Annotated in this window: 78 protein-coding genes, 3 pseudogenes and 1 riboswitch; of the genes and pseudogenes, 17 read left to right on the top strand and 64 right to left on the bottom strand. The window is 44.9% G+C overall.

Annotated features, from left to right (window positions below):
• Positions 1 to 505 precede the first annotated feature (505 nt).
• Entirely contained in the window at positions 506 to 1384 is an 879-nt protein-coding gene (locus tag L1028_RS20670) for a nucleotidyltransferase-like protein (RefSeq protein WP_234539041.1), read from the bottom strand.
• A gap of 127 nt (positions 1385 to 1511) precedes the next feature.
• On the opposite strand from L1028_RS20670, the gene L1028_RS20665 reads away from it, so the two are divergent.
• Complete coding sequence (locus tag L1028_RS20665) at positions 1512 to 1877, top strand: DUF2614 family zinc ribbon-containing protein (RefSeq protein ID WP_234539039.1); 366 nt, start codon at positions 1512 to 1514, stop codon at positions 1875 to 1877.
• Positions 1878 to 1992: 115 nt separating this feature from the next.
• Here the strand turns inward: L1028_RS20665 and L1028_RS20660 are convergent, their stop codons facing one another.
• The 19 genes and pseudogenes from L1028_RS20660 to L1028_RS20570 form a co-directional block, all read right to left on the bottom strand.
• Positions 1993 to 3714, bottom strand: a complete 1722-nt coding sequence (locus L1028_RS20660) for a glycosyl hydrolase family 18 protein (RefSeq protein WP_234539030.1) — start codon at positions 3712 to 3714, stop codon at positions 1993 to 1995.
• Positions 3715 to 3956: 242 nt separating this feature from the next.
• On the bottom strand, positions 3957 to 4388 hold the full coding sequence (locus L1028_RS20655; protein WP_234539028.1) for a Fur family transcriptional regulator: 432 nt from the start codon (positions 4386 to 4388) through the stop codon (positions 3957 to 3959).
• A gap of 125 nt (positions 4389 to 4513) precedes the next feature.
• Positions 4514 to 6421 carry a DUF4097 family beta strand repeat-containing protein gene (locus tag L1028_RS20650; RefSeq protein WP_234539008.1) on the bottom strand — a complete coding sequence of 636 codons (1908 nt, stop codon included), beginning with the start codon at positions 6419 to 6421 and terminating at the stop codon, positions 4514 to 4516.
• Between the two features lie 46 nt (positions 6422 to 6467).
• Positions 6468 to 6938 carry a GNAT family N-acetyltransferase gene (locus L1028_RS20645; RefSeq protein ID WP_149644906.1) on the bottom strand — a complete coding sequence of 157 codons (471 nt, stop codon included), beginning with the start codon at positions 6936 to 6938 and terminating at the stop codon, positions 6468 to 6470.
• Positions 6939 to 7048: 110 nt separating this feature from the next.
• On the bottom strand, positions 7049 to 8494 hold the full coding sequence (gene gatB, locus L1028_RS20640) for an Asp-tRNA(Asn)/Glu-tRNA(Gln) amidotransferase subunit GatB (protein WP_423803070.1): 1446 nt from the start codon (positions 8492 to 8494) through the stop codon (positions 7049 to 7051).
• Positions 8495 to 8505: 11 nt separating this feature from the next.
• Positions 8506 to 9963 (bottom strand): Asp-tRNA(Asn)/Glu-tRNA(Gln) amidotransferase subunit GatA, encoded by a 1458-nt coding sequence (gene gatA, locus L1028_RS20635; RefSeq protein ID WP_234538980.1) that lies wholly within the window; start codon positions 9961 to 9963, stop codon positions 8506 to 8508.
• Between the two features lie 27 nt (positions 9964 to 9990).
• Positions 9991 to 10278, bottom strand: coding sequence for an Asp-tRNA(Asn)/Glu-tRNA(Gln) amidotransferase subunit GatC (gene gatC, locus L1028_RS20630; protein ID WP_042131015.1), 288 nt, complete (start codon positions 10276 to 10278; stop codon positions 9991 to 9993).
• 122 nt (positions 10279 to 10400) lie between these two features.
• Complete coding sequence (locus L1028_RS20625) at positions 10401 to 10784, bottom strand: ATPase (protein ID WP_234538971.1); 384 nt, start codon at positions 10782 to 10784, stop codon at positions 10401 to 10403.
• Positions 10785 to 11028: 244 nt separating this feature from the next.
• A complete protein-coding gene (locus L1028_RS20620) occupies positions 11029 to 11799 on the bottom strand; it encodes an ABC transporter permease subunit (RefSeq protein ID WP_234538970.1) in 771 nt (256 codons plus the stop codon).
• On the bottom strand, positions 11796 to 12710 hold the full coding sequence (locus L1028_RS20615) for an ABC transporter ATP-binding protein (RefSeq protein ID WP_234538968.1): 915 nt from the start codon (positions 12708 to 12710) through the stop codon (positions 11796 to 11798). The genes L1028_RS20620 and L1028_RS20615 overlap by 4 nt, the downstream gene beginning before the upstream one ends.
• On the bottom strand, positions 12710 to 12901 hold the full coding sequence (locus L1028_RS20610; RefSeq protein WP_234538966.1) for a PLDc N-terminal domain-containing protein: 192 nt from the start codon (positions 12899 to 12901) through the stop codon (positions 12710 to 12712). Before L1028_RS20610 ends, L1028_RS20615 begins: the two co-directional genes overlap by 1 nt.
• 52 nt (positions 12902 to 12953) lie before the next feature.
• On the bottom strand, positions 12954 to 13166 hold the full coding sequence (locus L1028_RS20605) for a hypothetical protein (RefSeq protein WP_234538962.1): 213 nt from the start codon (positions 13164 to 13166) through the stop codon (positions 12954 to 12956).
• On the bottom strand, positions 13163 to 13498 hold the full coding sequence (locus L1028_RS20600; RefSeq protein ID WP_234538961.1) for a YxlC family protein: 336 nt from the start codon (positions 13496 to 13498) through the stop codon (positions 13163 to 13165). The genes L1028_RS20605 and L1028_RS20600 overlap by 4 nt, the downstream gene beginning before the upstream one ends.
• Complete coding sequence (gene sigY / locus L1028_RS20595; RefSeq protein WP_149644899.1) at positions 13485 to 14030, bottom strand: RNA polymerase sigma factor SigY; 546 nt, start codon at positions 14028 to 14030, stop codon at positions 13485 to 13487. Before sigY ends, L1028_RS20600 begins: the two co-directional genes overlap by 14 nt.
• 75 nt (positions 14031 to 14105) lie before the next feature.
• The gene (locus tag L1028_RS20590) at positions 14106 to 14429 is read right to left on the bottom strand and encodes a hypothetical protein (protein ID WP_234538959.1); all 324 of its coding nucleotides are present in this window, start codon (positions 14427 to 14429) and stop codon (positions 14106 to 14108) included.
• Positions 14430 to 14614: 185 nt separating this feature from the next.
• Positions 14615 to 15244, bottom strand: coding sequence for an MBL fold metallo-hydrolase (locus L1028_RS20585; protein WP_094872421.1), 630 nt, complete (start codon positions 15242 to 15244; stop codon positions 14615 to 14617).
• Between the two features lie 4 nt (positions 15245 to 15248).
• The gene (locus L1028_RS20580; protein ID WP_234538957.1) at positions 15249 to 15815 is read right to left on the bottom strand and encodes a thioredoxin family protein; all 567 of its coding nucleotides are present in this window, start codon (positions 15813 to 15815) and stop codon (positions 15249 to 15251) included.
• On the bottom strand, positions 15812 to 16426 hold the full coding sequence (gene uptA, locus L1028_RS20575) for an undecaprenyl phosphate transporter UptA (RefSeq protein ID WP_042191826.1): 615 nt from the start codon (positions 16424 to 16426) through the stop codon (positions 15812 to 15814). The genes L1028_RS20580 and uptA overlap by 4 nt, the downstream gene beginning before the upstream one ends.
• Positions 16427 to 16783: 357 nt before the next feature.
• Positions 16784 to 17170, bottom strand: a pseudogene (locus L1028_RS20570) (SDR family oxidoreductase); the annotation flags it as partial.
• Here L1028_RS20570 and L1028_RS20565 point away from each other — a divergent pair.
• The 3 genes from L1028_RS20565 to L1028_RS20555 are packed head-to-tail and all read left to right on the top strand — an operon-like array spanning position 17148 to position 18044.
• A complete protein-coding gene (locus L1028_RS20565) occupies positions 17148 to 17390 on the top strand; it encodes a hypothetical protein (protein WP_423803069.1) in 243 nt (80 codons plus the stop codon). The pseudogene L1028_RS20570 and the gene L1028_RS20565 overlap by 23 nt on opposite strands.
• A gap of 16 nt (positions 17391 to 17406) precedes the next feature.
• Entirely contained in the window at positions 17407 to 17646 is a 240-nt protein-coding gene (locus tag L1028_RS20560; RefSeq protein WP_234538955.1) for a DUF1648 domain-containing protein, read from the top strand.
• 14 nt (positions 17647 to 17660) lie between these two features.
• Positions 17661 to 18044 (top strand): SdpI family protein, encoded by a 384-nt coding sequence (locus L1028_RS20555; protein ID WP_234538953.1) that lies wholly within the window; start codon positions 17661 to 17663, stop codon positions 18042 to 18044.
• Here L1028_RS20555 and L1028_RS20550 read toward each other — a convergent pair.
• From L1028_RS20550 to yyaC, 5 genes are all read right to left on the bottom strand, one after another.
• Complete coding sequence (locus tag L1028_RS20550) at positions 18033 to 20507, bottom strand: O-antigen ligase family protein (RefSeq protein WP_234538951.1); 2475 nt, start codon at positions 20505 to 20507, stop codon at positions 18033 to 18035. The genes L1028_RS20555 and L1028_RS20550 overlap by 12 nt on opposite strands.
• A gap of 345 nt (positions 20508 to 20852) precedes the next feature.
• On the bottom strand, positions 20853 to 22043 hold the full coding sequence (locus tag L1028_RS20545; RefSeq protein ID WP_234539056.1) for a class I SAM-dependent methyltransferase: 1191 nt from the start codon (positions 22041 to 22043) through the stop codon (positions 20853 to 20855).
• Positions 22044 to 22250: 207 nt separating this feature from the next.
• Positions 22251 to 22922, bottom strand: coding sequence for a DUF6483 family protein (locus L1028_RS20540; RefSeq protein ID WP_234538949.1), 672 nt, complete (start codon positions 22920 to 22922; stop codon positions 22251 to 22253).
• Positions 22923 to 23096: 174 nt separating this feature from the next.
• Complete coding sequence (locus L1028_RS20535) at positions 23097 to 23903, bottom strand: alpha/beta fold hydrolase (RefSeq protein WP_234538948.1); 807 nt, start codon at positions 23901 to 23903, stop codon at positions 23097 to 23099.
• 90 nt (positions 23904 to 23993) lie between these two features.
• Entirely contained in the window at positions 23994 to 24521 is a 528-nt protein-coding gene (gene yyaC / locus L1028_RS20530; RefSeq protein ID WP_234538945.1) for a spore protease YyaC, read from the bottom strand.
• A gap of 144 nt (positions 24522 to 24665) precedes the next feature.
• Between yyaC and L1028_RS20525 the strand changes: the two genes are divergently transcribed.
• The gene (locus tag L1028_RS20525) at positions 24666 to 24890 is read left to right on the top strand and encodes a DUF1128 domain-containing protein (RefSeq protein ID WP_042191840.1); all 225 of its coding nucleotides are present in this window, start codon (positions 24666 to 24668) and stop codon (positions 24888 to 24890) included.
• 75 nt (positions 24891 to 24965) lie between these two features.
• Here the strand turns inward: L1028_RS20525 and L1028_RS20520 are convergent, their stop codons facing one another.
• Together L1028_RS20520 and L1028_RS20515 are read right to left on the bottom strand one after the other, a co-directional pair.
• Positions 24966 to 25970, bottom strand: a complete 1005-nt coding sequence (locus tag L1028_RS20520) for an asparaginase (RefSeq protein WP_234538936.1) — start codon at positions 25968 to 25970, stop codon at positions 24966 to 24968.
• 314 nt (positions 25971 to 26284) lie between these two features.
• Positions 26285 to 26707: pseudogene (locus L1028_RS20515) on the bottom strand (ABC transporter permease subunit); the annotation flags it as partial.
• A 448-nt stretch (positions 26708 to 27155) separates the two neighbouring features.
• On the opposite strand from L1028_RS20515, the gene L1028_RS20510 reads away from it, so the two are divergent.
• From L1028_RS20510 to L1028_RS20500, 3 genes are all read left to right on the top strand, one after another.
• Positions 27156 to 28916, top strand: a complete 1761-nt coding sequence (locus L1028_RS20510) for a glycoside hydrolase family 13 protein (RefSeq protein ID WP_234538934.1) — start codon at positions 27156 to 27158, stop codon at positions 28914 to 28916.
• Positions 28917 to 29022: 106 nt separating this feature from the next.
• Positions 29023 to 29532 carry a YtxH domain-containing protein gene (locus L1028_RS20505; protein ID WP_234538932.1) on the top strand — a complete coding sequence of 170 codons (510 nt, stop codon included), beginning with the start codon at positions 29023 to 29025 and terminating at the stop codon, positions 29530 to 29532.
• Between the two features lie 149 nt (positions 29533 to 29681).
• Positions 29682 to 30014, top strand: a complete 333-nt coding sequence (locus tag L1028_RS20500; RefSeq protein WP_234538930.1) for a DUF5665 domain-containing protein — start codon at positions 29682 to 29684, stop codon at positions 30012 to 30014.
• Positions 30015 to 30166: 152 nt separating this feature from the next.
• Here L1028_RS20500 and L1028_RS20495 read toward each other — a convergent pair whose 3' ends face one another.
• The 9 genes from L1028_RS20495 to L1028_RS20455 form a co-directional block, all read right to left on the bottom strand.
• Entirely contained in the window at positions 30167 to 30937 is a 771-nt protein-coding gene (locus tag L1028_RS20495) for a sigma-70 family RNA polymerase sigma factor (protein ID WP_234538928.1), read from the bottom strand.
• Entirely contained in the window at positions 30934 to 31386 is a 453-nt protein-coding gene (rsbW, locus tag L1028_RS20490; protein WP_234538926.1) for an anti-sigma B factor RsbW, read from the bottom strand. The genes L1028_RS20495 and rsbW overlap by 4 nt, the downstream gene beginning before the upstream one ends.
• 18 nt (positions 31387 to 31404) lie before the next feature.
• A complete protein-coding gene (locus tag L1028_RS20485) occupies positions 31405 to 31743 on the bottom strand; it encodes an STAS domain-containing protein (RefSeq protein ID WP_234538924.1) in 339 nt (112 codons plus the stop codon).
• Between the two features lie 98 nt (positions 31744 to 31841).
• Positions 31842 to 33512: a response regulator gene (locus tag L1028_RS20480; protein WP_234538922.1), complete on the bottom strand. Its 1671-nt coding sequence runs from the start codon at positions 33510 to 33512 to the stop codon at positions 31842 to 31844.
• Positions 33513 to 33533: 21 nt separating this feature from the next.
• Positions 33534 to 34400 carry a CheR family methyltransferase gene (locus tag L1028_RS20475; protein ID WP_234538920.1) on the bottom strand — a complete coding sequence of 289 codons (867 nt, stop codon included), beginning with the start codon at positions 34398 to 34400 and terminating at the stop codon, positions 33534 to 33536.
• Positions 34401 to 34486: 86 nt separating this feature from the next.
• Complete coding sequence (locus tag L1028_RS20470; protein ID WP_234538908.1) at positions 34487 to 38155, bottom strand: response regulator; 3669 nt, start codon at positions 38153 to 38155, stop codon at positions 34487 to 34489.
• The gene (locus tag L1028_RS20465; RefSeq protein ID WP_234539047.1) at positions 38152 to 39324 is read right to left on the bottom strand and encodes a SpoIIE family protein phosphatase; all 1173 of its coding nucleotides are present in this window, start codon (positions 39322 to 39324) and stop codon (positions 38152 to 38154) included. Before L1028_RS20465 ends, L1028_RS20470 begins: the two co-directional genes overlap by 4 nt.
• A gap of 235 nt (positions 39325 to 39559) precedes the next feature.
• Positions 39560 to 40084, bottom strand: a complete 525-nt coding sequence (locus tag L1028_RS20460; RefSeq protein WP_234538906.1) for a hypothetical protein — start codon at positions 40082 to 40084, stop codon at positions 39560 to 39562.
• Between the two features lie 60 nt (positions 40085 to 40144).
• A complete protein-coding gene (locus L1028_RS20455; protein WP_234538904.1) occupies positions 40145 to 40651 on the bottom strand; it encodes a DUF948 domain-containing protein in 507 nt (168 codons plus the stop codon).
• A 188-nt stretch (positions 40652 to 40839) separates the two neighbouring features.
• Here L1028_RS20455 and L1028_RS20450 point away from each other — a divergent pair, with 188 nt between their 5' ends.
• Positions 40840 to 41007: a DUF1328 family protein gene (locus tag L1028_RS20450; protein ID WP_234538901.1), complete on the top strand. Its 168-nt coding sequence runs from the start codon at positions 40840 to 40842 to the stop codon at positions 41005 to 41007.
• Between the two features lie 126 nt (positions 41008 to 41133).
• Positions 41134 to 41508 carry a hypothetical protein gene (locus L1028_RS20445; RefSeq protein ID WP_234538899.1) on the top strand — a complete coding sequence of 125 codons (375 nt, stop codon included), beginning with the start codon at positions 41134 to 41136 and terminating at the stop codon, positions 41506 to 41508.
• Positions 41509 to 41744: 236 nt separating this feature from the next.
• On the opposite strand, the gene L1028_RS20440 is transcribed toward L1028_RS20445, so the two are convergent.
• Together L1028_RS20440 and L1028_RS20435 are read right to left on the bottom strand one after the other, a co-directional pair.
• On the bottom strand, positions 41745 to 42821 hold the full coding sequence (locus L1028_RS20440) for a C40 family peptidase (RefSeq protein ID WP_234538889.1): 1077 nt from the start codon (positions 42819 to 42821) through the stop codon (positions 41745 to 41747).
• Positions 42822 to 43025: 204 nt separating this feature from the next.
• Positions 43026 to 43895, bottom strand: a complete 870-nt coding sequence (locus L1028_RS20435) for a cation diffusion facilitator family transporter (protein WP_042191865.1) — start codon at positions 43893 to 43895, stop codon at positions 43026 to 43028.
• A 124-nt stretch (positions 43896 to 44019) separates the two neighbouring features.
• Here L1028_RS20435 and L1028_RS20430 point away from each other — a divergent pair, with 124 nt between their 5' ends.
• Positions 44020 to 44205 carry a hypothetical protein gene (locus L1028_RS20430; RefSeq protein WP_042191867.1) on the top strand — a complete coding sequence of 62 codons (186 nt, stop codon included), beginning with the start codon at positions 44020 to 44022 and terminating at the stop codon, positions 44203 to 44205.
• Positions 44206 to 44601: 396 nt separating this feature from the next.
• Here L1028_RS20430 and L1028_RS20425 read toward each other — a convergent pair whose 3' ends face one another.
• Both L1028_RS20425 and L1028_RS20420 read right to left on the bottom strand, forming a co-directional pair.
• Positions 44602 to 46227 (bottom strand): ABC-F family ATP-binding cassette domain-containing protein, encoded by a 1626-nt coding sequence (locus tag L1028_RS20425; protein WP_234538887.1) that lies wholly within the window; start codon positions 46225 to 46227, stop codon positions 44602 to 44604.
• A gap of 156 nt (positions 46228 to 46383) precedes the next feature.
• Positions 46384 to 47349 (bottom strand): MBL fold metallo-hydrolase, encoded by a 966-nt coding sequence (locus L1028_RS20420; RefSeq protein ID WP_234538868.1) that lies wholly within the window; start codon positions 47347 to 47349, stop codon positions 46384 to 46386.
• A 240-nt stretch (positions 47350 to 47589) separates the two neighbouring features.
• On the opposite strand from L1028_RS20420, the gene L1028_RS20415 reads away from it, so the two are divergent.
• Positions 47590 to 48726: a virulence factor gene (locus L1028_RS20415; protein ID WP_234538866.1), complete on the top strand. Its 1137-nt coding sequence runs from the start codon at positions 47590 to 47592 to the stop codon at positions 48724 to 48726.
• Positions 48727 to 48825: 99 nt separating this feature from the next.
• Positions 48826 to 49031, top strand: a riboswitch (Lysine riboswitch).
• 201 nt (positions 49032 to 49232) lie between these two features.
• Positions 49233 to 50711 (top strand): amino acid permease, encoded by a 1479-nt coding sequence (locus L1028_RS20410; protein ID WP_423803068.1) that lies wholly within the window; start codon positions 49233 to 49235, stop codon positions 50709 to 50711.
• 73 nt (positions 50712 to 50784) lie between these two features.
• Here the strand turns inward: L1028_RS20410 and L1028_RS20405 are convergent, their stop codons facing one another.
• The 9 genes from L1028_RS20405 to xylA form a co-directional block, all read right to left on the bottom strand.
• A complete protein-coding gene (locus L1028_RS20405; protein WP_234538856.1) occupies positions 50785 to 51924 on the bottom strand; it encodes a transglutaminase domain-containing protein in 1140 nt (379 codons plus the stop codon).
• 139 nt (positions 51925 to 52063) lie between these two features.
• Positions 52064 to 54436, bottom strand: coding sequence for a glycoside hydrolase family 95 protein (locus tag L1028_RS20400; protein WP_234538853.1), 2373 nt, complete (start codon positions 54434 to 54436; stop codon positions 52064 to 52066).
• 114 nt (positions 54437 to 54550) lie between these two features.
• On the bottom strand, positions 54551 to 56308 hold the full coding sequence (locus L1028_RS20395; RefSeq protein ID WP_234538851.1) for an ABC transporter substrate-binding protein: 1758 nt from the start codon (positions 56306 to 56308) through the stop codon (positions 54551 to 54553).
• Positions 56309 to 56453: 145 nt separating this feature from the next.
• Positions 56454 to 57359, bottom strand: a complete 906-nt coding sequence (locus tag L1028_RS20390; protein WP_234538849.1) for a carbohydrate ABC transporter permease — start codon at positions 57357 to 57359, stop codon at positions 56454 to 56456.
• 65 nt (positions 57360 to 57424) lie between these two features.
• Positions 57425 to 58360, bottom strand: a complete 936-nt coding sequence (locus L1028_RS20385; protein ID WP_234539044.1) for an ABC transporter permease — start codon at positions 58358 to 58360, stop codon at positions 57425 to 57427.
• 764 nt (positions 58361 to 59124) lie between these two features.
• Positions 59125 to 60669, bottom strand: a complete 1545-nt coding sequence (locus tag L1028_RS20380; RefSeq protein ID WP_234538848.1) for a response regulator transcription factor — start codon at positions 60667 to 60669, stop codon at positions 59125 to 59127.
• Positions 60666 to 62453 (bottom strand): sensor histidine kinase, encoded by a 1788-nt coding sequence (locus L1028_RS20375; protein ID WP_234538847.1) that lies wholly within the window; start codon positions 62451 to 62453, stop codon positions 60666 to 60668. Before L1028_RS20375 ends, L1028_RS20380 begins: the two co-directional genes overlap by 4 nt.
• A 215-nt stretch (positions 62454 to 62668) precedes the next feature.
• Positions 62669 to 64165 carry a xylulokinase gene (gene xylB, locus L1028_RS20370; RefSeq protein WP_234538845.1) on the bottom strand — a complete coding sequence of 499 codons (1497 nt, stop codon included), beginning with the start codon at positions 64163 to 64165 and terminating at the stop codon, positions 62669 to 62671.
• Positions 64166 to 64482: 317 nt separating this feature from the next.
• A complete protein-coding gene (xylA, locus tag L1028_RS20365; RefSeq protein WP_234538843.1) occupies positions 64483 to 65799 on the bottom strand; it encodes a xylose isomerase in 1317 nt (438 codons plus the stop codon).
• Positions 65800 to 66177: 378 nt separating this feature from the next.
• Here xylA and L1028_RS20360 point away from each other — a divergent pair, with 378 nt between their 5' ends.
• Positions 66178 to 67338 (top strand): ROK family transcriptional regulator, encoded by a 1161-nt coding sequence (locus tag L1028_RS20360; RefSeq protein WP_234538842.1) that lies wholly within the window; start codon positions 66178 to 66180, stop codon positions 67336 to 67338.
• 210 nt (positions 67339 to 67548) lie between these two features.
• Positions 67549 to 67749, top strand: a complete 201-nt coding sequence (locus L1028_RS20355; RefSeq protein ID WP_042131070.1) for a hypothetical protein — start codon at positions 67549 to 67551, stop codon at positions 67747 to 67749.
• A 268-nt stretch (positions 67750 to 68017) separates the two neighbouring features.
• On the opposite strand, the gene L1028_RS20350 is transcribed toward L1028_RS20355, so the two are convergent.
• The 9 genes from L1028_RS20350 to deoC all read right to left on the bottom strand — a co-directional run bounded on the left by L1028_RS20350 (position 68018) and on the right by deoC (position 76659).
• A complete protein-coding gene (locus L1028_RS20350; RefSeq protein WP_234538840.1) occupies positions 68018 to 68251 on the bottom strand; it encodes a glutaredoxin family protein in 234 nt (77 codons plus the stop codon).
• Positions 68252 to 68320: 69 nt separating this feature from the next.
• On the bottom strand, positions 68321 to 69262 hold the full coding sequence (trxB, locus tag L1028_RS20345) for a thioredoxin-disulfide reductase (RefSeq protein ID WP_042191901.1): 942 nt from the start codon (positions 69260 to 69262) through the stop codon (positions 68321 to 68323).
• Between the two features lie 156 nt (positions 69263 to 69418).
• Positions 69419 to 71383, bottom strand: a complete 1965-nt coding sequence (locus L1028_RS20340; protein WP_234538838.1) for a heavy metal translocating P-type ATPase — start codon at positions 71381 to 71383, stop codon at positions 69419 to 69421.
• A 457-nt stretch (positions 71384 to 71840) separates the two neighbouring features.
• Positions 71841 to 71990 carry a 3-dehydroquinate synthase family protein gene (locus tag L1028_RS31210; RefSeq protein ID WP_253074711.1) on the bottom strand — a complete coding sequence of 50 codons (150 nt, stop codon included), beginning with the start codon at positions 71988 to 71990 and terminating at the stop codon, positions 71841 to 71843.
• A gap of 11 nt (positions 71991 to 72001) precedes the next feature.
• Complete coding sequence (locus L1028_RS31740) at positions 72002 to 72202, bottom strand: hypothetical protein (RefSeq protein WP_253074710.1); 201 nt, start codon at positions 72200 to 72202, stop codon at positions 72002 to 72004.
• On the bottom strand, positions 72199 to 72729 hold the full coding sequence (locus tag L1028_RS31200) for an iron-containing alcohol dehydrogenase (RefSeq protein ID WP_253074709.1): 531 nt from the start codon (positions 72727 to 72729) through the stop codon (positions 72199 to 72201). The genes L1028_RS31740 and L1028_RS31200 overlap by 4 nt, the downstream gene beginning before the upstream one ends.
• A gap of 402 nt (positions 72730 to 73131) precedes the next feature.
• Positions 73132 to 74208 (bottom strand): hypothetical protein, encoded by a 1077-nt coding sequence (locus L1028_RS20330; RefSeq protein ID WP_234538836.1) that lies wholly within the window; start codon positions 74206 to 74208, stop codon positions 73132 to 73134.
• A 211-nt stretch (positions 74209 to 74419) separates the two neighbouring features.
• Positions 74420 to 75712: a homocysteine synthase gene (locus L1028_RS20325; RefSeq protein WP_234538834.1), complete on the bottom strand. Its 1293-nt coding sequence runs from the start codon at positions 75710 to 75712 to the stop codon at positions 74420 to 74422.
• A 269-nt stretch (positions 75713 to 75981) separates the two neighbouring features.
• Entirely contained in the window at positions 75982 to 76659 is a 678-nt protein-coding gene (gene deoC / locus L1028_RS20320; RefSeq protein ID WP_234538824.1) for a deoxyribose-phosphate aldolase, read from the bottom strand.
• Between the two features lie 314 nt (positions 76660 to 76973).
• Here deoC and L1028_RS20315 point away from each other — a divergent pair, with 314 nt between their 5' ends.
• On the top strand, positions 76974 to 77249 hold the full coding sequence (locus tag L1028_RS20315; protein WP_234538823.1) for a hypothetical protein: 276 nt from the start codon (positions 76974 to 76976) through the stop codon (positions 77247 to 77249).
• A gap of 115 nt (positions 77250 to 77364) precedes the next feature.
• On the opposite strand, the gene L1028_RS20310 is transcribed toward L1028_RS20315, so the two are convergent.
• The 4 genes and pseudogenes from L1028_RS20310 to L1028_RS20295 form a co-directional block, all read right to left on the bottom strand.
• Positions 77365 to 78363, bottom strand: coding sequence for an MsnO8 family LLM class oxidoreductase (locus L1028_RS20310; protein ID WP_234538821.1), 999 nt, complete (start codon positions 78361 to 78363; stop codon positions 77365 to 77367).
• A 21-nt stretch (positions 78364 to 78384) separates the two neighbouring features.
• Entirely contained in the window at positions 78385 to 78867 is a 483-nt protein-coding gene (locus L1028_RS20305) for an Rrf2 family transcriptional regulator (protein WP_234538811.1), read from the bottom strand.
• Between the two features lie 189 nt (positions 78868 to 79056).
• Positions 79057 to 79800, bottom strand: a pseudogene (locus L1028_RS20300) (SulP family inorganic anion transporter).
• A gap of 258 nt (positions 79801 to 80058) precedes the next feature.
• The gene (locus L1028_RS20295) at positions 80059 to 81135 is read right to left on the bottom strand and encodes a bifunctional 3-deoxy-7-phosphoheptulonate synthase/chorismate mutase (protein WP_060625754.1); all 1077 of its coding nucleotides are present in this window, start codon (positions 81133 to 81135) and stop codon (positions 80059 to 80061) included.
• 680 nt (positions 81136 to 81815) lie between these two features.
• Here L1028_RS20295 and L1028_RS20290 point away from each other — a divergent pair.
• Positions 81816 to 82361 (top strand): glutathione peroxidase, encoded by a 546-nt coding sequence (locus tag L1028_RS20290; RefSeq protein ID WP_234538808.1) that lies wholly within the window; start codon positions 81816 to 81818, stop codon positions 82359 to 82361.
• Positions 82362 to 82712: 351 nt separating this feature from the next.
• On the opposite strand, the gene L1028_RS31735 is transcribed toward L1028_RS20290, so the two are convergent.
• Both L1028_RS31735 and L1028_RS20285 read right to left on the bottom strand, forming a co-directional pair.
• The gene (locus L1028_RS31735) at positions 82713 to 82943 is read right to left on the bottom strand and encodes an IS3 family transposase (RefSeq protein WP_423803067.1); all 231 of its coding nucleotides are present in this window, start codon (positions 82941 to 82943) and stop codon (positions 82713 to 82715) included.
• Positions 82940 to 83446 (bottom strand): DDE-type integrase/transposase/recombinase, encoded by a 507-nt coding sequence (locus tag L1028_RS20285; RefSeq protein WP_234538806.1) that lies wholly within the window; start codon positions 83444 to 83446, stop codon positions 82940 to 82942. Before L1028_RS20285 ends, L1028_RS31735 begins: the two co-directional genes overlap by 4 nt.
• Positions 83447 to 83781 lie beyond the last annotated feature (335 nt).

Here is an 83781-nt window from a genome sequence, read left to right as displayed (position 1 = left end):
CGTTCGTCCTGAGCCAGGATCAAACTCTCCAATTAGTATTGAAAAGAGCGATATGCTCATTTTGAAACATCTGACGAGAAAATTAATTCTCACGATGAAATTTCAAAAGCGTAAAATACGCCGTGAAACTCATCAGTTTTGGATTTCACTTTCGTGATTTCCTACTCACTCGTTGTTCAGTTTTCAAAGATCAAGCTGTTCATTTCGTCGTTGTGTTGTTCAGCAGCGACCTTTATAATATATCACAGCGTCCTCGTTTTAGTCAACCTTTTTTTTAATTTCTTTTTTCGGTTGTCTTTCGAATGTTTTCGAAAGCACATCTCTGTGTCAGAGGGACGAGTTATAATTTAACACATGAACTAGGAAAGAGTCAACCATAAATTTATTAGAATAAATATGAGCGTATCATAATAGAGAGCAAACAAAAAAGAGAGTGCTCAGCCTCTCCCTATCCCTACTTGTTTTATCTATAGATTACCGGCAAATCCTGCATCCAATTTCTTCTCTATAAGGTATATCGGATCGCATGACCCTCTCCCCCATGACCGTCAGCCCATAAAGTAATCTCACGGATTAGCGAACGAGAAACAAGCTTTCGTAAAACTAGGGGCAACTCAGCCTCTAATTGACACAGGCCAGAATGCTGTAGTAATTCTTTTATACTCCACGCTTCCTTACGGCTATTCAGAATATTGAAAAGCAATGCACAACAATCCGTCATTTTGGACATGATCCCAAATTCACATGCCAGAAGAACAAGCTCTACTCTTTGTTCTAAGGTCTCCGTGCTAATGGTTAGTTCCTCATATAGTTTATGAACCGAAGTGTTCATACTTTTAACCTGCTCCCAAACAGCCGGCTCTGGAAATGAACCAGACTCACTCACTTCTATTCTTGCCCAATGATATAGAGCCATCAATACACAGTTATACGCATCCATAATGTAGCCAGCTTCTATATATCGTTTAGATTTCACATACAAATGCAAGAATCGTGCAAACTCCATGAACTCAACTCGTTCCTTAAGAGGCCCTTCAAATTGTAAAATCTCCCGGCGCATATCCCCTAGTATTCCTTTGGGATCCCAGATCACTTCCCCAATCATCAAACTAGTAAGGAGCTCGTTATTATTTCCCGCCATGACAGCCCGCTCCAAAGCGGAAAGGCCAATATGGACTGACTGGGTCCGTGTGTTACCGGCAATGGTGTGGCGAACAATATGTTCTAAATCCCGTTCCTCATGTAAAACTAACACAACCATATCAAAATCGTGAAGTAGCGCGCTTTGAAAGGGAGTACTCCCTTTCTGCCGCAAAGCCACAGCTCCTAAAACATTTTCTTCAAACGTTTCTCCACTCAACAAAGTTACATTGGATAATTCCATGCTTCCCTCCATTAAATTTGGCGAATTTGCGTCCAGTCAGTTATAATTCAGTTATAATTATTATTCTACATATGAAAGACAGTTCCTTCTGGACAACCCAACTATATTTAGTTAGGAGCAAACACTCATGAAGTTTAAAACGGCTAAGATCAACGCTTTTCGCACATGGGGATTACTGCTCACAATGCTCGGAATGGGACTTATGGTTTTGGGTACAGCAGGTATCGTATTCTGGGGATCGACTGGGAAAGTATTTGCTGGAATCGGACTTGTAATCGGTTTAATTTCCATGATGGCAAGTCTTGCGATCTATTTCTGGGCTGGCATGCTGTCAACGAGTGCAGTTCAGTTAGAGTGCCCGGAGTGTCACAAGCTGACCAAGATGCTCGGCAAAACAGACCGCTGTATGTTCTGCCACACCATTCTTACTATGGATCCGGCTGAGGCCACTATTACTGCAGATCAGCTTGAGCATCAGCAAGTAAACCACTAAACACACCTTACAGAGGCTCATTACTAACTAGTTAAAATGCACTCAAATATTTGCTAATACAACAAAGAGGCTCCCGATATGGGAGCCTCTTTGTTTGTTATAAATGAAATTATGATTACTTATGAATCTCTTGTAATGCTTCCCACGCAGAAGGATTACTGAAGCTGCGATTCCATGATCCGATGCCTCCAAGCCCCATGGACTTAGCAAGCTCAACTCTTGACTTTAAGCTCACCTTATCTTCTATCCATATTTTCTTAAGAGCACCATCTTCCTTGTACTCTACGTAATTCTGCCCAGCATCCTTATCAAATGTAGGAGTTAGCTTCTTCTCTTTGATAATTTTTTCAACGGCATTCATACTAACCGATTTAGAGCTTACCTTTGTCTTGCCATCTACTTGAGCCTCAGTCCAGATGCGGGTGTACAACGGTATCCCCAAAATCACCTTCTCAGGCGGTACATTGTCTTCCTCTATGATCCGGCTTATTGAATTCTCTACCCAAGGTAAGGAGGCAACAGAGCCCGCGATAGGGCTAGCCGCCCAATGTTCATCATAAGCCATTACTATTAGATAATCGACTAATGTCCCAAGAGCCTTACGATCAAGGAATGCCGACCACATCTCGCTATTGGATTTAGGTGTCACGTCTATGGAGACGATTAGATTCTTAGCCTGAGCCATCGGTTTTAGCTCTCTCATAAATTGAGTGACATTCTCTCCGTCTTTCGTATACACATTTTCAAAGTCGATATTAATTCCGTCCAAATTATATAAATCCGAATATTCTATGATCTGTACGATTGCATTCATCCGTTTCTCATAGCTGGACAATGCCTCAGTAGTCATATCTGGATCGAAGCTATTGCTAAGCAACCCCCATACCTCTAATCCGTGCCCATGCGCCCACTGCACATACGCACTGTCGGCCTGACTGCGCACATTGCCATCACCATCTATAATACTAAACCAGGTTGGGCTAGTCACGTTAACGCCTGGTAGCTCACCGAAGGTTTCTGGGTTAGGTTTGCGTTGGTAAACAGCCTCCCAATACAAATTCACTGACTTCCCTTTCCAGTTACGTTCAGCGCGTGTTGGCGTGGATTTTTTCGGTTCCACTGTCTTTTGACCATCCCGAACAATGTCGCTTGCCTTGGCATAACCTGCATACCCGCTGCTTAATTGTACAAACAGCCAGTCCTTATTTTCTTCATTCCAAATATTCACGACTGCCCCAGGAGACATATCCGCAACTATAGGTGCATGAATGGATGCCTCATTTCGTAGAGCTACTGACTTGTCTCCTTTTTCACCTTTAACTTTTCCTAGCGAGACAGTCTCTCCTGCCGTCATTAGTAGGATTGCACCAGAATTTGTATCCTCCTGTATTTCAAACCCATATAGATCTTCTAATACATCCGCAGGAAGGTAGGTCACTTTCTCCTTTACTTCAGGCGCTAAGCGCAGCTGCAGCGGACGATTGTTCAGACTAGCATCGGTTTTATCCTCCTGCATGTAAAGGAGCTCACTATCCGTTGATAAGATGACCGATTTCGTCTTCTCTTCATAACGAATGGAAGGATCCACATACTCTTGCAACAATGGTAATGGTAACAACATGCTATCCCCAGTCCCCGAGGCAGAATAACCTGTATGCTCTCCTTTTACAAAGACGGGATGCGCTTGAGCTTTCCAGTCTACATCTATATGCTGACGATTTGGCAATACATAAAACACTACCCAATATGCTGCTGCTACAATGATTAAAAGTCCAAACAAACGCCTAAAAAAACCTCCGCGCTTTTTGACGCGCCTCTGTCCCAGTCTTCTGTCCAAAATATATCCTCCAAATAATAATATGATTTTTAATAGAGTCTAACATTACGATTATAACATCCACTTGGTTTCGTATAACCAGTAGAAAATAGTCATTTATTCTACAAATTGTTACATTCAAGTTGAAACGACGTTGTCATCCTTATATTCTCAAAAAAATAAACGTGAGTCCTCCGCTTTCGGATTTCGCACGTTTATTGTGATAACTTGGTAGATCGCCTTGATACCGTTCTATTCTAGTCTTAATGCTGCTTCTCTCTACAACTTTTGCAAAATCCATGCAGCTCCATACGCAATCCTGTAATCTTAAAGCCTGTAGCTTGCTCAGCATGCAGCTCTACATCCCTAAGCGAAGGATAACTGAAATCCTCAATCTTACCGCATTGCTGACATATAACATGATAATGATCAGACACATTGGCATCAAAACGGCTGGAGCTATCCCCATAGGTCAACTCACGAACCATGCCAGCTTCCATAAACATCTTGAGATTATTATATACGGTTGCCACGCTCATGCTCGGAAATTTAGGCTCTAATGCCCGATATATATCGTCAGCTGTAGGATGATTCATTGCTTCCATCAAATACGTAAGAATCGCATGACGCTGGGGCGTTATACGGACACCTGTTGTTTTTAATTGTTCCAATGCATGTTGTACGCCACTCCCCATAACTGTCACCGCCTTTTAAATTTAAAAATAAAAAAATATTTCTTATAATTGTAAGACTGGGTTTTCAATCTTGTCAACGAAGTCGATACATTATACTCATTATTATATAAGAAAAATTACTTTTTTCAATAACCTCTCACATTTAAGTTGCTGTTCCCCTCAACCTGAACCTTGAACTCAGCTGTGCCCACTTCACCAGATATCTTCTTCTTATCAATGGCTAAGTTAGGTAAATCTGAAATAATATCGCCATATCCACTTGAGCCATTCAACTTATAGTTCCCTAACAACGGCAAATACAATTGAATATCGCCAACTGCACTATAAATGTCCCAGTCTCCTCCGACATCATGAGAACGAACATCGATGATACCATTCAAGGATTCTGCATGTAGCTTCGATCTGGCTCCGTCAATCTCTAAATTACCATTCTTGCTAGAAATATTGATCTCGGCTTCATTCCCGATTGCACCGATATTGCCAACTGCCGTTGATAATTTCAAGGCCCCTGTGACATTCCAAGCATTCATATTGCCACCGCTCGTTGATAAATCAACACTGCCCTGGACGGATCTCGCACGCACAGCTCCATTCAGTGTTTTCCCTTTCACATTACCAAAGATACGATGAAGAATAAGTTCTCCATTCCCCGTTTCCAGCGAAATACCTTCGATCGCTTCTATGTTCTGCAGGGTGATCCCACCATTCATAGTGCGAACATCGAGGTTAAACCGACGGTCTTCCGGCAAAGAAATGTCCAAATCCATTCGCGGCTGACGCTTACCTGATTCTCCGTACGCCTTGCTGTTTGAAGTGATTTTTATGGTTGGTCCTTCAACAACTTCCACAAAGGACTGCTCCGAAATGGCTTCAGCCATCGGACCCTCCAACTGATCTACCCAGACTGTAGTAGTAATTTGAATATTATCTACGGGTGCCCGATGCAATAAAATATCCCCATTAATACCATCAACGGATATTTTGGCTGTATTTAACTTCACTGGAACAATAAGAGGAGCCTTTTGAAATTTGCTCCCCTTCGCCTCGCCATAGTCGACTGCAGCTGCTGTAAGGTTGAGACTCACATTTTTCCACAGATATAAGTAATGTTCTTGTTCGGCAACGATAAACACACTCGCAGCAAGCAATATAGCAGATAAAAGGCCGCGTAAATCCAATCTGATTCTTCCCTTTTGTACAGAGCCTGAACGACCAGAGAAGAAATACATGAACAGGAACTCAATCCCCCATAACACTGGGATGACCGGCCACCACTTCAAGAATAAAAGCATATAATCTGACCCGTCTCTCCAATCCAGAAACAACGGAATGGCAATAGCAATAAGCAAGACCGATGCCGTATATCTTCCTACACGCCGGTTATGAGACTCATTTTTTTTGCGCCAAACGATTCCTCTGACAATTTCTCTCGTTCCTAAATATATACCACCACATAATAAAACTGCAGACACGGCCACTTCGGAGTAATGCTCAATAAAAAATTGCAGCCATGCTGGCTTTTGGCGAAACAGAATGAGAAGCGCTCCCCCTAAAAGAAGTAGAAATCCAAAGGATACGCCAGGTTCACTGACGATACTACGACGCTTAGGAGGTGTAGTTATTTTTGCCACAGGATCATCAAGCTCTTGATCTTCAGGGTAACGGAGAATCTTGTCCGCTGATTGCAGTACATCATACACATTATAGAAATATATCGCCGGAATAATTAGTGCAAGTAAAATAAGCAATGGAACATTAATCTGCATTCCAATGGATGAGAAATAAATTAAAGCTGAGATATCCAATAGTATCAAGAAGATAAAGGTAATTCCTTTGCGGAGAAGCCCAAAGTATAAGTGCCCAGTTCCTGGGATGAGAGCTGCCAATAGTCCAGCGATAAATTTGCGTTTGCGGCGGCGCCGCTTTGGACGTGGAGGGATTATCTTCTTCTGAATCTCACTCTCCGTAGTCTCAAGATCGGCTGAACCCCGCTGCTCTTCCTGCGCTGAGAGCATTGCAGAATCATTTGTCATATCTCGGCTCCTCCTTTCGTAAACATTGGTCTGTGTATATGCTTCTTCAAAGTGAACCACTCCGATAAAAATCAATCAATTCCACACCGGGAGCAACTTCCTGCGATCCCATAGGTACAAAACCATGCTTGCTGTACAAAGAAACGGCAGGCAAGTTTAGCTTCCCCGTCGATACGATGTATTGCTCCATCCCTGAAAAATGTTCAAATACATATTCCAAGAGACTGCTTGCAATACCTCTGCGGAAAAAGTCCGGTCCCACCATCATTCGCGTAATCGTGAGTTTGCCCGGGGATTCTTCTTCTATAGCAATAGCACCCATCAGTTCTTCATCTTCATCAAAGCAGCCGTAAAAATCCTCTTTAGAGTGGCTGAGCATCTCTCTCGTCTCCATAAGCGGTGGGATCTCACGAAACCCTATTAACTCCGCTTCTAGTCGGTAGGCCTTATGCTGGAGGCTCCATAGTTCATTAACGGTACTATCATCCTGGAGGTTTAGCTTAATAATTGTATTCATCCCTACTAGTCCCCTTATATGCCGCTAAGGGCCTGCCGTTGCCGACAAGCCCTTAGCTTATTACATAAGTATAGTGTAAAACTTATACTTTCTTATATTTCAAATAAAGGTTAGCTGCTCAATACCTCGATCAGAAGTTTATTCGCAAGACCTGGATTTGCCTTACCTTTACTTTCTTTCATAACTTGTCCTACTAGGAAGCCGATGGCTTTCTGTTTACCTGCTTTATAATCTTCCACTGATTGTGGATTGGCAGCTACGACAGCTTCCACAATTCCTTTAATGGCACCTTCATCGCTGATTTGTACCAGACCTTTTTCCTCAACGATTTCAGCAGGCAATTTACCGCTCTCTAGCATTTCTTTAAATACCGTTTTAGCGATCTTGCTACTGATGGTTCCACCTGCAATGAGACCGATCATTTCCCCGAGCCCTTGCGGCGTAATTTTGACCTGAGACAATTCCAGGTTATTACTATTCAAATAAGCAAGCAGATCACCCATGATCCAGTTAGCTACAGCCTTGGCATCCTGCGTATAAGTAAGACATCCTTCGAAAAAGTCCGCTAACGGTTTAGAGGAAGTGATCACGCCAGCATCATAAGCTGTAAGACCCAGTTCTTCACTGTAGCGAGCTTGTCTTGCATCCGGTAGTTCCGGGATCGTCGAACGAATAGATTCTTTCCAGGCATCGTCAATATGCAGCACGATCAGATCTGGATCAGGGAAATAACGATAATCATGCGCTTCTTCTTTCCCACGCATAGATAAAGTTTTCCCTTGGGCTTCATCCCAGCGGCGGGTCTCTTGTACAACTACTCCACCATCATCCAGGATCTCAGCCTGACGATATTGTTCATACTCCAGTCCACGCAGCACACCGCGGAAGGAGTTCATGTTCTTAAGCTCTGCTCTAATACCGAATTCCTCTTGTCCTGCTGGTCGTAGACTGATGTTCGCGTCACAGCGCATCGATCCCTCTTCCATCTTGACATCGGATACGTCGCAGTATTGCATAATGGCACGGATTTTCTCCAGATAAGCACGAGCTTCCTCTGGCGAGCGCAAGTCTGGCTCAGATACGATTTCGATAAGCGGTGTTCCCACCCGGTTGAAATCGACGAGCGACGCAAAACCGCCATCTACGTGCGTCAGCTTACCCGCATCCTCTTCCAAATGAAGACGAGTAATACCGATCCGTTTCGTTTCTCCATTCACTTCAATGTCGATCCAGCCGTTCAAACCGATAGGCTGATCGAACTGAGAAATCTGATAAGCTTTCGGTGAATCCGGGTAAAAATAGTTCTTGCGGTCGAATTTACTAACATCACCAATGGTACAATTTAGCGCCATCGCTGCTTTCATAGCGTAATCTACCGCTTGTTTGTTAAGCACTGGCAATACGCCGGGGTGACCCAGGCAGACAGGACAGGTATGTGTGTTAGGCGGGGCTCCAAATTCAGTGGAGCATCCGCAAAAGATTTTGGAGTTGGTATGAAGCTCTACGTGAACCTCTAAGCCGATGACCGTTTCGTATTTAGACATAAGTAATCCCATTCCCTCCTTTACTACAGCTGTGGACGCTGCTTGTGATGATCAGTATTTTGTTCAAAAGCGTGAGCAACACGCAGAATCGTACTCTCGTCAAATTCTTTACCGATAATTTGCAAACCTACTGGCATGCCTTCCGCAAAGCCACAAGGAACGCTAACGGCAGGAATACCTGCCAAGCTCACAGGAATCGTGAGAATATCGTTCAGATACATGGTCAGCGGATCTTCCGTCTGTGAACCTAATTTGAATGCTGTCGTAGGCGCTGTTGGGCCAATGACCACATCATATTTTTTAAAGATGTCATCAAAGTCCTGTTTAATCAAAGTACGCACTTTTTGTGCTTTTAAATAATAAGCATCGTAATACCCGGAGCTAAGCGCATAAGTCCCTAGCATAATACGACGTTTGACCTCAGGGCCAAAGCCGCGACTGCGGGAATTAAGATATAGATCAAGCAATCCTCCGCCTTCATCTACACGTGCACCATAACGCACACCGTCAAAACGCGCGAGGTTAGATGAAGCTTCCGAAGAGGACAGCAAATAATAAGCTGCTACTGCGTATTCCGTATGTGGTAACGAAACTTCCTCCCAGACAGCACCCATTCCTTCCAGCACCTTAAGTGCGGACAAGACTGTCTCACGCACAGAAGCATCGACACCTGCTCCCAAGTATTCCTTAGGTACAGCAATGCGAAGTCCGGAAACATCACCAGTCAGAGAACTCAAATAATCAGGAATTTCTACTTTAGCTGAAGTAGAGTCCTGGGCATCATAACCAGCAATCGCTTGAAGCACATATGCAGAATCCTCTACATTACGTGTTAATGGTCCAATCTGATCGAGTGAGGAAGCAAAGGCCACCAGTCCGTAACGTGATACAAGGCCATACGTAGGTTTGAGACCTACAACGCCGCAATAAGAAGCAGGCTGGCGGATTGAACCTCCAGTATCCGAACCTAATGAGAAGAACACTTCACCTGCAGCTACTGCAGCAGCAGATCCGCCGCTGGACCCGCCAGGAACACGTTCAAGATCCCAAGGGTTACGCACAGGCCCAAAACTTGAGTTCTCGTTAGATCCGCCCATTGCGAATTCATCCATATTCAATTTACCGATCGTTACAGCATCTGCCTGCTGCAGTTTAGAAGCTACAGTTGCGTTATATATCGGCTGAAAATTGTTCAAAAATTGGCTGGCACAGGTCGTGCGTAGTCCCTTAGTTACAATATTATCCTTAACTCCGGTAGGAAGACCAAACAGCAACCCTCGTGCTGCTCCAGATGCCAGTTTGTCGTCCAAAGCGCGTGCAGATGCACGTGCGCCCTCCTCATTCAAGGTCAAAAATGCATTTACTTTCTTATCCCGCTCAGCGATAATCGCCAGCGATTCTTCAGTCAGTTCACTGACCGATACTTCTTTAGCAGTTAACATGCGATGTACTTCAGGCAATCGATTTTGAAACAGGCTCAAGATTCTTCCCCCTTTCTAATTATGTAGTTATTCCAAAACAGCTGGAACCTTGAAATGTCCGTCTTCATCATCCGGCGCGTTAAGAAGTGCTTCCTCTTGCGTTAGGCTTTCCTTCACAACATCATCACGCATCACATTACTGACCTGCAGTACATGCGTGGTCGGCTTCACATTCTCCGTATCTAGCTCATTCAACTTCTCAGCATATTGTAAAATAGCATTCATTTGTTCTGTAAAGGTTGCCTCTTCTTCCGGGCTCAATTGCAGACGAGCCAGCTTGGCCACATGCTGCACATCTTTAACGGTAATGCTCATAAGATAAATCCCTCCTGTTTAAAGGGCTAAAGCGCCCGGATAACGTTTTTAATTATATTGTAGAAGCTTGGACAATTCAATGATGGGGTTATAACAAAAAAGCCGGCTTTCGCCGGCCTTCCTTAAATCCAAGCTCTAAGATTCACTTGTTTGATGAAATCTGCTTGGGACATGCTTTCGGTTGACGTTGCTTCCGTCTCTTCTGTATCCATATCTTCACCGTTCATCAAATGATGAAACAGCTTCTCATTGTACGTGGACAAAGCATAATCAATTAACGCTTCATGCGTTGCTCTTTCAGCCTCAGCTACTAATAAATGTTCTTCCGCCTCAATGTCTTCAGCCGGAACATAAAAGTTCCTGTTGGCTTCCGGTACACGTATAACATAGTCAAACGCATTATCGGGATTGCGGTCGTAAGCAATTAGGTAGCCGTATTCCCCGATAGGAAGACTCTGCTCAAAAGCGTCCGCAACAATGACAATCTTTTCTCCTAAACGCAGCATCGCCCTACCTCCTGACCCCAAAATCTATCATGATTTTGCTTATTTCAACAGTCTACTAAAAAAAGATAGAACTGTCTAGCGGCAGTCCAGACGATCCTGATAATTCTACCAAGCAATAACGCCTTCGGCGTCCCCTAAGGACGATATGCGTTTATGCGAGAAATAGAAGGATAATGTATAGTGTGAAGCTTATACTTTCTTATATTTTAAAATATACTATATTCGATACAGCACAGCTTAATAATCAGTCGGGAAAGTTGTTCTTTCTTGTCAAAAGCGCAGCCCCAACAAGGCAAATTATGATCAATACACCGGCAGAAAGATATGGACCTGCTCTAAAGCCCTCTCCATCTGTAAGAATTCCTGCTGACAGCCCGGAAAGTGCTGCGGGTGTCCAGTCAAACCATGTAGGGAATAAGCCTAAGCCTAATGACAATCCAGCCATTAACGCCAGTGCTAAAAAAGCGGCTACTGGAGGTCTTAAAAAGGCACTAAACAACAACGTAGCCGAGACAACACATAATAACCACAAACTATATACTCCAGAAGCTGCGATAACATCGCCCCATGAAAGTGATCCAATTAGCTGCTCCGTGTAATAAGCAGCACCCGCTGCGCCCAATCCAAGCGCAACAACAAGCAGGGTCAGTTGAGCTGTCCATTTAGCGATCACTATTGCCGCGGGAGAAACCGGTCTTACCAGAATTAATTCCATAGTTCCGCTATAGCGTTCTCCAGCTAAAATATTCATCGAGCCTAGCGCCAATACCAGCATTCCAATTGTTCCATACTGTCCCAGTGCTTGCGCCATCACAATAGCGGCACTCGGTATTTCATACCCTTCAAGCAGTCCTGGGGGCACATCCCCGGAGGCTTTTAATATTTCCGGCAAATAATAAGTGGTTAAAGGCTGCATAATGCCTAAAATGATGAACACGACAGGTATCCAGATCAGCTTATAACTGCGAGCCATCTCGAGCATTTCTTTTCGATAAAGGACCCAGGTGCTGCTCATACGCCCACCACCTTCATAAATAAATCCTCTAATGTGGAAGAGCCTGCTTCAAATTGCAGCAGTGGAATTTCGAGCTGCGCTGCTTCTTGCAAAATCGTCTGGCGGGCCTTTTCTACATCATTCACATTAAATACAGCATGATCCCCAAACAACTGCGACTCCAGTACAAACGGCTTGGAGGCAAGAGATTCCAGCCACTGAATGGCTTCTTTGTGCTTCTCGGTACGTAAACGAATAACAGGAAGGCTGTAATGTGAACGAAGCTGCGACAGAGACCCCTGCTCAGCAATGCGTCCATGATTCATTAAAATAATATCATCACAAATCTCTTCTGCGTCATGCAGCACATGCGTGGAGAAAACTACCGTAGTCTCTTCACGTATTTCTCGAAGCAATTCCATCACCTCCCTGCGGCCGATCGGATCAAGTGCTGATACAGGCTCATCCAGTATAAGCAGTCGAGGGCGATGCACAAGTGCCTGTGCGAGACCCAAACGCTGCTTCATCCCCCCGGAATATCCACCAATCCTGCGGCGAGCATCGTTATTGAGGCCAACACGCTTAAGCGATTCCAAAGCACTGCTTGTTGCTTCTTTAGCCCCCATTCCACTAAGCTTTGCAGCAAACACAACATATTCCTGTCCAGTCATCCAACCGTAAAAGGCTGGGGATTGTGGTACATATCCTAGTCCTCTGCGATATTCTGCTCCGGGACGGCTCCCCTCAAACGAAATCATTCCAGAGGTGGGTTCTAAAAGACCCGCCAGCATACGTAGTGTGGTCGTCTTTCCTGCACCATTGGGTCCTAGTAAAGCGACGCATCTCCCTTTTTCAATATCAAAGCTTATATCTTGTACGGAAATATGCGCCCCATAGCTTTTACGTAAATTTGTAACTTGAAGGAGTGACATTAGACATCTTTCCTTCCTATCGTGAAATAAGCTACGCTGCCTAATATATTTCCGAAAATTATGATTATAATCCACAACCATTTTGGACCACGTACTCTATCTGCTTTGGCTAAAGAAATCAAACCGATAATAGCCAGTAAAGCCTGCAAAATGATCAACGGCATAATTAAACCCCAATTTACATCCTCCATGAAGTACCACTCCTTTTGTGTTATGAAAGGAACGAGCTCATAGCCTGGACCTTTACAACTTCTTTCTCCTACGTCTTTCCGGTAGAATGACCACAAGTAAATAGACCAAAGCGGGTGACGGAACGGTAGTAATAGCCCATAGCCCCCAGAACCAGGCTTTTCTTCCGCGTCGTCTTGCGTCCCTGAACAACAGTGTCCCTTGCAGCATCAATAGGACCGCCATCAATAACCATAACCACAGAGGCACATCCTGTAGCTCATTCATTCTTGTGCACCTTCTCTATTTCTCCTGATCCTCGCTATTCCTAGAGCACTGAGTCCCGCAATAGGAATAATCGCTTGAATAATCCAATAGATCATCGGTGCAGAACCGAGAATGGATAGAAATATGCTGATCAGGATCAACGATATGCCCCAGAATAACAGCAGCTCTTTACGTTCCATGCTCTTTCTATGCACAGAGGCATCAACCATTAACCTCTCCAGTTCCTGTAATGAAGGTGGTGTGATGTCATTATATTGTGCATCTAACCGGGCAAGCTCATCTGAAAGCTTATGCAAATACAACTCAGGCTCCTTATCTTTATCCTTCTCCATCCTCATTCAGCTCCTTTCGTAGTTGGTTAAGACCAAGGGATACACGCGACTTGACTGTACCTGAAGGAACTCGCAGGATTTCGCCAATTTCGTCATAACTATAGCCATAGTAATGCTTCAGTAGCACAGCCACTCTTTGCGCAGAAGGCAATCTGGAGAGGGAATCCAGCACTTCACTCCACTCTTCCCCCCTGCTCTCAAATCGCCAACGAATCGAGCGGATTCCCTGTTCCTGTTGCTCCCGTTGTTTCCATTCCGCTTCACGCTTCCAGCGCCGCTTGCGATCAATAAATATTCTGGTGGCAATTGTGATTAACCAAGAGGAGAAGGAAGAAGTTCCGTTATAGGTGTTGATCTTCTCCATACATCTGACCATGGTGTCCTGTACAAGATCCTCTGCCAGCAACGGGTCCATGGTCACCTTGATTAAATATTTGAATAAAAAAGTATAGTGTTCTCGCAGCAGTGAAGAGAGTGCTGAAGTATCTCCCTGCTGTGCCCGTCTGATTCTCTCCAGCGACTGATCGCTCATCTGCCCCTCCATTCAATATTCCGTTTCTATTTGTAATACGAATATGTATTATGAATCGTTCATTCCGCATAATAATTATTTTTCGAGATCCCACAACTTGCGCCGCCAGGGCTGAATTATCCCTTCCCTTGCCGGAAAATGCCAAAAAAGAGGCGTTCTTCTGAGCTCGCCTCCTGAAACCACTGGTACTCCCCTGTAAACCCCACAGGTCTCCTGAAGTAAGCCATTACGAAGTTCCTTATTCTCAAATTGTATGTCTCTACGTTCTATGGATGAACAAAAGCCACCCTTTCCTGAACACTCCGAAAAAAATCGGCAATTACTGCTGCAAAAATGGTTCCATTTCTCCTTGGAGTCATACCAACTGTAGTCTAGCGGGTAGTATATATTCTTCTCCATTCTACTTCCCTCCATGCTTTTAAGCCTATATGAAGACAAAAAAAGAACGCAAACCGGGATTAATTCCGCAGTCTGCGTGCTTCGCGAGGTAAATGTTACATTTAATTAACCTTATTCTAGTTCTTTTGTAGTCTTTTGTCTATTAAAACTTCCTCGGTTTTTGTCGGTTCTACTAGAACCAACGTCTATTGAGGAACATAAGGGTTGCGAATCTTTTCAAATCCAATGGTTGTCCGTGGACCATGTCCTGGATAAACCTTCACTTCATCATCCATTTTGTATAGCTTGCCACGAATAGAATCGAACAGATCCCGTTCCCTACCACCAGGCAAATCTGTGCGTCCAACTCCCATTTTAAAGAGTACATCTCCGGAGAATAGATCATTTCCACAAAGGAAACTTACACTACCTGGAGAGTGACCAGGTGTATGGTACACACGGAAGGTGTGTCCAATGAACTGCAGAACTTGCCCTTCTGCCAGATCATATTCCGCAGGATCTGTAGCTAGAGGAGGTGACACCTCCGACCACATTAGTGAACCGTTCAGCTTGGGGCTGCTTAGCCATTCACTTTCAAGTGGATGTAAATAAACAGGGCATTTCTTAGCTTTACGAATTTCGTCTACACCGCCCATATGATCAAAATGTGCATGTGTTAACAAAATAGCTTCGATTTCCATCCCTTCGATACTCCGCACTAATGCAGCAGGATTCATACCGGGATCTATGATGATACCCTTCGCAGGATCCGCACCTGTCAGTAAGTAAGCATTCGTCTGAAGCGGACCCAGATTAAATGAACGTATATTTAGCATCGGTCTAGAATCCGGAAATCAGACTACGCAGTTCTTTTGCGATAACTGCCTGATATTCCGTTCCTTCCCCATAGGCTTGCCCCATGGCCTTACGTGCTTCTGCGATTTTGCTGTCGTAATCAGCGGCCTCACGATCAGGATTCTCACGTTTGAACTCTCTCATTATACTCTGCACACGCTCTGGCCTAGGACCCCAATGTCCGAGCACATATCCTCCAGTGTCTGCAAAAATCACGACTGGGACAGATCTGCCACCCATGGTCAAGAAATTATCCATAAGCTCCAGATTCTCTTCCAAAATGAATACCTCTGTCTTCATTCCCGCCGTCTCCAGAATACGGAATACAGCAGGAACATTACGTACTACGTCTCCACACCAATCCGCTGCTAGGATAAGTACCCGCAAATCGTCGCGATGGTTCAGACTTTCGAAATATTCTTTATCGCTCTCATCTTCCCAAGTAAACTTCTCATACCAGGATTCAAAAGCCTGTTGATTCTTCGTCATACTTTCTACGAATTGGCGCGGTGTTAGGCCTTTTCCAAACTTATGAGCTACATTCTGCTTCATTTTGTAGTCCCCTTTTTCTTGGATTTGTACCATTTAAACACAAAGTAAATGATGATCAGAGCGATCGCTACAAGTATAATTTCGTTGGTATACTTAGCTGCTACTTTGTCAATATCTTCCCATTTATTCCCCAAGGTCATACCCAGATATACAAACAAAGCACTCCATGGAATAACAGCAAGCGTAGTCAACAAAGTGAACTTACCTAAAGGCATTTTCGATATCCCAGCTGGAACGGAAATGGCATGACGAACAACCGGAATAAAACGTGCTGTAAAAATTACGCCAGTCCCGTACTTATTGAACCACTCTTCCGAATGGTCAATATGCTTCTTTTGAATGAAAATATATTTCCCGTATTTCTCCAAAACAGGTCTGCCACCATAACGACCAATCCAATAAACAAAAATCTGTGCAATGACTCCGCCGATCGTACCGAATAATACGGCGCCAAAAAAATTAATATCTCCACTCCATACTAAAAAGCCACCGAAAGCCAGTACAATTTCACTCGGAATAACTTCAATCATAAGTCCGATCATAATCCCAAAATAACCAAGACTCTGAATCCATTCAAACAATGTTGAGATCAGATCAGAAATAACATGCAACCGTACTCCTCCTCCCTTTTCCGCAGAATATGGCTATGTATCTAGCATAAACATCTTTGGCGTCTATATAAAGACGCTTAGCGTTTAAGCGAGAAATATAAGAACATAAAGTATAGATGTTAAACTTATACTTTCTTATATTTTTAAAAGCTCTGCCGCTCTGCTCTATTTTCCAGTTTCTCTTAGCCTATTCTAGCACAAGCAACCTTATCACATCTACTTACAGCGGCGAGGCCATTACCCTACATCGAACCTCTCTTAAAAAGAGTTAGAACAACCCGTATAACCAAAAAAGGTGTACACTACCAGCAATGAAGATGGAAATGGACACCTATTTATCTAAAATATAAATGCCGTTCAATAAGCGGTCCATCCGGCATCCGCCGTTATTACAGTCCCATTCACGAAGCTCGACGCATCTGAAGCCAAGAATAAGGCTATCGATGCGATCTCGCTGCTTTCCCCTGTTCGCGGCATTGACGTCATACCATATCCTGCCTTTTGACTACCAAAAGCACTCGGATTAGACAAATCAATATTCGTCTTTACCCCACCTGGCGCTATAGCATTACAGCGAATTCCAAGCTTCGAGTACTGATACCCTACATTTTTAGTCATACCGATGACAGCGTGCTTGGAGGCAGTATAGGCCACTCCTGCACGTGATCCCTCTAAGCCGCCGATCGAAGCTACATTGATGATACATCCACTTTCTTGTGCCATGAAAATCGGTAGCACCCGTCGCCATCATTCGGTTACTAAGGGACTGAAGCATGCCGATCTCGTACAGGATGAGCGAAAAGGTCAATTCATTATGTATTCATTAAATACGACGGTTCCTGAAGAGGTTCTTGGCTGGCTGCTCGAGCTTACTGGTACGGGAAAGCAAACGGAGACTGAAAGCAAATCGTTGGACGGAAAGCAAAGCCGTCAGAATATCGATTCTGAGAAGGAGGCTGATTGAGGATGAAGGATTTTAAATGGAGATGCAAGATACACTGATAGTAATATTAGATTTAGCTTCACTAACTTATGCTTTAATCAATTATGGCAAGCTGCCACAGGAGCTGCCCGCGCAGTGGGGAATTACGGGTAAAGTCAATAGATACTGGGATAAAAATATAGCTATTTTTGTGTTCGGAATCCTGGGTATTGTGCTTCCGCTGATCATGCAGTTCACACGTAGCATCGACCCTAAGCGGGAAATTATAAGAAATTAGAAAATGCCTATGCCATGAGCAGACTCGCTATCGGGGTGCCTTTTAATCTCATGCTCGTGCTCACGGTTACTTATGGTCTCGGTAAAGAGATTAATGTGGGCAAAATTGCAATAAGAGCCGTCGGAGTGATGTTTATTGCGCTCGGCAACTTCATGCCACAGGTAAAGGATAATTATTTGTTCGGTGTTCGTACAGCATGGACGCTCTCCAGCCCAGAGGTGTGGCGAAAAAAACATCGTCTCTCCGGGAGAATGTGGATGATCGGTGGGTTGCTTATTTTTGGGGGAGCCTTCTTGAGCGGAGTCTTGTCTCAGGCTCTTATTATTACAGCACTTGTGCTTGCTATTATCGTTCCTGTGCTGTACTCTTGGATCATTTCGCGTCAGTTAAAATCTTGAAGCTAATATATTTAGCCGCCGACTCAGGTCGTCGGCTTGTTCTGTCATATAGAACTTTCGGTCATTATGCTGCTCACCTTTACTAGCCTCGTATTCCGCCAACACTCTATACTGCCGCAATAGCTCATTCCCTGAAGCAATACAGCTTATGGCCTCCATTCGGTTCCCTTCCGCTAACTTTTTACGCCCCATCATAAGCATGCCATGGATCCCTTTGACCCACTTAGTGTTGTTGTATTTATCCAACCGAATACTTTGATGTATCCAATATAGTGCAGCTCCAGAATCATCACTGTACATCCATCGTCTAGCCATTTCCCAGCTTAAGGTTGCATTCTCCGGGGAATATAGCAAACTCTGCTGGAGAATACCCACACTCTGTTCACCCGTAAGCAACTTGGATAATTCTACAGCTGTTTTAGAAGACTGGGGATTCCACGCTAGTGATTGCTCTAGAAAATCTACCTTCAACGAGGGATCAACCGTCTGAACCGCTTGCCGGTAGTACCTCACTCCTTGTGCGGCATGAAGGGACAATACAGATAACATGAGACAAAGACAGCAGGCGACAGTGATGAATAGTCGGCGGGGATATGGATGTGACAGGCTCGCGAATGCAGGGATAGTGGTGCCGAGGTTCGCGGACGTTGAGTGAGTCGGCCGCAGGGTCCCGGATGTTGAGTATGTTAGCTGCAGGGGCACGGACGTCGAGTGAGTTATTAGCGGGTTCGCGGATGCGAAATGAGTGGTGAGCAAACTCATGGACGTAAAGCGGGTATTCGCAGATTGATGTTTCTGCTCATATTCGGACAGGGCAAGGGCTGGCAGCCAAAAAAGCAGTAGCCAGATTAATCCGTAGCTCCAGTCAAAATCGACTGCGCTATGCAAAACGATAACCAAAAATGGCGGCAGCAGGTGCGGCGATCTCTTAGCCAGCAGCCAGCCTGCTGCTAGCAGCATAAGCAGTATGGCTGCGAGGCCGACAAACCCTAGGTTCAACAGGATGTCGAGATAACCGCTATGCACCTGGCTGCCAACATAAGGGCGAGTTTGGGCGGCGAGGTATGAACTCCGCCAAGTCTCGCCCCCGCGCCCCAGCCAAGGTGCCTCTACCGCCAGCCGCCAGGCGTCTCGGTAGAACAAACCACGCGCGGATACCGTTGATGACGGTCCGGTAATCCGCTCGCGCACGTGCAGGAGGACGGCGGTGCCCGCCGCCGTCCAACCTGCTGCCGCCAATGCCAGCATGGCGGCTCGGGCACTGCCCGCCGCGCTGCGCTGGCGGCAGCACAGCCATAGGCCGGCTAGCAACGCGCCGGCCCAAAGCCCGGCCAGCAACAGCAGGCCGGGCAAAGGCTCTACCGCCAACCCGGCACGGGCCAGTTGGCGGTAAAGCAACGCCGCGGCGACTACGGGCGCGGCGCCAGCGGCAAGAAGCGGCGCGATGAGCTGCCGCTTCCAGAGCAAGACGGCGGCGCAGGCGCAAGCCGCCGTCAGCCACGCGCCGCGCGACTCGCTGAGGAGCAGCGCGGCGGCGTACGGGAACAGCGGCAGCAAGCGCAGCAGCGCGGCAGCCGTGCTTCCCGTTTCTGGCCGCTCCACTCCTACGCACCCATCTCCTACATTTACGCTTACCTTTTCACTCCCACGCTCCTCCTCTACGCACTTTGAGCCTGTATTGTTATTCCTCCGTCTCACCTCTACGCATCTTGACCCTTTCTTTTCACTCCCATGTCCCAACCTGGTATACTCTATCCCTGTCTTTTCATACTCTCGCCCAACACCACAACCTCCTGCTGGCGACACCCTCACACTCTTCTTAGGTCTTTCATAATAAGTAGCGGCAGCAAACAACCGCTCCAATAGAAAAACAGCCATCACAGCACCAAAGGCATTAGGATATTCCATCATCCCTGCTAATCTGGCACCTGTAATGCTTACTTCCGATGAATTGCTGTAGGCTATAGCGAAAGGTAACTCAAGCACCCCGCACACTGCCAGCAAAGCACTTATGCTTATGAACATGCCCAAAATAGACCACGCAGCAATGATAAGCTGACGCCCCACCCGATTCAATGCGCAAAAACAAACCAAAAATGCAAAGCTAGCATACAAGCCCCACCGTAATATTTCATTCATTGTTCCCTGTGCGGAAAGAGGTTCTCTTAGCCAATGAATCAGATAGAGTGATAGAACTATTAAAGGTGCAGTCAAAATTATTTTCAAAGCTCTATGTACTCCACTTGCTCCCCCTGCGCTACTTCCCCACTTGCCTACTCCAATGTACAAATAAAGCAAAACCGCAGAACACATCACAAACCATAGGGTCAGAAAGAGGTACATCTCCTCTGTAAAAAAAAATCCACGCAGCAAACAAGCTCCTGCTCCGGCTGCGATGACTAAGGCTGCACTAAAATATACGATTATTGAATCCAGTCTCCACTCTCTGTTAACGCTCCACATTTAGATACCCCTATATTCGTTAAGTTATCTCTATCCTTTCCACATTTGCCCTTCGCAAAACTAGAATGCAAAAAGGACGATACCTCTCCACGAAGGAGCTGTACCGTCCCAATTCTCATCAAAAAAGCTTTATAGTTGCAAACAGTACAACTAACCTCTGATATTCGTTACTTCGTCCTAATGTAATTGCATAATGTACAACTATTTTTGGAGAATCCCGCCAGATGGGGAGAATTGTTCGTTTTTAAGTGTACAGAGTGCAACTAATTCACAGTAAAGCAACCTCAGAGCGTATTTAGCTGCACAAAATACAACTTAACCAACTTACCGCTCCTAAAATGCGCGCTACCCCTGCACCGAACTTTCACTCGGAAGCAAGTCAGCACATACGCGCTCAAGGTAAGGTTTCGCCCCTATAAAATCACGGAATGCGGTGTATTCACGCCATTTGACGGAGTTATCACCACCCGAGCTTTTAACGGCGCGGATCAAAATATTCTTCGGTGTATTCTCCAGGTCGATGAATTCCAGCAGCTGGCTGCTATAACCCATCATATCGAGCAATTTGGCACGGATAGCATCCGTAGCCAAGGCAGAGAAACGCTCCTTAAGTATCCCATGCGACAGCATCGGACTCATTACTTCATTCTCAATCTGCGCGAACAATTCATGCTGACAGCAAGGCACAGACAAAATGACGGAGGCGCCCCAACGTATTGCTTTTTCGAGTGCAGCATCTGTAGCTGTGTCACAGGCATGAAGCGTTATAACCATATCTACCTGATCCAGCTCATCGTACTCGGCAATGTCACCCACAAGGAACTTCAGATGATCATAACCGATTTTCGCAGCAAGCTCATTACAATGCTCAATTACATCCGCTTTCAAATCAAGTCCAATAATATTAAGCTGCCGCTTCTTGCGGACGGTCAGATAGTGATAAAGAGCAAAGGTCAAATACGATTTACCACAGCCAAAATCAACAATCGTTAATGGCCGTCCTGTTGGCAGATCGGCAAGCACATCCTCAACCATCTCCAGGAAACGGTTGATCTGCCGGAACTTATCGTATCGCTTGGCCAGCACTTTTCCTTCTCTGTTCATTATGCCGAGCTCCACAAGAAATGGCACAGGTTCTCCATCCTCCAGCACATAACGCTTGCGGCGGTTGTGCGCTAGATCTGGCTCTTCTTTTTTACTTGGAGACTTGGTAAGGATGGATACTTTGAACTTCTTGCTAACCAGCACCTGATAATCCGCCTCCACCGTGCATAACAAGCCTTGTCGATATGATTCCCTAAATAAAAGAGTCATGTCCTCCGCTGCTAATTCTGCCGGTACGTTGCGATGTTCAACCTTAGTACCAATATAGGACGCAAACTGATAATGCAGCTTACCTTTTAGTTCGACAGGTTTAATCTGTACCTTCGTACAGGTCTCCCCTTTGTTACGCACTTGGCTTAAGGTAGCCATAATCAAGGTACGGTCATTAATCAGTTGTTCAATAAGAGCTTTTAAAGATTCCACAACGCACATCTCACTTTCGGGATTAAAAATGGAGAATCTATGTCTCCTAACCATCATCGTTCCATTATATCACGGCTCTACAAAAGTTATCCTAGGAGGGCTTCATATGAAGTTCACTACTAATTACGATCCATGCTTGGCCAGATATCTTAATCTGCTCTTTCCTGCGTGGTCAATGGTGCTCGATGGCGTAGAATAGCCAAAAAGGGGTATTCCTTAGGCTTCCGACTCCCTCCGAACTTCTGTGATCCGGCTCCATTCCTTCCATCCTTGTTCCACTTCATGGATAGGAAGCGAGCCTTGTTCCAACTCTTCCGGTGATTTAAGCAGTAGCCGTCTGTACAGCTCATCACCTTCCAGTGAGACATCTTCCCCCTGCTCCCATAGTCGATACAAACTGTCCTCCGCTTTACTATAATGTCCGATCGACTCCATATAAACTAGAAGCAGCCGTTCCGTCTTGGCTGGAAGACGATACGCTTTGACTTCCTCCAGAAGTTCATTAATATCCTCTGTCATCTGCAGCATTTCTCGATCAGCACCGTGCAAATCTGCGTACAAATATAAATGCAGTGCTCTCATACTTCTGAATAGTGCCGCGTCATGATCGCCATTTGCAGCATAAATGCTGCCCTCTTCCTTAAGCAGTTTGGCTACACCCTGAAGCTTATCTGACTCCAATACACCATTAAAACGGAACATATCTATAATATCTTCTACAGAAAGTGAATTTAAAAGACGTGAGTTCAGCGGAAAATGTCTGTTCAATAGCTCATCAATTTCCCATAAGGCTTCCGTTGTCTTCCGCTCTTGCTTCAGCGTTAGAACCTTGGCAACCATCGCTGTCATATCCTCAATCATTCGGACAATATAGTCTCTTCGGAACATGAACTTCCCCCTTCTCCAAACTATAACTGTGAAGCTTGTATTATATGTGCTTTATTCATTTATCTTAAACCATTGCACTACGCTATGCCACTAAAGCAATTATAGGAAAAAGAGGCAGCCCACGCCAGTTACTTTGACGTGGAGCTGCCTCTTTTTGAATTATTATTTCAGCGATCACGAATGGCTGTTAATACTAACCGATGCTTGGGCGAAATCCTTAATAACCTCAGCTAACCGTTCAGGAGCTTCAAAGAGGCTCATGTGGCCTGCTCCAGAAATCGTAGCTTGCGTTATATTTGGTTTATCCGAAGTAAAGGTGCGCTCCGGAGGAATCAGCCCATCCTGCTCGCCAGCAACAAGTAGTACCGGCAACGTGGTAGCTGTGATCACATCACGTCGATCTGGCCGCTCGCGCATGGCCAGTGCAGCTCCCGCTGCTCCTTGTGGAGGTGTTTTGTAACCAATTTCTTTGGCTCGCTCCAGCAGCTGCGGTGCTACAGAAGCGGTTGCTTTAGCAAAAATTCCTGGGACGAAACTGTCCACAAAAGGAGTAATGCCTTCATTTTGAATCCTGCTGACACTTTTCAATCGATTCTCCCGAGCTTCTTCACTATCCGGATATGCAGTAGAATGGATTAATCCGAAGCCCTTCAATCGAGAGGCATAACGCTGCGCGAACGAAAGTGTAATATATCCACCAAGTGAATGTCCCAGCATGGTGCATTCAGAGATTTCTAGTGTATCTAACAAGCCCAGAACATCGTCTGCCATTTGTTCAATAGTATAGGGTCCTAGTGGAGCCTCTGAAGCTCCATGACCACGTAAATCGGGAGCAATCACTCGGTAGTCGCTGCTTAAGATGGGAATGACTTGTTCCCAGTATTCAGCACTTCCACAAAAGCCATGCAGTAATACAATAACTTCGCCTTTCCCCTGATCACTGTAGCAAATATTGCTTCCGTCACAACGTACTCTTTCCATGGCTGCTTCCCTCTTTCCAAAATACTAAGATATATTAACTAATATCTATTATTAAGCAAAACAGCTCTCCTTGAAACCGGCATCCTATTCTTAACGCCCAATTCCAAACCCTTTTGCTGCTGCGGCGGCAATTTGTTCAGCCATAACCATAACTCTATGTAGTGGAGTCGTCTGCAGCGTCCGATAGGGCTTGGGACCGTTGATATCTACGATCGCCGCCAAGCTATAATGCCCCACTGCGGGAAGGCATACCCCCACCGATTGTGCTGGCTGAAGCGGCTCATTCGAAACGAAGTAATATCCAAGAGCTATTGGAGGTCCTAGGCAAGCATCCACAGCAATAATGATATGCTCAGATGGAATCTCAGCGACTCTGGCCACCAAATTATCTGCATCGCAAGGAGATGGCAACGTACCGATTACGTGCGGAAAGCCATATTCCAGAAGTTTGCTGCCTGTTAATGGACCGAGAGCATCACCTGTAGATCGATCCGTTCCGATACACAGAAACGTAACTTTCTTTGCTGAATGCAGCGCTGCAATTTCCATAAAAAAGAACACCAATCCTACATCGTCCATTTTGCTTCGTTTTCCGCTTCCCTGTTCTCTAATTGCCAATACCTTTCCTCCCTTCGATGATATTTTTGATTTCATGCCTTTAATTTAACATGATTTCTGTAGGCCCGACAAAAAAATGGTGATCAAGCTCACAATCATGGTAAAATACATGAATCAGTGTACAGAGAGGATGTTAATAACCCTATGGATTTAACACAACCTAGTCAGGAAAATGTTGAATATATGATCGAGGCCATCAAGAACAAGCTGAAGATGGCAAGTGCTGCTGCGATGCAAGCCTCCGCTTTTTCAGTAGATAAATATGAAGATATCTTCGATGTCTATGAGGTAGCCATGGGCAGCGATAGACTCAGTATTTCTCAGGTGGAAGCGCTCGTCTCCGAACTCGGCCGTCTACGTCAGAAATAATTGTTCTTCGTTTACAAAAAGAGCCGCTCGCTGCGTATCCGAAATGGATGCGCAGTGAGCGGCTTTTTTAAGTTCCTATTTCATGAAATGAAGCTGAAATTCTGTATCTGCATGACCTACCCGTGTACCACCATCATTGTAGATCACACCTGAAAATGTATTACGCAGCTTTTCCAAAGTATTCTTCTGACTGTATCCAATCTGATTTAAAATCCCCTGTACAATAAGTCCCCACTCTTCTTCTGATCCATCCAGAATCTTGAAGGCGATGCCCAGTCGCTCGCGGCGCAACCCGAAGCAATATACGCCCTTAAATCCACCCTTAGCAATAATATTTTCATCTTCCAAAAGGATTGAATCGAGTCGTCCAGACCCAGAAACCATCTCCGGATGAGCATTCATGGCCGCAGTGATCGTAGTGACCGCTTTGCGAGTAGCCTCGTCAGCAATTAAATCAGGATTAGCTAATTTCAAATATGCAGTCGCCAAGGCTGTCAAAGGCATGGCAAATACCGGCAGACCGCATCCGTCCGTACCTAGGCCAATACTGTCTGGTGCTACACCAGCCATATAAGCAATCGTATCTATAATCTCACGCTGAACCGTTTGCTCCGGCTGAGAGTATTCTTCAAGTGGTAGTCCTTTAAGCTTATTATACGATAAGATCCCCATGTGCTTGCCCGCACAGTTATGATAGAACTTTCTTTTGCCCGCGCCGCGAATGGCATTCTCTCTACTCGTATAATCCAGTGGATAGCTAGTGGCACATATCATTTGTTGCTCATCGATCCCAATCTTGGAGGAAATACTCTCTAGCGCTGCAACATGGTAGCTCTCTCCTCGGTGAGAAGCAGTCATTAGGGCAACCTCAGCGGGTGTAAAACCATAATGCTCCACAATTCCTCCACGAATGCCTGGGATAGCCTGAAGTGGCTTGGCCGCAGAACGGGTAAAGGATACAAACTCAGGATCACCTGCATAGCCCGTTACGTTCCCGTGTTCTCCTACGATAGCAATATGTCCGCTATGGACACATTCCAGCAAATCTGACCGATATTCTCGTACTAATACTGTTTCCATGGTAACTCTCCTCTTTTCTCTTTGCTGCTCTATAACTCACAAGGATTTATTAGGATTCTACATTTAATAAATGCTAGAAAATAACCCCGTGCTCCGGGGATTTTTTGTACATCACAAACTCCCTTAAGTGTTAGTTCCATGAGGAATTCTACTCCTATTTTCATCATTCTTCAATCCTCTCCACACCAAGAAGATTTTAGAAACCAGCTTTCAAATTAAAAAACCACTTCCACCTCAGATTCTTGCTCTTCTGAAAAGGAAGTGGTTTTTATGGAATTCAGTACTGCTGTAGAGTGGGAGCGCAAATCGAAATAACCCTTACTTGCACCCGCGGTCAGACCATCCACCAGGAAACGCTGAAGGAAAATGAACAGCAGCGTGACCGGAAGAGCGACCAGCACAGCTCCGGCGGCGAACAATGTGAATTCGGTCGAATTGCTTTGATTCACCATCCGGAAGAGCCCGACAGCGAGCGTTCTCGTCTCTTCCGTACGCAATACAAGGTCCGCGAATATGAAATCCACAAAGCAGCCATTAAATATCATAAGACTGGCATAGGTAAGCATCGGTTTGGACAGTGGGATCATTATAGAGAGAAAAACTTTCATATGGCTCGCCCCGTCCATCCGCGCAGCATCTTCCAGACTTTTAGGAATAGTATCAAAAAAACCTTTAGCCACAAGCACATTGGTGATAATCGCGCCACTGCTGTATACAAGCACAAGTGCCCAATGGCTCATCTCCCCTTTATTCATAAGTGATCAGACCTAACACGCATAGAAAAAGAGCATACAAAAAAGGTACAACCTCATTTGCACAAAGTGCCGAGGTTGTACCTTTTTTGTAACAGTGCCTTTAATTTGTTTGCGTATTAAGAAAAGTCAGGTTCGTTCGCCCTCATTCTATAATACCCATAATTTGGATTGCAATCAGAATATAGACCCAAATGGGGCGATTTAATAGCACTTTTCTTGTTTCCCCTTATATTTTCTCCTTTTTTCAACTACATACTAAATATTCCATATTGTGAATTCATGTGAAATAATCTCTTGCTTTAATCTTGAAGGGTATGATAAGATTCAGACAAAATTTAAAGGCAATGAAACCGCCAAGGGTTCAACCTCTGATTATCATGAGGTTAGCCCTTTTTTGCGTTTACAAGCCGCGAAGGGATGGAAATTGATTATGATTCAACAAGAAGCCGTTTATCATCGCATGGGGCAGAATTGGTCCTACGCCTACGATGAGTCTACACTGCATATTCGCATAAGAACTAAACGGGATAACGTGTCACAGATTGATCTTTTTTGCGGAGATAAATACGGTTGGGACAAAACCCATGAGGTTATTCCCATGCAGCACATGGCTTCTGACAGCTTATTCGATTATTGGCAGGCTGCGGTCCGTCCTGTTTATCGCAGACTCACTTACTATTTTGCACTTTATAACAAAGATGAGGTCCTTTATTATTTGGAAAAAGGCTTCTTCTCAGAGCCTCCAGCCATAATATATGAGGGCCTATTCGACTTTCCTTTCTTGAACCGTGAAGATGTACACTCCCCTCCAGCATGGGTGAAGGATGCAGTATTTTATCAAATTTTCCCGGAGCGTTTCGCAAATGGCGATCCTACTAACGATCCGGCAGATGTGCTAGATTGGGGCGGTACGCCGAGTCCCCGGAATTTCTTCGGAGGAGACTTGCAAGGTGTACTAGATCATTTGGATTATCTCTGTGAATTGGGCATTACCGCCATCTATTTCAATCCTCTGTTTGAGGCAACCACCAATCATAAATATGATATAAAGGATTATTTCTTGGTGGACCCTCATTTAGGAACCAACGCATTGCTAAAAGAACTTGTGGACGCCTGTCATTCCAAAGGTATCCGCGTCATTCTAGACGGTGTCTTTAATCATTGCGGCCATACCTTTCCGCCATTTGTTGATCTGCTCACCAATGGGCGCTCTTCCCGTTATGCCGATTGGTTTCATGTACGTGAGTGGCCACCACAAGTCATCGACGGAATTCCCACCTATGACACATTTGCATTCGAGCCTATCATGCCAAAATTCAACACTGAGAATCCTGAAGTCAAAGATTATCTGTTGAACGTTGGTCGTTATTGGATTGAGGAAATCGGTGTAGACGGTTGGCGGCTTGATGTCGCGAATGAAGTCTCACATACGTTCTGGCGACAATTCCGTAATACGATCAAAAGCATTAATCCAGAAGCCTATCTTGTAGGCGAAATTATGCATGATTCCTTGCCGTGGCTGCTTGGCGATCAATTTGACGCCGTTATGAATTATCCACTAACCAATATTCAGATTAATTTCTTCGCCCACGGACAAATCAATGCTGCACAATTCTCGCTATCGATTGCTACTATGCTAGCGAATTACCCGCAGCAAATTACAGAGGCCGCCTTTAATCTATTAGACAGCCATGACACAACTCGTTTCCTGACCCTTTGCGGTGGTGACATCCGGAGATTAAAACTGGCCGTTTTGTTCCAAATGACCTTTCAGGGAGCACCCTGTATTTACTATGGCGATGAAATCGGTATGGAAGGTAAATATGACCCAGATAATCGTAAATGTATGGAGTGGGACATCCAGAAACAGAACAGGGAACTGTTCGAATACTATCGCTGGACGATCAGTCTTCGTAAGTCGCATACTGCATTCCGTAGTAGCGGCTTTAAATCGCTGGAGATCCCGGACCACCCAAGGCTGCTTGTATATGAACGGTGGGACGAACACAGCCGCTTCTTAATCGTGCTCAACAATGAAGAGGTGTTAGTCGACGCCACCATTCCTGTGCCCGGGACGGACGCTATATGGGTAAACCTAGAGACGCAGAAGCGAACAGAAAAATTCACATCATTACTACATCTGAATCTGCCCGAATTCGGCTATGCGGTATTCCAAGCTGTTAATAAATAGTCCCTAACAAGAGTCTCTCGCCATCTACGCCTTGCTCATCAATTGTTTCAGCCTATACACCAAAGTTTAAATACGAAGTAAGATAACTTATAAGGAGTGATTGGTGATGAGTAACGTAGAACATAAAGTAGAGCATGAAGTAGAAAACGGAAGCAACTTTTTCAAAGGCATCTTTATTGGTAGCTTAATAGGTGCTGCAGCAGCCCTGTTATTTGCACCAAAGCCTGGTCGTGAAATGCGCAGTGATCTGTCCGATAAACTTACGCTTGCTACTGACAAAACCAAAGAAGTTGCTGGTGTCGTAACTGACAAGACCAAAGCTATTGCCACAACGGTAGGTGAAAAAGCAACCGATCTGGCTAGTACGGTTTCAGTCAAAGCTTCTGATATCTACACAACTGTCAGTGACAGCAAGCAGCAAATTGCCGCTACCCTTCAAGACGCAGGCAGCAAAATTGGTGACACTGTAAGTGAAGCCTCAAATAATGTAGCCTCTGATGTTAAAGACGCTTCTAAAGAAGTGGCTGATGAAGCCAAAGCATCTTCTAAAGAAGTCGCCGATGAAGCTAAAGATGCAAAAGAGGATGTTAAATCCTCCTATAAATCCAGTCACTAATCTTCGGTATAATACAGGATATCATACCATCCGACAACAGCCAGCTGTCCGCAGCTGGCTGTTGTTTAGTTATACCCTCTATAAAGTTTCATCTGATTGAATAGATCCTTAATGAATGCCCGTTCGGGCTACAGAAAGCAGGGTGCTCCATGGGAGAATCAAATCGCCAAACAAAAGCATATGAAATTGATGAACATCCTTTCGAATTACGGCATGAAGTCAAACGCTTAAACAATCGTCTGGATAAGATTGCTGACTCATTAGAAAAATCAGAATTTAAGGACATCCTTGATAACTACTCAGATCCAAAAAAAAGGATTATTACAAACTTGATGGCCGGTATATCCCGAGGTCTCGGACTATCTCTCGGAACGTTCGTAGTCCTTGGTGTTCTGGGCTACATTCTTAGCCTATTTCTTGATGTTCCCGTGATCGGTGAGTACCTAGGCGAGATCAAAAAGTACATCGATGCGAACAGCTAACAACTGGGCTATCTATCGCCCATCTATCACTGCTCCCCCCTTGTGGAACACAAATAAAGGACATGCTATTCTCCAGGCACGGAGAGAGGCATGTCCTTATCGTCGAACAGTAGAATTCAAATCCAGGTAATGTATATTACACATAAAGGAGCTCAATAGGATGAGTTGGCCATAATCTGCTTTAACTTCTCAGTGGCCCGCTTCTGTATCCGTGAAACACTCATCTGTGAAACCCCCAGCTTCTGAGCGATTGCCCGCTGGGATTGACCATCTTGGAAAGCTAGCAGCAACACTTGCTGCTCTTGCTCCTTCAATTGTCCTAATGCTTGCTGCAGATCCATTCGTTTCTCTACAGTCTCGTAATCGTTCGCATCAGAGCTGATAAGCTCCCCTAGCGTAGCTCCAGTCTCCTCTTGGGAAAGCGGTGAATCTAGAGATACGTAATGGTAACATTCTCTGCCTGCCAGTACTTCTACAGTTTCTTCAACAGACAGATCAAGATAATGAGCGATCTCATCGACCGCAGGAGAACGCTCAAACTTCACTGTAAGTTCATCAATCGCGTGTTGAACAAGCGCTCCTTTTTCTTTAATCCGTCTAGGAACCTGTATGTACCAAGATTTATCACGTAAATAATTCTTCATATGTCCAATCATGCTTTTCATGGCGTAGGGCTCAAAAGGGATTCCGAGACTGATATCATATTGCTGCAGTAACCGGATGAGCGCCATTTGCCCGACCTGATATAAATCCTCATACAAGTCGGGGCGATTACGGGAAATTTTCCCAGCAGCCATTTTCACCATAGGCTCATATTTCTGTATCAGCAACGTCGCCTGATCGTTATCCTTGGTCTGCTGATACTCCCAAATTTGGGTGACTGCTTCATTCATGGACTCGGGGGGAGTCACTTTGTCACTCATACTTTCTCCTCGCTAAAATTAAGGTGCTTCTTCAAAGTTACCACCGTCCCTTTTCCGGCTTCACTTACGACACTAACGTCATCCATCAACGCTTGCATTAAGTAGAACCCTAACCCGCCAATCTGAACGTCACTTAACTCCTTATCGTGCAGTGTCATACGTTCATTAGACTTGTCCAAGCCGTCAAAGCTCTCCCCTTCGTCTTTGACTGTAATGGATAAGGAGCTTTCTTCTACCTCAAAAATAACATCTACCACTCCGTCTTTTTGGCCATAAGCATATAATACTGAATTGTTACACGCCTCTGACACTGCCACTTTCATGTCTTCTATATCCTCATAGGTGAAACCCATTTTCGAGGCAATGCCGTATAAATTCAACCTAACAATATCCACATACTCTGCGCTAGCAGGCAACTGAAGAATTACTTTTTGCACATCATCACTCATTCTTTGTTCTATCCTTTCCTAGTGGGAATTCTCTTGGGAGGCAAAAAACTTGGAAATACCAGTCATGTCAAACAGCTTCTGAATTTGTGGAGGAACATCCTCAACCATAAACTTAACGTCCATTCCTTGTCTTGATTTCAGGATCGAAAGTAGAATACCAATCCCTGTGCTATCGATGTATTTTAATTCTTTTAGATTAATAACTAAATCTAGTTTGGTATCTCCCACAAGTGGCTCCATGACCAGGCGGAAATCGGAAGCAACTGATAGATCAAGTTCACCAATCAGGAAAACTGTGCATACATTCCCTTTGGTTTCTGTCTTAGCATGGAACTTGTTACTTTTATGCGTATTCATTAGACGATCTCTCCTGAACAAATATTTTCTATACTAATAACCTTAATAACATATCTTTGAATCAGATAACGTTAGAAAACGGATTGGTAAATACTAGATTACGCCTGGAAAACAGATATATCAGGTTCTACTAATACATTGTCGTTGCTAGAATATCGAGAAATAATTTGTTTTATACTACTCATCTTCAGCGGTTTGCTGATGTAATCATCCATTCCAGAGGCCTTACAGCGATTCTGAATCCCTTCCATGACGTTCGCCGTCATTGCAATGATAACGGTCTTCTCGGCAGAAGGACCGCCCTCTCGACGAATTTGAGCGGTCGCCTCCAAGCCATCCATCACTGGCATTTGAAGGTCCATAAAGATAAAATCATAAGGATGTTTAATCGCCATCTCCACAGCCTGTTGACCATCTTCAGCCATATCGGCCGCATAGCCCAGCTTATCCAGCATGCTGACCATTAGACGCTGATTAATCGGATGGTCATCCACAACAAGGATTCTACTTCTCCCCTCTTGATTGGGAACAGGATGCGTGGATTCCTCTTCTTGATATCCACCTATCAAATCTTCTCCTGGCATAGATGCCTGAATCGTAAAGATAAAAGTGGCTCCTTTTTCCTCCATCGATTCTACCCGAATTTCTCCGCCCATCATTCCGACAAGAGATTTACATATAGCTAGTCCCAGACCTGTTCCCCCATATTTCCGTGTCATGGAAGAATCAAGCTGCGAGAAGGGCTCAAATAATCGGTCACATTTCTCCGGAGAAATGCCAATCCCCGTATCCATAATTGTGAACTCAACTTCCATTTTATGATCCGCTACGCTCTTAATCGAGGCGACTAGATAGACCCCACCTTGATTTGTGAATTTAACTGCGTTAGCGATCAGATTAATTAAAACTTGGCGTAAACGAGCCATGTCCCCATATAAAAGTCGAGGCAACTTCTGATCAATAAAATAAGCAAGCTCCAGGTTCTTCTTTCCCGCTTCTATCGAGAAGAGGCTAAACACCTCTTGAATACAATTTCGAAGTTCAAATAAGTGCTCTTCAACTTCCATTTTTCCGGATTCCATTTTAGTAAAATCAAGAATGTCGTTAATTACCGTAATCAACGTGTCCGCACTTTTCCGAATGATCTCCGAATATTCCTTTTGCTCAGAAGTAAGATCCGTCTCCATTAATAGATCGATCATGCCAACTACGCCGTTCATAGGTGTACGAATTTCATGACTCATCATGGCTAGAAATTCCGACTTTGCTTTCGAGGCAATCTCCGCCTCTTCTTTTGCCTTGATAAGCTCACTATTAATGATTTCCAGTTCTTTCGTCTTTTGCTGCAGCAGCATGGTTTGAGTCTGATGCTTCTTGCTCGTGATGTACATTTCGACAAAGCCTTGTATCTTAGAGTTCAAAATTTGTGGAATGAAAGGCTTGACCATATAATCAATAGCCCCTGCCGAATAGCCCGCGAATAAATGATCCACTTCTTTGCTATTGGCAGAGATAAAAATAATCGGAATTTCCTTCGTTTTCTCTCTGGCCTTGATCAATTTTGCAGTTTCAATTCCATCCATACCGGGCATCTGTACATCTAGTACAATGACAGCAAAATCATACCTTAACAAACAGCGCAACGCTTCTTCACCGGAGGTAGCTTTAATTAGCTCGTAATGCTGGCTCTCAAGCACTGCCTCCAGCGCCAGCAAATTTTCAGGACGGTCGTCTACTAGTAGTATATGAATTGGTTCTTGAAACCCCATAGGACCACCCTCCCACATGCGTTATTTTATGTTACGGTATATTTTCTCCACTCTGTCTAAAGATTCATAGCAATCGCTATATTTCGTAAAATGAATGGACTCCTTAGAACCCAGAACAAGGATTCCAAAGCGACTTAGGCTTTCATGAAACAACCCGTGAACATGATCACGAAGCTCATCATTGAAATAGATCATTACATTTCGGCAGAGAATAACATTAAATTCATTAAATGAAGTGTCAGTAGCTAAATTATGCTCAGCAAAAATAATGTTTTTGCGCAAATAAGGTTGTAAAATAACTGAGTTATACTTCGCAGTATAGTACTCGGAAAATGCCCGAGTACCTCCTGCCTCCAAATAATTCTTTGTGTATTGCTTCATTCTGCTAATATCATAAACGCCTTCCTTAGCCTGCTGTAGAGAACGCTCATTCATATCTGTGGCATAAATTCGAGCCTTATCATAAAGCCCTTCTTCATGAAGCAGGATGGCCATAGAATAAACTTCTTCCCCAGTGGAACATCCGGCATGCCAGATACGAATATAGGGATAAGTTCTTAACAAAGGAACTACCTTCTGGCGAAAAGTTAAAAATAATCCCGGATCCCTGAACATTTCAGTAACAGGAATAGAGAGACTGTAGACTAATCGCTCAAAACAAGCTCGATCATGTAGAACCTTCTCTTGCAGCGCGGATATGGTGAGTACGTTCTCCGCATGAACATGATGCCAGATGCGTCGTTTTAATGAAGGCAACGCATAATTCCGGAAATCATAGCCATATAAACGGTGTACCCCATCAAGAAGCAGCTCAATCTCAATCTGCTCCAGTTCGTCACTTCCCGCCAGAACGGGTTGCTCCTCATATCCGTGTTCTATTGCTTTCATTGTTATCCCGTCCCCTTATCCACACGCCGTACTTTTGAAGAATGGTTTTTTGTTAGTTCTTTTAAAGTATTACCCCAATATTAAGGTTACGAATACAGCCAGACTCGCATTAAAGATAGAAGTTGACCTGTTGCGATTGGCTTCTTCATATAGTCAGAGGCTCCAGCTTCAATGCATTTGGCACGATCCTCTTTCATAGCTTTGGCGGTCAGCGCAATAATAGGTAGTTTCTGATACTGCGGCATCTCCCGGATCCGGCGCATAGCCTCATATCCGTCCATTTCAGGCATCATCATATCCATTAGCACAAGATCAAAATCTTCTTGCTCTACCAGCATTTCCAGCGCTTCGCGTCCATTCTCCGCAAACTTCACTTCCATGTGATACTCTTCCAGTACACTGGAGAGCGCAAAGACATTGCGAATATCATCATCGACGAGCAGTATTTTCTTCCCTTCGAACAATTCTTCTTTATTATGAAGCTTCTGCAAAATTTTACGTTTATCTTCCGGAAGATTGGCTTCTACCCGGTGCAAGAACAACGTCGTCTCATCCAGTAGTCGTTCCGGAGAACGAACATCCTTGATAATTATGGATTCAGCATACTTGCGGAGCTGCATCTCTTCTTTGCTATCTAAATCCTTACCTGTATAAATAATAATAGGAAGGTCATTTAATTCCTCATCATCACGAATCTGATCCAGCAGTTCAAAACCGTTCATATCCTCAAGCATCAAATCTAAAACCATACAATCATATCTCTGCTTCCGCAGCTCATTCAGTGCCTCCCCGCCAGTTGAAACTGCGGTTATAGCCACATCGTCGTGACCGATCAATTCCATGATAGAACGACGTTGAATCTCATCATCCTCTACTATCAGCAAGTACTTCAAAGTACTGGAGGTGTAGTTCTCGATTTGCGAGAAAGCTCGCTCTAGAGCCTCTTTAGAAGAAGGTTTTCTTAAATAAGCCATCGCACCCATCATAAGTCCCTGCTTCACTTCATCATTTACAGAGATGACATGGACAGGGATATGGCGAGTCTGTGATGCACTCTTTAGTTCTCTAAGGATGGTCCAGCCATCCATAACCGGCAGCTGAATATCAAGAATAATCGCATCAGGTAAATAAGTCTTCGCCATCTGCAGTCCGGTATCCCCTTGAAGGGCTACCAGTCCTTTGAAGTTGCGGTCATGAGCCATATCCAGCAGTATTTTTGCGAAGCTCTCATCATCTTCAATAATAAGCAGAACCTTATCATTTGCAGTCAATTGATCCCGATCATCATCGATCACTATTTGCGGGATAGGTGTATGGGCCTGCGTTGGTATAAGGGTTGGAAGTATATCTCCAATATATCCCTCGAAGGTTACATCTTCCCTAGAAGCAGCAGCTTCTATTACTGCAGATTGCTTAATATAATTCCCTCTAACCGGCAAATACATAGTAAAGGTACTACCTTGGCCCTCACGGGATTCCAGCACAATAGCTCCACCCATTAAACGTGCTAACTCTCGGCTAATGGACAAGCCTAAGCCTGTCCCCCCAAATTTACGGCTGGTAGTTCCATCCACCTGTTGGAAGGCTTCGAACACAATATCAGTTTTGTCTGCCGGAATACCAATTCCGCTATCCTTCACAGCAATAGCAATATATTCAACTTCACTTGGCAGATCTAGCGGAATAAGATTGTCATCTGCTTGGCTAACCGAGAACTCAATAAATCCTTCCATCGTAAATTTAAAGGCATTAGAAAGCAGATTTCTTAGCACCTGCTTCAACCGATGACCATCGGCTATGACACTATCAGGCAGTGGCTCGTTAAAGGTAATTTTTAAAGAAAGTCCCTTTTTGTCCGCTTGCGGAGCAAAATTCTGCTTCACAAAGTTCTTCAGCTCCGTTAATTTAATTTCTTCTTGGTTCAGTTCCATTTTGCCAGCATCAACCTTGGACAAGTCCAAAATCTCATCAATCATCTTAAGCAAGTCTGCACCTGACATATAAATCGTATGTGCAAATTCAACCTGTTTCACTGACAAGTTGCCATCCTTATTCTCCGTTAGTAGCTGAGATAGAATCAAGAGACTGTTGAGTGGAGTTCGCAATTCATGAGACATATTCGCCAAGAACTCTGATTTATATTTACTAGTAACGGATAATTGCTTGGCCTGTTTCTCTAATTGAATTTTTGCATGCTCAATTTCGCCTTTCTTCTCTTCAACCTCCTGCACTTGTTCCTCTAAAGCGCGGGTCTTGGAAATAAGTTCCGTATTATAATGCTCCAGTTCTTCCTGCTGGCGCTGAAGCAATTCTTCCGAACGTTTAAGTGCATCCGTCTGCTCTTCCAAGTTCTCATTGGAACGACGCAATTCCTCTTGCTGAGTCTGTAATTCCTCCGACTGACACTGCAGCTCTTCCGTAAGAGCTTGTGAATCACGCAACAATTTCTCCACGGTCAAACGTCGGCTAATATTATTAAAAATAATGCTTAAATTATTAGCGAGTTGTTGCAGCAAATCATTTTTCAAACTGCTAAAAGGCTGGAATGAAGCAAATTCTACTACGCCTAGCAGTTCGTCTTCAAAAATAAGCGGATGGATAGAAATATATCCAGGTTGCTCATCCACGAATCCGGACTTAACGGATGAATAGTCTTCAGGAGCCTTCTCCAGTCTTATCGGGTGCATATCGAGCGCACTTTGTCCTACAAGCCCTTCTCCAATCACAAACCCGTCCTTAGGTTTCTTATCATTATCTACTGCATAATATCCACTGCTTCGTAAAAAATCAGGACGATTGGCATCTTTTAAATATACAGCTCCGAACTGTGCTCCCAGCACAGGGGTAAACTCATTGATGAAGGTCTGTGAGACCTGATCCAAGGAGCTAACACCTCGCAATAGTTCCGTCACCCGAGCAACATTCGCATTCAGCCAGGATTGGTCATTCTGCGCTTGCGCATAGGCCTGTTCCATTTGCTGCTTCTGTTCAAGATCTAAAGCCATCTTCTTAAAGACAAGAGCAACCTCACCAATTTCATCTTTAGTAGTAACCTTTATACGCTGTATGGCCCTCACTCTACCGTTGCCAAAGCTGGTAATCATCATCGAAACGACATTAAGCCCCCGAGTGATGCTTGGGATGATCCATAGAACCACTCCAAGTCCGAGAAGTAAGCCCATAATCATCATTAGAACTACCATCTGAGTCGAACTTTTATAAGCTTCGTTGGCCTTCGTACTCTCTTCATTCATAATAAAAGCATTATAATCAGAGAGAATGTTCAGAGCGTTTAACACGGCATTCTGAATCGCTTGTCCCTCTGTGTTGGAATACGTGCTAGCATTCTGAAAATAACCAGCCGATATCAGTTTCAATACCTTTTCCTGATAATTTAAATAAGTGGTGTACGTACCATCTATTTGACTAACTATTTGCATTTCTTCAGCGCTAGTCATCGACGCCTTTATTTTCTCGTAGTGCTCATTCGCTTTAGTAATCTTTTTATCAATCTCATTCTTTTGAGATTCTACCGATGATGCATCTTCACTTAACATGGTCGTGGTCAATATTCGCGCCATATCATTGACTTCTCCACGCATCCCCGAAGAAGACCGCCCCTTCATATATCTATCCTGATACCCTTCCAGTTGGTTATTCATATAATTTAAGCGGTCGTATCCTATCATCGTAAGTGCAAGCATAATTGCTAACATGGCACTGAAGCCAATTAAGAGTTTAGCCTTTATCTTCATTCTCTATCTGTTCCCTTCTTCAGTGAGATCCACACAATACACTTATCATCATCACGCTCTTTAGGAACCTCAACATTGAAAAAAGCAGTTCGAATAGCTTCTTCGTTCCACTCATGTTCAACATTTAAATGTTGAATCATAAATTTTAGCTGCTCTTCTTGTTCGCCCTCAACCAGTTCCAATAGACCATCTGTATAAAGAACTAGATGCCCTTCATCTTCATAGGTTAAGCTCTGTGGCTGAATATCAATCCGTTCAAACAGACCTACTGGGTGACAGTTACTTTCCAGCATGACTGGAGTCTTAGCCACACCTTCAAAAAATAGCGCAGGTGGATGCCCGGCGTTGACATAGTCAATACGTTTCATACGGGTATCTATCACAAGATAAATGGTCGTAAAGTAGTATTGGATCAACTTTTTCTCAATATAGAGCTGGTTAAACCTTCGATTGAGCTCCTGTATTACCTTTTCCGGCTCTACATACGTAGTTACCGTGTCCTTTAGTACAGAAGCAAGAAACATACAAAAAAGAGATGACGATATTCCGTGTCCCATAATATCCAGCAGGATCACACCGTATCGGCCATCACCAAGAGGGTACCACGCATATAAGTCACCGGCGAGCTCAGAGGATGGCTGATAGATGGCATTGACCTCAAAATTCTCATCCTGAAGTGGCAGGCTCAACACAGCATTCTGAACCAGTGCTGCCAGTCTCAACTCCTCCTGAATCCGCTGATCTCGTTCCTTATGCCAATCTTTCTCTCGCTTCAGTCGAAGTGCGAGTCGAATTCGAGCCATCAGCTCCACTTTATTAATAGGTTTTGTAACATAATCTACTGCACCTGCATCCAGTGCTTCTGCCAGCTTCTTGGAATCACCAACAGCTGTAACCATTATTATTGGAATATCCTTAAGGTGTTCGTATTGCTGCACAACACGACATGCCTCGATTCCATCCATTTCCGGCATCATCATATCCAGTAAAATCAGATCGATATCTGACATCCGAGGACGTCCATCTCCACTCACAGAACCGATACCCAACCGTGTAAGCATCTCTTTCGCAGAGGATGCGGTTACGAAATTTCGGTAATCTTCTTTTTTCAGGATTTCACGGATAATGATAACATTAGTCGGATTGTCATCTACGATTAAGATTCTCATCATCTTCACCTCACACGAATAGTATTACGAACGTAAAATTCTGCGACTCATTACCTATATCATACGCTATTTAAATGTGTTATTTCTATTTTTAATATGTGTAAATATAGTAATAGGTTCATTTACGCCTTCAGCAAAGTAACCTCCCGAACCACTACATGTAGTGGTTCGGGAGGTTACTTTATGGTAAATACAGCTCCTGATTATTAACCAAAATGATCAAAAGTGAAACATATTAAGAAGAGATACTATCAAATAAATCAATACCTTCAAATTCACCTGCCAAATTTCGATATATTTTGAGCGCATTGTTTCCTCTCATATATACATCACCATCTTCGGCAATAAAATACGGTTTACCTAAGGTCGATTGCACATTATCCTTCACGGGATCAATTCCCACCCCATCTACCTGTAGACCGAACTGCTGTGCTTGAGAAGGTGAGACATGCACATACAGTACAAACCCCTCACCAACACCCACTTTCACATCTGCGTATTGGTACTCCTCTGTCCCTTGCAATGGATCATTTGTTACCGCAAGCGGATTGCCCTTAGCCAGAAGCAATTCTTCCTTCGAAGCATATAAAGCAACGCCTTGCAGTGAATCAAACCGATTTATAGAAGGGCTCGTTTCTGAGGAATGTTCAAATGTAAGAACTGTCTTAGGCTGATCACTAAAAGTCGAGATAGGCGTCAACTGTGGAGACGCATCAAAGTATGGGGAAAGTAGACTAAACAAAAGAATGATAATGTTCATGTTGTTATCCCACCTTTCTTATCTGCAGCCGCCATTTACAGAGGACTTGCTGCCTTAACTTTAATGACGGAATTTTTTCCAAAGAGTTGCAGCTACATCTACACTTTTTAATACAGCAGCTATTTTCCCCGGTGCTTTCTCGTTATTAACAGCATCATAGGAGTTTACCGTACGTTCCTCAGCTGGAGTCAGTGGAGCTTCTTTTATGGATACCCCCTTACGTTTCTCCCTCAGTTCATGTGATTTACGATATCTCTCAATCACAGTTACTGAAACTTGCTTAACGGTTAAGGTCAACTCATTCATAACTTCTCCCAAATTCTTCACAGAATCTATGACAGGATCAATCTTCTGAATTTTATTCTGTACATCAGCGGTAATTTCATTTGCATGTCTGACTGTAGTCTTCACTTCATAAGTCAGTTCATCCATCGTCTTCTGCACTTCCACCAAGGTCTGGCTTACCTTGTCGAGTGATTCCTTCGCTGACTGCAAAGTCTTAATTAGAAAGAAAACAAGTATTGCGAATGCGATAGCAACGAGAGCTACACTAAGTTCAATGATCATATTCATAACCCCTTCCAAATCTCATAAATAGTGGCTAATCCGCCTTGTATACTGCATAGTTACCCCTACTACAATATGCCGAAACAATCTGTCGAGCGTTGTCAAAACTCCCTGCTCCCCTTTGTTTCAGAATCAAAGTCCCCGTTTATACAATGATTACAAATCAAAAAAAGGATAGGTGATATGTAATGTTAAAATGGTCCGCAATTCTGCTCGTTGTAGCTGTAATCGCTGGTATCTTTGGTTTCTTCAATCTTGTAGCAGCCGCTGCAGGTCTTGCGAAGATACTATTCTTCGTATTCTTGGTTCTGTTTGTTGTTTCCCTCTTCACGGGACGCAGAGGTAAATCAATGTAGCCTCCTCCCATATCTATCCATATATCTTATTCATCATGCAGAAAGTATAGGTCATTCCCACACAGATGTCACTTGAGAAAATAAGAAAAAGTTTTGAAGTTAGATCATAATGAGGAGGAATTTAACATGAAAAAATTCACCAGCATTACAGTTGCCTTGGGACTTATGGGTTCTATAGCAGCTACAGCATCAGCCGCAGAGGTAACAGGGACAACTACAGATTCTCCGACCGCAACTGGAAGCACTTACACAACATCTTTTGAAACGATCATTACCCCATCGGATATTACTCCAGCCACACCACAAATTGTTCTAACCGAAAAAACAGCTTTTCACTTTTCAGTTGGCAGTATGATTCCCGCAGGCTGGCTTAGCGCTCAAACGCTTGATACCACAGGTGAAGTGATTACGGATACTTGGGGCAATGAATGGAGAGAAATTTACACATGGCTAGGAAAAGCGTGGGTAGAGGTTCCTGTTGCTGCCAATGTAATTATGTAATTAGTACGAAAAGATGATAACAAGCATAAACACCTTCGGCGTCCCTATAAGGACGGCAAGTGATTAAGCGAGAAATATAAGGAAAATTTATAGCACGGAACATATAAATTCTTATATTTACAAAAAGCTACCCCCTCAGTAGATCATTCTACTGAAGGGGTAGCTTTTTGCGTTTACGCCGCCTTTGTTCACCCGTCACAAACATGCGATGCTTCCGCTTCTGTATACCTATATAATTATCGGATGACCGATCCCCCGAAGAGGAAACGATTCGTCCAAGAAGCGCTTAATTTATCTACTTTCACCCCGCCTGAAGCTACGGAATACGTATGGATAATTTGTCCATCTCCTAGATACATAGCAACATGCGATATTCTTGCCTTAGATTTGTCGATCCCTTCATACGCTGAAGCGGAGTTTCCTTTATAATCCATAAAGAACATTAGATCGCCGCGTTTCAAACCGGAAGTAGACGTAACTACCGTACTATTCGATTTCACCCAATCTCCCTGTTGACGGGAATCAGCAGGCAGTTTCAGATTCACAGCGTCCATGAAAATTTGCCGGATAAAATCAGAACAATCGAAGGTGCTTGTATCATATCTGCTGGATCCAAACTCATAAGGTGTCCCCAGATAGCCCATACCTGACGAGATTACACTCTCGATTTGGGCAGAAGCCCCAGGTGTAGAAATAGGTGGTACTGGTGCTGGCGGCGTTGGTGCCGGCGTTACCGTCCCAGTCCCCCCATTATTAGCGAACGAAGTATATTGGTCACTTGAACTTATATATCCAATGCTACCATCAGAGGTTTGAATTTGATACCAGGAGCTGTTCGGCTGTGCCAGAAGCTGTACTTGTTCCCCCTTCTTCAGAAGTCTCAGTACTTTTCCGCTGGTAGAAGGAGCAGTTCGAAGATTCACCCCGTACTTTATGGTTCCCATTTGTGCTGATGGTGCTGTTTCTGTACCTACTGAAGATGAATTTACGCTGATATACTTATCATCTGTACTCGTATAGCCCACGGATCCATCCGCTGCTTTTACCTGATACCAATAGCTATTCGGTTGTGCCACAATCTGCACTTGATCTCCCTTTTGCAAATACTTCACTACTTCTCCACTTGTAGAAGGTGTACTGCGAAGGCGAACACTCACCTCGATGACCGCTGTTTGACCGGCTGCTGCTGCCATAACTGAATTTGATGGACTTGAGGCTGCTGCTGCATTTCCAGGAGCAGATACTCCTAAACCTGCAACAATTGCAGCTGAAACCAATAAGGATGCTGTTAATTGCTTATGTGATTTAATCATACGTTCCCCCAATACCATGATGAGATTTCAACAAAGGTATGTACTACATTCCTTCATGCCCTCATTATAGGCTTGCCCGGGATTTGGAACATGCTCCAAATTGCACATATAATCATGCCACTTTATGGTAAAGAACAGGACTAAAGTCTTGATTCCTCCTTAAATATGTTTGTTTTTTCCTTAAAATAGAATTTTTCGCCGAATTTAATCTTTAGGTTCCACATGCACCTGTACATTCATAATATTATGTAGCTTGCTCATTCTCTCTTCAATGGAGTCACTGATCCTATGACCTTCCACCACTGTAATATTCGCGTCTACCTCCACTACAACATCCACGTGTACATGATTCCCGTGAACCCGTGCCTTCACATCTTTAATCCCCTCTACTCCCGGCGTTCGAGCAATCGTACTACGTAGATCCATCAATCTATCTTCATCAAAGCCATCCGTAAGCCGGTAGGTCGAATCACGAAAAATATCCCATGCCGTCTTAGAGATAATCAGTCCGACAACCACTGCCGCCGCAGAATCAATCCATGGCAGTCCAAACTGAGCACCTACAATCCCAACAGCAGCACCTATACTAACCATAGCATCCGAAAAATTATCTTTCGCTGCTGCCATGAGTGCACTACTATTTATCTGCTTAGCCAGCCTTTTATTGTATATGTATACTCCCATCATTGCTACTGCACACACTAGAGCTACACCAGCAGACCATAGCTGCGGTGTTTCCTTTGCGCGATCAAAAAAGGACCGCACCGCCTCCACAATCACTTGAATACCTACAACCGCCATAATAAAAGAAGCCAACAATGCAGCTACTGTCTCTGCCCGAAAATGTCCATAAGCATGGTCAGAGTCAGGTGGTTTCCGCGAAATCTTTAGACCAACCAACACGGCTGCAGATGCCACGATATCAGTTAAATTATTGACTCCGTCCGCGACCAATGCACTAGAGGCGAATAGATAACCGCTAACCAGCTTGAATGTCGATAAAATGAGGTAAGCCGCTATGCTAACCCAAGCGCCACGCTCGCCTTTACGTATATCTTCGTAAATATCAACCATTTTGGCTATCTCCTCGTTTTCTGTTTTGTTAGAAAAGAATTCTTTCAATTATTCTTGCCCTTGTAGCAGCATTTAAAAACAATTAGAATAAAGTGAAGGACTTGCTTCAAAGGAGGTTATCATAATGAGCGAAAACAATGAAAAAGGAAAAATCAATTTAGCTGAAGCTATCCGGCAAAAGCTGGAGCAGAAGAAACAACAATCTTCCTCCAAACCCGGATCAACTTTTCAGGCCGGATCCGCTAAACCACTAAAAAGTCAGAATAACAAAAAGCCTAACAACCAACGCCGTCGTACCGGCGGATCCTAGTACTATTTTATAAACATAAAAGGCTGCGTATCCCTCAGGGACAACGCAGCCTTTTATGCTAATAGCCACACACGTTGCATAGCCCCCGATATTCAAAAGTAATTAAGGTTGCGACTGACTATAGGGAATTCCTCCCTATAAATACCTAGATTTTGCTTAAAAAAGGTACATATACGGAAAACCTCCCTATAAAAGTGCGTAAAGCAATCGTTTCGATATAAAATCGGCACATTATAGGGAGGAATTCCCTATAGCACATCCGTAGGAACTGTTCTAATCATAATATAGGGATCAATTCCCTATATTACTAAATATAAAGAGCGAAACTTATAATATTCTTGCATTTTAAATAAAACAGCTGCCCTTATCTCATCGGATTAGGACAGCTGTTTCAATTTATACTTCTACAGGATACATGCGTTGGCGCATTTCCTTAATTTCAGGATTCTCTAAATACTCATCGTAAGTCATCGTGCGATCAATTACACCTGTAGGTGTGATCTCGATGATACGGTTAGCAATCGTTTGGATGAACTGATGGTCATGGGAAGTAAAGAGAATAGTCCCGTCGAAATCGATCAGTCCGTTATTCAGTGCCGTAATGGATTCCAGATCCAAGTGATTGGTAGGCTCATCGAATACAAGCACGTTCGCGCCGTTCAACATCATCTTCGCCAACATACAGCGAACCTTCTCGCCCCCGGACAGTACACTTGCTTTCTTCAGTGCTTCTTCTCCGGCGAATAGCATCCGTCCAAGGAATCCACGCAGGAACGTCTCATCCTGATCTTTAGAATACTGACGCAGCCATTCTACGAGATTCATGTCCACGCCATCGAAATAGCTGGAATTGTCTTTTGGAAAATAAGCTTGAGTTGTAGTGACTCCCCATGCATATTCACCCATATCCGCTTCTTGCTCACCCATGATCACATCAAACAGAAGTGATTTAGGCTGGGAATACGGACCCACGAAAGCAATCTTATCACCTTTGTTAACTACAAAGTTGATTTCATCAAGAACCTTCTCACCTTCAACCGATTTGGTCAATCCGCTGATTGTCAGAAGCTGCTTACCTGCTTCACGTTCAGGTTTGAAGTTGAGGAACGGATATTTACGGTTAGATGGACGAATGTCATCCAACGTAATTTTCTCAAGTTGTTTCTTACGAGAAGTCGCCTGTTTAGACTTGGAAGCATTGGCCGAGAAACGCTGAATAAAGGCTTGCAGTTCCTTGATCTTGTCTTCTTTCTTCTTGTTCGAATCACGCTGCAAGGCTTGAGCAAGCTGACTGGACTCGTACCAGAAGTCGTAGTTACCAACGTACATCTGGATTTTGCCAAAATCAATATCAGCAATATGCGTACATACTTTGTTCAGGAAGTGACGGTCATGGGATACGACGATAACAGTACCTTCATAATCCATAAGGAAGTTCTCTAACCAGCCAATCGATTCTAGATCCAAGTGGTTGGTAGGCTCATCGAGCAGGAGGTTATTTGGACGGCCAAACAAGGCTTGTGCCAAGAGTACCCGTACCTTCTCATTGCCGCTCAGTTCGGCCATTTTCTTATCATGCAGTTCACGCATAATACCAAGACCGATCAGCATAGCCGCCGCATCCGGCTCTGCATCCCAGCCATTAAGTTCTGCAAATTCGCCTTCAAGCTCACCGGCACGTAGACCATCTGCTTCCGTGAAATCAGACTTCGCATAAAGCGCGTCTTTTTCTTTCATGATTTCATAAAGACGAGTGTGACCCATAATTACTGTTTCAAGTACTGGAAATTCATCGTACTCGAAATGATTCTGCTTCAGAACTGCAAGGCGTTCACCTGGTGTTATATGAACATCACCCGTGTTCGCTTCAATCTCCCCAGACAGAATTTTCAGAAAGGTTGATTTACCAGCACCATTGGCACCAATCAAACCATAGCAGTTACCAGGGGTGAATTTTATGTTTACATCTTCGAAGAGAGCTCGTTTTCCGTAGCGGAGTGTTACGCCGCTTGTGCTAATCATTACGCATTACCATCCTTTTCACTTTAGGGTTTCGGCTCATTATAGCATAAAATCAGTGCAAAAATCCCGTGAAATAGGCATTTAAGCTGATCTCTCTCCTACGAAAGTTATTCCAACTGTTTTACGGCGACACCTTTTAAGGAGGAATTTTTTCAATTATTCCCCAGATATGCGATTCTCCGGTTGTACGACCAATGTTTCTCCATAACCGAGTGTACGAATTCTTTCCTCCGAAATCGCGTGTTTAACTCGGGCGCCCTCCATGCGATCCAGTGCTTCCCGGGCGGTATCATCAGCAAGTCTGAAGGTCCCGTAATGCATCGGAATCATGGTCTCCGCCCCTACATCTAGGAAAGCTTGTATAGCTTCCTCAGGATTTACATGCTGAGAGGTCATGAACCATTCCGGTTCATAGGCCCCTATCGGCATAAGCGCGATATCGATCTTATAACGACTTCCGATCACTTTAAAGCCTGGAAAATAACCGCTGTCCCCAGCGAAATAAAGATTCGGAGAAGACTTCTGATTTCCGGAATCAGCGGGCTCCAAGATGTACCCACCCCAATGAGAAGTATTCGTATCCCATGGCGTTCTCCGCGTCCAGTGCTGGGTAGGCACAAAACTAAGCTTGATCTTGCCTAGCTTAATCGATTGCCACCATTCCATTTCCACACAGTTGTGGAACCCTTTGCGAAGCATTTTTCGCTTCAGACCAACAGGAACTACAAGCGTTGTCCCTGCCCGATATAATTTGCGGATAGAGGCGATATGCAAATGGTCATAATGAGAGTGCGAAATCAGAATCAGGTCAATCGGTGGCACTTCGCTAAGTGGGATCCCAGGTTGTCCCAATCTTTTCTCAAAGCCTAGCCTTCTCGCCCAGATGGGATCTGTAATGATGTTCATCCCTTCATATTGAAGGAAAAATGTTGAATGCCCAATCCACGTAATGGTAGACTCCAATCGATTCTCAGACAGATAAGATAATCTGGGCTGCGTATTCGGTACAACATAAGAATAGTCCTTCTTCTTGCGACGACGCTCCTCACGCCACTGGCGAAATTCCTTTAATGATTTATCGGTACTTACATTATCGACGTTATGGTAACGAATTTTAGGCATACAACACCTCTTCTACAGAAGTTTACCGAGCAATCCTAGTTTTAACGAATATACTACAACTATATTGAACAGCAGCATATTTTGCAAAATATACAAATAGCATGATAAATGTTCGCCTTTTTATTCATCACAACTTGCAGACTTTAGCGAAATAATCGAAGAGTTCTTTTGGTTTCACGCCAGAAATGAGATAATATGTGTATAAAGTATGTGCATATACCGTTCAAGGGGGAGCTACGTATGAAGATTACTTTTATTGAACCGACTCCAAGTCCAAATACGATGAAGCTACATTTGGACGAAAGTTTAGAACCCGGAATTCGCAGAACCTATACTCCAGAAAGTGAGCGTTCCGCACCTGCATGGGCACGTGAAATGTTAACGATACCGGGCGTTACTAGCATTTATCATGCCGCTGACTTCGCAGCACTTGAGCGTAAAGGCAACGCCGATTGGGCGGCCATTCTAAGGGAAGTTCAAAGCCGCTTCGGGAGCAGCGAAGGATTAACTGGAGATTGGAGCCTAGCTGACGAGAATACCGGTGCTCATTTTGGGGAAGCGCAGGTCTTCGTCCAAATGTTCCGCGGAATTCCGATGCAAATCCGCGTAAAAACGGGCGCAAATGAAGAGCGCATATCCTTAGCTAACCGCTTTACTAAAGCGGTTATGGATGTGGCTAGCGCCGTAATGATCAAAGAGCGCAAGCTCACCGATTACGGCGTGCGTTATGGCGAGCCCGCGGACATTGCGCGCGAGGTCGAGCAAGAGATCGAGGCGGCCTATCCGCAGGAACGCCTCGACTCCCTCGTGCAGCAAGCCATTGCGCACGGAGCCGGAGGTGAGTTCGTCGAGCAGAGACGAACTCGCACGCAGGATGAGCTGCTGCGAGACCTGAAGCATGAGGATTGGCGCGTGCGCTACGCCGCGCTAGAGGATCTTACACCGACGGCGGAGCTCCTGCCGGAGCTTAAGGCGGCGCTACACGATCCCAAGCTGCATATTCGCAGGCTTGCGGTCGTGTATCTAGGCGACCTTCGCACGCCTGAGGCGATGGAGCTGCTCTATGAGGCGATGGCTGACAGCGCCCCAGCCGTAAGACGTACGGCTGGCGATACGCTATCCGACATCGGCGATCCTGCCGCCACGCCAGTGATGACGGCGGCACTAACGGATAAGAGCAAGCTTGTCCGCTGGCGCGCAGCTCGTTTTCTCTACGAAGTTGGCACATCCGAAGCTCAAGATGCGCTCACAATTGCGGCGGATGATCCAGAGTTCGAAGTTGGCCTTCAGGCCAAAATGGCTTTGGAGCGTATCGCCTCAGGTGAAGCCGCAGCGGGCACCGTCTGGCAGCAGATGTCAGAACGCCGTCGTAATTAACACGGAAATACCTGATTTTGTCATTGCTTTGAGAAGCAAACTTGCTTTATACTAATTCCTGTTATAAATGAATGAAGTAAAGATAGCCTCGTCATACTAAGATGAGGTAGAGGTCGCGGATATAAAGAGTACGCGTGTGGAGACGTTAGAGCCGTCTATGAATCACGCCGAAAGGAATATCCGCCGAAGCTTGCGCTGTAGCTCTTACAGCGGTGCAGGCTGGGGCCGTTGCCGAAAGGCACGGAACTGTCACATTGTACAGCCTGCGTAAGTAGCAGACTGCAGTGTGTTGCGCTATCTTCACAGGGAGTATGATGCGGAGCTGTATAGATGGAAGCCGCAGACATAGTTTGCGGCTTCTTTGCGTTTACAGAATTTGTATGTTTCGTACAGTCATCCATAACCTTCTGGACATCACGAAGTATACCTCCCGCCTTACGGGAGTCAGCAGCTCAGCACTCCCCGTTCATGAACAGTAAGATTAGATCATAAGGAGTGTCATATTCATGCAGGGCAATCAGCAAAACCCAACGCAAGGCAACATGAATCAGCCTGCGCTAAAAAAATCGTTCAAAGCAAGACATTTGACCATGATCGCACTTGGCGGATCTATTGGTACGGGTCTGTTTCTAGCCAGTGGCGGCGCGATCGCTTCAGCAGGACCTGGTGGAGCTCTTCTAGCTTATACGGCTGTGGGTGTAATGGTTTATTTTCTCATGACTAGTCTTGGGGAGCTCGCCACCTATTTACCGGACTCCGGGTCCTTCAGTACCTACGGCACTCGTTTCGTCAGCCCTGCCTTTGGCTTCGCCATCGGTTGGAATTTCTGGTATAACTGGGCCGTTACGATTGCAGCAGAGCTATCAGCGGCTACCCTCATCATCAAATACTGGTTCCCGGACAGCCCATCCTTTCTCTGGAGTCTGGTGTTCCTACTACTGATGTTCGGTCTTAATTTTCTATCTGCTCGTGGCTACGGGGAATCAGAATATTGGTTTGCCATTATCAAAATCATTACCGTTATCGCCTTCCTCGTTGTCGGGGTCCTCATGATATTCGGCATTATGGGTGGAAAATCCGTAGGCTTCAGTAACTTCCAAATGGGGGGGAGTTCTTTCAACGGTGGCTTCTTTGCCTTCGTTGGGGTCTTTATGGCAGCAGGATTCTCTTTCCAAGGTACTGAGCTAATCGGCGTTGCCGCTGGTGAGAGCGAGAACCCGCGTCGCAATGTGCCTATTGCGATCCGCCAAGTATTCTGGCGTATATTAATCTTTTATATCCTTGCCATATTTGTAATCGGAATGCTGATTCCTTATACGAATCCAGATCTGCTGCGCGGTGGCATCGATGATATCGGAGTCAGTCCGTTTACAATCGTGTTCAATAAGGCCGGGCTTGCAATTGCAGCATCCGTAATGAATGCCGTCATTCTCAGTTCCGTTTTGTCGGCTGGGAACTCCGGAATGTACGCCTCCACCCGTGTGCTGTATGCAATGGCTAAGGATGGAATGGCTCCACGCGCACTGGCCAAGCTCAATCGCCGTGGTGTTCCTGTTGGCGCTTTGTTAGTAACTACGGCTGTTGGAATGCTCGCCTTTCTAGCTTCATTCTTTGGTGACGGTGCCGTATATAACTGGCTACTCAACGCCTCAGGCATGTGCGGATTTATTAACTGGCTGGGCATTGCGGTCTGCCACTACCGTTTCAGACGTGCCTTTATAGCACAAGGCCATTCCCTGGATGAACTACCTTACCGAGCTAGATGGTTCCCATTCGGACCTATCTTTGCCTTTGCACTTTGTATTGTAGCTATACTCGGTCAGAATATGGGCGCCTTTTCAGGTGGAACTATCGACTGGTATGGTATCGCCGTTTCTTATATCAGCTTGCCGCTGTTTGTCTTAATCTGGGCCGGCTATCGCTGGTTCCGGAAGAGTAGTATTATTCCTTTGGATAAATGCGATCTTAGTACTCACCCAGAATAAAATGGACCCAGTAAAAAAACAAAAAGGGATGTCCCGCTGCCATTCAGGCTTCTGGGATGTCCCTTTCTTCCTTCTATTCCCAAGTCACAAACACCTTGAGGTCGCCGGTATTGTCAAAAGCAGAACTGGAGTACGACAAATCCTCTAGCCCAAGCTTATATAATTCCTGCAGGTCATTCTTAAGCTGTGTTCCACTCCCATGATAACGGAATAATAAGGACGTCTCACCGGAGGTGATTGCCTTATTAGCTAGCCGGGTTAGATCTTCTACCGAACGTACAATTAGCGCCTCGGCATATAGCTCATAGTTGAGATCCTTCTGAAGCTTTTTATACACGGCAGCACTCTGTCCTCCTCGCTCCACAAGTGCAGACAAGGTCTTATGATAGCCTACCGACGCTGCCGGATAAGACTTCGTCCAGCTATGATCCTGACGCATCTGTGCATCAGTTCTCATGTAATACGCGGTGCTAATAACGCCTGCCTTATCCGGTGTCGGGTCATCCCAAGTCGTGTCGAGATGATACCACCGTCCATCCAATAGCACAAGATTCCAGGCATGCAACTGGCTACGCCCTCCCGGCTGTTTTGCTGTACCCTCAACGATTTTATTCGTGAATCCAGCTTCCTTTAACAGCTTATAGGTCAACAGCGAATACCCTTGGCAAACGGCGCTGCCACTCTTCAAGCCTTCATAAGCCGTATATTTGCGATACGAAGTATCATATTTCAGATGAAGCACAACCCAGTCGTGGATCGCCTTCACCTTCTGATGATTGTTCATGCCCGGCGTTATGATCTTCTTCAGTGCAGCCTTCACTTCTTTGTTCACAAAAGCGGTCTGCTCCAGTGTCTCCAGATATTTCACTTCTACCGTAACTTTTACAGAGCTTGCGCTCCCTCGATAAGTATATCCGTAGCTGTCTATAATGTAATACAAATAAGGGTCACTAGCCATCGCTTGATCCAGAGCCGCTTGTATTTTCGTTTTCAAATTTGAAGCTTTGCTCTCATAAGTAAAAGTAATCGTCTCCCTACGGTTGTTCATCGCCCCCGTTAGCTTCTGCGCTACTTCATTTACAGAACGAAGGGTGGGCGAACTCGTAGCCGCATAAGCATTACCCCAGCCCCAGTAAATCAACGGCGGAATAGCTGCGAATATTATCACTCCTCCCAGAATGATCTTTACTAATGTGAAGCGTTTTTTCCACATATATATTCCGTTCCTCCGGCTCCTGTAGACTTATAATGAATCCTACCATCTAATAGATAATGATCACTTAGGCAAAAAAAGACTGCTCCCTGTAGAATAATTCTACTCTGAGAACAGCCTATATGCTAGAGCGATGTATTTATTCGTTTTGTGGTGTAATGATATAAGTCTCTCCTATTACTGTTTCAAATTCCATCTCTTCCCCTATTCGTGAACCATCAGGTCTTTGAATAAGTAAGGGCAGGCGACTATAAATTCTACATAGTTGTCCATGCGTCGAGGTCAGTTCTGCCTTCGTTAAGCGTCCCTCACACCATTCGATATTCGTGATAAAGCCGCCTCGTGCTACCAACCCTTTCACATTACCGTCAGACCATCCTTCTGGAAGCGCGGGTAATAATTCAAGTCCCTCCTGATGACTCTGCAAGAACATCTCTGCTATCCCTGCCGTAGTCCCGAAGTTACCGTCAATCTGAAATGGAGGATGATTCCCAAATAAGTTCGGTAAACTGGAATCTTGCAAAATCCGACGTAAACAGCTATACGCACTCTCGCCATCCCTCAAACGCGCATACAAATTAAGCAGCCAAGCTGCACTCCAGCCCGTGTGTCCACCCCCGCCTTCCAAGCGCTTCTTAAGCGTTAACGATGCGGCCTCCGCTAGCTCCGGTGTGGAAGAAGGACTAATAACATTCCCGGGGTATAGATCATACAAATGAGAGACATGGCGATGCCCAAGCTCTTGTTCAGCAAAATCCTCATTCCATTCACGAATACGCCCGTCTGGAGCGATTCCCGGATGAGCCAGCCGTTCCTGTTTCTCCTTCAGCTCCTGACGTAGCTGGATATCGGTATTCAAAATTTCAGCAGCCAGAATGCAATGCTTGAACAATTCAGATATCAGTGATAAATCCATAGCTGAGCCAGCTGAAACACTGCATGATGTGTCGTCAGTAGTCAGGAATACATTCTCCGGTGAGGTAGACAAACCTGTAGTCCATCTTCCATCAGGCAACTCTACCAGCCAATCCAGACAAAATAACGCGGCTCCCTTTAATAGGGGATAAGCTTTACTCCGCAAATAGTCCCTATCTGGACGAAAAGCGTAACGCTCCCATAGATGGCGAGCAAGCCAAACTCCGCCCATCGGCCAAAAAGCCCACATCGCCTTGCCGTCCGACGGAGACGACATCCGCCACAAATCAGTATTATGATGCACCGCCCATCCACGGGCATTATAATGAACCGCAGCTGTGCGACTTCCCGTAACGCTAAGCTCTGAAATTAAATCTACTAACGGCTCATGACATTCACCCAATCCACAACTCTCAGCTGGCCAATAATTCATTTCGGTGTTTATATTTGTCGTATAATTGCTGTTCCATGGCGGCTGAATATAAGGATTCCAGATGCCTTGCAGATTTAGAGCCTGCGTCCCCGGCCGTGAGCCGGCAATCATAAGGTAGCGACCATACTGGAACAACAGTGCTTCCAGCGCAGTATCTGTCTGACCTTCGCGGTACCGTGCCAACCGCTCATCCGTAGGAATCCCGTACTCGGCGGAAGCAGAAGCAATTGTCAACTCCACACGGTGGAACAAAGGCTGATGATCCGCTAGATGGCGCTGTTTCAGCTCTGCAAATCCAGTGGAGGAAGAAGCTAACTGCTCTAGGCACAGCTCCGAAGGCGGCTTGCCACAGCTTCCTGGAATCCGGTCAAACCCGGCGAAATCAGTTGCCGCAGCTAGACGGAGGGTCACAGCGCGTGCGCCAGAAACCAACAGTTTGCCGTTCTCCGCGACACCATTGCCGCCTTCCGTATGAATCTCCACAACAGCAGCAAATCTTATGCCAAGCCCCTCTTCATAGAAGACGGCACGCGGATGATCCCCTACATAATTATCAGCCACATGCGACGGGGCACGGCCTGTCATCATCAGCGCGCCATTCGGGATCAACTCTGAGCGGGAAGGATGCGGTGAAGTCAGCTCCACCGAGAAATCAGGTAGAACTCCCTGCCCCTCTCTCCCCTCTGCACGGATATGAATGACTATAAGTTCATCCGGTCTGCTAGCCAACACTTCGCGTACAATCCTTACATCCCCGGTCGTATAGGATACGGTAGCTACCCCCTGATCCAAATCAAGTTGCCTCCGGTAATTCTCTACAGGATCCTCATGATTGAACTTCATTCGCAAATCCCCGAGTGGTTGATAGGATTCGGTCCGTCTGCCTAACATCTTGGCTTCCACCAGCGCTTCCGCTTCCTTGTATTTCCCCTCTGCCACTAACTGTTTGGCCGGAGCCAAATGACGCAGCGCCTCATAATTAACTGTATCCCGCGGAAAGCCCGACCATAAGGTGTCCTCATTAAGTTGAATTAGTTCTTCTTCCGTTCCGCCAAAGATCATACCGCCTAGTCTGCCGTTGCCCACGGGCAGTGCCTCTTCCCAAACAGCCGCCGGCTGCTTGTACCAAAGCGCATACCGTCCGGTATTTTTGCTCTCTCCCACGTATCTTCCTCCTATCCTGTAATTACAGATGAAAAGAAATCGGCGGGAAGCCCGGACTTTCGTTCGGACTTCCCGCATCTTCATGCTTCTATTGTATTAGCCTTGATTCAGCAATTATTCATTCCAAAGTTTCACGCGTTGTTTAACCAGCTCTTCACGTAAATCTTCGGCTTTCGTTACACCAGCCTTATCCAGTTCAGTCATGTAAGCATCCCAAACTTTATCGAAATCAGCCGGTTTGGACAAGATGGCCTCAGGGACACGTTTCCAAGTAATATCTTTCAGCTTGTTGTCGAGAACAACAATTTCGCTATCCCCAGGAATCGTGATGTTCCAAGCTGCGCCCCAAGGTTTAACTTTGAATTCATCTTCACTTGGGAAGAGGTCTTTCCAAGTTGTTGCTTTATAAGCAGCAAGTGTTTCTTTTTCAACTGCATTGTAGCCTACAGTTACTTGCTCAGGGAAACGAGTTGTATAGTAGTTTCCAGTTGGATCCAATACGCCGTCACCATAGTGAGCGCTAAGTAGAGCGTAGTTTGATCCGACATTGCCAAGTCCTGTTTCTTTTTGGAAATTGGTAGTGTCATTATATTTACGGTTGTTCACATCTTCAGGAATGACGCGTTTGCCGTCAACTACGTTGTAATGCTTGCCTTCGATACCCCAGTTAACCAATACTTGACCTTCACCGGAAGCTAAGTAGTCCAAGAATTTAATTGCACGTACCGGATCTTTAGCATCTACGCTGATCCCAATGCCGTTACCACCCATAAAGCCTGTAGGCCAGAAGGAAGTTTCTTTGTACTCTTCAGACAGGGTTACTGGATAGTGTCCGTATCCTTGATCCAGCTTACCTTCAGCTTTCAATGCTCTTTCTCCATCGCCATAACCCCAGTCTTGGTCGATCAAACCAATAACACGGCCGGTAGCGATTTTAGCTTTGTACTGATCATACTTTTGAACAAAGCTTTCCGGATCAAGCAATCCGATATCGTTCATATGGTTGAGCCAGCGGAAATATTCTTTCTCAGCAGGACGACGGAAGTGATAAGTTACTTCTTGTGTGTCGATATCAATTGCATATTCACCATCATCAGGAGAGCCTGTAGTAGTGAATGCTGGGTTAGTTACTGTAATGTACATGTACCAATCATCTGCATTTAGGGTCAGACCGATGTTTTTGTTACCATTTTCATCGGTTGGATGTTTCTCCAGGTAAGCCTTGATTACGTTCTCATAATCTTGGACAGTTTTAATGGCAGGATATCCAGCTTCTTTAACAGCACGGTGCTGTAGTTCAAATCCACCGCCAGCATCAAAATATTTGTTATCCACACCTGCATAGGTAGGGATAGCATAAATCGCATGGTCATCATCACTGTAACGTGAGCGTTTCAAGCCTTCTTCGCCTAATACTTTTTTGATGTTCGGAGCATATTTTTCAATCAGATCTGTCAGATCAAGCATTGCGCCTGCATCCACCAGCTTGCTAACGTCGGTCTTGGCACTGATCAGATCCGGATAATCACCGCTCGCTGCGATCAACGCTACTTTCTGAGCAGGGTCACCAACCGCGTATTCAGCATTCAAGGTAATTCCTGTTTTTTCCGTAATCACTTTACCTACTTCGTCTTGCATGCCTGTCCAGTTTGGGTTAGGGTCAGCACTGAAGAAAGTCATCGTGAGCGGAGAAGTATCCTCAACCGCATTGGCCGAATTAGCCGCATTACCCTTATTTGTTGCATTTCCAGCTGCATCTCCGGCTGCGTTATTGCCGTTGTTTCCACCACAACCTGCGAGCATGCCAAGCATCATAATAGAAGTGAGTGTAAGTGCAGTTGCTTTAGCTTTTATTTTTCTATTATTCCCCATTACATAAGCCCCCTTAAAATTGTTTATCTATCGTATCACAGATAAATCCTGTTAATACTTATCCCAAAACTTCCCACAAGAAAAGAAAACGGATACAAAACACTCTTAAAGCTTAGGGGAGACTATGCTCCCCTGTTAGCTGTGATTAGCTCTTCACAGCGCCAAGTGTCATACCTTGAACAAAGTACTTCTGAATGAACGGATACACCAACAAAATTGGCACGGTTACGACAATCGTAATCGCCATCTTGATAGACTCTGGCGAGACCTGATTCGAAGCTAGAGAAGCAATGTTGGAGCGGTAATCGCCACCATTACCACTGGTTGTACTCTGCAGAACCTTCATCAGTTCATATTGCAATGTCGTCAGATGAGGGCTTGAACCATTATACAAATACGTATCAAACCATGCATTCCATTGACCTACCGCTAGGAACAGTGCGATTGTTGCTAGAGCCGGCTTCATCAGCGGCAGGATTACACGCCAGTAAATGGTAAAATCATTCGCTCCATCCAGCTTCGCCGATTCCTGCAGTGCATACGGCAGGCCGTCAATAAAGGAGCGGATAACGAAGACATTAAAAGCACTAACCAATCCAGGCAATACGTAGACTGCAAAGCTGTTCATCATGTGCAGATCCTTGATCAGCATGTATATTGGAATCATCCCTCCAGAGATATACATGGTCATCGCCAAGAATGTGGAGACGAACTTGCGGCCTGCAAAGTCAGGACGACTGATCGTAAATGCTAGCATCGAGGCACTGATCAGTCCGAACAAAGTACCGATGACTGTCCGCAAAGCGGATATTTTGAACCCTGTCATCAGCCCTGCGAAACTGAAGATTTTCAAGTAATTGTCCCAGGTAAATTCCCGAGGATAAATGGTGATACCGCCGCGCACACTATCCACTGAATCATTCAGCGAGATAGCAAGCACATTCAGAAACGGATAGATCGTAATTACAACCACGAACAGTACTACAAAGTACACTATGAAGTCAAAGATCCGGTCTGACCACGACTTTCCGGTGATAGCTGTGTTTCCCACTGTAACGCTCTCCTTTCATGAAAAGGGCAATATTGCAGCCACGATTGCTAGAAGGGCCCTCTGTGTTACAGAAGGCTCTCTTTAGTTGTACGCTTGAAGATTCCATTAATCGTAAACAGCAGGATTACACTGATCACTGAGTTGAATATATTGATCGCGGTACCGTAGGAATATCTCGCCATGCCTAGTCCATATTTCAGAGAGTACAGATCCAGCACCTGAGAATAGTCGGTAACGAGGTTGTTTCCAAGCAAGAATTGCTTCTCAAAGCCGATATTCAGCAAATTACCAATCGACATAATGAGTAGCACTGTAATGGTCGGCCGGATACCTGGAAGGGTAATATGCCATACCTGGCGGAGCCTGCTGGCTCCGTCTACTCGGGCCGCTTCGTACAGCTCTGGTCCAATACCCGAGATGGCCGCAAGGTAGATAATCGCATTCCATCCGGTTTCTTTCCACACATCTGATAAAGTAACGATTCCCCAGAAGAGATGGCCCTGAGCCATGAACTGGATAGGTGAGTCTATAAATCCAATTGTCAACAAGAGATCGTTTACAAGACCATTTTCACTAGATAGCATTTTAGTTACAATTCCCGCTGCAACCACCCAAGATACAAAGTGGGGCAAATACGAGACCGTCTGAGCAAATCGTTTGAAAAATCCGAGACGAACTTCGTTTAGCAATATTGCAAACGTTATCGGAAAGATAAAGCCTGCGATGAGGCCCATTCCACTCATCGCCAGCGTATTGCGCAGCGCCAGAAGGAATTGCGAGTCACTGAACAGTGTCTTAAAGTGTTCAAAGCCTACCCATTCTTGTTCAAAAAAGCCACGTGCGGGCTTGTACTTTTGAAAAGCCATCGTCCAGCCCCATAATGGGAGATAACTGAAGACGAATGCCCAGATTACAAAAGGTATCGACATCAACCACAAATACTTTTGATTCTTAAAGCTTCTCCAAAACCGTCCTCCTGAAGCAGGCTTTTTGTTGCGCATTCGGGTGTCCGGCGGGATTTGAGCAGTTACTGTGTCCGCTTTCATAAAGCCCCTCCTCTCTATGCCTTAAGTCTAAAACTTTGTAAGCGATTGCAGTACCCTATAAATTCGACTTAAAATCAGGTGAAAATTAGAGATTTTTACCCGTGGTGAATTCTCATTTCGGCTCATCGACACAGAGGGGCTAATGCTGCTGGCGTCTGCATTATTCTTTTGATACGGTTCATAAAACTATCTGCTGGATGTTAGTCGCTACCACGGAACATTTAGACTTTCGATCGCTTGCTTCTTCGAATTTTTCAACTAGGCTTCTGGTAACCAGCCACTACGAGGAATTTTTGGACTTCCGATCGCTGTTATCCTCAGATTTCCTGATTTAAACCGCTTCTCGCGGTAGAAATCCGAGGATAAAGGCGAACGCTCCGCTTCTCCAGTTCCAAATATTCCTCTTCGTTCTTCTACCAGTCGCCCTTTTAAAATTAGAAGCTATCAACGCTTCTACAGTTCCAAAAACTCCTCTTCACTCCTTTTCCAGCAGATTTCATTGAACCGAAATCAAAAGAAAATGCATTAGATCTCCACCCGTATAAGCTTAAGCAGGTGTCTATTCAACTACATTAATACTTCACCACGTACAATTGGTGGGAGTAGAAAAAGCAAAAAAAGACCCGCGGACTGAAGATCAGAAAAATATCTGATCCACAGCCGCGGGCAAAAAAAAAATCAAGAGCCACTAAAAAATACTATAAAGATCTACACCATCCTTAGATGCTTTTTCGATAAGAAGTTGGAGAAATGCCTACATATTTACGGAACTTAGCGTTGAAATAATCAGGGTTCATATACCCTACCTTCTCAGCCACCTCGTATACTTTCATACCTTGCGTCAGAAATTCCTTAGCCTTCTCAATCCGCACTTTGTCCACGTACGTATTGAAGTATTCTCCTGTGGTGTTCTTGAACATCTTACCGAGATAAGCGCTGTTGTAGCAGAATAACTCGGATAAGGTCTCCAGCTTTAGGTTCTCATTATAACGACGGTTGATTATTTCGGTGATCTTCTTAATTTCATTTCCACGCCCACTGGTCATCTGGCCCGCAATTTCTTCGAGAAATGACACAGCCTGATCCTGCAAATCAGTCAAATAATAACTTTGATAAAGCTCCCCTATCGGAGGAGAATGCTCTGCTGCATAGATGCGAATTTCCGGATACGTAGGCTCCAGACGGGCCAGCACAGTACTAAGGAGTCTCACAAAGGTCTCTTTCATTCGCAATTCATCACTGCCCGCAGATATAAGTTCAGCACAGATGGTTTGCACTATCGGTCGGATCGCGCTCAGACTTCCGGTTTCTACTGCAAGCAGCAGACGACTCTCCGTCTCCTGATCCTCTTCAGTCTTCTCCTTCATCTCCATCAGAAATCCTGAAGGATCTGTACTGATGATGATCCCCTTCTTGAAGAAGAAGGAGCGTCTTAACAGTTCACGTGCTGAATTAAATGATTCTCCTGCCATTTCAGGTCGAGGTACTACTCCCCCCGTTACTGCAATGAAGTCGCAACCCTTTTGTTCTATCACTGCAGATAACCCCTTATATAATTCTTCCCGCTTGCTCGCGCTCTGGTCCGGATCCTTCATAAGGATGCCTAAATACTGTGACAATGTAAAGAAAGAAGCATTAGGATGATTACTAAAATGCTGTTCCATTACTGTTTTAATTCCCCTGAGATCCTCATCATTTGCACCAGCTGTATTTCTTAACTCAATGAGAATGACTTCATAATTCCCCTGATCGAGTCCTAGCGCATCCACATGTCTGCTAAGGTTCTCCTCCTCCAGTTCTTCCTCTAAAGTTGGCTGCATAAGCGCTCGAAGTAAAGTTTCCCTATTGCGAGCGGGCTCCTCCTCATTCCAGTCACTGAACCGCTGCTCCTGCTCGATCGTTTCATGTAGCTGTTCCAGACATACGATCATCTCATCCTCATCCACTGGCTTCAGCAAATAGCCGTCGATCCGATAGCCAATCGCCCGCTTAGCATACTCAAAATCAGCATGTCCACTTAAGATGAGCACATGACTTTCTGAGCCTTCTTTACGAAGCTCACTAATCATTTCCAAACCATCCATTCCAGGCATACGAATATCAGCAACGATCAGCTCCGGGTAGAAGGTATGATACTTTTCAAGTGCTTGCAAGCCATTAGCTGCTGTAGCTACCACCGTATAACCGAGCTTCTCCCATGGGATCAGACTTCGAAGTCCTTCCCGTAGCTTCGGCTCATCATCGACAATCATCACTTTTATCATAGATTGTTGTCCTCCATTGGTATGCAGAAGAAAATAACCGTTCCTACATTAGGTCCACTTTCAATCGTTAGCCCATATTCTGCGCCGTAGGATAGTTTTAGCCGGTCATGTACATTACGAAGTCCAATTCGCTCACCTTCACGCTCTTCCTTACGCTCAAGCGTGTTCAGTAACTCCTCCAGCTGAACTGGCGATATTCCTACTCCGTTATCTGTAATCGTAAATTTAGCATGATCCCCAACTTGTACAACTTCCACCGTCACAAATGCACCTTCCATTTTATTATCCAGTCCGTGGATTACTGCGTTCTCAACAAGTGGCTGAATAAGAAGCGGAGGCATATAAAGAGATTCAACGGCAGGGTCTACAGTAAATTGATATTTCAACCTCTCCTCATAACGGAATTGCTGAATATCCAAGTAACAACGTACCACTTCTAATTCCTGACTAAGCAAAATTTTACTTCGGCCTACCTCCAGGTTACTGCGCATCATTTTACCTAGAAGACGTACCACACGGGCAATTTCCACTTGCCCTTTCATATGAGCTTCCATCCGAATCGCTTCCAGTGCATTGAATAAGAAATGCGGGTTAATCTGGCTGGCCAGCATTTTGAATCGTATATCATTTTGTTTCTGTTCCAGCAGACTATTCTGAGCATTGGATTCCTGTACCTCATACATCAAATCATTAATGCTGCGTACCATAGAATTGAATTGACGAGCTAACAGGGCGATTTCATCCTTGCCATCAATCTTTAATGTCGTATCAAAATCCCCAGTACTGACTCGGTTAATATGTCTGCTTAAATGCAGCAATCGTCGTGAAAACAACGAGGAGAAGCTATATATAATTAAAAAAGCCAATAGAACACTAATCGCAATCACAGTAATCGAAAGCTTAATCACTTGATTGGGTTCTTTAACTATACTTTCAATCGAAAAAACAGATATAATTCGTAGTGCATTTCGGCTGGCTTGTGGTTTAAGTTCCTCGATCACAATTTTGGAAGCTTCGCCATCTACTACTGCTTCATAGCTTCCACTCCCCTGCCCCAAGAGCTTCGTGTCAAAAGAAACATCCACCAGCCTTTTACCTGTCCGGTCTTTCCGGTTCGCTGCAATGATATTGTCTTGATCATCGACGATCATGGTATCAAAAGATTCCTGGCTTAGAATGGATGCAAGCTGCTGACTGTTCACATTAATAACGAGTACACCGATCTTACTGGAGCCCTCCAGCTCAATTTTGCGGACAAGACTTAAATAATTCCGCTTATCACGCTCATCTTCGATATATTCCCAACCGACAAGACTATCGTACCGCTGTGCTCTCTGATACCACTGGCTCTCCTTAATCTCAGACGAAGGATTGATCAGCTCCCAGTTGTTAAGCAGCGTAGCGTTGTCAGTGTATAAGCGAATGTTAGATATATCTTTATATAACCTAAGGTACTCACGCATATCCGAGTAATCGCGGTAAGCTTCCACCACATCATAAGTGCTAACATACTGACGTATAGCAAGTCTCTTCAACCGTGCATCATTGCTCAAGCGATATGCGATATCTTGAGATACACCGATGACTTCTTCCGTTCTTTTCTTTACCCGATCTACGTTGATTGAAGCTTGTTCCAGTGCGCTCTGAAACGCCATGGTCCTCATCTCAAACGTAAGATAACCGCCTACCAGTAATACCGGAAGTAACGTGGTGAGTAAAAAAGCAAGCAACAGCTTATTGCGGATTTTGATGTCATTCAACAGCTTAACCATCCATTGGAACATGGCCTTCCGCCCCCCGAAACCTTCACTATCTCATGCAGAGTTTAACGCAACCTTGGAGATACCCCATACTTTACAAAAGAATAATAGGAACGGCAACAACTTCGAATACAGCCTATCCTCAATCAATAAACGAGATGGTCATAAAAAGGTCCTTCGCCATATACGAATGACCTTTTTTATCAGACATATCAAACATAAACCCTTCGGCGTCTTATTTATTGGCGGTAAGCTGCCAGCTTGTTATTCAGTTCACGGGTCTGACCGTAGACTTCCTGATAGAGGTTAAATAAGCCGTCATAGATTGCCGCTTGCTTCGGATCTGGTTTATATACGTCCGCAGGACGGATAAAAGCTTCTGCACATGCACTGAGTGATGTGAACCAGCCACTGCCGTAAGCTGCCAACATCGCTGCTCCCATAGCCGGACCTTGCTCACTTTCAAGCTTCACGATGGATGCATTGAAAATATCTGCTTGTATCTGGAGCCATGCCTCATTTTTAGCCCCGCCACCGATCGCAATGATTTCTGTAATTTCTTTGCCTGAATCACGTACAATCTCGATGGATTCACGTAACGAAAAGGTGATGCCTTCTAATACGGAACGTGTAAAATGAGTCAACGTATGCCCTGAATCCATTCCAATAAAGCTTCCGCGAATATTCGCATCAGGATGCGGTGTACGTTCCCCTACGATATAAGGTGTAAAGAGCAGTCCGCTGCTACCCGCTGGGATGGAAGCAACTCCACTTAGCAATTCATCAAAACTCTTGTCTGTCGCAAAGGTTTCTTTGAACCATGTGAGGCTATGACCAGCCGCTAGAGTAACGCCCATGATATAGTAGGCATCTTTTTCACCATGGTTGAAGAAATGGACTTTGCCTTCGAGATTTAAGTCTTTGTTGCTCTCATAGGAAAGAACTACACCAGATGTACCAATACTGCACATCGTCCGGCCTTCACCAAGGATACCTGCTCCGAGTGCGCCGCACGCATTATCCGCGCCACCAGCAAATACCTTTGTTGATGATAAAAGACCTGACGCTTCCGCAATATCCGGCAATAACGTTCCTGTCTGTTCAAAGGACTCTACCAGTCTAGGACAAAGGGAAAGCGGCAGTTCAAAAGCTTCAGCAATTTCAGCACTCCACGTTTTAGAACCTACATCTAATAGAAGCGTTCCTGCAGCATCGGAATAATCCATTGCATAATCACCGGTCAACCGGAGACGCACATAGTCTTTTGGCAACAGGAACTGATACGCTTGTGATAATACCTCAGGTTCATTCTCTTGTACCCATAGAATTTTAGGAAGTGTGAAGCCTTCCAGCGCACGGTTTCTAGCAACCTCAATAAGCTTTGCTCCGAGCGTCTTCTCTATTCTTCTGCACTGTGCAGTAGTACGAGTATCATTCCAAAGAATGGCCGGACGAAGCACTTGACCTTCCTTATCCACTAGTACCAATCCGTGCATTTGCCCGGAGAAGCTAAGACCATCAACTTGTGATGGGTCTATACCCGATACTTCAATCAGACGACGAAGACTGACCAGCGTGCCTTTTACCCAGTCCTCAGGATTTTGTTCGCTCCAGTTCGGCTGCGGTCTGCTTAGCGGGTAGGACTCGGAATGCTCAAAAGCCACCTTGCCCTGTGGGTCTACTAGAACAGTCTTCACTGCGCTAGTGCCCAAATCTACACCTATAACGTATTTCATTTTTGACCTCCTAAAAGTTTTGTGAGCATAGGCTTCATTGAATTACTTCGAGCAAAACTCACTTCGTAAGCATTCACTTAGTTTTATGAGCGCTTACTTCGTTGAAATACTCCGAATAAAACTTGCTTCGTAAGCATCCTGCTTAGTTTTGTGAGCATAGGCTTCATTGAATTACTTCGAGCAAAACTTACTTCGTAAGCATTGACTTAGTTTTTGGCTACAAAAAAGGGGCTGCCGAAGAATGCTCTCTTCAGCAACCCCCGTTGCATTTGTTCAAACTGGATTCAAAGCCTAAGCTTCAAGCTCCCTGAAAAATCCTACTCAGCCAAAATGTATTGGTTAAGTGTAGCTCTCAGGTATTCTTGACGTCCGGATTGGTTAGGACGCGGGTTCTCATTGTTCAATGCATATTCAGCCAAGGAAGCCAGAGTTGCTTTGCCGGATACGATGTCCGCACCAACGCCTTCATTAAAGCTGCTGTAACGTTTTTCAATGAAATCCTCGAATACGCGATCTTCGATCAATTTAGCAGCTACTTTCAAACCTTTTGCATAAGTATCCATACCAGCGATATGTGCTAGGAACAGATCCTCAGGCTCAAAGGAAGGACGACGTACTTTAGAGTCAAAGTTGATTCCGCCTTTGCCAAGACCATCATTCTTGAGTACTTCATACAGTGTAAGTGTTGCATCGTAGATGTTAACTGGGAATTCATCAGTATCCCATCCGAGCAATGTATCACCTTGGTTAGCATCAAGCGATCCGAGCATGCCGTTGATACGAGCTACACGAAGCTCATGTTCAAAAGTATGACCTGCAAGCGTAGCATGGTTAGCTTCAAGGTTCAGCTTGAAGTGCTTGTCGAGGTTGTATTTTTGTAAGAATGAGATCGTTGTTGCTGCATCGAAATCATATTGATGTTTCGTAGGCTCTTTTGGTTTAGGCTCGATCAGGAATTGACCGTCAAAGCCGATTTCCTTAGCGTAATCTACAGCCATGCTGAACAGACGAGCAATGTTGTCTTGTTCAAGGCCCATATCTGTATTCAGCAATTCTTCGTAACCCTCACGACCGCCCCAGAATACATAGTTGCTAGCGCCCAGACGTTTACCAACTTCCAGACCTTTCTTCACTTGTGCTGCTGCATGTGCGAAAACATCAGCGTTAGGTGTAGAGCCTGCACCGTGCATGTAACGCGGGTTGGTGAACATATTAGCTGTATTCCACAACAATTTCTTGCCGGAAGTCTTCATGCCTTGTTCAAGGATATCAACGATAGTGTCGATGTTGCTGTAGAATTCACGCAAAGATGCGCCTTCAGGTGCGATATCTACATCATGGAAGCAGAAGTAAGGCAGATCCATCTTGTCCATAAATTCAAATGCTGCTTCAGCGCGAGCCTTAGCTTTGTCCAGACCGTTCAATTTGTTCCAGCTGCGAATTGCTGTTTCAGCGCCAAACGGATCAGAACCGCCAGCAGTTAATGTATGCCAATAAGCCATTGCAAATTTCAGATGTTCTTCCATAGTTTTGCCGGCTACGACTTCTTTAGGATTGTAGAATTTAAATGCGAAAGGGTTGGTGGAACGGCTTCCCTCGTAAGAGATTTTGTTCACTGTCTCAAAATAAGCCATTGTGTAATCCTCCTCAATTTGTGCTTCGCCCGCAAGCGTTTACAGGATCATCTTAACACATCTTTTTTACTTTGTATATTGGTTAAACAAAGTTTTGATTAGTTTTTTATGTCCATTTTTTGGGACCCTGTCTAGCCTCCTCTCTCCCCTCTTCTCGGATATAGAAGACCCTTGTTGGAAAATTTCCTCTAGACGCTATGTATTGCAATTTCCAGCACATCACTCTAGACTAAGTGGCATACAACAAATGGGAACTATGCCAAGCTAAAACGCCTTTAGCGTCCTTTTAAGGACGGCAAGCGTTTATGCGAGAATTATAAGGAGAAAGTATACCGTGAAGCTTATACTTTCTTATAATTTAAGAAGGATGTGTGATTTGTGAAGGTTACTGGAGACCAAGCGCTGGTCAAAAAAATAAATAAATCGATTGTACTACATACCATTCGAAGACACTCTCCACTCTCGCGCGCGAAGGTCTCAGAGATGACCGGACTGAATAAAGCTACTGTGTCCAATCTGGTAGCCGAGCTGTGCACGCAAGAATTGGTAACTGAAGTCGGACCTGGGGAATCAAGCGGTGGCCGCAAACCGTTAATGCTGCATTTTAACACGATGGCTGGTAGTGTAATCGGCATAGAATTACGGGTAAAGCAGCTAACAGCAGTCTTATGTGATCTGAGCGGGGGCATTCTTTACGAAAGCGATTTCTCGTTAGAAAACCATGATTTCCCTTACGTTCTGGAACAAATGAAAAAACTTATCTCAGGCTTGATTATCAACGCTCCAGAATCCCCTTACGGCATCGTCGGTATCGGAGTAGGTGTCCCTGGCATGGTGGATGAAAATGGTGTTGTACTCTTCGCTCCCAACCTTGGCTGGGAAATGGTCGAGCTGCGAGTGATACTGGAAGCTCAATTTTCCGTTCCAGTCACCATTGATAACGAAGCGAACGCAGGCGCACAGGGTGAACTCAACTTTGGCGCGGCACGAGAGGTAAGACATCTCCTTTATATCAGTGCGGGATCAGGGATCGGATCTGGAATTATTATTGGTGGAGAGCTATACAAGGGTGCAAGAGGATATGCCGGCGAAACCGGACATATGACGATTGAAGCACAAGGCAAGCCTTGCAGTTGCGGGAGTCGTGGCTGTTGGGAGTTATATGCCTCTGAGAAAACTTATGATAATCCCGATCTCTCCCTCCCTGCCCATACTACGCCAGAGCTGGTTCGCTATGCAGCCAGCGGGCAAGAAGACGCCCTGCATCACTTCTCAACGATGGGTGAATATCTCGGTATCGGGGTGACCAATCTAATCAATAGCTTCAATCCAGAGCTTATTGTGATCGGCGGGGCATTGTCTGAGGCTGAAGAATGGCTAGGCGAACCGCTGCGCCGGGTTGTAGCTGAGCGTACTCTTCCTTACCATAAGCAGCAACTCGAAATTACATTCTCTAAGCTCGGCAGCCGTGGAACGATGATCGGCGCAGGTTTCTCTGCGGTTATGCATTTCCTAGGCGATATTCGGGTGACCCTGTAATCCAGAACGGTAAGCGTTTATGTGAGAAATATAAGAATAATTTATAGCGTGAAACATATACATTCTTATATTTTGAAATAATTGACGTAAAATTGACGCATTTGAGTGAATCAAAAGTGCAGTAAAAGGAACAGAAATCCTATATAATAAAGGTCAAGCTAGTGTGATATTTATCACTACAACCCCTTTTTTGAAATGGAGAGCGAGTCCATGACCTATGTTGATACGTCTGATATCTCGGCACAGATGTTCATCACTGTGTTGCTTTTTCTGCTCATTATTGCCCCTTTGATCAGCCTCGGCGTGCTCCGTTTTTTTCAAGCTAAAAAGAAATCAGGATTTATTCTTATTGGCAGCGGCGCTGCTGTATACGTGCTATTTCAGATCATTACATCTTTCACTCAAACCTAAAATCTACTTCTAGATCTACTTTCATAAAAATAGTCTGCGCACAGAGATGCGTCAGACTATTTTTTGTATGCATAAAGCTCGCAAGCATTTAATACTTTCTTAAATTTCAAAAAAGACCACCTCCTGATCGGAAGCGGCCCATTACAATTCCCTTACGGAAATCTTATTTAACTAGAAGAAACGACTTTGTCGTCCTATTAAGGCGACATCGGTTCCTCGTAGAAATATAAGGTTATTATAGTTGTGCAGCATATAAATTCTTATATTTTTATACAGTTGTAAGTGCTTTGTCGAACTGAGTTTTGTTCATGCCAACAATTTTATGCTCACCGATTACAGTTACAGGAATAGCCCTCACTCCCATGTCCCATACTTGCTGCGCAAAATCATCGTTCTGCTCGACATTGCGTTCTTCGTAGGATACGCCTTTTTCACTTAAAAAGCTCTTCACCTGACGGCAATGCGGGCAATTTGTTGAGGTATATACAATTACATTCTCCATGGTATGACCTCCTATAAAAGATATACAGTGATGATATCAATTGTAGCGTTGAGGGTTTTTCAAACCAAATTATAGAATAACTGCACTGTGCTCCAAGCTTTCAATATATTTCTCAGCATCCATAGCTGCCATACATCCACTACCTGCTGCAGTAATCGCTTGTCTGTAACGAGTATCCTGTACATCACCACATGCGAACACACCTGGGATATTGGTTTCGGAAGTGCCTGGGTTCGTCATGATATAGCCATCCGCATTGGTTGTGATCTGTCCACCTAAGAAAGAGGTATTAGGGTGGTGGCCAATCGCAACAAACACGCCGCTTGCTTCGATGATTTCTTCTTCTCCAGTCTCATTGTTAAGCACCTTTAGTCCATTGACGCCTCTTTCGCTTGAAGTCACTTCCAGAGGAGTACGGTTCAAGTTCCAGTCTACTTTAACATTAGCGCGTACACGATCCTGCATGATCTTCGAAGCACGCAATTCTCCACGACGGTGTACCAAAGTCACTTTGGAAGCAAAACGAGTCAAGAAACCCGCTTCCTCAAGTGCGGAATCTCCGCCACCAACAACCACGATCTCTTTATTACGGAAGAAAAATCCGTCACAGGTAGCGCAGGTGCTCACACCGCGTCCTACGTTATCTTGCTCCCCTGGGATACCGAGGTATTTTGCTGTAGCGCCTGTGGAAATGATCAATGTATCTGTAGTAAGAACACCCATTCCTTCAACATTCAGCTTAAAAGGACGCTCTCCAAGTTCTACACTGTTCACCCAGCCCGTACGGAATTCCGCACCAAAACGTTCAGCTTGTTTACGCATATTATCCATCAAGTCAGGGCCCATGATTCCTTCAGGAAATCCAGGGAAATTCTCCACTTCTGTAGTTGTGGTTAATTGTCCACCAGGTTGGGGTCCTTCAATTACTAGTGGGTTCAAATTGGCACGAGCCAAATAGATAGCGGCGGTTAATCCTGCCGGTCCAGTACCAACAATTATTGATTTATACATATCTATGTCCTCCTTGAGCTAAACGGCAATGACGTCGCTTCTTATTTAAAATAATTATAATGTAGTGTTAATTATGATAACTGAAAGCAAATATGTCAATATGCCAGACTCCCAAGTTTCGAAACTATTTTGTGAACAATTTAATTTTAAAAAATATTATCGTAATAATCTTAGTCCATTTAGAATCACTAATATCGTACTGCCTTCATGCCCTATCACGCCAAAAGGAAGAGCGATCCCTTGCACAAAGTTGCTGATCATAAGCACTGCAATCACAGTCACAGCAAAAATCATATTTTGCTTCACAATACGCTGCGAACGACGCGCCAATGATATCGTTGAAGCGATCTCTTCTATATTATCATTCATAAGCACTACATCTGCTATTTCGAGCGCTGCGCCGCTCCCTTTCATGCCCATTCCCATGCCTACGGTTGCTGTCGCCAAAGCAGGTGCATCATTCACACCATCGCCTACCATAACAACGTGACCATACTTTTCACGTAGTGCTTTGATATGCTTCACTTTATCCTCCGGTAATAGATCGGCAAATACCATATCCACTCCAGTTGTACCTGCAATAACCTGAGCTGTAGCGTCACGGTCACCGGTAAGCATTGCCACTTTAATCCCAAGCTCCTGCAGCTTCCGCACTGCGGCTTCTGCTTGTGGGCGAACCGTATCCTGCAAAGCAATCATTCCGGCAATTTGCTCACCGTCCAGAATGATGGAGACGGTCTTCCCTTCTTCAGCCAACTGCTGCCGCTTAAGTTTCCAATGCTCTAGTTCAGGATTCATAGAAGATGAAGTCAGCTCATCGAGCAAATTAGACTTCCCGATTCTCCAGAGATGTCCGTCGATTTGACCTTCAATCCCCCAGCCTGTGATGGTTTTACTGTCTTCTACTCCCTGTAGATCTAAACCTTCCTCTTCCGCTTTACGCACAATCGCTTCCGCCAGTGGATGACGGGACATATGCTCAATGGATGCGCTAACCGTTAGCAACTCTTGCCGACTGTAGCCTTCACCTGCAATAAAATCAGTTACCTGAGGAGTTCCCTCTGTAAGCGTCCCTGTCTTATCGAATGCCACAACCGTTGTGCGTGCCATATTTTCCAGATGGACCCCGCCTTTAAACAGAACCCCTTTTCGCGCACTTTTGGAGATCGCCGACAGCATCGCTGGCATAATGGAAGAAACCAAAGCGCAAGGTGAAGCTACTACTAGAAAGACCATCGCTTTATAGAAGGTTGCGCTCCAGCTCCAGTCCAGCAAAAACGGTGGAAGGATAATCAGTGCCACTGTCGAGGCTACGATAACCCGTGCATAAATGGCTTCCAGTCTTTTAATAAAACGCTGCGAGTTAGGAACTTCCGTTTCTGCCTCTTCTACCATTTTGATGATTTTAGCAAAAAGGGTGTTCTCAGCTGCTTTCGTTACCTCAATATAAAGGGGGCCTTCTCCATTCACAGTGCCTGCAAAAACTTCGCTACCGGCACATTTCTCTACAGGAACCGATTCTCCCGTAATGGAAGCCTGATCTACTGCTGATTCCCCCCGATATACCTTGCCGTCTGCCGGAATCAAATCTCCCGGGCGCACAAGCAGTAGATCTCCGATCACCAGCTGGTCGATATTAACTTCATTCATACTTCCTTGTTCAATGCGCATAGCCGTAGCCGGTTTGAGTGCCATCAGCGAGGAAATATCCTTTTTACTACGTTCCATCGTATAACTCTCTAAGGCTCCACTGAGTGCAAAAATAAAGATAAGCATGGCACCTTCATTCCAGTACCCAATGGAAGCTGCGCCTAATGCGGCTGCAATCATTAATAGGTTCACATCGAGATCCCGTTCTTTGACGAGCGTCTCTACGCCTTCCTTTGCCTTGTTCCAGCCACCAATCGTATAAGAAATAACATAGAGTGCAATCGAGAGAATTTCAGACCAACCACCAACAGCCCAAGCAAAAAGCATAAGCAGTCCGCTGCCCAGAGCAGCCTGCATTTCAGAATTGCTGAGCATGGCACGCGGATCGAACCGGCGCTTTGGAGCGCCTGGCTTCTTCATGCTGCCGGAGATGGATGACTGCTTGGGTAAATGTTTTGATGTTGCTTGCATAATAATCGCCGCCCTTTAAAGTTTTGTGTAGCGTTCCTTCTGTGACTCTTCTTCGCAACAAAACTTGCTTCGGTAATGAGCATACGCTTTGTTTGTGGAGTTCTACTTCTGCCAAGTGAGAATGAGAGCCATTATTAAGACCCCTAAAATGACACATGCTGCCCCGGCTTAGCCGGGACAGCATGATTGATAACTATAGGTAGTGAGAATGATAATCATTGTTGCAATAGTACAACTATATTTCCTTAGTGCAACTTATATTTTAATCATACCACTAGGAATGAAAAAGTAAAGCCTATCTATTCAGCTAACCGCCATTTATTTCAGAATAGGTGTTAGCTGCCCGTTTAGTGGCGAATTTTATCTAAAAGTTCAGTTAGGACATATTCCTCAACTGGAGTTGAATAAGATCCATCCTTCTGTAGCAAAGCAATCACCCGCTGAACTTGGTCCCGAGTTACATACCCAAGTGCTCTGCTAACTGCACCTGAATCGAAAGTCCAATCGCTATGGCCTCGCCATGTAACAATTCATAACCACTTAAAGCCTCCAGTGCTCGACCTGCGGTATGACCAAGATTTAGAATTTGACGCAGGTTACTCTCCAATTCGTTCTTCTCTACACACCATATTTGATCTCACAATTGTAAAGTGCAATCCGTTCGCAAACTTCGCGATCTAATACAAGTCCACCTTCGGCGGAGACTACTTTATCCATATTTCGCTCCAAAAACTCTAAAAATCCCGCATCGGCGATACAGGCATGTTTGATCGTTTCAGCCAAGCCGCTACGAAACTCACGATCCGGAAGTGTTCTCAAGTCACTAAGTCGATGTACACCTTTTTGGGTTGATGAAATACCCCGATCAGGTTGGTAGCGACTGGTGTATTTACGCCTGTTTTACCGCCAATGGATACATCTGCTGCCCCTAATAAAGTAGTTGCATAGTTCAAACTCGGCACTCCCCGGCCAAATGTCCCTGCCAGAAAACCTGCTAAATCCGTTACCGCTCCGCCTCCAATCGCAATAATACAGCAATCTCGTCCATACGATCGACTTAATAGCTGATCCTCAAGCTGTGCCTTCGTTTCACGGGTTTTGGACTTTTCTCCGGCTGGAAAAGAAAAAAGCTCAGCATGAAAACCGTTCTGACTCAACTGTTCCAGCAAGGCTTGTCCATATAGCGCTTCAACTTTGGAATCCGTAACAATCGCAAATTTGCTCACATTCTCTACGATTCCTCGTTTTAAGTCCTCTATTAATAATTTAAATAAAGTTTCACCGATCTCAATGTCGTAAGAATGGTCAACAACCTTCTTCAGGGCAACCCTAAAATTTGCGGACATGTGCAGCGCCTCTTTTCAGTAGGATGCTAATAGGTTCGAGCCGCCTCTTCAATTATCCTTTTTATGTAAAATTAATGAGGGCCTGAAAGTAAATCGACTGGGGCAAGACGATATGACCCTGACGACAGCCAGCATTATGAATGAAGTAGAAGTCACAGTGCAGCCGTACTTGTAATGCACTTAAATTTGTGCGAGCGAGCCGTTACGGACGTAAGTACACTGTTCTAAAAATGAAGAAGATCTCCCAACATTAAATTGCAGTGATCCTCTAATAATAAAGAGCAGTGATTCTCCAATTACGGCAGAATCACTGCTCTTTTGTCTTTTTTATCGATTCTAAAGAAATGTATCGTCTTATTTAGAAGAGAAAGCGGCTTATGGGACAGCCGCTTCTTTGTTGCCCTACTGCCTTCCACCGGCGGCAGTATCCAGTGTTTCCTGCTGCCTGGCGATCCAGATCAGACAGGCTGCTCTAAGCAGTGCTTCGGTCCGCTGACCGGCGCTGCAAAAGATCCCGCTGAGGCCGATCTGATACAGATCGGCCTCAGCCGACGCCGCCGGAGTCCCCGCGGCGAGAACTACCGCCGCCGGCTTCACGCTCCGCACGGCGGCAAGGATCTCCCCCGCCGCCAGGGCAAAGCCCTCTGCGGCGGCCCCTTCCGGCGCGAGCTCGCTCGCCGCGCCGTCGAGCACTAGGAAATCGGCGATGCGCGCGATTTCCGCGGCGGCGGAGGGCTCCACATCGGGCGCGATCAGCGCCCCGATGCGGCACGCCGCCGCATAAGCGTGGCCGAGTGTCTGATCGGCCACGACCTCGATGAATTCGCGCTTCGCCGCGAATTCGGCTCTGCTTGCGGTGTAGGCGACCAGCAGGTCAAGGCGGCAATCGCCGCCTTGCCGCTGGCTCTCCGCCACCGCAGTAAAAAGCGCTTCGAGCTGCGCGTCCTGAAGCGCGGTGAGCTTTGCGGGCTGCGCCGCAAGCTCCTCTGGATGAAGCAGGGTGACTGCTGCCCATTCACCATCCGGCGATTCCAGCAGCGCTGTGGTCGCTGCCTGCAATTGATAATAAATCCGCTGCAGCATTCGATTAGCCTGCAGCTCATCTTCACTAGATAACCAGTTCTCATAAAGACAGAACAATTCAGGTTCAAGCAGCCATTCCTCACTTCGTATCAGACAAGGTCCAGCTTGAACGGATCTTGTTCCTTCCCTTGTAGTAGGGCGCTCTTCACGTTTTTCTCGTCCTTCACGCAGCACTAAGAAGGCCGACTGTTCCCCAGGGCGCTTAAAATAAGAACGGTTCAAATGTTCTACGACATCCTTCTGCTCTACTCCGGTGATAAATTCTGCGGCAGCGGAGGCAACGGATCCGGCTTGGCTCATTTCCATCCCAACAGCCCGATCACCGGCCTTATACATGAACTTGAACGGGCGCTCTTCACTACTCCGAAAACCATCCTGCTGACGTTCACCCTTCATCTTCGCACCCACCCTTTAACTTTGGATTGCTGCCGGTACGCCTAGTAAATAAACATCATGCCACCGACATCTTATTACCACACTTATAAATACGGGAACCTCCCATGAAATATGCAAGCGTTGCCAAATCATATGAATAATTAGCCTTATTACATCACAAAAAAAAGGCATTGCCGCATAGCAGCAGATGCCTTCCTTAAACTTCATTGTTCTATTGTTGACTGGCGGCAATGGCCTGTTCCAGATCATAAATAATATCATCAATAGATTCCGTACCAATCGATAAGCGGAGCAATTCCGGAGTTACTCCCGCTGTGGTTTGCTCTTCCTCCGACAGTTGCGCATGTGTTGTGCTTGCAGGGTGGATAATCAATGACTTGGAGTCACCGACATTCGCCAAATGCGAGAACAGTTTCACATTTTCAATCAGCTTGCGTCCCGCAGCACTTCCACCTTTAATACCGAAGGTAAGGATCGCTCCTTGTCCTTTAGGTAAATACTTTTGGGCTAATTCATGAGATGGATGAGTAGGAAGTCCAGAATAACTTACCCATTCTACATCTGCGTGTCCCTCCAAATATTGCGCAACCTTTAGTGCATTCTGGCTGTGACGTTCCATCCGCAAATGGAGTGTTTCGAGCCCTTGCAACAACATCCAAGAGTTAAATGGTGAAATAGAAGCACCTAAATCACGAAGTAATTGAACGCGGGCTTTGATAATATAAGCAATCGGTCCAACAGCTTCCGTATAAACAACGCCATGATAACTTGGATCAGGCTCTGTAAGTCCTGGGAACTTACCGCTTGCCTTCCAGTCGAACTTACCACCGTCCACAATAATTCCACCGATAGAAGTACCATGCCCGCCGATGAATTTAGTTGCCGAATGAACAACGATGTCAGCTCCATGCTCAATCGGACGCAGTAAATATGGACTTGGGAACGTATTATCCACAATAAGAGGAATTCCGTGTTCGTGTGCGATCGCTGCAACGGCTTCAATATCTAGTACATTCCCCTGTGGGTTACCAATGGTTTCTGCATACAAAGCTTTGGTTTTATCATTAATCGCAGCACGGAAGTTCTCTGGATTATCCGAATCCACAAAATGCACCTTAATGCCAAGCTTTGGCAGCGTTGTAGAAAAAAGATTATAAGTTCCACCGTATAGGCTTGCCGCAGATACAATTTCATCCCCAGCACCCGCAATATTTAGAATGGAGAAAGAAATAGCCGCTGCCCCGGAAGCTGTAGCAAGTGCACCTGCTCCACCTTCTAGTGCTGCCAAGCGCTGTTCAAATACATCTGTAGTCGGATTCATCAGCCGAGTGTAAATATTACCGAATTCTTTGAGCGCAAACAGATCCGCTGCATGATCAGCATCACGGAATCCATATGACGTGGTCTGATAAAGCGGTACAGCACGTGCGAAAGTAGTTGGATCAATTTCCTGGCCTGCATGAACAGTCAAAGTTTCAAATGACAGCTTACGGTCTTCTGACATAGGTATTTCCTCCCTTTATAAATAAGAATAGAAATCTTTAACAAATAATAATTGTACCCATTCTCTCATAAACGACATCATTTGAAAAGAAAAATATCTTATTATTCCGGTGTGAATTATTATATTTTGATTTATTCGAAGAAAAGCATGTCCGATGAACATCAGATAACGCTTTCAGAAAAGTTTTTACATCTACGCAATAAAAAAAGAATAGCGGCGGATAAAGCTTGTCCACCTCATCGCACCGCTACTGTTTTACTTATCTTCTTTTAGTAATTGCTTTGGCTTGTTTCTCCCATAGCAATCGCTACACCGCCGCTGGTACCAATACGGCTTGCACCTGCTTGTACCATTACATGGGCATCTTCTGCACTACGAACACCACCGGAAGCCTTCACACCCACATTAGGTCCAACCGTTGCACGCATCAGCGCGATATCTTCCTTCGTTGCCCCACCTGTAGAGAATCCTGTGGATGTTTTTACGAAGTCTGCTCCAGCTTCAACAGAAAGCTTGCAGGCACGAACCTTTTCTTCTTCCGTTAATAAACAGGTCTCGATAATGACCTTAGTCAATGCTTTGCCGCGAGCTGCGTCTACAACTGCTGCAATATCACGTTTAACCAACTCATTGTTACCATCTTTCAGCGCTCCGATGTTGATGACCATATCCACTTCACCTGCACCATTAGCGATAGCATTGGTAGTCTCAAATGCTTTGGTCTCTGTTGTCGAGGATCCGAGCGGGAAGCCGATAACTGTGCAGACTTTAACCTCCGGCGTATCCTTCAACACTTCATGTGCAGTAGCTACCCAAGCAGGGTTTACGCAGACTGAAGCAAACTTATAGGCTTTTGCTTCCTCTGCCAATTTAACGATATCTTCTTTCCGTGCATCTGCTTTAAGCAGTGTATGATCAATGATCCCCGATAGTGTAATTTCGCTCATTTTTGTCATTCCTCCATGATTTGGATAGTGAATTTTTTTCATCTCTGTAATCATACCAATAGAACTCTGCTTTGCAAAGTCGACTCGGCGACCAGACCCACCCTAACCTCGGTTAACTCATATAAATATATTTGAAGCAGGTCATTATTTACTTAATTATCTTTTCAAGTTAATTTTATACCTTCTTGTATTTTTTAAAATATAAAGGATGATCACCCTAAACTTTCCCATTAAAAAATACGATAACATCTGGAAACTTTAATTTCACCTCAAACGCTGCAGCCCAAAAACTGAATGTACAAGTAGAAGGTTCTATGTCCCCTGAGGACGCCGGGCGCTTCATTCAGGAGTACAACCAAGTCGTAAGTACATTTGACCCGGCACAATATGAGACCATTTTAGACTGCAAGACATTAAACGTATCCTCGCCCGACACTCTTCCAATGCTTGAGCAATGCTACATACTGTATAAAGAATCAGGATTTAAAAAAGTAACCTTCATTATTGCCAAAAGCCCTGTCCTAAAAATGCAGCTAAGCCGAGTAGCCCGGGCAACGAAATTAGAAAATTACGAAATTATTGAAGCATAGGGGGGTTCATTTGGGACATATAACCATCCACCAAGCTGCTTATTACCATCCGGAACATGTCGTATCTAATGATTATTATCTGGAGCATTTCAAATGGGGGTTTGAGAGGAGAGCTTCAGGAACTTAGTAGTTCACGCGCCAGTAGTCGGTAAACCTCTAGACGTTTCTCCTGCGAATGCGGAATGCTGCATATCATTGCTTCCTGGAATCCATATTGTGCTTGTTCTTCTTGCAAGCGTACGGCGATGTCTTTAACCGCACCAACCAAATGAATCTTACGGGCTTCCTTGATTGACATCCGGTCAATTTCCGATAACGATATGTTCTGAGCTTCTTCTGGTGTCAGCACCTGAGTAATTCTGCCCTTGCTCATCATCAACCGAAAAATATCCTGCGGTAATGCCTCATACTCAGCTTCTTCCTTCGTTTCTGTGGTGGTCACCATATAGGATACACTAATCTCAGGTTTGTCCATGAAGATAGAAGGCTGGTAGCTATTCCGATATTGATCCAAGATCTCATTACTCATCGCACCATTAAAAAATTGCGCAAAGGAGTATCCGACTCCCATCTGTGCAGCTTTTCGCGCACTGTTGCCGCTCGAACCTAACAACCATACTTCAGGGAGCGCCACCTTCGTTGGAGCGGCAAGATTTTTGGCATATAACTCATTTTCCGGAATCTGATCACTAAGCAGCTGCATAGTAATGCCAAGCTTATCATACATATTATGCAGCATTAACTCGCGGCCTTCCGACAGAGCGTACATGGCACTTGTATCGCCACCAGGAGCTCGTCCCACACCGAAATCAATTCTCCCCGGGGAAAAAGCACTTAACGTTTTAAATACTTCCGCCAGCTTAAGTGGAGAATAATGCATCATCATAACACCGCCGGTGCCGATTCGAATACGGTTGGTCTTAGCAGCTAAACGGGCAGCCGTTACTTCCGGAGCTGAGCTAGCAAATGTATTTCCGCCATGGTGCTCAGCCATCCACATTCTGCTATATCCCAACTCATCTGCTAAAATAGCTAGTTCTTCTGCTTTATTCAGAGCACCTTCCGCTGTGTTACCACTTGTCACGGGTGCCTGATCCAATACGCTTAATCTCATGCGAATACATCCCTTCTTTGGTCAGATGACCATTTTATTGCTGATCCATTCCTCTAAGGCTGCAATCTTATCTTTAAAGCGTTCACCAAGCATTTCCTCCGACAACGAAGCAATAGTCTCCCGCTTTAATACAGCTTTCCAAGAGGATTCAGCTTCTTCCATCAGATTCGTTAACAGGCAGCAGCTATCTTCTTTTTCTAAATCCAACATGTCTACCAGAATACCATTGGATGAATACAGCGACTGCTGTCCTTCCACCGCAAGGTAAACGTCATATACACGAATATCTTCAGGTCTCTTCTTTAATTTAAAGCCGCCTTTAATGCCGGGAACAGACGTGATGATGTCTGCGGTTACCAGCTTTCTTAACAGTTTCTGAAAATAGGTCGCCGATGCTCCGAGCTGCTGGCTAATCGCTTCTCCAGACAGCACCGCCTTGTCCGGCAGCATGTTAAGCAGAACCAGTGCATACACTGACTGTTCTACCCCTGTTTTCATATGCATGTACAGCACCTCGATCTACGTAAATTGCTTAATACAAACTGTAGACTATACCACCCGTGTACAAAGCGGATAAACATTATCCACTTTGTACTTTATATCAGTTTGCACCAAAAGTAAAACCCTGCTCATCTTCTCTTACAGTTAATATCTGCTATAAAAAAAAGATCGCGCATATAGCGCAATCTTTTTTCATATGGATAATCCCACTCGCTGAACCAACTGTGAGCTCTGGTCATTAAGTCCGGTAATGGTGACTTTTTTGCCACGCTCGGCTTATTTGCTCATCGTCTTCGCTATGGCATGAACTGCGGATTGGTCCCACACATGGGAGTGTGAAAAATCGATAACAAAACGCCAATAGAAAGGTTGTCCGTAGCCACCACAGTGACCACCGTTACAATCATAACCAGCACATCGCTTAGCAGAACACGGGTTAGAGATTTAAGCGAGCCCCATTCAAAGGTGCTGATACAGACCATTATCATTACGCCAACGAGCGCGCCCATCGGAATCTGCTTAACCACATCGCCAAGTACGATAATTAGGAACAATAAAAAGATCCCTGATACAAACGTGGACAGACGCGTGCGTCCTCCTGACTTCATGTTAACCATGGACTGGCCAATCTTCGCACAGCCTGCCATCCCTCCGAAAAAACCAGTGACTACATTCGCCAGCCCCTGTCCCTTCGCCTCCCTATTCTTATCACTACCTGTGCCAGTAATATCGTCGATTAAGGTGGCAGTCATCAGTGATTCCAATAGCCCAACTAGCCATAGCCCCCGTAGCCGCCGAGATCATTCCGGGTCTGCCTCCGGCAAGTGCGGTTACAATTGCAATACAAAAAGAGGCATATAAACCAACCATCGGACTTACTCCCGCCAGGATCGAAAAAGCGATCGCTTCAGGAATCAGTGCAACGGCTACGGTCATCCCCGATAAAATATCGGTTCGAGTGTTAGAAAGCCACCCATTATTTAAGGTAAGCTGCTTCAAAATCTAATTTTCTCCTGTGACTAATAAGGTATATAGGCCTTTTTCAAAAGACCCGGGGCCGGTGCAACGCTAATGTTCCTTATTGTACTCGACCCGTCTTCACCTTCACAAAAAGATTAGTAAGACTTATAAGCGCTTATTCAACTCATTTTCTAGCCAATTCTTGAAATATCATTCAAATTCTATATTTCTAGATTACCGGTATAGTCCGGAAGCTTTCACTTCATTAAAGAAGGTGTTGAACTCATCAATATTCAGCTGCTGCGCGGCATCGGATAACGCAGTTGCAGGATCAGGATGCACCTCGACCATAATACCATCGGCTCCGGCTGCGAGTGCGGCTTTTGCACAAGGGATAAGAATATCTTTGCGTCCTGTCGAGTGAGTAACATCGACCAATACTGGCAAATGGCATTCCTGCTTAAGAATAGGCACAGCTGAGATATCGAGCGTGTTGCGGGTCGCTTTTTCATAGGTACGAATTCCGCGTTCAATCAACATGATTTGTGTGTTACCACGAGACATGATGTATTCCGCTGCATGTATGAATTCATCGAGCGTGGCAGCCAATCCGCGTTTCAGCAGCACTGGCTTATTGACTTCTCCGACCGCTTTTAGCAGCTCAAAATTATGCATGTTCCGTGCACCGATCTGGATGATATCTACATAATCTAAAGACTCTTCAATATGTCTTGGGTCTACAATTTCACTGATGGTCAGCAGACCATAATCATTTGCTGCTTCACGTAATATTCTTAGGCCGTCCATACCTAGACCTTGGAAGTCATAAGGGGAAGTCCGCGGCTTGAAGGCACCTCCACGCATAACACGTACACCAGCTTTTTGCAGGGCTGCAGCTACGGTGCGGGTCTGTAGTTCACTTTCTACAGAGCAAGGACCAGCTACCATTAGTGAAGAAGAACCGCCAACAGTAACATCTCCAGGCAGAACAATCACAGTGTCTTCTTTGTGACTCTTACGCGCTACTAGTAAAGTTTTTTTATGTTCATCGGATTGTAAGTCCAGAGATGCTGAAAAAATTTGTTTGAAGAGGCTGCGGATGGTTCCGTTAGTGAAAGGTCCTTTGTTGCTCGCTACGAGCTGATCCAGCATTTTCTTTTCACGTTCTGGATCGAATTTAGGCACACCTTGCTTTTCTTTAACTACTCCAATCTCCTGCACAATTTTAGCCCGCTCGGAGATCAGCTCCAGCAATTGCCCATTAATTTCATCCAGACGACCTCTAAGAACATCCAATTCCACGTTACTCATTACCCTTCCACTCCCTCTTCTTATTTATAATTTGAAACGCAAAAAGGCCCCCCGTCGCAAGGGACGAGGAGCCGTGGTACCACCCTTATTTAGAATTAACCCCTAAACTAGCACAAAGGAATAGCAAATCGGATTCCTTTGACTAAAGATTAACTCTATCTTATACCCGGTAACGCGGGGCGCGGGCCTCCCTACTCATACCTGTCACGACCTGTGACAAACTACTTCAGGGGCCGACTCGGAAGTGAACTTCGGCATTAATCGTCTCATGAGGGTGCTCTCAGTCTCCGGCACGCCTTCCCTGTTAAGATCCGCTATAATGCTTACTCTCTTCGTCATAGTCCTTGTTTATATCAGCGCGTCTTTTGCGCTGGTTTCTGCTATCTTAATCAAAAAATGATTCCGATGCAAGATAGCAATGGAACGCTGAGTAGCTTTAATGCATTAAAATATCATCAAGAACAATTATTCTTATAACAACTCGCTTGAATAGGTTTGAAATATGAAATAACCCATATCCATACTATTCCAGGACTGCTTTAAGGGTTCCAATCCCTTTCTATGTATGAAGTTGACAGCGATATTTTGATTGTTTACAATTAAATCATTGAAAATATTTCCTGTTCTTATTCACTACCAGCTTTAGCGTTTACAATACATAACTGAAGGGATGTAGCAGCATGAGCATTTATCCATATACAGCACGCAGTATTCGAGGAAAAGAGATCGAACTAGAGGAATACAAAGGTAAAGTACTTTTGATTGTGAATACAGCAAGTAAGTGTGGGTTTACCCACCAATACTCCGATCTGCAAAAGCTCTATGAGCGATACGAGGATCGTGGCTTCCAAATTCTCGGTTTCCCTTCCAATCAATTCGGGGAGCAGGAACCTGGCACCAACGAAGAAGTGAATGTATTTTGCCAAATCAATTACGGCGTTACGTTCCCTCTCTTTGAGAAGGTTGAAGTAAAGGGCGAAAATAAGCATCCCCTGTTCACTCACCTTACAGAGCAGGCTGGATTTGAAGGCTTCGACATGAACCATTCTTCAGGAAAGCTGCTTCAAAGCATGCTTGAGAGCAAGGATCCGGAGGCACTGAACAATGACGAAATTAAATGGAACTTTACTAAATTTCTAATTGATCGCGAAGGCAATGTAATTACAAGATTCGAATCTACTGTGGATCCGCTGGATATTGAGCCAGCGATCGAAGCACTGCTATAGATTTTTCTAGATATATACCGAACTAATGATATTAACTTAAAGCACAGTAGTCACTGCGGTGAATAATCGGACTTCCGGCCGCTGTTGTCCCCAGATTTCTTGATTCAAACCGCTCTTCGCGGTGGAAATCCCGGGACAAAGGCGGTCGCTATCGCTCCTACAGTTCCAATATTCCCCTCCGATCCTTCTCGCTTTTTGTTATTTTCTTATGTTCAACCTATATAGATTGAATTTCTATACAACAATAAGCCGCCCAGACTTGATATGCTCCCTGTCAAGTGGACAGTCTAAAAAACAAAAATAGTTCGTTAAGATACCTCAACTCGTATTACCAGAGCTGAGGTATCTTCGTTATGCAACTCGTCGGTATTCGTTAGGTGACAAGCCATCCAAACATTCTACGTAGCGGTAATTATTGTAGTAGTGAATGTATTTGCTAACCTCTTTGAGGACATCTTCATAGGCGTCATACTTTGTAAGATAAAAGCTTTCTGACTTGTAGGTACCCCAAAATCGCTCAATAGGTTGGTTGTCCAGGCATCGGCTCACACGAGACATGCTTTTCTTAAATCCGTATTTCACATGAAGTCGGTTATACTCATGAGACGTGTACTGGAAGCCTCTGTCGCTTTGTAAAAGAGGGGATACGCCGGATTCTTCGGGTAAGCCCTTTTCAACGTATCCATCACGAGTTTATTGTTGTTGGAATGGCTTAATACCCATGAGACAATGGAATTATCATATACATCAATAATAGCGCTCAAATAGGCTTTGCGCCCATTCCCATACTTCAGTTCTGTCACATCTGTACACCACTTTGAATTAGGAGAATTGGCATCAAAGTTACGGTTCATTACATTTTCAGTTACATGGATCTCCGCAGCTTTCACATAACTTGCTCGTTTTCTGCGAATGACCGCTTTAAGCCCAAGAGCACACATGATTCGGTAATAACGCTTTTTGTTGTAGTTATTTTTGAGCTTCCGGTTTAATTGCGTGCGCATTTGACGATAGCCAAGTATCCCTTTTCGCTTGTCATAACGAAGCTTTACTTCTTTGGCTAACGCACGGATTTCATGTTCCATGCTAGAGGGTTTCCATTTTGATCACTTGTAATAGGCAGATCGAGCAACCCCAGCTAACGCACACAATTTCGTAATTTCGTGACCTTTTTCTTTGTTCAGTTCTTGAATCGCTTGATACAAGTTTACATGTCGAACAAGGGTTAGCGTGTATTTCGTCGCTTGATCTCCGCCAACTTTTTTGCGAAGTCATTCTCCATCTCTAGGTATCATTTCGCGCTTCTAGCTCTTTAATCCGTAGCTTAAGGCGTTCATGCTCATCTAGTTCTTCTTCAGGCTTTTTGCGACCGCGATGGTCCTGAAGAGCCTCCTCACGGCCAGCTTGATATTTCCGAACC

The organism is Paenibacillus pseudetheri (genome assembly GCF_924513355.1).
Classification (GTDB): domain Bacteria; phylum Bacillota; class Bacilli; order Paenibacillales; family Paenibacillaceae; genus Paenibacillus_AQ; species Paenibacillus_AQ pseudetheri.
This window is presented reverse-complemented; position numbering and strand designations above follow the sequence as displayed.

Excerpts from the sequence above, each read along its gene's own strand:
- L1028_RS20670 (WP_234539041.1), bottom strand. The coding sequence starts at position 1,384 with ATGGAATTATCCAATGTAACTTTGTTGAGTGGAGAAACGTTTGAAGAA.
- L1028_RS20665 (WP_234539039.1), top strand. The coding sequence starts at position 1,512 with ATGAAGTTTAAAACGGCTAAGATCAACGCTTTTCGCACATGGGGATTA.
- L1028_RS20655 (WP_234539028.1), bottom strand. The coding sequence starts at position 4,388 with ATGGGGAGTGGCGTACAACATGCATTGGAACAATTAAAAACAACAGGT.
- L1028_RS20650 (WP_234539008.1), bottom strand. The coding sequence starts at position 6,421 with ATGACAAATGATTCTGCAATGCTCTCAGCGCAGGAAGAGCAGCGGGGT.
- L1028_RS20645 (WP_149644906.1), bottom strand. The coding sequence starts at position 6,938 with ATGAATACAATTATTAAGCTAAACCTCCAGGATGATAGTACCGTTAAT.
- gatB (WP_423803070.1), bottom strand. The coding sequence starts at position 8,494 with ATGGGATTACTTATGTCTAAATACGAAACGGTCATCGGCTTAGAGGTT.
- gatC (WP_042131015.1), bottom strand. The coding sequence starts at position 10,278 with ATGAGCATTACCGTTAAAGATGTGCAGCATGTGGCCAAGCTGGCTCGT.
- L1028_RS20625 (WP_234538971.1), bottom strand. The coding sequence starts at position 10,784 with ATGCTGCGTTTAGGAGAAAAGATTGTCATTGTTGCGGACGCTTTTGAG.
- L1028_RS20620 (WP_234538970.1), bottom strand. The coding sequence starts at position 11,799 with ATGAGCAGCACCTGGGTCCTTTATCGAAAAGAAATGCTCGAGATGGCT.
- L1028_RS20615 (WP_234538968.1), bottom strand. The coding sequence starts at position 12,710 with ATGTCACTCCTTCAAGTTACAAATTTACGTAAAAGCTATGGGGCGCAT.
- L1028_RS20610 (WP_234538966.1), bottom strand. The coding sequence starts at position 12,901 with ATGGAGGATGTAAATTGGGGTTTAATTATGCCGTTGATCATTTTGCAG.
- L1028_RS20605 (WP_234538962.1), bottom strand. The coding sequence starts at position 13,166 with ATGAATGAGCTACAGGATGTGCCTCTGTGGTTATGGTTATTGATGGCG.
- L1028_RS20600 (WP_234538961.1), bottom strand. The coding sequence starts at position 13,498 with ATGGAGAAGGATAAAGATAAGGAGCCTGAGTTGTATTTGCATAAGCTT.
- sigY (WP_149644899.1), bottom strand. The coding sequence starts at position 14,030 with ATGAGCGATCAGTCGCTGGAGAGAATCAGACGGGCACAGCAGGGAGAT.
- L1028_RS20590 (WP_234538959.1), bottom strand. The coding sequence starts at position 14,429 with ATGGAGAAGAATATATACTACCCGCTAGACTACAGTTGGTATGACTCC.
- L1028_RS20585 (WP_094872421.1), bottom strand. The coding sequence starts at position 15,244 with ATGCTAAATATACGTTCATTTAATCTGGGTCCGCTTCAGACGAATGCT.
- L1028_RS20580 (WP_234538957.1), bottom strand. The coding sequence starts at position 15,815 with ATGAAGCAGAATGTAGCTCATAAGTTTGGAAAAGGCCTAACACCGCGC.
- L1028_RS20565 (WP_423803069.1), top strand. The coding sequence starts at position 17,148 with ATGAAAATCGGTAGCACCCGTCGCCATCATTCGGTTACTAAGGGACTG.
- L1028_RS20560 (WP_234538955.1), top strand. The coding sequence starts at position 17,407 with ATGGAGATGCAAGATACACTGATAGTAATATTAGATTTAGCTTCACTA.
- L1028_RS20555 (WP_234538953.1), top strand. The coding sequence starts at position 17,661 with ATGAGCAGACTCGCTATCGGGGTGCCTTTTAATCTCATGCTCGTGCTC.
- L1028_RS20550 (WP_234538951.1), bottom strand. The coding sequence starts at position 20,507 with ATGTGGAGCGTTAACAGAGAGTGGAGACTGGATTCAATAATCGTATAT.
- L1028_RS20545 (WP_234539056.1), bottom strand. The coding sequence starts at position 22,043 with ATGTGCGTTGTGGAATCTTTAAAAGCTCTTATTGAACAACTGATTAAT.
- L1028_RS20540 (WP_234538949.1), bottom strand. The coding sequence starts at position 22,922 with ATGTTCCGAAGAGACTATATTGTCCGAATGATTGAGGATATGACAGCG.
- L1028_RS20535 (WP_234538948.1), bottom strand. The coding sequence starts at position 23,903 with ATGGAAAGAGTACGTTGTGACGGAAGCAATATTTGCTACAGTGATCAG.
- L1028_RS20525 (WP_042191840.1), top strand. The coding sequence starts at position 24,666 with ATGGATTTAACACAACCTAGTCAGGAAAATGTTGAATATATGATCGAG.
- L1028_RS20520 (WP_234538936.1), bottom strand. The coding sequence starts at position 25,970 with ATGGAAACAGTATTAGTACGAGAATATCGGTCAGATTTGCTGGAATGT.
- L1028_RS20510 (WP_234538934.1), top strand. The coding sequence starts at position 27,156 with ATGATTCAACAAGAAGCCGTTTATCATCGCATGGGGCAGAATTGGTCC.
- L1028_RS20505 (WP_234538932.1), top strand. The coding sequence starts at position 29,023 with ATGAGTAACGTAGAACATAAAGTAGAGCATGAAGTAGAAAACGGAAGC.
- L1028_RS20500 (WP_234538930.1), top strand. The coding sequence starts at position 29,682 with ATGGGAGAATCAAATCGCCAAACAAAAGCATATGAAATTGATGAACAT.
- L1028_RS20495 (WP_234538928.1), bottom strand. The coding sequence starts at position 30,937 with ATGAGTGACAAAGTGACTCCCCCCGAGTCCATGAATGAAGCAGTCACC.
- rsbW (WP_234538926.1), bottom strand. The coding sequence starts at position 31,386 with ATGAGTGATGATGTGCAAAAAGTAATTCTTCAGTTGCCTGCTAGCGCA.
- L1028_RS20485 (WP_234538924.1), bottom strand. The coding sequence starts at position 31,743 with ATGAATACGCATAAAAGTAACAAGTTCCATGCTAAGACAGAAACCAAA.
- L1028_RS20480 (WP_234538922.1), bottom strand. The coding sequence starts at position 33,512 with ATGGGGTTTCAAGAACCAATTCATATACTACTAGTAGACGACCGTCCT.
- L1028_RS20475 (WP_234538920.1), bottom strand. The coding sequence starts at position 34,400 with ATGAAAGCAATAGAACACGGATATGAGGAGCAACCCGTTCTGGCGGGA.
- L1028_RS20470 (WP_234538908.1), bottom strand. The coding sequence starts at position 38,155 with ATGAAGATAAAGGCTAAACTCTTAATTGGCTTCAGTGCCATGTTAGCA.
- L1028_RS20465 (WP_234539047.1), bottom strand. The coding sequence starts at position 39,324 with ATGAGAATCTTAATCGTAGATGACAATCCGACTAATGTTATCATTATC.
- L1028_RS20460 (WP_234538906.1), bottom strand. The coding sequence starts at position 40,084 with ATGAACATTATCATTCTTTTGTTTAGTCTACTTTCCCCATACTTTGAT.
- L1028_RS20455 (WP_234538904.1), bottom strand. The coding sequence starts at position 40,651 with ATGATCATTGAACTTAGTGTAGCTCTCGTTGCTATCGCATTCGCAATA.
- L1028_RS20450 (WP_234538901.1), top strand. The coding sequence starts at position 40,840 with ATGTTAAAATGGTCCGCAATTCTGCTCGTTGTAGCTGTAATCGCTGGT.
- L1028_RS20445 (WP_234538899.1), top strand. The coding sequence starts at position 41,134 with ATGAAAAAATTCACCAGCATTACAGTTGCCTTGGGACTTATGGGTTCT.
- L1028_RS20440 (WP_234538889.1), bottom strand. The coding sequence starts at position 42,821 with ATGATTAAATCACATAAGCAATTAACAGCATCCTTATTGGTTTCAGCT.
- L1028_RS20435 (WP_042191865.1), bottom strand. The coding sequence starts at position 43,895 with ATGGTTGATATTTACGAAGATATACGTAAAGGCGAGCGTGGCGCTTGG.
- L1028_RS20430 (WP_042191867.1), top strand. The coding sequence starts at position 44,020 with ATGAGCGAAAACAATGAAAAAGGAAAAATCAATTTAGCTGAAGCTATC.
- L1028_RS20425 (WP_234538887.1), bottom strand. The coding sequence starts at position 46,227 with ATGATTAGCACAAGCGGCGTAACACTCCGCTACGGAAAACGAGCTCTC.
- L1028_RS20420 (WP_234538868.1), bottom strand. The coding sequence starts at position 47,349 with ATGCCTAAAATTCGTTACCATAACGTCGATAATGTAAGTACCGATAAA.
- L1028_RS20415 (WP_234538866.1), top strand. The coding sequence starts at position 47,590 with ATGAAGATTACTTTTATTGAACCGACTCCAAGTCCAAATACGATGAAG.
- L1028_RS20410 (WP_423803068.1), top strand. The coding sequence starts at position 49,233 with ATGCAGGGCAATCAGCAAAACCCAACGCAAGGCAACATGAATCAGCCT.
- L1028_RS20405 (WP_234538856.1), bottom strand. The coding sequence starts at position 51,924 with ATGTGGAAAAAACGCTTCACATTAGTAAAGATCATTCTGGGAGGAGTG.
- L1028_RS20395 (WP_234538851.1), bottom strand. The coding sequence starts at position 56,308 with ATGGGGAATAATAGAAAAATAAAAGCTAAAGCAACTGCACTTACACTC.
- L1028_RS20385 (WP_234539044.1), bottom strand. The coding sequence starts at position 58,360 with ATGCGCAACAAAAAGCCTGCTTCAGGAGGACGGTTTTGGAGAAGCTTT.
- L1028_RS20380 (WP_234538848.1), bottom strand. The coding sequence starts at position 60,669 with ATGATAAAAGTGATGATTGTCGATGATGAGCCGAAGCTACGGGAAGGA.
- L1028_RS20375 (WP_234538847.1), bottom strand. The coding sequence starts at position 62,453 with ATGTTCCAATGGATGGTTAAGCTGTTGAATGACATCAAAATCCGCAAT.
- xylB (WP_234538845.1), bottom strand. The coding sequence starts at position 64,165 with ATGAAATACGTTATAGGTGTAGATTTGGGCACTAGCGCAGTGAAGACT.
- xylA (WP_234538843.1), bottom strand. The coding sequence starts at position 65,799 with ATGGCTTATTTTGAGACAGTGAACAAAATCTCTTACGAGGGAAGCCGT.
- L1028_RS20355 (WP_042131070.1), top strand. The coding sequence starts at position 67,549 with ATGACCTATGTTGATACGTCTGATATCTCGGCACAGATGTTCATCACT.
- L1028_RS20350 (WP_234538840.1), bottom strand. The coding sequence starts at position 68,251 with ATGGAGAATGTAATTGTATATACCTCAACAAATTGCCCGCATTGCCGT.
- trxB (WP_042191901.1), bottom strand. The coding sequence starts at position 69,262 with ATGTATAAATCAATAATTGTTGGTACTGGACCGGCAGGATTAACCGCC.
- L1028_RS20340 (WP_234538838.1), bottom strand. The coding sequence starts at position 71,383 with ATGCAAGCAACATCAAAACATTTACCCAAGCAGTCATCCATCTCCGGC.
- L1028_RS31200 (WP_253074709.1), bottom strand. The coding sequence starts at position 72,729 with ATGTCCGCAAATTTTAGGGTTGCCCTGAAGAAGGTTGTTGACCATTCT.
- L1028_RS20330 (WP_234538836.1), bottom strand. The coding sequence starts at position 74,208 with ATGAAGGGTGAACGTCAGCAGGATGGTTTTCGGAGTAGTGAAGAGCGC.
- L1028_RS20325 (WP_234538834.1), bottom strand. The coding sequence starts at position 75,712 with ATGTCAGAAGACCGTAAGCTGTCATTTGAAACTTTGACTGTTCATGCA.
- deoC (WP_234538824.1), bottom strand. The coding sequence starts at position 76,659 with ATGAGCGAAATTACACTATCGGGGATCATTGATCATACACTGCTTAAA.
- L1028_RS20315 (WP_234538823.1), top strand. The coding sequence starts at position 76,974 with ATGTCCCCTGAGGACGCCGGGCGCTTCATTCAGGAGTACAACCAAGTC.
- L1028_RS20310 (WP_234538821.1), bottom strand. The coding sequence starts at position 78,363 with ATGAGATTAAGCGTATTGGATCAGGCACCCGTGACAAGTGGTAACACA.
- L1028_RS20305 (WP_234538811.1), bottom strand. The coding sequence starts at position 78,867 with ATGCATATGAAAACAGGGGTAGAACAGTCAGTGTATGCACTGGTTCTG.
- L1028_RS20295 (WP_060625754.1), bottom strand. The coding sequence starts at position 81,135 with ATGAGTAACGTGGAATTGGATGTTCTTAGAGGTCGTCTGGATGAAATT.
- L1028_RS20290 (WP_234538808.1), top strand. The coding sequence starts at position 81,816 with ATGAGCATTTATCCATATACAGCACGCAGTATTCGAGGAAAAGAGATC.
- L1028_RS20285 (WP_234538806.1), bottom strand. The coding sequence starts at position 83,446 with ATGGAACATGAAATCCGTGCGTTAGCCAAAGAAGTAAAGCTTCGTTAT.